General features: G+C 69.1%; 105 protein-coding genes and 4 tRNA genes (1 of these 109 running past the window's edge). 51 read left to right on the forward strand and 58 right to left on the reverse strand.

Going from position 1 to position 111,767, the window contains the following annotated elements; translation table 11 throughout:
* Positions 1-273: 273 nt before the first annotated feature.
* Positions 274-2,385 (reverse strand): M13 family metallopeptidase, encoded by a 2,112-nt coding sequence (locus tag ABDK56_RS11120; RefSeq protein ID WP_349808350.1) that lies wholly within the window; start codon positions 2,383-2,385, stop codon positions 274-276.
* A gap of 177 nt (positions 2,386-2,562) precedes the next feature.
* Here ABDK56_RS11120 and ABDK56_RS11125 point away from each other — a divergent pair, with 177 nt between their 5' ends.
* From ABDK56_RS11125 to ABDK56_RS11140, 4 genes are read left to right on the forward strand one after another with little or no spacing between them, the layout of a single operon-like run.
* Positions 2,563-3,435, forward strand: a complete 873-nt coding sequence (locus tag ABDK56_RS11125) for a c-type cytochrome (RefSeq protein ID WP_349808351.1) — start codon at positions 2,563-2,565, stop codon at positions 3,433-3,435.
* Positions 3,436-3,472: 37 nt separating this feature from the next.
* The gene (locus ABDK56_RS11130; RefSeq protein WP_349808352.1) at positions 3,473-5,074 is read left to right on the forward strand and encodes a carboxyl transferase domain-containing protein; all 1,602 of its coding nucleotides are present in this window, start codon (positions 3,473-3,475) and stop codon (positions 5,072-5,074) included.
* Between the two features lie 11 nt (positions 5,075-5,085).
* On the forward strand, positions 5,086-5,568 hold the full coding sequence (locus tag ABDK56_RS11135; RefSeq protein ID WP_349808353.1) for a hypothetical protein: 483 nt from the start codon (positions 5,086-5,088) through the stop codon (positions 5,566-5,568).
* The gene (locus ABDK56_RS11140; RefSeq protein WP_349808354.1) at positions 5,565-7,508 is read left to right on the forward strand and encodes an acetyl/propionyl/methylcrotonyl-CoA carboxylase subunit alpha; all 1,944 of its coding nucleotides are present in this window, start codon (positions 5,565-5,567) and stop codon (positions 7,506-7,508) included. The genes ABDK56_RS11135 and ABDK56_RS11140 overlap by 4 nt, the downstream gene beginning before the upstream one ends.
* Here ABDK56_RS11140 and ABDK56_RS11145 read toward each other — a convergent pair.
* Positions 7,505-8,236, reverse strand: a complete 732-nt coding sequence (locus ABDK56_RS11145; RefSeq protein WP_349808355.1) for a hypothetical protein — start codon at positions 8,234-8,236, stop codon at positions 7,505-7,507. The genes ABDK56_RS11140 and ABDK56_RS11145 overlap by 4 nt on opposite strands.
* 120 nt (positions 8,237-8,356) lie before the next feature.
* On the opposite strand from ABDK56_RS11145, the gene ABDK56_RS11150 reads away from it, so the two are divergent.
* Entirely contained in the window at positions 8,357-9,136 is a 780-nt protein-coding gene (locus ABDK56_RS11150) for an SDR family NAD(P)-dependent oxidoreductase (RefSeq protein ID WP_349808356.1), read from the forward strand.
* 311 nt (positions 9,137-9,447) lie between these two features.
* Entirely contained in the window at positions 9,448-10,275 is an 828-nt protein-coding gene (gene cysQ, locus ABDK56_RS11155; RefSeq protein ID WP_349808357.1) for a 3'(2'),5'-bisphosphate nucleotidase CysQ, read from the forward strand.
* On the opposite strand, the gene ABDK56_RS11160 is transcribed toward cysQ, so the two are convergent.
* Positions 10,233-10,529: a hypothetical protein gene (locus ABDK56_RS11160; protein WP_349808358.1), complete on the reverse strand. Its 297-nt coding sequence runs from the start codon at positions 10,527-10,529 to the stop codon at positions 10,233-10,235. The genes cysQ and ABDK56_RS11160 overlap by 43 nt on opposite strands.
* Positions 10,530-10,667: 138 nt before the next feature.
* Between ABDK56_RS11160 and ABDK56_RS11165 the strand changes: the two genes are divergently transcribed.
* Complete coding sequence (locus ABDK56_RS11165; protein WP_349808359.1) at positions 10,668-11,606, forward strand: MarR family winged helix-turn-helix transcriptional regulator; 939 nt, start codon at positions 10,668-10,670, stop codon at positions 11,604-11,606.
* Positions 11,607-11,763: 157 nt separating this feature from the next.
* Here ABDK56_RS11165 and ABDK56_RS11170 read toward each other — a convergent pair.
* From ABDK56_RS11170 to ABDK56_RS11180, 3 genes are all read right to left on the reverse strand, one after another.
* Positions 11,764-11,839 (reverse strand) — tRNA-Val (locus ABDK56_RS11170).
* A 93-nt stretch (positions 11,840-11,932) separates the two neighbouring features.
* Positions 11,933-12,883, reverse strand: a complete 951-nt coding sequence (locus ABDK56_RS11175) for an alpha/beta hydrolase (protein ID WP_349808487.1) — start codon at positions 12,881-12,883, stop codon at positions 11,933-11,935.
* A gap of 23 nt (positions 12,884-12,906) precedes the next feature.
* Positions 12,907-13,473 (reverse strand): helix-turn-helix domain-containing protein, encoded by a 567-nt coding sequence (locus ABDK56_RS11180; protein ID WP_349808360.1) that lies wholly within the window; start codon positions 13,471-13,473, stop codon positions 12,907-12,909.
* Positions 13,474-13,559: 86 nt separating this feature from the next.
* On the opposite strand from ABDK56_RS11180, the gene ABDK56_RS11185 reads away from it, so the two are divergent.
* Together ABDK56_RS11185 and ABDK56_RS11190 are read left to right on the forward strand one after the other, a co-directional pair.
* The gene (locus tag ABDK56_RS11185) at positions 13,560-14,051 is read left to right on the forward strand and encodes a DUF6456 domain-containing protein (protein WP_349808361.1); all 492 of its coding nucleotides are present in this window, start codon (positions 13,560-13,562) and stop codon (positions 14,049-14,051) included.
* 24 nt (positions 14,052-14,075) lie between these two features.
* On the forward strand, positions 14,076-14,714 hold the full coding sequence (locus ABDK56_RS11190) for a glutathione S-transferase family protein (RefSeq protein ID WP_349808362.1): 639 nt from the start codon (positions 14,076-14,078) through the stop codon (positions 14,712-14,714).
* A 65-nt stretch (positions 14,715-14,779) separates the two neighbouring features.
* Here the strand turns inward: ABDK56_RS11190 and ABDK56_RS11195 are convergent, their stop codons facing one another.
* From ABDK56_RS11195 to rpsF, 4 genes are all read right to left on the reverse strand, one after another.
* A complete protein-coding gene (locus tag ABDK56_RS11195) occupies positions 14,780-15,169 on the reverse strand; it encodes a hypothetical protein (RefSeq protein WP_349808363.1) in 390 nt (129 codons plus the stop codon).
* A gap of 152 nt (positions 15,170-15,321) precedes the next feature.
* Entirely contained in the window at positions 15,322-15,966 is a 645-nt protein-coding gene (gene rplI, locus ABDK56_RS11200) for a 50S ribosomal protein L9 (RefSeq protein ID WP_349808364.1), read from the reverse strand.
* 12 nt (positions 15,967-15,978) lie between these two features.
* Positions 15,979-16,203: a 30S ribosomal protein S18 gene (gene rpsR, locus ABDK56_RS11205; protein WP_119533295.1), complete on the reverse strand. Its 225-nt coding sequence runs from the start codon at positions 16,201-16,203 to the stop codon at positions 15,979-15,981.
* Positions 16,204-16,206: 3 nt separating this feature from the next.
* On the reverse strand, positions 16,207-16,575 hold the full coding sequence (gene rpsF, locus ABDK56_RS11210; RefSeq protein WP_349808365.1) for a 30S ribosomal protein S6: 369 nt from the start codon (positions 16,573-16,575) through the stop codon (positions 16,207-16,209).
* A 239-nt stretch (positions 16,576-16,814) separates the two neighbouring features.
* Between rpsF and ABDK56_RS11215 the strand changes: the two genes are divergently transcribed.
* Entirely contained in the window at positions 16,815-17,357 is a 543-nt protein-coding gene (locus ABDK56_RS11215; protein WP_349808366.1) for a hypothetical protein, read from the forward strand.
* 141 nt (positions 17,358-17,498) lie between these two features.
* Entirely contained in the window at positions 17,499-19,097 is a 1,599-nt protein-coding gene (locus ABDK56_RS11220) for a family 43 glycosylhydrolase (RefSeq protein WP_349808367.1), read from the forward strand.
* 30 nt (positions 19,098-19,127) lie between these two features.
* Here ABDK56_RS11220 and ABDK56_RS11225 read toward each other — a convergent pair whose 3' ends face one another.
* On the reverse strand, positions 19,128-19,955 hold the full coding sequence (locus ABDK56_RS11225) for a nickel-binding protein (RefSeq protein WP_349808368.1): 828 nt from the start codon (positions 19,953-19,955) through the stop codon (positions 19,128-19,130).
* Between the two features lie 83 nt (positions 19,956-20,038).
* Here ABDK56_RS11225 and ABDK56_RS11230 point away from each other — a divergent pair, with 83 nt between their 5' ends.
* The gene (locus tag ABDK56_RS11230; protein WP_349808369.1) at positions 20,039-21,208 is read left to right on the forward strand and encodes an aromatic ring-hydroxylating oxygenase subunit alpha; all 1,170 of its coding nucleotides are present in this window, start codon (positions 20,039-20,041) and stop codon (positions 21,206-21,208) included.
* Here the strand turns inward: ABDK56_RS11230 and ABDK56_RS11235 are convergent.
* A complete protein-coding gene (locus tag ABDK56_RS11235) occupies positions 21,147-22,463 on the reverse strand; it encodes an APC family permease (RefSeq protein ID WP_349808370.1) in 1,317 nt (438 codons plus the stop codon). The genes ABDK56_RS11230 and ABDK56_RS11235 overlap by 62 nt on opposite strands.
* 81 nt (positions 22,464-22,544) lie before the next feature.
* Here ABDK56_RS11235 and fabD point away from each other — a divergent pair, with 81 nt between their 5' ends.
* Together fabD and fabG are read left to right on the forward strand one after the other, a co-directional pair.
* Entirely contained in the window at positions 22,545-23,471 is a 927-nt protein-coding gene (gene fabD, locus ABDK56_RS11240) for an ACP S-malonyltransferase (protein ID WP_349808371.1), read from the forward strand.
* The gene (gene fabG / locus ABDK56_RS11245; protein ID WP_349808488.1) at positions 23,471-24,214 is read left to right on the forward strand and encodes a 3-oxoacyl-ACP reductase FabG; all 744 of its coding nucleotides are present in this window, start codon (positions 23,471-23,473) and stop codon (positions 24,212-24,214) included. The genes fabD and fabG overlap by 1 nt, the downstream gene beginning before the upstream one ends.
* A gap of 33 nt (positions 24,215-24,247) precedes the next feature.
* Here the strand turns inward: fabG and ABDK56_RS11250 are convergent, their stop codons facing one another.
* Entirely contained in the window at positions 24,248-25,489 is a 1,242-nt protein-coding gene (locus ABDK56_RS11250; protein ID WP_349808372.1) for a glycosyltransferase family 87 protein, read from the reverse strand.
* Between the two features lie 145 nt (positions 25,490-25,634).
* Here ABDK56_RS11250 and dnaK point away from each other — a divergent pair, with 145 nt between their 5' ends.
* Positions 25,635-27,572: a molecular chaperone DnaK gene (dnaK, locus tag ABDK56_RS11255; RefSeq protein ID WP_349808373.1), complete on the forward strand. Its 1,938-nt coding sequence runs from the start codon at positions 25,635-25,637 to the stop codon at positions 27,570-27,572.
* A 72-nt stretch (positions 27,573-27,644) separates the two neighbouring features.
* Complete coding sequence (gene dnaJ, locus ABDK56_RS11260) at positions 27,645-28,763, forward strand: molecular chaperone DnaJ (protein ID WP_349808374.1); 1,119 nt, start codon at positions 27,645-27,647, stop codon at positions 28,761-28,763.
* On the opposite strand, the gene ABDK56_RS11265 is transcribed toward dnaJ, so the two are convergent.
* The 3 genes from ABDK56_RS11265 to purB are packed head-to-tail and all read right to left on the reverse strand — an operon-like array spanning position 28,760 to position 33,198.
* Positions 28,760-31,348, reverse strand: coding sequence for an HWE histidine kinase domain-containing protein (locus ABDK56_RS11265; RefSeq protein WP_349808375.1), 2,589 nt, complete (start codon positions 31,346-31,348; stop codon positions 28,760-28,762). The two genes, dnaJ and ABDK56_RS11265, sit on opposite strands and share 4 nt — an antisense overlap.
* Before the next feature lie 9 nt (positions 31,349-31,357).
* Positions 31,358-31,876: a biliverdin-producing heme oxygenase gene (locus tag ABDK56_RS11270; protein ID WP_349808376.1), complete on the reverse strand. Its 519-nt coding sequence runs from the start codon at positions 31,874-31,876 to the stop codon at positions 31,358-31,360.
* Positions 31,873-33,198: an adenylosuccinate lyase gene (gene purB / locus ABDK56_RS11275; RefSeq protein WP_349808377.1), complete on the reverse strand. Its 1,326-nt coding sequence runs from the start codon at positions 33,196-33,198 to the stop codon at positions 31,873-31,875. Before purB ends, ABDK56_RS11270 begins: the two co-directional genes overlap by 4 nt.
* A gap of 65 nt (positions 33,199-33,263) precedes the next feature.
* Between purB and ABDK56_RS11280 the strand changes: the two genes are divergently transcribed.
* Both ABDK56_RS11280 and ABDK56_RS11285 read left to right on the forward strand, forming a co-directional pair.
* Positions 33,264-33,608 (forward strand): ArsR/SmtB family transcription factor, encoded by a 345-nt coding sequence (locus tag ABDK56_RS11280; RefSeq protein ID WP_349808378.1) that lies wholly within the window; start codon positions 33,264-33,266, stop codon positions 33,606-33,608.
* On the forward strand, positions 33,601-34,095 hold the full coding sequence (locus tag ABDK56_RS11285; RefSeq protein WP_349808379.1) for an SRPBCC family protein: 495 nt from the start codon (positions 33,601-33,603) through the stop codon (positions 34,093-34,095). The genes ABDK56_RS11280 and ABDK56_RS11285 overlap by 8 nt, the downstream gene beginning before the upstream one ends.
* Here ABDK56_RS11285 and ABDK56_RS11290 read toward each other — a convergent pair.
* The 3 genes from ABDK56_RS11290 to radC form a co-directional block, all read right to left on the reverse strand.
* Entirely contained in the window at positions 34,092-36,488 is a 2,397-nt protein-coding gene (locus ABDK56_RS11290) for a DUF5703 domain-containing protein (protein ID WP_349808380.1), read from the reverse strand. The genes ABDK56_RS11285 and ABDK56_RS11290 overlap by 4 nt on opposite strands.
* Positions 36,489-36,627: 139 nt before the next feature.
* Positions 36,628-37,158 carry a hypothetical protein gene (locus ABDK56_RS11295; protein ID WP_349808381.1) on the reverse strand — a complete coding sequence of 177 codons (531 nt, stop codon included), beginning with the start codon at positions 37,156-37,158 and terminating at the stop codon, positions 36,628-36,630.
* Between the two features lie 81 nt (positions 37,159-37,239).
* Positions 37,240-37,929 carry a RadC family protein gene (gene radC, locus ABDK56_RS11300; RefSeq protein WP_349808382.1) on the reverse strand — a complete coding sequence of 230 codons (690 nt, stop codon included), beginning with the start codon at positions 37,927-37,929 and terminating at the stop codon, positions 37,240-37,242.
* 89 nt (positions 37,930-38,018) lie between these two features.
* On the opposite strand from radC, the gene ABDK56_RS11305 reads away from it, so the two are divergent.
* The 3 genes from ABDK56_RS11305 to ABDK56_RS11315 are packed head-to-tail and all read left to right on the forward strand — an operon-like array spanning position 38,019 to position 41,906.
* Positions 38,019-41,297 (forward strand): intermembrane phospholipid transport protein YdbH family protein, encoded by a 3,279-nt coding sequence (locus ABDK56_RS11305; RefSeq protein ID WP_349808383.1) that lies wholly within the window; start codon positions 38,019-38,021, stop codon positions 41,295-41,297.
* A 13-nt stretch (positions 41,298-41,310) separates the two neighbouring features.
* Positions 41,311-41,538 (forward strand): YnbE family lipoprotein, encoded by a 228-nt coding sequence (locus ABDK56_RS11310; RefSeq protein ID WP_349808384.1) that lies wholly within the window; start codon positions 41,311-41,313, stop codon positions 41,536-41,538.
* 14 nt (positions 41,539-41,552) lie between these two features.
* Positions 41,553-41,906, forward strand: a complete 354-nt coding sequence (locus tag ABDK56_RS11315) for a YdbL family probable chaperone protein (RefSeq protein WP_349808385.1) — start codon at positions 41,553-41,555, stop codon at positions 41,904-41,906.
* Here ABDK56_RS11315 and ABDK56_RS11320 read toward each other — a convergent pair.
* On the reverse strand, positions 41,903-42,715 hold the full coding sequence (locus tag ABDK56_RS11320) for a DUF4163 domain-containing protein (RefSeq protein ID WP_349808386.1): 813 nt from the start codon (positions 42,713-42,715) through the stop codon (positions 41,903-41,905). The two genes, ABDK56_RS11315 and ABDK56_RS11320, sit on opposite strands and share 4 nt — an antisense overlap.
* Before the next feature lie 185 nt (positions 42,716-42,900).
* On the opposite strand from ABDK56_RS11320, the gene ABDK56_RS11325 reads away from it, so the two are divergent.
* The 5 genes from ABDK56_RS11325 to ABDK56_RS11345 are packed head-to-tail and all read left to right on the forward strand — an operon-like array spanning position 42,901 to position 45,319.
* On the forward strand, positions 42,901-43,209 hold the full coding sequence (locus ABDK56_RS11325) for an AtpZ/AtpI family protein (RefSeq protein ID WP_349808387.1): 309 nt from the start codon (positions 42,901-42,903) through the stop codon (positions 43,207-43,209).
* Between the two features lie 7 nt (positions 43,210-43,216).
* The gene (locus ABDK56_RS11330) at positions 43,217-43,987 is read left to right on the forward strand and encodes a F0F1 ATP synthase subunit A (protein ID WP_349808388.1); all 771 of its coding nucleotides are present in this window, start codon (positions 43,217-43,219) and stop codon (positions 43,985-43,987) included.
* Positions 43,988-44,024: 37 nt separating this feature from the next.
* Positions 44,025-44,252 (forward strand): F0F1 ATP synthase subunit C, encoded by a 228-nt coding sequence (locus ABDK56_RS11335; protein WP_349808389.1) that lies wholly within the window; start codon positions 44,025-44,027, stop codon positions 44,250-44,252.
* A 49-nt stretch (positions 44,253-44,301) separates the two neighbouring features.
* Positions 44,302-44,793, forward strand: a complete 492-nt coding sequence (locus ABDK56_RS11340; RefSeq protein WP_349808390.1) for a F0F1 ATP synthase subunit B family protein — start codon at positions 44,302-44,304, stop codon at positions 44,791-44,793.
* Positions 44,786-45,319, forward strand: a complete 534-nt coding sequence (locus ABDK56_RS11345; RefSeq protein WP_349808391.1) for a F0F1 ATP synthase subunit B family protein — start codon at positions 44,786-44,788, stop codon at positions 45,317-45,319. The genes ABDK56_RS11340 and ABDK56_RS11345 overlap by 8 nt, the downstream gene beginning before the upstream one ends.
* Positions 45,320-45,376: 57 nt before the next feature.
* Here ABDK56_RS11345 and ABDK56_RS11350 read toward each other — a convergent pair whose 3' ends face one another.
* Positions 45,377-45,811 (reverse strand): CBS domain-containing protein, encoded by a 435-nt coding sequence (locus tag ABDK56_RS11350; RefSeq protein ID WP_349808392.1) that lies wholly within the window; start codon positions 45,809-45,811, stop codon positions 45,377-45,379.
* Positions 45,812-45,864: 53 nt separating this feature from the next.
* Entirely contained in the window at positions 45,865-47,865 is a 2,001-nt protein-coding gene (gene paaZ, locus ABDK56_RS11355; protein ID WP_349808393.1) for a phenylacetic acid degradation bifunctional protein PaaZ, read from the reverse strand.
* A 106-nt stretch (positions 47,866-47,971) separates the two neighbouring features.
* Between paaZ and ABDK56_RS11360 the strand changes: the two genes are divergently transcribed.
* Positions 47,972-48,445: a hypothetical protein gene (locus ABDK56_RS11360; RefSeq protein WP_349808394.1), complete on the forward strand. Its 474-nt coding sequence runs from the start codon at positions 47,972-47,974 to the stop codon at positions 48,443-48,445.
* On the opposite strand, the gene paaG is transcribed toward ABDK56_RS11360, so the two are convergent.
* On the reverse strand, positions 48,442-49,224 hold the full coding sequence (gene paaG, locus ABDK56_RS11365) for a 2-(1,2-epoxy-1,2-dihydrophenyl)acetyl-CoA isomerase PaaG (protein WP_349808395.1): 783 nt from the start codon (positions 49,222-49,224) through the stop codon (positions 48,442-48,444). The two genes, ABDK56_RS11360 and paaG, sit on opposite strands and share 4 nt — an antisense overlap.
* 74 nt (positions 49,225-49,298) lie before the next feature.
* Here paaG and ABDK56_RS11370 point away from each other — a divergent pair, with 74 nt between their 5' ends.
* From ABDK56_RS11370 to ABDK56_RS11405, 8 genes are read left to right on the forward strand one after another with little or no spacing between them, the layout of a single operon-like run.
* Positions 49,299-49,742, forward strand: coding sequence for a hypothetical protein (locus tag ABDK56_RS11370; protein ID WP_349808396.1), 444 nt, complete (start codon positions 49,299-49,301; stop codon positions 49,740-49,742).
* A gap of 9 nt (positions 49,743-49,751) precedes the next feature.
* Complete coding sequence (paaA, locus tag ABDK56_RS11375) at positions 49,752-50,735, forward strand: 1,2-phenylacetyl-CoA epoxidase subunit PaaA (RefSeq protein WP_349808397.1); 984 nt, start codon at positions 49,752-49,754, stop codon at positions 50,733-50,735.
* Between the two features lie 20 nt (positions 50,736-50,755).
* Positions 50,756-51,037, forward strand: coding sequence for a 1,2-phenylacetyl-CoA epoxidase subunit PaaB (paaB, locus tag ABDK56_RS11380; RefSeq protein WP_349808398.1), 282 nt, complete (start codon positions 50,756-50,758; stop codon positions 51,035-51,037).
* Positions 51,037-51,876, forward strand: coding sequence for a 1,2-phenylacetyl-CoA epoxidase subunit PaaC (paaC, locus tag ABDK56_RS11385; RefSeq protein ID WP_349808399.1), 840 nt, complete (start codon positions 51,037-51,039; stop codon positions 51,874-51,876). Before paaB ends, paaC begins: the two co-directional genes overlap by 1 nt.
* Positions 51,876-52,946, forward strand: coding sequence for a 2Fe-2S iron-sulfur cluster-binding protein (locus ABDK56_RS11390; protein WP_349808400.1), 1,071 nt, complete (start codon positions 51,876-51,878; stop codon positions 52,944-52,946). Before paaC ends, ABDK56_RS11390 begins: the two co-directional genes overlap by 1 nt.
* A gap of 45 nt (positions 52,947-52,991) precedes the next feature.
* On the forward strand, positions 52,992-54,185 hold the full coding sequence (locus ABDK56_RS11395) for an amino acid aminotransferase (RefSeq protein ID WP_349808401.1): 1,194 nt from the start codon (positions 52,992-52,994) through the stop codon (positions 54,183-54,185).
* Complete coding sequence (locus ABDK56_RS11400; protein ID WP_349808402.1) at positions 54,178-56,229, forward strand: alpha-ketoacid dehydrogenase subunit alpha/beta; 2,052 nt, start codon at positions 54,178-54,180, stop codon at positions 56,227-56,229. The genes ABDK56_RS11395 and ABDK56_RS11400 overlap by 8 nt, the downstream gene beginning before the upstream one ends.
* Positions 56,230-56,231: 2 nt before the next feature.
* Complete coding sequence (locus ABDK56_RS11405) at positions 56,232-57,407, forward strand: dihydrolipoamide acetyltransferase family protein (protein WP_349808403.1); 1,176 nt, start codon at positions 56,232-56,234, stop codon at positions 57,405-57,407.
* Between the two features lie 31 nt (positions 57,408-57,438).
* Here ABDK56_RS11405 and ABDK56_RS11410 read toward each other — a convergent pair whose 3' ends face one another.
* From ABDK56_RS11410 to ABDK56_RS11425, 4 genes are all read right to left on the reverse strand, one after another.
* Positions 57,439-58,482: a sensor histidine kinase gene (locus ABDK56_RS11410; protein WP_349808404.1), complete on the reverse strand. Its 1,044-nt coding sequence runs from the start codon at positions 58,480-58,482 to the stop codon at positions 57,439-57,441.
* Positions 58,482-58,892, reverse strand: coding sequence for a response regulator (locus ABDK56_RS11415; RefSeq protein ID WP_349808489.1), 411 nt, complete (start codon positions 58,890-58,892; stop codon positions 58,482-58,484). The genes ABDK56_RS11410 and ABDK56_RS11415 overlap by 1 nt, the downstream gene beginning before the upstream one ends.
* Before the next feature lie 26 nt (positions 58,893-58,918).
* A complete protein-coding gene (locus ABDK56_RS11420) occupies positions 58,919-60,406 on the reverse strand; it encodes a sensor histidine kinase (RefSeq protein WP_349808405.1) in 1,488 nt (495 codons plus the stop codon).
* A 24-nt stretch (positions 60,407-60,430) separates the two neighbouring features.
* Positions 60,431-60,507: transfer RNA gene (locus ABDK56_RS11425), tRNA-Arg, on the reverse strand.
* Between the two features lie 155 nt (positions 60,508-60,662).
* Between ABDK56_RS11425 and phaR the strand changes: the two genes are divergently transcribed.
* The 8 genes from phaR to alr all read left to right on the forward strand — a co-directional run bounded on the left by phaR (position 60,663) and on the right by alr (position 67,703).
* Complete coding sequence (gene phaR / locus ABDK56_RS11430; protein ID WP_349808406.1) at positions 60,663-61,193, forward strand: polyhydroxyalkanoate synthesis repressor PhaR; 531 nt, start codon at positions 60,663-60,665, stop codon at positions 61,191-61,193.
* Positions 61,190-61,570, forward strand: coding sequence for a hypothetical protein (locus ABDK56_RS11435; RefSeq protein ID WP_349808407.1), 381 nt, complete (start codon positions 61,190-61,192; stop codon positions 61,568-61,570). Before phaR ends, ABDK56_RS11435 begins: the two co-directional genes overlap by 4 nt.
* Before the next feature lie 325 nt (positions 61,571-61,895).
* Positions 61,896-62,468, forward strand: coding sequence for a hypothetical protein (locus ABDK56_RS11440; protein ID WP_349808408.1), 573 nt, complete (start codon positions 61,896-61,898; stop codon positions 62,466-62,468).
* A 45-nt stretch (positions 62,469-62,513) separates the two neighbouring features.
* Positions 62,514-63,872, forward strand: coding sequence for a bifunctional UDP-N-acetylglucosamine diphosphorylase/glucosamine-1-phosphate N-acetyltransferase GlmU (glmU, locus tag ABDK56_RS11445; RefSeq protein WP_349808490.1), 1,359 nt, complete (start codon positions 62,514-62,516; stop codon positions 63,870-63,872).
* A gap of 1 nt (position 63,873) precedes the next feature.
* Positions 63,874-65,697, forward strand: coding sequence for a glutamine--fructose-6-phosphate transaminase (isomerizing) (gene glmS, locus ABDK56_RS11450; protein ID WP_349808409.1), 1,824 nt, complete (start codon positions 63,874-63,876; stop codon positions 65,695-65,697).
* Positions 65,694-66,251, forward strand: coding sequence for a YcxB family protein (locus ABDK56_RS11455; protein ID WP_349808410.1), 558 nt, complete (start codon positions 65,694-65,696; stop codon positions 66,249-66,251). Before glmS ends, ABDK56_RS11455 begins: the two co-directional genes overlap by 4 nt.
* Positions 66,248-66,622: a tRNA-binding protein gene (locus ABDK56_RS11460; protein WP_349808411.1), complete on the forward strand. Its 375-nt coding sequence runs from the start codon at positions 66,248-66,250 to the stop codon at positions 66,620-66,622. The genes ABDK56_RS11455 and ABDK56_RS11460 overlap by 4 nt, the downstream gene beginning before the upstream one ends.
* Before the next feature lie 37 nt (positions 66,623-66,659).
* Entirely contained in the window at positions 66,660-67,703 is a 1,044-nt protein-coding gene (alr, locus tag ABDK56_RS11465; protein WP_349808412.1) for an alanine racemase, read from the forward strand.
* A 3-nt stretch (positions 67,704-67,706) separates the two neighbouring features.
* On the opposite strand, the gene ABDK56_RS11470 is transcribed toward alr, so the two are convergent.
* From ABDK56_RS11470 to wecB, 11 genes are all read right to left on the reverse strand, one after another.
* Entirely contained in the window at positions 67,707-68,060 is a 354-nt protein-coding gene (locus ABDK56_RS11470) for a hypothetical protein (protein ID WP_349808413.1), read from the reverse strand.
* 127 nt (positions 68,061-68,187) lie between these two features.
* Entirely contained in the window at positions 68,188-68,835 is a 648-nt protein-coding gene (nth, locus tag ABDK56_RS11475) for an endonuclease III (protein WP_349808414.1), read from the reverse strand.
* A gap of 10 nt (positions 68,836-68,845) precedes the next feature.
* Positions 68,846-69,559: a 4-hydroxy-tetrahydrodipicolinate reductase gene (gene dapB / locus ABDK56_RS11480; RefSeq protein WP_349808415.1), complete on the reverse strand. Its 714-nt coding sequence runs from the start codon at positions 69,557-69,559 to the stop codon at positions 68,846-68,848.
* A gap of 10 nt (positions 69,560-69,569) precedes the next feature.
* Entirely contained in the window at positions 69,570-70,304 is a 735-nt protein-coding gene (locus ABDK56_RS11485; protein ID WP_349808416.1) for a DUF72 domain-containing protein, read from the reverse strand.
* A complete protein-coding gene (locus tag ABDK56_RS11490) occupies positions 70,304-70,507 on the reverse strand; it encodes a hypothetical protein (RefSeq protein WP_349808417.1) in 204 nt (67 codons plus the stop codon). The genes ABDK56_RS11485 and ABDK56_RS11490 overlap by 1 nt, the downstream gene beginning before the upstream one ends.
* Before the next feature lie 18 nt (positions 70,508-70,525).
* Positions 70,526-70,924 carry an acyl-CoA thioesterase gene (locus tag ABDK56_RS11495; RefSeq protein ID WP_349808418.1) on the reverse strand — a complete coding sequence of 133 codons (399 nt, stop codon included), beginning with the start codon at positions 70,922-70,924 and terminating at the stop codon, positions 70,526-70,528.
* A gap of 59 nt (positions 70,925-70,983) precedes the next feature.
* Entirely contained in the window at positions 70,984-71,226 is a 243-nt protein-coding gene (locus ABDK56_RS11500) for a hypothetical protein (RefSeq protein ID WP_349808419.1), read from the reverse strand.
* Between the two features lie 172 nt (positions 71,227-71,398).
* Positions 71,399-73,579 (reverse strand): TonB-dependent receptor, encoded by a 2,181-nt coding sequence (locus ABDK56_RS11505; protein ID WP_349808420.1) that lies wholly within the window; start codon positions 73,577-73,579, stop codon positions 71,399-71,401.
* 292 nt (positions 73,580-73,871) lie between these two features.
* Positions 73,872-76,961 (reverse strand): TonB-dependent receptor domain-containing protein, encoded by a 3,090-nt coding sequence (locus ABDK56_RS11510; RefSeq protein WP_349808421.1) that lies wholly within the window; start codon positions 76,959-76,961, stop codon positions 73,872-73,874.
* A 301-nt stretch (positions 76,962-77,262) separates the two neighbouring features.
* Positions 77,263-77,337, reverse strand: a tRNA-Glu gene (locus ABDK56_RS11515).
* A 54-nt stretch (positions 77,338-77,391) separates the two neighbouring features.
* Positions 77,392-78,519, reverse strand: a complete 1,128-nt coding sequence (wecB, locus tag ABDK56_RS11520) for a non-hydrolyzing UDP-N-acetylglucosamine 2-epimerase (protein WP_349808422.1) — start codon at positions 78,517-78,519, stop codon at positions 77,392-77,394.
* A 120-nt stretch (positions 78,520-78,639) separates the two neighbouring features.
* Here wecB and ABDK56_RS11525 point away from each other — a divergent pair, with 120 nt between their 5' ends.
* Positions 78,640-79,524, forward strand: a complete 885-nt coding sequence (locus ABDK56_RS11525; RefSeq protein WP_349808423.1) for a phosphodiesterase — start codon at positions 78,640-78,642, stop codon at positions 79,522-79,524.
* Between the two features lie 19 nt (positions 79,525-79,543).
* On the opposite strand, the gene ABDK56_RS11530 is transcribed toward ABDK56_RS11525, so the two are convergent.
* Positions 79,544-79,825, reverse strand: coding sequence for an NADH dehydrogenase ubiquinone Fe-S protein 4 (locus ABDK56_RS11530; protein ID WP_349808424.1), 282 nt, complete (start codon positions 79,823-79,825; stop codon positions 79,544-79,546).
* Positions 79,826-79,857: 32 nt separating this feature from the next.
* Positions 79,858-82,311: an ATP-dependent helicase HrpB gene (hrpB, locus tag ABDK56_RS11535; RefSeq protein ID WP_349808425.1), complete on the reverse strand. Its 2,454-nt coding sequence runs from the start codon at positions 82,309-82,311 to the stop codon at positions 79,858-79,860.
* Positions 82,312-82,382: 71 nt separating this feature from the next.
* On the opposite strand from hrpB, the gene ABDK56_RS11540 reads away from it, so the two are divergent.
* Positions 82,383-82,934, forward strand: a complete 552-nt coding sequence (locus ABDK56_RS11540; RefSeq protein WP_349808426.1) for a hypothetical protein — start codon at positions 82,383-82,385, stop codon at positions 82,932-82,934.
* Between the two features lie 174 nt (positions 82,935-83,108).
* On the opposite strand, the gene gnd is transcribed toward ABDK56_RS11540, so the two are convergent.
* The 7 genes from gnd to ABDK56_RS11575 form a co-directional block, all read right to left on the reverse strand.
* The gene (gene gnd / locus ABDK56_RS11545; protein WP_349808427.1) at positions 83,109-84,092 is read right to left on the reverse strand and encodes a phosphogluconate dehydrogenase (NAD(+)-dependent, decarboxylating); all 984 of its coding nucleotides are present in this window, start codon (positions 84,090-84,092) and stop codon (positions 83,109-83,111) included.
* Positions 84,092-85,069 (reverse strand): phosphatase PAP2 family protein, encoded by a 978-nt coding sequence (locus ABDK56_RS11550; protein WP_349808428.1) that lies wholly within the window; start codon positions 85,067-85,069, stop codon positions 84,092-84,094. The genes gnd and ABDK56_RS11550 overlap by 1 nt, the downstream gene beginning before the upstream one ends.
* A gap of 1 nt (position 85,070) precedes the next feature.
* On the reverse strand, positions 85,071-86,084 hold the full coding sequence (locus tag ABDK56_RS11555; RefSeq protein WP_349808429.1) for a polyprenyl synthetase family protein: 1,014 nt from the start codon (positions 86,082-86,084) through the stop codon (positions 85,071-85,073).
* A 39-nt stretch (positions 86,085-86,123) separates the two neighbouring features.
* Positions 86,124-88,184 carry a M13 family metallopeptidase gene (locus tag ABDK56_RS11560; RefSeq protein WP_349808430.1) on the reverse strand — a complete coding sequence of 687 codons (2,061 nt, stop codon included), beginning with the start codon at positions 88,182-88,184 and terminating at the stop codon, positions 86,124-86,126.
* A gap of 78 nt (positions 88,185-88,262) precedes the next feature.
* Complete coding sequence (locus ABDK56_RS11565; protein ID WP_502959301.1) at positions 88,263-89,696, reverse strand: sensor histidine kinase; 1,434 nt, start codon at positions 89,694-89,696, stop codon at positions 88,263-88,265.
* Positions 89,697-89,719: 23 nt separating this feature from the next.
* Positions 89,720-90,385, reverse strand: a complete 666-nt coding sequence (locus ABDK56_RS11570; RefSeq protein ID WP_349808431.1) for a response regulator transcription factor — start codon at positions 90,383-90,385, stop codon at positions 89,720-89,722.
* Positions 90,386-90,500: 115 nt separating this feature from the next.
* Positions 90,501-90,848 carry a hypothetical protein gene (locus tag ABDK56_RS11575; protein WP_349808432.1) on the reverse strand — a complete coding sequence of 116 codons (348 nt, stop codon included), beginning with the start codon at positions 90,846-90,848 and terminating at the stop codon, positions 90,501-90,503.
* A 120-nt stretch (positions 90,849-90,968) separates the two neighbouring features.
* Between ABDK56_RS11575 and ABDK56_RS11580 the strand changes: the two genes are divergently transcribed.
* Entirely contained in the window at positions 90,969-92,771 is a 1,803-nt protein-coding gene (locus tag ABDK56_RS11580; RefSeq protein WP_349808433.1) for an ABC-F family ATP-binding cassette domain-containing protein, read from the forward strand.
* Positions 92,772-92,827: 56 nt separating this feature from the next.
* Positions 92,828-93,514: a hypothetical protein gene (locus ABDK56_RS11585; RefSeq protein ID WP_349808434.1), complete on the forward strand. Its 687-nt coding sequence runs from the start codon at positions 92,828-92,830 to the stop codon at positions 93,512-93,514.
* Here the strand turns inward: ABDK56_RS11585 and ABDK56_RS11590 are convergent.
* The 3 genes from ABDK56_RS11590 to prsK all read right to left on the reverse strand — a co-directional run bounded on the left by ABDK56_RS11590 (position 93,511) and on the right by prsK (position 98,456).
* Positions 93,511-94,812: an MFS transporter gene (locus ABDK56_RS11590; RefSeq protein WP_349808435.1), complete on the reverse strand. Its 1,302-nt coding sequence runs from the start codon at positions 94,810-94,812 to the stop codon at positions 93,511-93,513. The two genes, ABDK56_RS11585 and ABDK56_RS11590, sit on opposite strands and share 4 nt — an antisense overlap.
* 183 nt (positions 94,813-94,995) lie before the next feature.
* Positions 94,996-96,369 (reverse strand): PEP-CTERM-box response regulator transcription factor, encoded by a 1,374-nt coding sequence (gene prsR / locus ABDK56_RS11595; protein WP_349808436.1) that lies wholly within the window; start codon positions 96,367-96,369, stop codon positions 94,996-94,998.
* Positions 96,366-98,456, reverse strand: a complete 2,091-nt coding sequence (gene prsK / locus ABDK56_RS11600) for an XrtA/PEP-CTERM system histidine kinase PrsK (protein ID WP_349808437.1) — start codon at positions 98,454-98,456, stop codon at positions 96,366-96,368. Before prsK ends, prsR begins: the two co-directional genes overlap by 4 nt.
* A gap of 114 nt (positions 98,457-98,570) precedes the next feature.
* Here prsK and ABDK56_RS11605 point away from each other — a divergent pair, with 114 nt between their 5' ends.
* A complete protein-coding gene (locus tag ABDK56_RS11605; protein WP_349808438.1) occupies positions 98,571-99,632 on the forward strand; it encodes a mannose-1-phosphate guanylyltransferase in 1,062 nt (353 codons plus the stop codon).
* The gene (locus tag ABDK56_RS11610) at positions 99,629-100,624 is read left to right on the forward strand and encodes an aldo/keto reductase (protein WP_349808439.1); all 996 of its coding nucleotides are present in this window, start codon (positions 99,629-99,631) and stop codon (positions 100,622-100,624) included. The genes ABDK56_RS11605 and ABDK56_RS11610 overlap by 4 nt, the downstream gene beginning before the upstream one ends.
* On the opposite strand, the gene ABDK56_RS11615 is transcribed toward ABDK56_RS11610, so the two are convergent.
* A complete protein-coding gene (locus tag ABDK56_RS11615; protein ID WP_349808440.1) occupies positions 100,621-101,250 on the reverse strand; it encodes a DUF4893 domain-containing protein in 630 nt (209 codons plus the stop codon). The genes ABDK56_RS11610 and ABDK56_RS11615 overlap by 4 nt on opposite strands.
* Positions 101,251-101,260: 10 nt before the next feature.
* Entirely contained in the window at positions 101,261-102,028 is a 768-nt protein-coding gene (locus ABDK56_RS11620) for a 3-hydroxybutyrate dehydrogenase (protein WP_349808441.1), read from the reverse strand.
* 99 nt (positions 102,029-102,127) lie between these two features.
* Here ABDK56_RS11620 and ypfJ point away from each other — a divergent pair, with 99 nt between their 5' ends.
* A complete protein-coding gene (gene ypfJ, locus ABDK56_RS11625; RefSeq protein ID WP_349808442.1) occupies positions 102,128-102,991 on the forward strand; it encodes a KPN_02809 family neutral zinc metallopeptidase in 864 nt (287 codons plus the stop codon).
* 131 nt (positions 102,992-103,122) lie between these two features.
* Here the strand turns inward: ypfJ and ABDK56_RS11630 are convergent, their stop codons facing one another.
* Positions 103,123-104,124: an NADP-dependent oxidoreductase gene (locus ABDK56_RS11630; RefSeq protein WP_349808443.1), complete on the reverse strand. Its 1,002-nt coding sequence runs from the start codon at positions 104,122-104,124 to the stop codon at positions 103,123-103,125.
* A 122-nt stretch (positions 104,125-104,246) separates the two neighbouring features.
* Complete coding sequence (locus tag ABDK56_RS11635; RefSeq protein WP_349808444.1) at positions 104,247-105,200, reverse strand: DUF2171 domain-containing protein; 954 nt, start codon at positions 105,198-105,200, stop codon at positions 104,247-104,249.
* Positions 105,201-105,387: 187 nt separating this feature from the next.
* On the opposite strand from ABDK56_RS11635, the gene ABDK56_RS11640 reads away from it, so the two are divergent.
* Positions 105,388-105,463: transfer RNA gene (locus tag ABDK56_RS11640), tRNA-Ala, on the forward strand.
* A gap of 25 nt (positions 105,464-105,488) precedes the next feature.
* Here the strand turns inward: ABDK56_RS11640 and ABDK56_RS11645 are convergent.
* The 4 genes from ABDK56_RS11645 to ABDK56_RS11660 form a co-directional block, all read right to left on the reverse strand.
* Positions 105,489-105,977 carry a GNAT family N-acetyltransferase gene (locus ABDK56_RS11645; RefSeq protein ID WP_502959302.1) on the reverse strand — a complete coding sequence of 163 codons (489 nt, stop codon included), beginning with the start codon at positions 105,975-105,977 and terminating at the stop codon, positions 105,489-105,491.
* Positions 105,978-106,045: 68 nt separating this feature from the next.
* Positions 106,046-107,761: a gamma-glutamyltransferase gene (ggt, locus tag ABDK56_RS11650; protein ID WP_349808446.1), complete on the reverse strand. Its 1,716-nt coding sequence runs from the start codon at positions 107,759-107,761 to the stop codon at positions 106,046-106,048.
* 112 nt (positions 107,762-107,873) lie between these two features.
* The gene (locus tag ABDK56_RS11655; protein ID WP_349808447.1) at positions 107,874-110,759 is read right to left on the reverse strand and encodes a TonB-dependent receptor plug domain-containing protein; all 2,886 of its coding nucleotides are present in this window, start codon (positions 110,757-110,759) and stop codon (positions 107,874-107,876) included.
* Positions 110,760-110,906: 147 nt separating this feature from the next.
* Positions 110,907-111,767, reverse strand: partial view of a glycoside hydrolase family 47 protein gene (locus ABDK56_RS11660; RefSeq protein WP_349808448.1) — the 3' portion only. 522 nt of this gene lie beyond the right edge of the window; the window shows 861 of its 1,383 coding nt (coding positions 523-1,383); the start codon falls outside the window, past its right edge; it ends in the stop codon at positions 110,907-110,909.

Below are 111,767 nucleotides of genomic sequence, written 5' to 3' on the forward strand. Positions count from 1 at the left end.
CGAGCAGAAGTCAGAAATGGACAGCGACTGCACTCTCGGATGGAAACCGAATTTCGCTACGCGGGTGCATGCCGAGGCGACGAAATAAGCCCATCTCGAAGATGATCTAGACGTCTGGAATGGGTCGGAAGCGGACATTCGCTCGAGGGCCGTCACGAAGTAAATCCGTGACGTCGATCCGGTCGCTGCGCGCCGGTCGGCCGGCCTGCGGCGTCTCTTCGCGCTGCTCCGGCGGCGCTGCGCGCCGGCGTCGCTACACTCGGCGCCTTTGGCTCACCAAACCTTCACCCGCTTATCCGGCGCCAGATACAGCTTCTCGCCCGGTTTCACGTTGAAGGCGTTGTACCAGCCGTCGACGTTGCGCACCGTCAGCGCGCGGTAGATGTCGGGGGAGTGGCCGTTGGTGGCGATGATGCGGCGCATCACTTCGTCGCGCATCTTGCCGACCCAGGTCTGGTCGAAGGCGAGGAAGAAGATCTGGTCGCCGGTGTAGCCGTCGACCGTCGCGGCGGGCTTGCCGCCGAGGCTGTCGTGATAGGCCTGGTAGGCAGCCGACAGCCCGGCGACGTCGGCGATGTTCTCGGCCAGCGTCTGCTTGCCGTTCACATGGATCCCCGGGAAGGGCGAATAGGCGTCGTACTGCGCGGCGAGCGCCGCCGACGACTGTTCGAAATGGGCGAAGTCGGCCGGGGTCCACCAGTTGCGCATGTTGCCGGTGGCGTCGAACGCGGCGCCGCCATTGTCGAAGCTGTGGCTGATCTCGTGCCCGATCACCGCGCCGATCGCGCCATAGTTGTACGCCGGGTCGGCACCCGCGACGTAGAAGGGCGGCTGGAGGATCGCGGCGGGGAAGTTGAGCGCGTTCTGCACCGGCAGGTTGACCGCATTGACCAGCTGCGCGGGCATCCACCATTCGCCGCGATCCATCGGCTTGCCGATCTTGGCGAGCTGGTCCTTGTAATTATAGGCCGAGACCGCCTTGGCGTTGGCGTAGGGGTCGGTCGGGCTGATCGAGAGCGACGAATAGTCGCGCCACTTGTCGGGATAGCCGACGCCGACGATGATGCCTTCGACCTTCTTGATCGCCTCGGCCTTGGTCGAGGGGGCCATCCAGTCGAGCGCCTGGACGCGCTTGGCGAAGGCGGCCTTGATCTCGGTCACCATCTTCTGGATGTCGGCCTTCGAGCTGGCCGGGAAATAGGCGTCGGTATAGGCCTTGCCGACCGCGTCCTCGAGCGCGGAGGAGGTGGCGTTGAGCGCGAGCGCGTCGCGCGGGCGCTGCTGCGGGATGCCGTTGAGCGCCTGGCCGTGGAAGGCGAAGCTGGCGTCGCGGATCGGCTTGGGCAGGACCGAGGCGAACTCGTTCAGCTGATGGAAGGTCATCCAGTCCTTCCACGAATCGAGCGGCTCGGACCCGACCAGCGCGGCGATCTTGGGGATCGAGGGCGCGCTGTAGGCCTGGAACTTGTTGACGCTGCCCATCTGCGCGGCGGCGAGCAGCGCGTCCCAGTCGAGGCCGGGGGCGTTCTGCTTGAGCTGGTCGCGGGTCCAGATGGTCGCCGAATGGGCGTAGTCGTTCATCTGCTCCGGGGTTTCGCTGCCCGCAGCGATCTTGGTCTCGAGCGCGAGGATGCGGTCGGCGGCGCCCTTCGGGTCGGGGTTGCCCGCGGCCTGCATCAGCGTCTGCACATAGTCGTGATATTTGGCGCGGATGCCCGCCATCTTGGGATCGGCCGAGCTGTAATATTCGGGGCTGGGCATGCCGAGCCCGCCCTGGAGGATGTAGGGCAGCTGTTCGCCCGGGGTGTTGAGGCCCTGGCTGATGAAGAAGCCGAACAAGTGGTCGGTGTCGAAATTGACGTTGTTGAGCGGGTCGAGCTCGGCGCGAAGCGAGGCGCCGATCGCGCGGGCGAGCGCGGTCTTGTCGCTAATCGCGGCGATCGCGTCGAGATCGGCCTTGGCCGGGGCGAGCCCCGCCTTGTCGATCGCGTCGGTGTTCAGATAGGCGTTGTAATAATCCTTGATCTTGGCGTCGTTCGACCCCGCGGCGGGCGAGCCCGACAGTATCTTGTCGAACAGCGCCTTGGTATCGGCCTCGCGCTTCTGGTCGGCGATGTAGAAGGCCCCGACCGACGAGCGGTCGGCGGGGATCTGGGTCGACTTGAGGAAGCCGCCGTTGCCGTACTGGTACCAGTCGTCGCCCGGCTTCACGCTCTTGTCGATCCAGCCGAGCTGAAGCCCCGAGGCGCTGTGCGGCGCGGCGGCGGCGGCGGCCGCGTTGTTGGTGGCGGCCTGCTGGCACGCGCCGACGCCGAGCGCGAGGGTGGCGGCCGACAGCATCAGCGCGAGGGTGCGGGTGGGGGACAGCAGCGACTGGGGCGACATGGGGCAGGGCTCTCCTGTAATCGGCGTTGGCCTATTTCTCGTTGCGGCTGTCGCTGCGCCGGTTCGCCGCGCTTTGCAAGCGGGGGCGGGCGGGAAGGGCGGACACCTTCGACGAACGGGGGAGTCGCGGTGCTTCGGCGTTCATGGTAGAGGACGAGTCGAACACGGGGGGTGACGATGAATCGATCGGTCATCGCCTTGGCGGCGATCGCATTGGCGCTCGCCCCTGGCCTGTCGGCGTGCAACAAGAAATCGGCGGAGGCGGCGCCGGCGCGGCCGCTGATCGGCGCGACTCCGGCGGGGCTCAGCTTCGACGGCGCGGGCGGGGACGCGGCCGCGATGCGGGCGCATGGCGAGCGGCTGAGCCACGTGCTCGGCTGTCGCGGCTGTCACCAGGAAAATCTGGAGGGCGCGTGGTTCAACGAGGACACGCCCGACATGGGCAAGCTTTATGCGTCGAACCTGACCCGCGTCCTGCCGACGATGAGCGACGCGCAGCTGCGGCGCCTGCTGCGTGACGGGGTGCATCCGACGCGCGGCGACTTGTGGGTCATGCCGTCGAAGGTTTTCCAGCGGTTGAGCGAGGCCGACGTGAACGCGCTGATCGCGCACCTGCGGACGGTCAAGGCCGCCGGCGCCCAGACCCCGCCGCCAGCCATGAGCGCCAAGGCCAAGGCGATGGTCGCCAGGGGCGAGGAGCATCCCGAAAGCTATTATGTCGCGCAGTACAAGCAGCTCGTCCCGGTCGACCTGGGGCCGCGCTATGCGCTCGGCCGCTATCTGGCATCCAACACGTGCGCCGAATGCCATGGCCCGGACCTCAGCGGCGTGCCCGATTTCGGGAAGGGCGTGTCGACCCCGAACCTGACCATCGCCGCGAGCTATTCCGACGCCGAGCTGACCCGGCTGCTGACCAGCGGACAGGGGCGGACGCCGCGCGACCTGGGGCTGATGAGCCTGGTGGGCAAGGGACACTTCGCCTATTTCACGCCGCACGAGCGCGCGGCAGTGGTCGCTTATGTGAAGGCCCGCGCGGCGCGGCTGCAATAGCTTTGCATCGCCCGAATGTGCGGCTAGTCCGGGGCGCATGAGCGGACCCCGACTGAACAGCAATGTCGACCTCAACGGTGCGGAGGCGCGGGCGCGGGGGGCGCATAACCGGGCGCTGGTCGAGCGGCTGCGCGCGGATGTCGCGAAGGCGGCGCTGGGGGGATCGGACAAGGCGCGCGAGCGGCATGTGGCGCGCGGGAAATTGCTGCCGCGGGAGCGGGTCGAGCGGCTGCTCGATCCGGGTTCGCCGCTGCTCGAGATCGGGCAGCTGGCGGCGAACGACCTCTATGACGGCGAAGTGCCCGGCGCGGGGATGATCGCGGGGATCGGGCGCGTGTCGGGCAGGCAGGTGATGATCGTCGCCAACGACGCGACGGTGAAGGGCGGGACTTACTTCCCGATGACGGTCAAGAAGCATCTTCGCGCGCAGGAGATCGCCGAGGCCAACCGGCTGCCGTGCGTCTACCTGGTGGACTCGGGCGGCGCGAACCTGCCGCACCAGGCCGAGGTGTTTCCCGACCGCGATCACTTCGGGCGGATTTTCTACAACCAGGCGCAGATGAGCGCGAAGGGGATCGCGCAGATCGCGTGCGTGATGGGAAGCTGCACCGCGGGCGGGGCCTACGTCCCGGCGATGAGCGACGAGAGCGTGATCGTTCGCGAGCAGGGGACGATCTTCCTCGCCGGGCCGCCGCTGGTGAAGGCGGCGACGGGGGAGGAGATTTCGGCCGAGGCGCTGGGCGGGGGCGACCTCCACGCGCGCAAAAGCGGCGTGGTCGATCATCTCGCCGAGAACGACGAGCACGCGCTGACGATCGTGCGCGATATCGTGTCGCATCTCGGCGCCGAGACGGGGGCGGGGATCGAGACGCGCGAGCCGCGGCCGCCGCTGTATGACGCGGAGGAATTATACGCGCTGATCCCCGAGGACGTGCGCGCGCCCTATGACGTGCACGAGGTGATCGCGCGGCTGGTCGACGGGAGCGAGTTCCACGAGTTCAAGGCGCTGTACGGGACGACGCTGACCTGCGGCTTCGCGCATATCTGGGGGATGCCGGTCGCGATCCTGGCGAACAACGGGGTGCTGTTCAGCGAGTCCGCGCAGAAGGGGGCGCATTTCATCGAGCTGGCGTGCCAGCGGCGAATCCCGCTGCTGTTCCTGCAGAATATCTCCGGGTTCATGGTCGGCGGGAAGTACGAGGCCGAGGGAATCGCCAAGCATGGCGCGAAGCTGGTGACGGCGGTGGCGACGGCGAGCGTGCCCAAGGTGACGATCCTGATCGGCGGGAGCTTCGGCGCGGGCAATTACGGGATGTGCGGGCGCGCTTACTCGCCGCGGTTCCTGTTCAGCTGGCCGAACTCGCGCATCTCGGTGATGGGCGGGGAGCAGGCGGCGTCGGTGCTGGCGACGGTGCATCGCGATGCGGCGACCTGGACGCCCGAGGAGGCCGAGGCGTTCAAGGAGCCGATCCGCGACGATTACGAGGCGCAAGGGTCGCCGTGGCACGCCACCGCGCGCCTGTGGGACGATGGCATCATCGACCCGGCGCAGACTCGCGACGTGCTGGGGCTGGCGTTCGCGGCGTGCCTCAACGCGTCGATCCCCGAACGCGCGTCGTTCGGCGTGTTCAGGATGTAAGGAAAGCCGTGATGATCCTGCTTGCCGCCGCTGCCGCCATGCTCGTTCCGCCGCCGCTTCCGGGCGACGACCGGACACAAATCATCTACGCCGTGCGCCACACGCTCGACGCGCTACTCGCGGGCGACGAAAAGACGGCGCGGGAAGGATTCGATCCCGACGCACGCTTCGACATCGTCGACATGCGCAGCGGCATGACCCAGCGGCGCACGCTCGACCAGATGGTCGCGCACCTGAAGACCAAGTCGAAGTACCAAGAACCGTTCGCCATCCCGAACGTCCTCCAGAACGGGCGCTACGCGCAGGTCTGGGTGCCCTACAGCTTCTGGATCGACGGTCGCAAATCGCATTGCGGCATCGACAACGCCACCCTCGTCGAAGGCAAGGACGGTTGGCGCATCACCTCATTCGGTTTCACCATGGTCGCGCTCGACCAGTGCGATGCGCTCGGCGCACCGACGGTGGCGGACCCAAGTAACGAGCATCTTCCTTGATCCAGTCTCTCCTCATCGCCAACCGCGGCGAGATCGCCTGCCGCATCATCCGCACCGCCCGCGCGATGGGGGTGCGCACGGTCGCGGTTTATTCGGATGCGGACGCCAAGGCGCTGCACGTGCGGATGGCCGATGAGGCGGTGCACATTGGGGCGTCGCCGGCGCGGGAGTCGTATCTCGTCGGGGACAAGATCATCGCCGCGGCGAAGGCGACCGGGGCGGAGGCGATCCATCCGGGGTACGGGTTCCTCAGCGAGAATGCCGACTTCGCGCAGGCGGTGATCGACGCGGGGCTCATCTGGGTCGGGCCAAAGCCTGACAGCATCCGCGCGATGGGGCTGAAGGACGCGGCCAAGGCGCTGATGGCCGAGGCCGGGGTGCCGGTGACGCCGGGCTATCTGGGCGAGGACCAGTCGCCCGCGCGGCTGAAGGCGGAGGCCGAGGCGATCGGGTTTCCGGTTCTCATCAAGGCGGTCGCGGGGGGCGGCGGCAAGGGAATGCGCAAGGTCGATGCGCATCAGGATTTCGACGACGCGCTGGAGAGCTGCAGGCGCGAGGCGGCGTCGTCGTTCGGCAACGACGTGGTGCTGCTCGAAAAATGGATCGAGAGCCCGCGCCATATCGAGGTGCAGGTGTTCGGCGACAGCCATGGCAACGTCGTCCATCTCTTCGAGCGCGACTGCTCGCTGCAGCGGCGGCACCAGAAGGTGATCGAGGAGGCGCCTGCGCCCGGCATGGACGCGGCGACGCGCGCGGCGGTGTGCGGCGCGGCGGTGCGCGCGGCGCAGGCGGTGAACTACGAGGGGGCGGGGACGATCGAGTTCATCGCCGACGCGTCGGACGGGCTGAAGGCGGACCGCATCTGGTTCATGGAAATGAACACGCGGCTGCAGGTCGAGCATCCGGTGACCGAGGAGATCACCGGCCAGGACCTGGTCGAATGGCAGCTCCGCGTGGCGAGCGGGGAGCCGCTGCCCAAGCGGCAGGACGAGCTCGAGATAAACGGCTGGGCGATCGAGGCGCGGCTCTACGCGGAGGACCCGGCGAAGGGGTTTTTGCCAAGCGTGGGGCGGTTGGATTATCTCTCGCTACCAGAGCATGTCGATGGTCACCCGGTGCGTGTCGAAACGGGCGTCGAAGAAAAGGATGAAATTTCATCGTTCTACGATCCGATGATCGCCAAGCTGGTCGTACACGCGAACGAGCGTGAGATTGCGTTGGATGTCCTTGCGGGTGCTTGCGAAGAAGTCTCGTGCAGCCCGGTAAAAACGAATGCGTGGTTTCTAGTCCGCCTTTGTGACGAAGATGATTTCCACGAAGGCAGGATTACGACGAGTTTCATCGGCGACAATCTCAATCAGCTGATCGAAAATCCGGTGGCGAGCGAGCTCCTCCGTCAGGAAGCGGCCGAAAAGTTCATCCAGTCATACTGGTCGGACCCTGAACAATATTATCATCGCAGCCTTCGCGCTGATCGCGGCCTTTCGGGATTTCGGTTGAACGCCAAACCGCGCTTCACCGTCAATCTTCTGGAGAATGGAACCTCGGTCCCGATCGATTTCGATGTGGCGCTCTATGACGCCGGGACTAATTGGGAGCCGAGTGTCGGGTCGTATTCCGATACGGTCGATGCCCGAGAGGTTCTTCTCGTCGAGAGTGGTGCGGCATTCGATTATCGACTGGAGTATCGCGGGACCGTCGGAGGCTCCGCTGGCGACGGCGCCATCATCGCGCCGATGCCGGGGAAGGTGACCAGCGTCGAGGTTTCGGCGGGCGACAAGGTTGCGAAGGGGCAACGGTTGCTGACGCTTGAGGCGATGAAGATGGAGCATGGGCTGACCGCGCCGTTCGACGGGACGGTGGCCGAACTCAACGCCAGCGAGGGCGCGCAGGTCGCGGTCGACGCGGTTCTGGCGCGGATCGAGAAAGCGGGCGACTAGAGGAAGCGGGGCTGGTGCACGCAGTCGCCGTAGTGGCGTCGGGCCTCGTCGATGAAATGGCCGGTCCTTACGGGGTCGATCCGGCCGAGCTTGACGATTTGCGGAATGGTCCAGCGCGTTCCCTCGGCGATGAGTTGCTCGTCCTGCCGCAGATATTCGAGCGCCATAAGCAGGTTGCTGCTTTCCGCCTCGCTCAGCGCGGCGCCGGTGCGGCGCAGGGCGTGGAGCCTGGCCAGATTCGCCACCTCGTCATCGGCTGCGCGCGAGTAAGCCGGCATCGTCCCATAGGCGAGCGTGTAGGGCCGCATCTCGTCGAGGGTGAGGTGAGATGCAATGTCCGAAGCGGTGGCCGCGTCGTGCGCGACGGTATCGTAGGTCACCGGCTGGAGCCAGTAGCCGTCGATCCGGCGCCAGACCTCGGCGCGCGGCTGGTCGGTTTCGACCGCGTCGCGGATCGCGGCGGCCTGGCGGACCAGACAGTCGTGCATCGCCGCGCGCTGGACGATTTGGGGACCGTCGTCCCAAAGCAGCTCTTCGTTCATCGCCTGCTTCGCCGAAGCGACTTTCTGCCGCCACTGCCATTCGTCGACCAGCTGCTGAGCGATCAGCGCGATGAACACGCCGATGACGACGATCGCGATTTCGCGCCAGACATTGTCGTGCCGGCGCGGCACGGGCGGCGGTTCGGCGGGTCGCGCGGGCTCGGCGGCTGGCTGGTCTTCGCTCATCCTGTTCCCCCTGTCGCGCGAGAGACTATCGCGCGGCGCGGCGGGCGCAACCGGGCGCGGGCATTGCGCCGATGCCGGCTTTGGTGGAAGGCGGGAAGAACATCGCCACAGGAGAATGGAATGAAGATCGAAGCGAGTGCCGCCGTCGTCACCGGGGGGGCATCGGGGCTTGGCGAGGCGACCGCGCGGGCGCTGGCGGCGAAGGGGGCGAAGGTCGCCATCTTCGACCGCGACGTCGAGCGCGGCGAGAAGGTCGCGGGCGAGATCGGCGGCGTCTTCTGCGAGGTCGACGTGACCAGCGACGAAAAGGTCGCGGCGGCGTTCGACAAGGCGCGCGCGGCGCATGGGCAGGAGCGGATCCTGGTCAACTGCGCGGGGGTCGCCAACGCGGTCAAGACGGTCGGGCGCGACAAGGAGACCAAGGAGCCCAAGCGCTACCCGATGCACCAGTTCGAGCTGGCGATCGGGATCAACCTGGTCGGCACCTTCCGCTGCATCGCCAACTCGGCCTACGGCATGGTGCAGGCCGAGCCGCTGGACGACGGAGAGCGCGGGGTGATCATCAACACCGCCAGCGTCGCCGCGCAGGACGGGCAGATCGGGCAGGCGGCCTACAGCGCGTCGAAGGGCGGGGTGCTGGGCATGGCGCTGCCGATCGCGCGCGACCTGATGAACGACGGGGTGCGGGTCAACACCATCCTGCCGGGCGTGTTCAAGACGCCGATGGTGGCGATGATGCCGCAGCAGGTGCAGGATGCGCTGGGCGCGCAGGTGCCGTTCCCCAAGCGGCTCGGCATGGCCGAGGAATATGCGCGGCTGGCGGTGTTCATCGTCGAGAACGTCTACCTCAACGCCGAGGCGATCCGGCTGGATGGAGGGATCAGGATGCAGCCCCGCTGACCGAGCGCAGCGTCGCCGGTGGCGAAGCCGCCGCCGGCGCTGCGCGGAGAGATCAGCGGGGTCGGACGGCCTGCGCCGTCTCGGCGACAGGACCGACGGCGCGGATTAACGCCGCGTCGTTTTAAGAAGGATTATGTTTCGCCCCTCAGACGCCGGGCGCGGGGCGTCCGCCCCGCTTGGCTTCGGCCCAATAAGGGCCGGCGGCCGTTTGGCCTTGCGGCGCTGCGCGCCGGTTGCTTGGCTTCCACGCATAAGCTCGGGCGCGCGTTCGCGCTTGCGGCGCTTCGCGCCGGGTGCGAGGACGGGATTCGATGACCGACTATCCCGCCCTTCTCGAAGCGCTCGTGACCGCCGCGCGGGGGGCGGGGGCGGAGATCCTCGCGCTGGTCGCGCGGGGGTATGAGGTCGAGCACAAGTCCGACGCCTCGCCGGTGACGGTGTGCGACCGGGCGGCCGAGCGGGTCATCCTCGGCGCGCTCGCCGCCGCCGCGCCGGATGTGCCGGTGATTGCCGAGGAGGAAGTCGCGGTCGGGCGGATCCCCGCGCACGGCGACACGTTTTTCCTGGTCGATCCGCTCGACGGGACCAAGGAGTTCGTCCGCGGGGGCGACGATTATACGGTCAACATCGGGCTGATCGCGGGCGGCGTGCCGGTGCTCGGGGTGGTCTACCAGCCGTCGCGCGACTTGCTGTGGGCGGGGATCGTCGGCGACCATGCGTTCAAGGAGGGAGCGGGGGCGCGGCGGCGGATTTCGACCCGCGCGCTGGCCGGGCGGCCGGTGGCGGTCGCGTCCAAGTCGCACTTTTCGCAGCCGACCGCCGATTACCTCGCCGCGGTCGAGGGCGGGGACGATTATGTCTCGGTCGGGTCGAGCCTCAAATTCTGCATCGTCGCCGAGGGGGGCGCGGACCTCTACCCGCGGCTGTCGCCGACCAGCGAGTGGGACACGGCGGCGGGGCACGCGGTGCTGCTGGCGGCCGGAGGACGGGTCGACGGGCCCGACGGCGCGCCGCTGGCCTATGGCAAGCCGGCGTTCCTCAACCGCGGCTTCTGCGCGACCGGCGGTTGGGCGGCGCCCGCGATCGGGCCCTATCTTCAGCCCTTTTCGGGCGGCGGGGATCTGCCCGAAGGCGTCTGAGGCCCTTTGGCGGGCTTTCTGGTCCGTTTCGGATGGAATGTTTCACCCTTCCAGCGCAGCCCGCGCCGAAGCTGCTCGACCTCGGCGCGAAGCCGGACGATGTTGGCGCTGAGCGTGGCGAGGTCGGCGGCATGCGCCGGGTCGGCGGCGAGAGTCTCGGCGAGGCGCTCGCTTTCGGCGAGGGCTTGGTCGAGCTCGGCCAGCCAGCGGGCGCGCGAGGCGGCGGCCATTCCCTGTCGATCGATCGGTGTCATCGCGGCGTCCTGTGGCGGCGGCGGTTGATGGAGTTCGGCTTCACGCACCGAAACGGACGATTAGGGGCCTGACTTCGCTCCGCTTTCGTGTCTAAACCCATCCCGCTCGGTGCTTTTCCTTTAACGGAAGGGGCGTTTATGGGCATCCAGGGGCAGGTCGAATATGGAGCAAGTGGCATCGGCGATGCGCCGCTGCTGCTGGTCGCGGGGACCGATCGCGAGGCGCGGCGGCGCGCGGCGGCGGTCGCGATCGATTCAGGGCACCGCGCCTTCGAATATGAGGCGCTCGACCCGGCGGCGATCGCCGAGCGGGTCGAGAGCCAACCCGCGGCGGGGCTGATCTGGGTCGAGCTTGGCGACGAGCCGCGGGCCGGGGCGTTCGACCGGCTGCTCGACGCGCTCGACCGGCGCGCCGAGGAGGAGCGTTTCCCGGTGCGGATCGCCGCGCCGGCGACGCTGATCGACCTCGTCACCGCGCGGGTCGGGTCGCCTAACGCCGACGTGCTGATCGCGCCGAGCGATATCGAGCGCGCCGCGTCGATGGCGGTGGCGATGACCGGGGCCGGGCGCGCGGCGCGGGTCAGCGACGTCACCAGCGAACCGTCGAGCGCGCGGCTTCGCCAGCTGAGCGACGAGGTCAGCCGGATCGCGGCGACGCTCGCCCGGCTGTCGAGCGGGCCGGGGGCGAGCGCGGCGCTGGTCGAGAAACCGGTCGCGCCGGTCGGCGACGTCGCGCCTTTGTCGGGCGACACGGTCCGCGCGGTGATCCGTGCGCGGCGGCTGCGCAGCCGCTTCTTCGACGAGGAATTGTTCGCCGACCCGGCGTGGGACATGCTGCTCGACCTGCTGCAGGCCGAGATCGCGCAGCACCGCGTGCCGGTGAGCAGCCTGTGCATCGCCGCGGCGGTACCGCCGACGACCGCGCTGCGCTGGCTCAAGACGATGACCGACGCCGGGCTGTTCGTGCGGCGGCCCGACCCGCACGACGGGCGGCGGGTGTTCATCGAGCTCGCGCCGCCGGCGAGCGAGGCGATGCGGCGCTACTTCGGCGAGGTGGGGGCGGCGGCGGCGATCTGAGCGGCGGGAGGCGGGCGCGCGGGTGACGAGGCGCGGCCTTCGCTTCGCTGCGGATCGATCCAAAACCAATGTCCCCCGGACGGTTCGGGACGTTGCCTTCGCTTCGCTCCGGATCGATCCAAACCCAATGTCCCCCCGGACATTGGGTTTGGATCGATGGTGGGCGCTGACGGGCTCGAACCGCCGACATCTTCCGTGTAAAGGAAGCGCTCTACCAACTGAGCTAAGCGCCCGCGCGATGCGATGCCCGCGCCGATGGCACGGGGCGGACTTCCGGGCAAGCCGGTCGGCCGGATTCGTCTGGCGATCCTCCTGTGGTCGGGCGCTTATTTTTCCGCGGGCAGGAGGCGATCGAGCCACGCTTCCAGAAGATCCGGCCAGTGATCGACGGGCGAGCCGGTGGGCCTCAGTCCGAAGGCATGTCCGCCCCGCGCAAACAGATGGACTTCGGCCGGGACTCCGGCCTCGGCGAGCGCGCGTGCATATTGGGTACTGTTGCAGGTCGGGTCGGTCGGGTCGTTCCAGGCAGCCACCAGGAAGGTCGGCGGGGCGTCCTTGCGCACCGCTAAGCCAGGATCGAACGATCGGCCGTCGCGACACAGGTGGCCGGGATAGAGCGCAATCGCGAAATCGGGACGGCTGCTGGCGCGGTCGATCGCGTCGGTCCGGGCATAGGCGGGTTCCACCATGTTGCTGACGCGGGCGACGAGAAAGCCGCCGGCGGAAAAGCCGGCAACCCCGACGCGGCGCGGATCGACCGCGAGGGTCGCGGCGCGCGCGCGGACGATGCGGATGGCGCGCTGGGCATCCTGCCACGCGGTCAGACGGGCGGGGGTCACGCCGCAGTCGCAGGCGGGGTCGTAATGGTGGTCGCTATCAGGCACGCGATACTTGACCAACGCGCATGTGAAGCCGCGCGCCGCGAACCAGTCGCAGGCTTCGCTACCTTCGAGGTCGATCGCCAGCTGCTTGAAGCCGCCGCCCGGGAAGACGAGCACGGCGGCATGGCGCGAGCGCGCGGTCGGCGGGAAGATGGTGAGCGCAGGGATGGCGACATCATAGACCCCCGTCACCGGGCGCCCGGCGAACCGCTTGGGGTTGGTCCCGGTCTCGCTATGCTCTGGCGGTCCAGCGGGGCGGCGCGCGTCAGACGGGGCTGACGGCCAGAGCGGCTCTTGCCGAAGACCGTGCGGCGGGGCCCAGTGGCCGATCGTCTGCGCGATATGCGCGGGGCTCGCGCCTGGAGCGGTGGCGGCAAGCGCGACGGCGGCGAGCACCTTCAACGCGACGATCATCGCTCTTACAGCGCGCGGACGAGCCGAACGGCGACGGCGAGCCAGGCGGGGTCGGTGACGACCTGTTGGCGCGCGCCGGCGCCGAACGGGAGGATGAGCGCCTTGCCGCCGTCACGGTCGATCATCCGGCCGAACAGGAAGCGGCCGGCGGGGCGGGGGACGAGCACGTCGCGGTTGAGGGCGCGGCCGTAGTGCGCGGGATCGAGCGGTTCGAGCCAGATCTCGTCGCCCGCGCGATAGTCGCCGATCGAGGCGGCGACGCTGAGCGCCATCATCCCGGCGGCGGGCTTGGGCGGGACGAGCAGCTGGGCGCGGCGCGGAGCGACCGCCTGCCCCGACGCGCCGAGCACCGCGGCGACGGCGAGATCGGTCGAGCGGGCGGTCGCGACCAGCTCGCTGGCGTCGACCCCGAGCGCGTCGGCGATCCGGTTGAGCCAGCCGACCGACACGGTGCGGGTGCCCGTTTCGAGCCGGCCGATGGTCTGCGGCGTGGTCGGCGGAACGCAGCGCGCGGCGACGTCGTCGAGGGTGAGTTTCTTGGCCTTCCGTACTTCGCGAATTCGCGTGATCACCGAGTATCCCCTAACCAAAGCGGTTTTTTACTGTCCTACAGATTAGCCCGCATGGCAAGACCCCGGCGAATCGGGAGGAGCATGGCATGGCACAGGCGAAGCGGTTGCTGGTCGAACGGGCGATCGAACAGGGGATCCGGGCCGAACGCGGCGGGGCGCGGCGGGGCGCGCGGTCGGTGACGGTCAACCTGGCCGAAAGCCCGCTCGGCTGGCTGTTCGCGCGCGGGCACCTCAGCCGCCGCCAGTTCGACGCGGGCGAGCGGATCCGCGCCGATTACGAGCGCGGGCAGCTGGGCCAGCGAACGACGATGCGCTGGGACGCCGCGCCGGTCGCGCGCGGACGCGGGGGAAGCGGCGGGGGGATCGACCTCAGTGGGAGCCAGATCGACGCGCGCGCGCGGTTCGACGCGGCGATCGGCGCGGCAGGACCGGGGCTGTCCGACATTTTGTGGCGGATCGTGTGCGCGGGCGAGGGGATGCGCGAGGCCGAGAGCGCGCTCGGCTGGCCGGCGCGCGCGGGCAAGCTGGTGCTGACGCTGGCGCTCGACCGGGTCGCCGACTATTACCGCATCGCCTGACGTCCGGGTCTAAGGAGCCTTGCCATGATCCTCTACGGTTCGACCTTTTCGCCGTTCGTTCGCAAGGCGGTCGCGGTGGCGGGCGAGAAGGGCATCGGACTCGAGGTCAAGGCGGTCGGGATCGGCGATCCCGACCCGGCGTTCCGCGAGGCGAGCCCGTTCGGCAAGATGCCCGCGCTGGCCGACGGCGACTATCGGCTCGCCGATTCGAGCGCGATCGTCCATTACTGGGAAGCGAAATTTCCCGAGCCCGCGCTGATCCCGGCCGATCCCGAGGCACGCGGGCGGGTGGTGTGGTTCGACGAGTTCGCCGACACGCTGCTCGTGGGCTGCGCGGGCAAAATGTTCTTCAACCGGGTGGTGGCGCCGCGCTTCCTCAAGCGCGACGGCGACCTCGCGCTCGCCGACGCGGCCGAGCGTGATGAGCTGCCGCCGCTGCTCGACTATCTCGAGCGGGTGATTCCCGAGGGCGGCTGGCTGGTCGGGGACGGGCTGACGCTGGCCGACGTCGCAGTGGCGAGTCCGCTGGTCAACCTTGGCCATGCGGGGGTCGAAATCGACCCGGCGCGCTACCCGCGGGTCACCGATTTCGCCGAGCGGATGCACGCGCGGCCGAGCTTCGCGCCGACGATCGCGCGCGAGCGGGGCTTTTTGGCGCGCTGACAATGAAACGGCCGCGCCTCTCGAGGGGAGAGAGGCGCGGCCGTCGTGCGCGGGTTCAGGCGCGCTTATTCGCCGTCGAGCGGCGGGTTACGGTTGATCAGCTGGTCGCTCTCGTCCTCGGACGACTGCGAGCCGATGAAGCCCTGGTCCGACGACTGGCGGTCGTCGCCGAGCCCGCCGCCGAGCTCGCTGGTGGTTTGCCTATCGTCCTGCTGCAGGCCGTCCTGCTGGCGGTCGAGGGTCTGGGTGCCGAGCTGGTCGCCCTGCGCGGTCTCGCCCGAATTGCCGTAGCTCGCCTGGCCGGTTTCCTGGTTGGCGCTGTCCGACTTCCAGCTGTCGCCGCCGGCTTCGCTGCCCTGCATGGCGGTGTCCTGCTGGCCCTGCTGACCGGTCTGGTCCTGCGAGGCGGTCTGGTCCTGCTGGTATCCCGGGTTCTGCGTGTCGCGGTCGTCCATCGTCTCTCTCCTTGCTTGTACGGGACCAAGCGGGCGAGGCGGGGGTTGCGTTCCGCGCCGATGCGACGGGGCGATGGCGTATGCGACCAAATGAAAAGGGGCCGCCGGATCGCGCCGGCGGCCCCTCGTCATGCGTCTCGGCAGGGCCGAGTTCAGGCAGCGGTGTCGTCGCCCTCGGTCTTCGCGGCCTTCGCCTCGTCGCCAGATTGCTCGCTCTCGCCAGATTGCTGGCTCTCGCCAGCAATCGTGCCCGGCTCGGCGTTGGGGTCGAAGTCCTCGGTGAAGCCGGCCTCGTCCTTTTCGAACATCTCGGCCATCACGTCGACGCCCTGCGCCTGCAGGTCGGCCTCTTCGGGCGAGCGGGCGACGTTGACCTTGATCGTGGTCGCCACCTCGGGGTGAAGCGCGACCTTGACCTCGTGCATGCCGATCGCCTTGATCGGACGGGTCAGGACGATCTGGCTCTTCGAGACCTTCGCCCCGTCCTCGCCGAGCGCCTCGACGATGTCGCGGGTCGAGACCGAGCCGTAGAGCTGGCCGGTGTTCGACGCCTGGCGGACGAGGACGACGGTCTTGCCGTCGATGTCCTTGGCCGCCGTCTCGGCGTCGCTGCGACGCGAGGCGTTGTCGGCCTCGATCTTGGCGCGATTGGCCTCGAACAGCTTGCGGTTCGACTCGTTGGCGCGAAGCGCCTTCTTGTTCGGCAAAAGGTAGTTGCGGGCGAACCCGTTCTTGACGGTGACGACGTCACCGATGTGGCCGAGCTTCTCGACCCGCTCGAGCAGGATGACTTCCATGTCTTCCTCTCCTTACTTCACGACGTAGGGGAGCAGGCCGATGTGGCGGGCGCGCTTGATCGCCTTGGCCAGCTCGCGCTGCTTCTTGGTCGACACCGCGGTGATGCGGCTCGGGACGATCTTGCCGCGCTCGGACACGAAGCCCTGCAGCAGGCGGACGTCCTTGTAATCGATCCGGGGGGCGTCCTTGCCCGAGAAGGGGCACGACTTGCGGCGGCGGAAAAACGGACGGGCCATGGATTAAGCCTCCTGCTCGTCGCGGCGCGAACCGCGGCGCTGGTCGCGCTCGGCCTTGCGCATCATCGCCGACGGGCCGTTTTCATGCGCGTCGACGCGGATGGTCATGTAGCGAACGACGTCTTCGTTGATGCCGGTCTGGCGCTCGAGCTCGGCGACGGCCGCGGCGGGCGCGTCCAGCTCGAGCATGACGTAGTGCGCCTTGCGGTTCTTGGCGATCCGGTAAGCGAGGCCGCGCAGGCCCCAGTTCTCGGTCTTGACGACCTTGCCGCCGTTGTCGGCGACGATCTTCGTGGCGTTTTCCGACAGCGCGTCGACCTGGGCCTGGGCCAGGTCCTGACGCGCGAGGAAAACATGCTCGTAAAGCGGCATGTTCCAATGCACCTATGTTGGCCGATCGCTGACGCCGCCCAATGCGGTCGCCCCTCCGGCTGTCTTCCAAAAAAGCGGAGCCGCCGCGGCCAAGACCGTCGGCGGACGGCGCGCCTATCGCGCAATGGCGCCGAAAAGGCAAGTCGGGTCCTTGCGCGATGGTCAGCGCGAGTTCAGGGAGCAAGGGGCAAGGTCGGTCGTTATACCGGTGGAAGGATCAGGCGGAAAGGATCAGGTTCATGCGTAAATTCACAATCGGGGCGGCCGCCGTGTCGCTCGCTGCGATCGCGGTCGCGGGTTGCACCACTACGGGGATGGGGACCGGCTATTCGAACAATGGCGTCGGGGCCACCTTCACCTGGACCGAAAATGCGGGCACCCGCGGCTCGATGGTCGCGCAGCTGACCAACGGTCAGGTGTTCCAGGGTCCCTATTTCCAGATCACCTCGGAAAGCACGGTAATGTCGGACTACGACCCGCTGTGGTACGGCTGGGGCGGACGCTTCGGCTATGGCCGCTACGGCAGCTGGGGCGGCGGCTGGGGCGGTCGTCCGTTCGGCTGGGGCTGGGGCGGATGGGGCCCGTGGGGTCCCGAGCGCGAGACGATCACCCAGTACAGCGGGCAGGTGCTCGCCAACCTGGCGGGACCGGGCGGCTATATGCGCTGCCACTTCACGCTGATGCGGCCGAGCGCGGGCATGGTCGCGGGCGGAGTCGGCGAATGCCAGCTGCCGACCGGCAACGTGATCCACGCCCAGTTCGGGCCGGGGCGCTACCGCTAAAGGGCGGCGTCTTCGACGACAGGATCGGCGCGGCGGGCATCGCGAGGTGCCCGCCGCGCTTTTTTTCATGGGCTCGAAAAAGAGTGGACGCGGGGCGGCTTCGGCGCTTTTGTGTTAGCGCGAACATCGGAGGGGAGCGTGATGAGGATGGACCGGCGCGACATGCTGGCGTCGATCGCCGGCGGCGCGGCGCTGAGCGCGAGCCCGGCGGGGGCGCGGGCGGTGGCGCCGGCGCGCGACCCGTGGCGACGCGGGATCGAGGGACAGCGGATCGCCGATCTCGGCGACGGGCGCTATCGCAACCCGATCGTCGGCGGCGACCATCCCGACCCGACGATCGTCCGCGACGGCGCCGACTATTACATGACCTTTTCCTCGTTCGAGGCGCTTCCCGGGGTGATGGTCTGGCACAGCCGCGACCTCGTCAACTGGCGGCCGCTGGGACCGGCGCTGACCGCCAACATCGGCTCGGTCTGGGCGTGCGATATCGGCAAGCACGACGGGCGCTTCTTCATCTACATGCCGGTGCTGACCGAAAAGCGCGGCTTCCGGATCTTCGTCACCACCGCCGCGCGGCCCGAGGGGCCGTGGAGCGAGCCGGTCGACATCGGCATCGACGGGTGCATCGACCCCGGGCATGTCGTCGGCGAGGACGGGCACCGCTACCTGTTCGTCAACGGCATCCGCAAGGTGCGCCTGAGCGACGACGGGAGCCAAGCGGTCGGGCCGGTCGAGCCCGCCTACCAGCCGTGGCACTATCCGGCCGACTGGATCGTCGAGGATTTCGCGCCCGAGGGGCCCAAGCTGCTGAAGCGCGGGGGCTATTTCTACCTCGTCACCGCGGTCGGCGGGACCGCCGGGCCGCCAACCGGGCACATGATCATCGTCGCGCGCTCGCGCTCGGTCCACGGGCCGTGGGAGAATTGCCCGTACAACCCGGTCGTCCGCACGGTGAGCGAGGACGAGCCATGGTGGTCGCGCGGGCACGGCACCCCGGTCGAGGGTCCGGCGGGGGACTGGTGGATCGTCTACCACGGGTACGAGAACGGCTATCGCCCGCTCGGGCGGCAAGCGCTGCTCGAGCCGGTCGAGTGGACCGCCGACGGCTGGCTGCGCGCGCGCGGCGGCGACCTGTCGCGGCCGATCCCCAAGCCGCGCGGCGGGGTGGCGGGTGCGGCGGGGATGGCGCTGTCGGACGATTTTCGCGGGTCTCGACTGGGGCCGCAGTGGAGCTTTCACCACCCCGGCGCGGCGGGCTTGTCACGCACGCGGTTCGACGGGGCGGGGATGCTGCTGGCGGCGGCGGGGAGCGGGCCGGGGGACAGTGCGCCGCTGACGATCACCGCGCCCGACCGCGATTACGCGGTCGAGGTCTCGTTCGACCTGTCGCCGGGGGTCGAGGCGGGGCTGACGCTGTTCTACAATTTCCGGGCGTTCGTCGGAGTCGGGTTCGACGGCAAGTCGATCCGCACCTACACCTCCGGCGAGCGGCAGCCGTGGATGGACCGGATCATGCCCACGCGAAACGTGCGGGTGCGGATGACCAACGTGCGGCAGGTCGCGACCTTTTACACCTCGCTCGACGAGGGGCGGAGCTGGCAGCTCAACGACCTTCGCACCGACGTCACCGGCTACAACCACAACACGTTCGGCGGCTTCCTCGCGCTTCGCCCCGCGATCTATGCGAGCGGGGCCGGGTCGGTGCGGCTGCGCGACTTTCGCTACCGCGCGCTCGGCTAGGCGCGGGGGAGGGCTGCTGACCGCCGAGGATCAGCAGGTCAGCAGCACCTCGCGCGTGCGGATCGGCTCGTCGAAGCCCTTGAGCTCGGCGCGCTGGATGTCGGCGAATTTCATCCCCTTGCCGAGGCACAGCTCGGCGATGCCGTTGGTGACCAGCACCTTGCCGGGTTCGGCATGGGCGCACAGCCGCGCGGCAAGGTTGACCGTCGAGCCGAACAAATCGTCGCCGCGCTCGATCGGCTCGCCCGCGGCGGCGCCGATGCGCACCTTGAAGTCGGGGCGGCCCTCGGCCGGCACCAGCGCTTCGACCGCGGCCTGGATGCGGCACGCGGCCTTGACCGCCTGAACCGGCGAGACGAACACCGCCATGATCCCGTCACCGGTGTGCTTGACCACCCGCCCGCCATGTTCGCCGACCGCCGCGCGGACGATCGCGTCATGGGTGTCGACCAGTTCGAGCGCGACCTCGTCGCCGAGCCGCTGCGCAAGGTGGGTCGAGCCGACGATGTCGGTGAACATGATGCTTCGCACCGCCGTGTCGGGCTGTTTCGAGTCGGGGAACAGCGCGCAGCCGGCACTGTCGATCCCGGTGTTGCCGAGGAAGCTGTCGGCCATGTCGGGGTCGATCTCGATGATCTTTTCGGCGACGAGGCCGTGCGCTTCCTGGTGAACCCTGATCGCGGCTTCGACATTGGGCGCCTCGACCAGGCAGAACACCTTGCCGCACTTCTCGTTGAGCCAATATTTGCGGTAGTCGACGCCGTAGCGGCCCTGCACCGCGCGGTCGGCCTCGTGCGCTTTCTTCAGGTCCTCCGCCGTGGCCCCAGGGACGGTATGGACGTCGAGATAAAGCGGCATCGCGAGGCCCCCTTTCCTGCCGCCCCCGCGACTAGCATCTTTTGGTGGGTGCGTAAAATCGGGCACGGGCCTATGAACGGCCGATGGCGACCTCGCTCACCCTCGCGTCGGACCTCGATCCGCTCGCCGATGTCGGGCTTCCCGGCTGGCTCTATCACGACGCCGATTGCCACGCCGCCGAGCTGCGCGCCTTCCTCCGCGCGAGCCCGCAGGTGGTGTGCCACGACAGCGACATTCCCGCGCCGGGCGACTGGCGGACGATCGACCTGTTCGGCGAAAGCATCGTCGTGGTGCGCGGCGACGACGGCGAGGCGCGCGCGTTCCACAACGTCTGCCGCCACCGCGGGTCGCGGCTGGTCGACGGCGAGGCGGGGTGCGCGAAGCTTCTCACCTGTCCCTATCACGCGTGGAGCTACGATCGTCAGGGGGCGCTGGTCGGGGTGCCGAGCCGGGGCGATTATCCGGGGCTCGACCCGGCGGCGCTGGGGCTGAAGCCGGTGGCGATCGAGCGGTGGAATGGCTTCCTGTTCGTCCGGCTCGAGGACGGGTTGCCGAGCGTGGCGGCGATGATGGCGCCCTATGCCGACGAGGTCGCGCCCTACCGGTTCGAGGAGTTGCGCGCGATCGGGCGAGTGACGCTTCGACCGCGCGACCTCAACTGGAAGACGATCGCCGACAATTACAGCGACCATCTCCACATCCCGGTCGGGCATCCGGGGCTGACCCGCCTGTTCGGGAAAAGCTATGCGATCGAGGCGAGCGAGTGGGTCGACCGGATGGAGGGCGAGCTTCGCGATACGCCGTCGGCCAACCCGAGCGAGCGCGCCTACCAGGCGCTGCTGCCGCGGGTCGATCACCTGCCCGAGAGCCACCAGCGCAAATGGCTCTACTACAAGATCTTCCCCTGCGTCGCGTTCGACATCTACCCCGACCAGGTCGATTTCATGCAGTGGATCCCGACCGGCCCGCGCACCAGCGTGATCCGCGAGATCAGCTATGCGATTCCCGACGAAAGGCGGCAGATGAAGGCGGCGCGGGCGCTCAACTGGCGGATCAACCGGCGGGTCAACGCCGAGGATACCGAGTTGATCGCGCGGGTGCAGGCCGGGATGGAAAGCCCGAGCTACGAGGCGGGACCGCTCGGGCGAAGCGAGGTTTGCCTGAGGAGCTTCGCCAAGCGGCTGCGCGACTTCATTCCCGAGGCGCGGTTGCCGCATCCGCCGCCGCCGGGCTGGGCCAGCGCCGCCGGCTGATCCAGCGGATCGGCAGGCCGATCAGCGCGAGGACGATTCCCCACAGCGTCGGCTGGAGCCCCGCGCCGACGAACATCGCGACCGCGTAAAGAATGCCGACGACCGCGATCCACGCGGTGCCGCCCATCACCTTTAGCCGGAGCGCGGCAGCGGCGGCGACCGCGTAGAGCAGCAGCGTCGCGACGGTCGAGATCAGCGTGATGAAGATGTAGACGCTGACGAACGAGGGCGAGGCGCTGAAGATCACCAGCAGCGCCGCGATCCCCGCGCCGAGCCACAGCGCGGGGGCGGGCGCGCCGCGCGCGTTGGTCCGCGCGAAGGCTGGGGGAAGGTCGCCAGCCTCGGCCAGCGACTGGCTGATTTCGGCCGAGATGAGCAGCAGCGCGTTGCCGGTGCCGAACGCGCTCACCGCCGCGACCAGCGCGACGACCAGCCCCGCGGTCGGGCCGAGCGCGGGGGCGATGGCATCTGCGAAGGGGGCGCTGCTATTGACGGCGAGCGCGCTCGGCAGGATCGCGAGCGTGGCGAGGGTGGCGATGAAGTAGAGCGCGCCGGTCAGCCCGGTGCCGATCATTGTCGCGCGCGGGACGACCGCCTGCGAATCGGCGGTGACCTTGGCGGTGGTCGCCGCGGCCTCGAACCCGGTCAGCGAGAAGAGCATCAGCGCGGCGGCGCCGATGATGCTGGCCGGGCCGAGCGCGACCGGGGCGAGTGGCTCGGCGTGGCCGCCGCCGCCGATCCGCGCGGCGAGGATCAGCGCGACGAGCAGCAGCGGGACGATCTTGACCAGCGTGGCGGCGACCTGGAGCCCGCCGGCCGAGCGCGCGCCCTGGAGGTTGACGACCAGCAGCGCGGCGATCGCGGCGAGCGAGACGATGACCAGTCCCGCGCCGCCAGCCGCCGCCGGAAAGACGTGGCCGAGCGCGCCCGCGACCGCGACGACCACCGCGGCGACCCCGGTCCATTGCGAGACGATGTAGCTCCACAGGGTGACGAAGGCGGCGCGGTCGCCGAACGCGGCGCGGATGTGGACATAAGGGCCGCCGGGCATCGCCGCCGCGAGCCGCGCGAGGCACCAGGCCAGCGTCATCGTCCCGGCGATGGTCAGCGCCCAGGCGAAGGGGATCGCGCGGCCAGACGGGGCGAGCGTGGCGGGGAGCAGGTAGATCCCCGAGCCGACCATCGTGCCGACGACCATCGCGAGGCTCATGAAGCGGCCGAGACGGGCGGGGGCTGGCGGCGGGGCGGGGGTCATCGGGCGGCGGCTCCGGGGTTGGCAAGACGGACGGGCGGGCCTAGGCCGCGCGGCCAACGACATAAGCAAATAAGGACGAGGATGCGCGCTTTTCTTTTTCCCGGGCAGGGCAGCCAGTCGGTCGGCATGGGCAAGGCGCTCAGCCAAGCGAGCGCGGCGGCGCGCGACGTGTTCGCCGAGGTCGACGAGGCGCTGTCGCAGAAGCTGTCGGCGCTGATGGCCGAGGGGCCCGAAGACACGCTCAAGCTGACCGAGAATGCGCAGCCGGCGATCATGGCCAACGCGGTCGCGGTGCTTCGCGCGTGGGGAATCGACCTGGCGGACAAGGCGGACTTCGTCGCGGGCCATAGCCTTGGCGAATATTCGGCGTTTTGCGCGGCCGGCACGTTCGACATCGCGACGGCGGCCAAGCTGCTGAAGCGGCGCGGGCAGGCGATGCAGGCGGCGGTGCCGGTCGGGGTCGGGGCGATGGCCGCGCTGCTCGGCGCCGACGTCGAGATGGCGCGGCGGATCGCGGCGGCGGCGGCCGAGGGCGAGGTGTGCGAGGTCGCCAACGACAACGACCCGTCGCAGGTCGTCATCTCGGGCCACAAGGACGCGATCGACCGCGCGATCGCGCTGGCCAAGGACATGGGCGCCAAGCGCGCGGTGGCGCTGCCGGTGTCGGCCCCGTTCCACTGCTCGCTGATGAAGCCCGCCGCCGACGCGATGGCCGAGGCGCTCGCCGGGGTGACGCTATCCGCGCCGTCGGTGCCGCTCTACGCCAACGTCACCGCGCAGGCGACCAGCGATCCCGATGCGATCGCCAGGCAGCTGGTCGAGCAGGTGACCGGCATGGTCCGTTGGCGCGAGAGCATCGCCAACATGGCCGCAGCGGGGGTTGGCGAGTTCGTCGAGCTTGGCGGCAAGGTGCTCGCCCCGATGGTCAAGCGGATCGCGCCCGACGCGACGGTGGTGAGCGTGGTGACGATCGAGGATATCGAGACCGCGTCGAAGGAGATCGCATGATGTTCGATTTGAGCGGCAAGACCGCGCTGGTGACCGGGGCGAGCGGGGGGCTCGGCTCGGCGATCGTCGAGGCGCTGGTGAAGCAGGGCGCGACGGTCGCGGCGTCGGGGTCGAACGCTACCAAGCTCGAGGCGTTCGCCAAGGGCTATGAGGCGGGCAAGGTGGTGCCGCTGGTCGCCAACCTGGGCGATGCAAGCGAGGTCGACGCGCTGGTCCCGGCGGCACTCGAGGCACTCGGCGGGAAGCTCGACATCGTCGTCAACAATGCCGGGATCACCCGCGACAATCTCGCGATGCGGATGAAGGACGAGGAGTTTGCCGAGGTGATCCGCGTCAACCTCGAGGCGGCGTTCCGCATCATGCGCGCGGCGATGAAGCCGATGATGCGCGCGAAGGCCGGACGGATCATCAACGTGACCTCGGTGGTCGGGGTCACCGGCAATCCGGGGCAGGCCAATTACGTCGCGTCGAAGGCGGGGCTGATCGGGATGAGCAAGGCGTTCGCGCAGGAAGTCGCGAGCCGCGGGATCACCGTCAACTGCGTCGCGCCGGGCTTCATGACCAGCGCGATGACCGACGCGCTGAACGATGCGCAAAAGGCGGGCATATTGGGGCGCATCCCGATGGGCGCGATGGGCGCGGGCGCGGATATCGGCGCCGCGGTGGTCTATCTGGCGTCCGACGAAGCCGGTTACGTCACCGGGCAGACGCTTCACGTGAACGGCGGGATGGCGATGCCGTAAGCGCCGAGAGCAAGCCGGATTTTGCCCGCAAAATCAGGCTTGGTCGAGAGACGCTGGAGGCCCGCCAGCCTCGCGCGAGCGAGGACTGACGTCACGCGATTTACTCGCGTGACGGCCCCGCATCGCCGCGATCGCCAGCACGCTGCACGCCGTCATCAGGCCGAGAGGGACCAGCGTCACCTGCGCGAATTGCCGCGCGAACAGCGGGGCGATCCAGGCGAGCGCGAGCAGCGACTTCTCCCACGCGCCCCAGCCATGGTCTTCCCCGTCCTTCCACAGGAAGCCGATGGCGAGCAGCAGAACGACATAGTCGTAATCGAGCACGTAGGGCGTCGCGATCAGCACCGCCGCGGCGGTCGCGGCGTTGCGCAGCAGTGGGCGCCCGCGCCACGCGAGCCAGGTCGCGGCGGCGGCGGCAGACAGGGTGAAGGCCGATTGCACCGCATAGGCCGGGGCGACGGCGAGCCCCCACGCGCGCACCGCCGAGAAGGGCGAAAAAATCTTGTACCAGCCGGTGTTGCCCTGTTCGATGACGACGTGGCGGGTGAGCGGCAGGCTGTCCGCGAACGCCTGCCACACCGGCCAGCCCCAGAGCGCGAGGGTCAGCCCGAGGAGCGCGCCTGCCGACAGGAGCGCGCCAGGGATCGCCGCCCAGCGGCGCGAGGCGATCACGACCAGCGGGAGGACCAGCGCGAACTGCGGCTTGTAGACGAGGCAGCCGAGCAGCAGCCCGGCGAGGAACGGCTTGCGGTCAAGCAGCAGCAGCCCGCCGCCCAGGAGCAGCGCGGTGAGGAAGCCGTTGTGGCCATGCGTCAGGCAGATCAGCGTGACCGGTGCGCCGACGATGAACAGCCAGCCGTCGCGGCGCCCGGTGAAGCGCTGCGCCGCGACCGCCAGCGGGCCGAGCGTCGCCGCCTGCCAGACGAGCAGCGCGGGGATATAGGGGAGCAGCGCGAGCAGACTGGCGACCAGCAGGAAAGGCGGCGGGTAGTGCCAGCCATAGACGTCGACCCCGGGCGAATGGTGGAAGGCGCGCTGCGCGGCGAAGTGGGTCGGCCAGTCCCACACCCGCGCCGCCTCGCCCGCCCAGGTCATCTTGCCCGCGACGTAGACCTCGGAAAAATCGGTGCCGAGCGGGCGGCCCTTCCAGTCGAGAGTGCCATGCGCAGTGACTGCGAAGAAGGCGAGTGTCGCGACACTCACGACAAGCATGACGATCGCGACTCGCCGAACGCGCGCCTCGTCGAGCCAGCTACCGTCGCGAATTGCCCCCATCAGGGTCACACTAGACCGAAATGATGACCGATTGCCTAGCGTCGGCGCGCCCTTGTCGCGCTTTTCGCGCCACCTATATCGCCGTCACGACATTCAACCTGCCGCTCGGGGGAGCGGTCGAGCAATTTTGTGAGAGGGCAAGTATATGGCCAAAGTGATCGGGATCGACCTCGGCACCACCAACAGCTGCGTGGCGGTGATGGAGGGCGGCAAGCCCAAGGTGATCGAGAATTCGGAAGGCGCGCGCACCACCCCGTCGGTGGTCGCTTTCACCAAGGACGGCGAGCGGCTGATCGGCCAGCCGGCCAAGCGCCAGGCGGTGACCAACCCCGACAACACGATTTTCGCGGTGAAGCGGCTGATCGGCCGCCGGTTCGACGACCCGGTGACCAAGAAGGACACCGAACTGGTCCCCTACCGGATCGTCAAGGGCGCCAACGGCGATGCGTGGGTGCAGGCCGGGGCGAAGGATTATTCGCCCTCGCAGATCTCGGCGTTCATCCTGCAGAAGATGAAGGAAACCGCCGAGGCGTTCCTCGGCGAGACGGTGACCCAGGCGGTGATCACCGTCCCCGCCTATTTCAACGACGCGCAGCGGCAGGCGACCAAGGACGCCGGGCAGATCGCCGGCCTCGAGGTGCTTCGCATCATCAACGAGCCGACCGCGGCGGCGCTCGCCTACGGGCTTGAGAAGAACGACGGCAAGACGATCGCGGTCTATGACCTTGGCGGCGGCACGTTCGACATCTCGATCCTCGAGATCGGCGACGGCGTGTTCGAGGTGAAGTCGACCAACGGCGACACCTTCCTCGGCGGCGAGGACTTCGACGCCAAGATCGTCGAATATCTGGCCGACAAGTTCAAGGCGAAGGAAGGGATCGATCTCAAGACCGACCGGCTCGCGCTGCAGCGGCTCAAGGAAGCCGCCGAAAAGGCGAAGATCGAGCTCAGCTCGGCGCAGTCGACCGAGATCAACCAGCCGTTCATCACCGCGCGGATGGAAGGCGGCGCGACGACTCCGCTCCACCTCGTCGAGACGATCACCCGCGCCGACCTCGAGAAGCTGGTCGCCGACCTGATCAACCGCACGCTCGAGCCGTGCAAGAAGGCGCTCAAGGACGCCGGGCTCGAGGCGAGCGCAATCGACGACGTCGTGCTGGTCGGCGGGATGACCCGCATGCCCAAGGTCCGCGAAGTCGTGAAGGACTTCTTCGGCAAGGACCCGCACACCGGCGTCAACCCCGACGAAGTGGTGGCGATGGGCGCGGCGATCCAGGCCGGCGTGCTGCAGGGCGACGTCAAGGACGTGCTGTTGCTCGACGTTACGCCGCTTTCGCTCGGCATCGAGACGCTCGGCGGGGTGTTCACCCGGATGATCGACCGCAACACGACCATCCCGACCAAGAAGAGCCAGGTCTATTCGACCGCCGACGACAACCAGAACGCCGTCACCATCAAGGTGCTTCAGGGTGAGCGCGAGATGGCGGCCGACAACAAGCTGCTCGGCAATTTCGACCTGGTCGGGATTCCGCCGGCGCCGCGCGGCGTGCCGCAGATCGAGGTTACTTTCGACATCGACGCCAACGGCATCGTCAACGTGTCGGCGCGCGACAAGGGCACCGGCAAGGAGCAGCAGATCCGCATCCAGGCGTCGGGCGGGCTGTCGGACGCCGACATCGACAACATGGTCAAGGAAGCCGAGCGCTTCGCCGACGAGGACAAGAAGCGGCGCGAGGGCGCGGAGGCCAAGAACCAGGCCGAGAGCCTTATCCATTCGACCGAGAGCCAGCTCAAGGAGCATGGCGACAAGATCGATGGCGGGCTCAAGTCTGAGATCGAGGCGGCGGTTGCCGAGGCGCGCACCGCGGTCGAGGGCGGCGAGCCCGAGGCGATGAAGGCCAAGACCGAGGCGCTGGCCGCGGCGGCGATGAAGATGGGACAGGCGATCTACGAAAAGACGCAGGCCCAGGGCGCCGACGCGACGACCGCTCAGCCGGGCGCCGAGAGCGCCTCGGCCGAGGCGCCGAAGGAAGAAGTCGTCGACGCCGAATTCTCGGAAGTCGACGAGGATCACAAGGGCTAATCGGGACATGCTGCGGGCGCCGTTTCGCGATTATGCGGAGCGGCGCCCGACGCGCGTAGTGGGGGCCCAGTCGTGACCACCGAAGATTATTACGAATTGCTGCAGGTCGATCGCGGGGCGGACGCCGCGACGATCAAGTCGTCGTACCGGCGGCTTGCGATGGAATGCCATCCCGACCGCACCGGGGGGTGCAAGCAGAACGAGGCGCGGTTCAAGGCGATCAGCGAAGCCTACGACGTGCTCAAGGATCCGCAGAAGCGTGCCGCCTACGACCGCTTCGGCCATGCCGCGTTTCAGAACGGCGGAAGCGGGGGCGGCAACCCCTTCGGCGGCGGCGGGTTCGAAGGCTTTTCCGACATTTTCTCGTCGATCTTTGGCGAGTTCATGGACCCGCAGGGCCAGCGCCAGAATGCCGCGCGCGGGGCCGACCTGCGTTACGACCTCGAACTGACGCTCGAGGAAGCCTTCACCGGAGTCGACAAGACCGTCGAGGTCGAGGCGCTCGCGCCGTGCGAGCCGTGCGGCGCGAAGGGCACGAAGGCCGAGGGCGGAGCGCAGCGCTGCGGCACCTGCGGCGGCGCGGGCAAGGTCCGCGCGCAGCAGGGCTTCTTCGTCGTCGAACGCGGCTGTCCGGCGTGCCTCGGCAGCGGGGCGACGATCGCCGACCCGTGCCCGTCGTGCCGCGGCGAGGGGCGGACGCTCAGCCGGCGCAAGCTCAACGTGTCGATCCCGGCCGGGGTCGATGAAGGCACCCGGATCCGGGTCACCGGCGAGGGCGAGGCCGGACTTCGCGGCGCGAGCGGGGGCGACCTCTACCTGTTCGTCCACATGAAGCGCCACCCGCTGTTCACCCGCGAGGGGACGACGCTGGTCGCCGACATGCCGATCAGCTTCTCGACCGCCGCGCTTGGCGGAACGGTGACCCTGCCCAACATCGACGGGTCGACGATCGAGCTGAAGATCCCAACCGGGATCCAGTCGGGCGAGATGCTCCGCCAGCGCGGGGCAGGGATGAGCGTGCTCAATCATCGCGGGCGCGGCGACTTGATGGCAAGGATCCTGGTCGAGACCCCGACCAAACTGAGCAAGGAGCAGCGCGCGCTGCTCGAGCAGTATCGCGCGACCGAGACCGGGGACGAGTGCCCGGCGAGCAAGGGCTTCTTCGCGCGGGTGCGCGAAGCGCTGAGCTAGGCGGTCTCGGCCTCGCGGCCCGACAATAGTTCGGTCAGCCGCTTGGTCATGGTGGCGCGGGTATAGGGCTTCTGAGCGACCATTCGCGCGCGGTGATTGTCGGGCAGCCGCGCCTGTTCGCCATAACCGGTGGCGAACATGAACGGGATGCCGAGCTGGGCGAGCCGGTCGGCGATCGGGAAGCTGTTCGAATTGCCGAGGTTGATGTCGAGGATCGCGACGTCTGGCGGGGTCGCCTCGATCGTGGCGATGGCGCCGGCGACGGTGCCCTCGGTCATCGCCTCGCGTGCGCCGAGCCGATAGAGGATGTCCTCGGCATCGAGCGCGATGATCAGGCTGTCCTCGACCAGCAGCACCCGCTTGCCCTTCAAGATGTCGTCCTGTTCGACCACCGGCGCGGGGCCGGTGCCTTCGAACTCGATTTCCTTTGGCGAGAAGCGGTTCGGCTCGACGATATGGGTCGCGGGGATGGTGAACTCGGCATTGAACCCCTCGGGGTCGTAATGGAGCTCCGCCTCGCCGCCCAGGTCGTAGGGCACGCTATGTTCGATGATCGTCGTGCCGAAGCCCTTGCGGGTCGGCGGCTTGACCGGGGGGCCGTCCTTTTCGCGCCAGTAGATCTTGAGCGCGTGGCTGTTGTCGCGCAGCCACTCGATTTCGACGCGGCCGCTGTCGCTGAGGCTGCCGTACTTGGCCGAGTTGGTGACGAGCTCGTGCACGACCAGCGCGATCGTCGAATAAGCCTGCGGGTTGAGCAGGACGGGATCGCCCTTGATCTCGACACGGTCCTTTTGCGCGGCGAGGAAGGCGGCGAGCTCGGCGTCGATCAGCTGCTTCAGGGGCGCCGGGCCCCAGTGATCGTCGGTGATCTGGTTGTGCGCGCGGGCGAGCGCGTGGATTCGCCCGTCGACCAGCGCGACAAATTCCTCGAGCGTGGTGCCTTCGGGCGGCTTCGACTGGCGGATGAGACCGCGGATCAGCGACAATATGTTGCGGACGCGGTGGTTGAGCTCGGCGATCAGCAGTTCCTGCCGCTCGCTGGCGGCGGCGCGCTCGCTCGACGCCTCGTCGGTCATCCGCAGCACGACCTCGATCAGCGTGGCGCGAAGCGTCTCGGCGACCCGCCGCTCGGACGCGGTGAACGGCATCGAGCGGCCGGTGACCGTCTCCTTCCACTCTTCGAAGCTCTCGCGCGGCGACAGGCGCGGACCGTTGGGGCCATAGTCGACCGGCTTGTGCGGGTCGCCCGCCCAGCGAACCGATTCGAGCCGCTCCTCGCGGAACAGCACGACATAGTCGCGCGGGGACCGGCTGATCGGGATCGACAGCAGCCCCGCCGCGCGGCCCTGGTAGCGTTCGGCCCCTTCGACCAGCCCGGCGATATGGTCGGTCGCGAACGTCTTGCCAGTCGCGACGGTGTTGAGGCGGCGGACGATGTCGGCGAAGCCCGATGTATCGGGGGTCTTGCCGCAAAAGGCGTAGTTGCCGTTGAGCCAGACCCCGACCCCGTCGGCGGGGATGGCGTGGGTCAAGATGTCGCTAAGCCAGTTCGGGTCCTTGAGCAGCGTCTCGTCCGAGGCGACCGCGCCGAGCAGCTGGTCGGAGATGTTGCGCGCGCGGCGCTCATATTCGACCGTCTCCTGCCGCACCCGGCTTTCGAGCCGCATCGCGAACATCTGGGCGAACAGCTCGGCGACCGAGCGTCGCTCGAAGCTGGGGCAACGCGGGCTGTAATGGTGGCAGGCGATCAGCCCCCACAGCTCGCCGTCGACCACGATCGAGATCGACATCGACGCGCGCACCCCCATGTTGCGCAGATATTCGATGTGGATCGGCGAAACCGAGCGAAGCACCGACAGCGACAGGTCGAGCGGCTGCTTGCGCTCGTTGAGCTGGGGCACGACCGGCACCGGCACCGCCTCGATGTCGGTGATGACGCGGAGCAGCGAGCGCTTGTAGAGCTCGCGCGCCTGCTTGGGGATGTCGGTCGCGGGATAGTGGAGCCCGAGGAAGCTGCCGATCCCCGACTTCACGCTTTCGGCGACGACATGGCCCGACAGATCCTCGTCGAAGCGATAGACCATCACCCGGTCGAACCCGGTCAGGGCGCGGACCTGCCGCGCGCCCTCGTTGTAAAAGGCCTTGAGGTCGGGGGCCTGGTCGAGCCGCGAGATCATGCTGCGCACGGTGCCGGTCGCGTCGCCGTAATTGCGCTCGGTCGAGGGCTCGCCCTCGATGATGATGACGCCATCGGACATGTGCAGTGCGACGTCGAACGCGCGGCCGTCGTCGACCAGCGCGCAGCGGAACATCCGCTCGATCGCGTCGGCGCCGCGAAGCAGCGCGAGCCGGTTGCGGAGCGAGTGGATCGCCTCGCCCGAGAAGAGGCTGGCGATCGGCTGGCCGATGATCGCGTCGGGCGTCGTCTCGAAGAACTCGCCGATGTTCGCCGAGGCGCGCGAGACGTACCAGTCGGTCGAAAGCGCGATGAGGAAACCGATCGGCTGGATCGCGCCGAGGAGGTGGATCGGTTCCCGGTCGCAATTGGTGAGGTCGACCGGCTCTTGAACGAATGACTGGCTCAAACTGCCCCGCTATTCCTGAACGCCAAACAACGCGAACGTCGAGAGCGCAGCGTCCCGGGCCCGACGTTGTTCCGCCTCCGTGTATAATTTCTGTTCGAGCAGCGCAATGAAACCGCGCCAGCGCCCCGGGGGCTGGACCGCGTCGAGGAAGCGGCGCGGCAAGCCCTCGCCGACCTGCCGCCGGAGCATCGCCCCGCCGAGCCTGGAACCTTCGAGCACGTAGGCGCCGCCGAGGATCGCCGCCTCGTCGTCGTAGCGCGGCGCGCTTGCCGGGGGCGGCAGGGCAACGCCCATGTCGGCGAGGTCGGCCGCGAGCAGCGCGCCGCGGCGATGCACGGACCAGTCGGGCATCAGCAGGTCGGCGCCCGCGGCGGTCAGCGCTTCCTCGGCCGGAAGGAAGGCGGCGGCGTGGGCGACGAGGAAGGCGGCGTAATCGTCGCGTTTGGCGAGGTCGAGCCCGGCGAACGAGGCATCGACCGCTTCGTGCGCGGCGCGGGTCTCGTCGCGCAGGAAACGATGCGCGCTCAAACGCGCGCGCCGAACACCCGCGCGAAGATCGTGTCGATCCGCTTGAGGTGATAGTCGAGGTCGAACAGCGCCTCGAGCTCCTGGTTCGACAGCCGCGCCGTCACCTCGGGATCGGCCTTGAGCAGGTCGAGCAGCTGGAGCTGCCCGTCGCTTTCCCATACCCGCATCGCGTTGCGCTGGACGAGGGCATAGCTTTCCTCGCGGCTGAGGCCCACCTGGGTCAGCGCGAGGAGCACGCGCTGCGAATGGATGAGGCCGCCCATGCGGTCCATGTTGCGCCGCATCCGGTCGGGATAGACCAGCAGCTTGTCGATCACCTGCGTCAGCCGCGCCAGCGCGAAGTCGAGCGTGATGCAGGCGTCGGGGCCGATGAACCGCTCGACCGACGAATGCGAAATATCGCGCTCGTGCCACAGCGCGACATTCTCCATCGCCGGGACGACCGCGCTGCGGACCACCCGGGCGAGGCCGGTCAAATTCTCGGTCAGCACCGGGTTGCGCTTGTGCGGCATCGCGCTGCTACCCTTCTGCCCGGGGGAGAAATATTCCTCCGCCTCGAGCACCTCGGTGCGCTGGAGGTGGCGGATTTCGACCGCGAGCCGCTCGATCGAGCTGGCGACGACGCCGAGCGTGGCGAAAAAGGCGGCGTGGCGGTCGCGCGGGATGACCTGCGTGCTGGTGGGCTCCGGGACCAACCCCAGCTCCGCGGCGACATGCTCCTCGATCGCGGGATCGATGTTGGCGAAGGTGCCGACCGCGCCCGAGATGGCGCAGGTGGCGATGTCGTCGCGCGCGGCCTTCAGGCGGGCGCGGTTGCGGTCGAACTCGGCATAGGCCTGCGCGAGCTTGAGCCCGAAGGTCACCGGCTCGGCGTGGATGCCGTGGCTGCGCCCAATCGTCGGGGTCAGCTTGTGCTCCTTGGCGCGGCGTTCGAGCACGGCGAGCAGCGCGTCGAGGTCTTCGAGCAGCAGGTCGGCCGATTGCTTGAGCTGGACCGCGAGGCTGGTGTCGAGCACGTCGCTCGAGGTCATGCCTTGGTGCAGCCAGCGCCGTTCGGGGCCGAGTTTCTCGCCCGCCCAGGTGAGGAAGGCGATGACGTCATGCTTGGTCACCGCCTCGATCGCGTCGATCGCGGGGACGTCGATTTCGCCGAGCACGTCGGCGTCATAGGCCTTGCGGATCGTCGCAGCGTCCTCGGCCGGGATCATTCCGATCCGGCCCATCGCCTCGGCGGCGAATACCTCGATCGCCCACCAGATGCGGTAGCGGTTTTCGGCCGACCAGATGGCCGACATGGCGGGGCGGGAATAGCGGGGAACCATGGCCGCGCGGCTAGCAAAGGCGACCGGGGGTTGCAACGCGGCGCGCACGGCCTAAAGTGAACCACATGGTTCAGTATGAAACCGAGTCGCTCGATCGTTCTTTCGCCGCACTGGCCGATCCGACGCGGCGTGGGGTGCTCGAGCGGCTGGCGCGCTCGGACGCGTCGATCAGCGCGCTCGCGGCGCAGTTCGGGATGACGCTGACGGGAATGAAGAAGCATGTCGGGGTGCTCGAACAGGCGGGGCTGGTCGCGACCACCAAGATCGGGCGCACCCGCACCTGCCGGCTGGGGCACCAGGCGATGAAGGACGAGGCGGCGTGGATCGAACGCTATCGGAAAAGCTGGGAGGAACGGTTCGACGCGCTCGACCGGCTGCTGGCACGCGAAAAGGAGAAGAAGCATGACTGAGACGAGCACGATGCAGCCGACCCACGCGAACCGCGTGTCGGATACCGAGACCCGGGTCGAGCGGCGGTTCGACGCGCCGGTCGAGCGGGTGTTTGAGGCGTGGAGCCGGCCCGAGCTGTTCCGCCAGTGGTGGCTCCCGGCGACTTTCGGGCTGACGATGGTGTCGTGCGAGATGGATGTCCGCACCGGCGGCAGCTACCGGCTCGAGATCGGTCACCCGCAGTCGGACCAGCCGATGGCGTTCCATGGCCGCTATCTCGAGGTCGTGCCGAACGAGAAGATCGTGTGGACCAACGAGGAAGGCGGCGAGGGCGGCCAGGTGACGACGGTGACCTTCGCCCCCGACGGCGCAGGCACGCGGCTGACCGTCACCGACAGCTTCCCGAGCAAGGAAGCGCTCGATGCCGAGATCGGCTCTGGGGCGATGGAAGGGATGCCCGAACAGCTGGCGCAGCTCGACCGGCTGCTCGGCGGCGCGGCGGCCTAGGCGGGAGACGCCTGCCCGGCGAGCCAGTCGGGCAGGACGATCCGCGACGCCTGCGCGGGCGGCTCGACGGATAGCCGCGTCAGCCGCCCGTCCGCCAGCCTCGCCTCGACCACGGTGCGGCCGGGCGCATGGAGGCGGAAGTCGACGTCCCAGTCGCGCGGCCAGGCGGGGAACAGGTGGATCGCCTCGCCCGGGGTCTGCATCAGCATTTCCTGGAGCGCGATCATCCCCGACCCGCCCCAATTATGGTCGGGCGCCCAGTCGTGCCCCGGCCCCCAGAAGGTCGGATAGCGGCGCGGGGCGTCGTCGAGCTTCCTGCCGACCAGCGTCGCCGCCTCGTCGGTGAGGCCAAGCCGCGCGCAGAAGATCGGGTCCTGGTGCCAGCTGACGATGCCGCGCTGCGCCTCGGTATCGACGCCGTGGTGCCAGGTGTCGCGCGCGAGCTGGAGGTCGGGGCGTCCGACGCCGTACTGGCCGTAGGGGAAGACCGGGTAGAGCTGCGGGATCTCGACGTTCTGGATGCGGTCCCACAGGTTCGCCGGGGCGATCACCCGGTGGCCGTTCAATTCGCGCAGCGCGATCGGGGGGAGGCTCGCGCGCATCGCCGCGAAGCGCTGGCGGAGCGCGGGACCGACCATCCGATCGGGCAGCGCGAGCAGCGCGCACAGCACCGCGTCGAGCCCGGCGATGGTGACGGTCGAATTGACCGCGTTCTTGTAGGTCTCGCACGCGGTGCCGGGGTAGAAGACGAGGTGGCCGTCGGGGTCGAGCTCGCGCCCGGCGATGCGGCGCTGCTCGCGGCGGTAATGCTCGTCGAAAAAGGTCAGGCAGCTGTCGATGAAGCCGAGGTCGCCGGGGCGCTCGGCGCCGGTGAAGCGGACCGTTTCGAGCATCATCAGGCAGAATTCGAGGACCGTGTCCCACAGATAGTCGACGAACGGGTTGTCCTGGATTCCCGGCAGGTTGGCGACCGCATGGTCCCACGCGCGGTGCCAGCCCCATTCGCGCCCGCAGGCGAGCCCGAAATTCTCGATCTGCTCGACGAAGCAGGCGCCGCGGTGCCCCCAGTAGGTGCGGGTGCGAAGCTCGGCGGTCGCCTGGATTCGGCGGTAGAAATCGAGCTGCGGGGTCATCAGGTCGGAATCGCCGCTCTTGAGCATCGGCCAGTGAACCAGCCGCTGGTTCTGCGCGGTGAATTCGCCCCCGCCCCACGCGCGAAAATCGGGGGTCATGCGCTTGGCCGGGTCGATATATTCGGGGTCGGTGGTGAAGTTGCCGCCGTTGAACTTGGTCGGCCAGCGCCCGCGCGCGTTGGTGCCAAGCTGGTGGCGGAACAGCTGGTAGTTGCGCCCGATCCGCCACGGCAGGCTGTCGGGGCGCGGCGGGCCGGGCTGGACGACGATATGGCTGCGGTTCCAGAAGGCGCGCCACCACGCCCGGCTGCGCGTGCGCGACCGGTCGGGCGGGGCGGCGGTGCGGTGAAGCCGCGCGATTCCGGCGCGCCAGTCGTCCAGCGAGGCGTCCTGTTCGGTGCGGCAGGCGATCGACAGCGCGTGGCGGCGCGCGCGGGCGCGGCTGGCGAGCGACCAGCCGGTGAAGTCGGTCGAGGCGTAGCGGCCGCTCGTCTGCCCCTCGGGAACGAGCCGCGGCCCGCCCATCAGCAGGCCGAAGGTGAGATTGGCGAGCGGATTGAAGCAGCCGGCCTTGTGCGCCGCCAGCCCCTGCTGTTCGAACATCAGGTCGAACACCGTGTCGGCGTCGCGGTTGCGGTGGTGCGCGAGCACCCCGCCCGCGGCGAAGCCGACCGTGTCGGCGAACTGGCGCGGGACGACCGGCGCGCCGTCGTCATAGGCGCGGTGCATCGACATTTCGTCGGGGGTGTAGTCGCGGTCGCGCTGCCGCCAGTTCTCGTAGGTCGCGACGATCCGCACGGGCTCGGGCGAATCGACGCGAAGGTGGATCACCGGCTGCTCGACATCGACCCACAGCGCGATCTCGACCGCGCCGAAGCGGACCAGCGTTTCGCCGTCGGCGAGGCGCAATGTCTGGAGGAAGGGCGCGCCGGCGGGCGGCGGCGGATCGAGCGTCAGGCGGACCCGGCCGAGCTTCAGATAGCTGTTGGTCTCGTCGAACGCGCCGCTCTGCTGGACGTAGAACAGGAGCGCGCCGCCTTCGGCCCAGACGTTGAGCCCGATGTCGTGCGCCCCGCACGGCATCGACGCGCCGGCGTTGGCGCTTTGGCTGGTCCAGCTCGGGGCATAGGCGTCGAGCCAGTCGGCCGGGGCTTCGTCGGGCGCGGCGGCGGTCGCGCGCGCGGCGGCGGGGAGCGGGACGCCGCCGAGCGCGCCGAGCGCGGTCATCCCCTTCACCGTCCGCCGCTTCGATCGATCCATGAGGTCTGACTCCGACTGGCCCGGGCCAGGTCGGCCCGAGGGATTTCAGGCATTTCCGCCGCTGGCCGTCCGCCGCTCCGGATCGCGGGTCACCGGGTGCGTTTGCGCAGGCTTGGGTCGTCGAGTGTGCGGCGGCGGACTATTTGGCCTCCGACGGTTCGGCGACGTAAATCTCGCGCCAGTTCGCCGGATAGGCATCCGAATATTCGACCGGACCGCCATCGTTGGGAAAGCGCAGATAGGTATCGCCGTCACGGAGCAGCGTCTTGCCGTCCGAATTGCGTGACACTTCGCGGAAGGTCTTCACGCTCTGGTCGTTTTCCTCGATCCATTTCGACCCGTCGAACGACAGGCTTCCGCCGGGAATCCGGTAGACGGTGGGAAGCGCCTTGGCGGTCGCCGGCGACGGCGTTGACGGCGGTGCCTGCGGAGCTTGCGCGACCGTGGCGGGCGTCGGCGTCGGATCGTCGACTGCCGACTTGTCCGCGCTTTGCGCCTGTTCGGCGGGCTTCGGATCGTGACCGGAAAACAGCGGCAGGGCCGTCGACTTGAGCGCCAATATGGCCGCCACGATACCGCCGAGGCCGATCAGCCAACCCTGTATCGTTCGCATGAACTTCGGCGGCGACCCCGCGTCGGCGCCAGTCGGATCATCGCTATTGTCGGCCATTGTTCGTCTCCCCCCGTTACGCGGACCAGTCCGACCTTTATGTCACTTCCCGCGACGCTAGGCCATGAGGAAGGAAGTTCCCTAGATCAGCCCCATCGCCTTCATGCTGGTGCGGCCCTGGCTGCCGACGATGACATGGTCGTGGACGGTCACCTTGATGTGGCGGCCCGCCTCGATCAGGTCGCGGGTCAGGCGGATGTCCTGCTGGCTCGGGCTGGGGTCGCCGCTGGGGTGGTTGTGGACGATGATCAGCGCCGTCGCGCCGAGCTGGATCGCGCGGGCGATCACCTCGCGGACATGGACCGCGGCCTCGTCGACGCTGCCGCGCCACAGCGCCTCGTTGGCGATCAGCAGGTTCTTCGCGTTGAGGAACAGGATGCGCACTTCCTCGACCGCCGAATGGCCCATCGTCGCCTGCAGATAGTCGCCGAGCGCGTCCCAGCTCGACAGCAGCGGGCGGCCCTCGATCCGCGTTTCGAGCAGGCGGCGCGCGCTCGCCTCGGCGATCTTGAGCGCGCCGATCACCCCGTCGCTGAGCCCCTCGCGTCGAAGCGCATCGGCGTCGGCGCCGAGCAGCGGCCCGATCCCGCCGAACCGCGCGATCAGCGCCTTGGCCTGTGCCTTGGTGTCGCGGCGGGGAATGGCGAGCGCGAGCAGATACTCGACCAGCTCATGGTCGAGCAGCGCGCTGTCGCCACCCTCGAACAGCCGCTGGCGAAGCCGGGCGCGGTGGCCGCTGTTGGGATTGGCGGGGGACGGGTCGGCGGTCATCGCCGGGCGATGCTAGCCGGTCACGCGCGCAAGGCAATCCGGTACAGTGGCGGAACGGTCGGCGGCGCGGACGGTTAACCCTCGCGCGTATGAGCGTCGAGAAGGGCGAGGGCCTCCCGGCAGAAGTCGCCGAGGAGCTTGGGGAGGCTGGCCTTGCCGAACCCGTCGTCGTGCGCTCGCGAAGCGGCTGGCATACGGCTTGGAAGGTGACGAGGCTCGGGCTGCTGGTCATCCTCGGGCTCGCCATCGCCGCGGCGGTCGCGCTGTGGATCGAGCGCAAGCCGATCGCCAACAACGTCCTCGAGAGCGAGCTCGAAAAGCGCGGGGTGACCGCGACCTATCACCTCGACAAGATCGGGCTTCGCACACAGCAGGTGTCGAACCTGGTGATCGGCGACCCGGCCAATCCCGACCTCACTGCGCGGGTCGCGCGGATCGAGATGCGGATCCTGCTGACCGGGCGGATCGAGGTCTACCGGATCTACGCGCGCGGGGTTCACCTCAATGCCAGGGTGGTCGGCAACCGTGTGAGCTTCGGGCAGGTCGACAGGCTGCTCCCGGCGCCGTCGGCGAACAAGGAGCCTTTCAAGCTTCCCGACATCACCGTCGACCTCGCCGATTCGACGATCCGGCTCGACACGCCGTACGGGCGGCTGGGTTTCGCGCTGATGGGGCGCGGCAATCTGAGCGGCGGATTCGAGGGGCGGGCGGCGGCGGCAAGCGCGCGGCTGACCCCGGGGCGCTGCGTGCTCGACGACCTTCACGCCGACCTGATCGTCAAGGTCACCGCGCGTCGCCCGCACGTTACCGGACCGGTCCGCGCGAGCGCCTTCGGCTGCCCGGTCAGCAACCTCGCGATCGCCGCGCCGCGGCTCCAGATCGACAGCGATTTTTCGGAAGGGTTCGACACTTTCGACGGCTCGGGCCGGATGTCGCTCGCGTCGATGACCGCCGGGGTCAACGGCATCGCCAATGCCACTGGGGACATCAGCTTCAAGGGCAGCCCGACGCGCGCCGGCGGGCGGGTTCGGCTCGCCGCGCAGGCGGCGCGGCTGGCGCGGATCTACGCCGACCGCACCCGGCTCGACGGGGTCTACGCGCTCGGCGCGACCAACGGGACGCTCGACCTGGCAGCCGACTTCGGAGCGAGCAGGGTTAAGCTCGACCCCAGCCTGACGGCGGGGCTGACCGGCGCGCTCGACGCCGCGTCGAAGACCCCGATCGGACCGCTCGCCAAGCGGATGGGCGGGGCGATCGCGACCTTCGCCTCGAACCTCGACGTCACCGGCAAGCTGGCGCTGGTCAACCGGCCGGGGACCGGCGGGGTGCGCGTGCGAAGCGCCGACGCGCGCGGGCCGACCGGGGCCGAGGCGCACGTGTCGGGCGGCGACGGGATCACCTACTATTGGCCGTCGGGCAAGATCCGGGTCGACAGCAATATCGCCACCCGCGGCGGTGGCCTGCCCGATGCGCGCGTGTCGCTCCACCAGCCGCGCGGCGGCGGGCCGCTGACGGGAAGCGCCGACGTCGCCCCCTACGCGGTTGGCAACTCGCGGCTCGCGCTCGCCCCGGTCCGGTTCAGCGGCTTGCCCGACGGCGGCACGCGGGTGTCGACCGTCGCGCTGCTCGACGGCGACTTCCCCGGCGGGGCGGTGCGCGGCCTCCGAATGCCGCTCGACGGGCGGTTCGGCGGGACGGTCGGGCTGCGGATCGGCGAGGGCTGCATCGACGCGCGCTTCGCTGCGCTCCAATATGGCGCGCTCCGGCTCGGCAACACCGCGCTGCCGCTGTGCCCGACCGACGGCGCGATCATCGTCCAGCGGCCCGGCGGCCCAGTGCGGATCGGGGCCGAGACGCGCAACCTGAGGCTCGACGGGACGCTCGGCAAGTCGCCGCTCGCGCTTTCGGCGGCGCGGGCGCGGCTGGGCGACAGGATGTTCGCGCTGGCGGCGACCGAGATGCGACTCGGCAAGCCCGACAAGCCGGTCGTCATCGACGCCGCGGCGCTGAACGGGACGATCACCGCGACCGGGGTCGCGGGGCGCTTTAGCGGTGCCAAGGGCGTGGTCGGGGCGGTGCCGATCATGGTCAGCGAGGCGGCGGGGCGGTTCGGCTATGCGCGCGGCACGCTGACCGTCGACACGGCGGGGACGGTCAGCGACCGGGTCGACCCGTCGCGCTTCTATCCGCTCAAGTCGAACGACCTGCACCTGACGCTCGCCGGCGACTGGGTGCGCGCGACCGGCACGCTGCTCCAGCCGTCGAGCGGGATAAAAGTGACCGACGTCGCGATCGCCCACCGCCTGTCGAGCGGGGCGGGGACCGCGGACCTCGACGTACCGGGCATCCGCTTCGCCAGCCGCGGACTCCAGCCGACCGACCTCACCCGGCTTGCCGAGGGGATCGTCGCGCTGGTCAACGGCGAGGTCAGCGGCAAGGGGCATATCGCGTGGGGGCCCGACGGCAAGGTCGCCTCGACCGGCGATTTCCACATCGCCGACACCGACCTCGCGGCGCCGTTCGGGCCGGTGACCGGGCTCGACACCACCATCCATTTCAGCGACCTGCTCGGGCTCGAGACGCCGCCGGGCCAGTCGCTGACGGTGGCGAGCATCAACCCCGGCATCCTCGTCGAGAACGGGGTCGTTCGCTACCAGCTGCTCCCCGACAAGCTGGTCAAGATCGAGCGCGGCGAATGGCCGTTCATGGGCGGGACGCTGGTGCTCCAGGAAACGGTGCTCAACTTCGCCAAGTCCGCGCCCAAGCGGCTGACCTTCGAAGTCCACGGGCTCGACGCGCATACCTTCGTCACCTCGCTCGGCTTCGGCGTGCTCGACGCGAGCGGCAAGTTCGACGGCGTGCTGCCGATGATCTTCGACGAGACCGGCGGGCGGATCGTCGGCGGGCGGCTCGACAGCCTGCCGCCGGGGGGCGAGCTTCGCTATCTCGGCCCGTCGCCCGCCTCGGGGCTGGCGGCGAAGTTCGCGTTCGACGCGCTCAAGGACCTCAAGTTCCGGTCGATGATCATCCGGCTCGACGGCGCGCTCGACGGCGAGTTCGCGACGCGGATCGCGATCGACGGGGTCGGGCTGGGCCAGAGCGGCAGCGCCAAGCTGCTGCGCACGGTGACCAGGAAGCTGCCGCTAAGATTCAATGTCACGATCAAGGGACCGTTCCGCGCGCTGATCGCCACCGCCAAGAGCTTCCGCGACCCCCGCACCGTGATCGGCGACGTGCTGCCACGCCCGCTCGAGGACATTCCCGGCATCGTCACCGAGGTGCGTAACCGCAAGGAAGACGATCCGGCGCCCGCCGCGACGACCACCATCAAGCTCGACCCGCCGTCATCCGCCAATCCCGCGAAATAGGAGAAGAGACGCCATGAAGTCAGGACAGGGAAGGGGCGTCGTGACCGTGGCCGTCGGCGCGCTCGCGCTCGGCGGCTGCGTGACGGTCAAGACCCCCGACAAGCCGATCGAGATCAACCTCAACGTCACCATCCGGCAGGAAGTGGTGGTGAGGCTGCAGAAGGACGTCGACCAGCTGATCAACCAGAACCCCGACGCGTTCGGCCAGAAGGCGACGCCGCCGGCGGCGACGAGCAAGTGAGGAGGGCGTGGCTATTGGCCGCGCTCGCCGCGGCGGCGGCGGTGCCCGCGGCGGCGCAGTGGACCCCGCAGGTGATGGCGGCGCGCGCCTCGGGCGCGGTCGGCGAGCGCTTCGACGGCTATCTTGGCGTCGCGGGGCCGGTCGACGAGGGCACCCGCCGCGCGGTCGCGGTGATCAATATCAAGCGGCGCGCGCTCTATTCTGACCTCGCCGCGAAAAAGGGGGTCAGCCCGCAGGAAGTCGGCATCACCGCCGCGTGCAAGCTGTTGTCGGACGTCGCGGTGGGTCAGTCCTATCTGCTCGGCGACGGCGGCTGGCGTCGCCGGGCGGCGGGCGAGGCGGCACCGCGCCCGGATTATTGCGGCTAGCGCCCCGCCGCGAAGCTGGCGCGCCACTCGGGCTTGAGCGCGGCGATGAGCGCGGCCGTCACCGGCAATTCGATGTCGTAATCGCCCTCGGCGTAAGGGCCGGCGACATAGGGGTCGGCGTGAAGCAGGATCGTGTCGAAGCGCCCGCCGCCAGACTTGTCGGTCGGGACGAGCGCGAGATCGTCGAGCTTCGGGCAGTCGCTGAAGAAGGTGTCGGGCTCGTTCCCGCGGCGTTTTTTCCGCTCGGCTTCGAGCGCCGCGCAATAGGGCGCCCTGAGCCGTGCGTCGCGGTTGGCGGGGCGGGCGAACAGGGCAATCGGCTTGACCTGTCGTTTCGCGGCGCGGTCCCACAATAGCCCCGACGTCCCGTGGTTGGGGTGCGCGCCGCCGGTATATTCGTACCAGTCCTCGGCCAGGCTCAGGAGCGCGGACGATCGCCCCGCGGTGCGGTAGTCGCGCGACTGTTCATAAGGGTGGAAGTCGCGCCCGTCGCTTTTGGCGCTTTTGCGATCCTTGGTGGCGGACTTGCGCAAATCGGCCTGCTGCCTTGCGAAATCGGCCTTGATCGACGCGAGCAGCAGGGGAACGGCGGCGACCTCGGCCGACCATTTGAGCGAGGACGTCAGCAGCGCGTCGTTCGATTCGAGCGATCCCGCCTTCGCCGCGGGCGTCGCCGGGCGCGGGGCGGCGTCGACCACCGCACCGCTGTCGTTGAGCGTAAGCTCCTCGCCGTTGGCGAGCCGGTCGTGGGTCGCCTTCGAATGGCAGCCGCCGGCGAGCGCGGCGAGGCAGAGGAGGATCAGGCGCATTGCCCCTTATTGCCACCATCGGCGCGGGCGGCAAAGCGCCACGGCGGTTGACGCGGGCGGGCGCTATTCCTAAAGGGACCGCGCCTTGGCGGGGTTGAACGTCGCCATGTTCCTTGCCTTTCGCGAAAGCGGGCCCTTCGACGTAAGGGGTTCGCGACGCACATGGGGAAAGTCGACGCAGGACCATGGCTGACCACGACTACGACGAGCAGGGAGCAAGCCCGCCCGATTCGCGCCTGACCTCGCTCGACGAGCGGCTGCGCAGGGCGGAGGCGGTCGAAAAGGATCGCCGCCCCTCGCCCGAGGGCGTGACGGCGGTCCGGTCGGCCGGCTGGCAGATCGCGCAGAACCTCGTCGGGATGCCGCTGGGCGGCTTCCTGATCGGGTTCGGGCTCGACAAGCTGCTTGGCACCGTGCCGTGGATCGCGCTGGGGCTGATGTTCGTCGGTTTCGCCGGCGCGGTGATGAACGTGATGAGAAAGCAGAAGGCGTAAGCGAGCGATGGTGGCCGAAAGCAAGATCGACCCGATGCACCAGTTCCAGATCAGCCCGATCGCGGGCCATCTGGACGGAAGCGCGCTGGTGTTCACCAACAGTGCGCTGTGGATGCTGATCGTCCTCGCCTGCATCTACGGCTTCATGCTGATGGGGATGAAGCGCGAGCTGGTCCCGGGCCGCTGGCAGATGGCGGTCGAGGGGCTGGTCGGCTTCGTCGACAACATGGTCGTCGGATCGATCGGCAAGGAAGGGCGCAAATATCTTCCGTGGGTGTTCACCGCCTTCATGTTCATCCTGTTCGCCAATTTCATTGGCGCGATGCCGTTCGCGCTGACCGGGGTCCACGCCTTCACCGTCACCAGCCAGTTCACCGTCACCGGGCTGATGAGCGTGCTGAGCTTCGCGATCGTGCTGGGCGTCGGGTTCAAGAAGCACGGGCTCCATTTCTTCACCCTCTTCTGGCCGAAGAACACCCCGGTCGGGCTCGCCGCGCCGATCTCGCTGATCGAGTTCCTGAGCTTCTGCATCCGCCCGTTCAGCCTCGGGCTTCGGCCGTTCATCGCGATGTTCGCGGGGCACATCCTGCTCGAGGTGTTCGGCAACTTCATCGTCCAGGGATTGAATGCCGGGGGTGGCGGCTATGCCATCTCGGTGCTGTGCTTCCTGTTCGTGGCCTTCATCAACGCGCTCGAGCTGCTGGTCGGCGCGATCCAGGCCTACGTCTTCGCGCTTCTGACGTCGCTGTACATCAACGACGCCGAGCATCTCCACTAAGTGTTTCACGCAAAACGGTTTTCTAGGGAGTATTAAAATGGATCTCGCTTCTGCCAAGGTTATCGGTGCCGGTCTCGCGGCGATTGGCGTGGGCGCGGCTGCGGCCGGCGTCGGCAACGTCTTCGGCTCGTTCCTCCAAGGCGCGCTGCGCAACCCGGGTGCGGCCGACGGTCAGCAGGGCCGCCTGTTCATCGGCTTCGCCGCCGCCGAGCTTCTCGGCCTGATGGCGTTCGCCGTCGCGATGATCATCCTCTACGCGATCTAAGCAGATTGTGCGGGCGGGCCGGCGACGGTCCGCCCCATCAGGTGAAACCATGCCTCAGCTAACCCAACTCGGCGACGTCGCGCTTTCCCAGCTGATCTGGATGGTGCTCGTCCTCGGATTTCTCTACTTCGTGATCGGCAAGGGCATGGTGCCCAAGGTCCAGTCGACGATGGACGACCGTGACGCCAAGATCGCGGCCGACCTGGCGGCGGCCGAACAGGCCAAGGCCAAGGCCGACGAGGTCGAGGAAGCCTATCGCGCGGCGATGGACGCCAGCCGGGGCGAGGCGAACAAGCTGACCGGCGCGGCCAAGGCCGATGGCGCCAAGGCGAGCGAGGAGAGACTGGCGAAGGCCGATGCCGAGCTCGACGCCAGGGCGGCCGAGGCGGCGGCGCGGATCAAGGCGAGCCGCCAGTCGGCGCTGGCCGAGATCGAGGCGGCGGCTGCCGAGCTGGCGAGCGACATCGCCGTCAAGGTCGCCGGGGTCACGGCCTCGCCGGCGGCGGCGTCGGCGGCGGTCAAGGAGGCGCTCCATGGCTAACTACATCGCGCTGGTCGAAGAGGCCGGTCACGCCGAGGCGCCCGAGCCCAAGGCGCTCGGGCTCGATCCGCCGGCGTGGATCGCGCTGGCGATGGTCGTCGTGTTCGCAATCATGCTGTGGAAGAAAGTGCCCGCCGCGATCGGCAAGGCGCTCGATTCGAAAATCGCGACGATCCGCGAGCAGCTCGCCGAGGCCGAGACGCTGCGCAAGGAAGCCGAGGCGCTCCGGTCCGAGTATGAGGCCAAGGCGGCGGCGGCGGACCAGGAAGCGGCGGCGATGGTCGAGCGGGCGAAGGCCGAATCGGCGGCGCTGCTCGAAAAGGCCAAGACCGACGCCGAGGCGCTGGTCGAGCGGCGCACCCGCATGGCCGAGGACAAGATCGCCGCCGAGGAACGCGCGGCGGTGGCCGACATTCGCGCCGCGACCGCGCGCGCGGCGACGACGGCGGCGGCCAAGCTGATCGCCGACGCGCACGACGAACAGGCCGACAAGGCGCTGGTCGACCGGGCGATCGCCGGGCTCTGACCCGCTTCGATTGTCGAAAATTTGAAAGGCCCGGGATCGTCTCCCGGGCCTTTTCCATTAGCCTTCGTGGGCGCCGCCGTCGCTCGACACGCCTTCGAGCGCGGTGGTCGCGGTCTCGGGTTCGGCCTCGCGGCTGAGGTCGCCAAGGCTGATCATCCCGACCAGCCGGTCGGCGTCGTCAAGGACGGGCAGGCGGCGGACCTGCGCCTCGCTCATCTTGCGGGCGACCGCCTCGGTATCGTCGCCGGCGCGCGCGCAAACCACATCGCGGCTCATCAGCTCCTCGACCGTGCAGTCGGGGCCGCGCCCGAGCGCGACGCCGCGCACCGCGATGTCGCGGTCGGTAATCATGCCGACGACGGTGCCGCCGTGGCACACCGGGATCGAGCCGGTGTCGGCGCGGAGCATGAATCCCGCCGCTTCCTGCACGGTCGCATCGGGGGTGACCGTCTCGACCTCGCGGGTCATCAGTTGTTCGATCTTGTGGGACATTTTACGCTCCTCCTGCCCGGTCGAACGAAGCGGGGGAGTCGCGCGTTCCGGCCCTAGGGCAGGTTCTCGGTCAGCAGGTCGTAGGTGGCGACCAGTTCGTCGCGCTGGTTGAAGACCTCGACCGCCCAGCGGACGACCCCGGTTTCCTCGCTCTTCAGCGATTTCGAGCGGACGGTGAGTTCGACCCGCATCGAATCGCCCGGATAGAGCGGGGTCAGGAAGCGCAGATTTTCGAGCCCGGTATTGGCGAGCACCGGGCCCGGATCGGGATCGACGAACAGGCCCGCGGCGAAGCTGAGGATCAGGTAGCCGTGCGCGACCCGCCCCTCGAAGATCGGCGAGGCCTTGGCCGCTTCCTCGTCCATGTGGGCGTAAAAGGTGTCGCCGGTGAATCCGGCGAAATGCTCGATGTCCGCGACGGTGACGGTCCGGGAAGGGGTGACCAGCGTGTCGCCGATGGAAAGGTCGCGCATCCGCTTGCGGAACGGGTGAGCGTCGGTGATGACGTTCTTGGGGGCGCCGGGGATATATTGTTCGGCGATCGCGGCGATCATCGCCGGGGTCGACTGGATCGCGGTGCGCTGCATGTAATGGTGAAGCCCGCGCGTGCCCCCCATTTCCTCGCTGCCACCGGCGCGGCCCGGACCGCCATGGACCAGCACCGGGAGCGGCGAGCCGTGGCCGGTCGATTCCCGCGCATTGTCGCGGTTGATCACCAGCATCCGCCCGTGGAACGGCGCGGCACCTTGGATGAAGCTGCGCGCCGCGGCGGGGTCGTGGGTGAACAGCGACAGCGCGAGGCTTCCCATGCCGCGATTGGCGAGCGCGACCGCGTCGGCGAGGTCGCGGTAGGGCATGATCGTCGCGACCGGGCCGAACGCCTCGACGTCGTGGACCGCGCTTGCCGTCCACGGGTCGTCGGCGCGCAGCAGCACGGGGGGCATCCCCGCGCCGCCGTCGGCACCGAGGGTAGCGGCGGGGTCGCCGTGGACCACCCGCGCGCCCGAGGCGACGAGCTTCGCCACCTGCGTGCGAACATCGTCGCGCTGGCTGCACGAGACGAGCGTGCCCATCGCCGGGGTCGCCTCGGCCAGCTTGGCGGCGAGCGCTCTCTCGAGCGCGTCGAGGTGCGCGGCGGGGGCGAGCGCGCGGCGGATCGCGGTGCATTTCTGCCCCGCCTTGGTGGTCATCTCGCTCACCACCTCGGCGACGAACAGGTCGAACTCGGGGGTTCCGGGCGCCGCGTCGGGGCCGAGCACCGAGGCGTTGAGGCTGTCCTGCTCGGCGACGAAGCGCACCGATTCGCGGAGCACCGCCGGGTGGTTCTTGAGCCGGGCGGCGGTCGCGGCCGAGCCGGTGAAGCTGACCACGTCCTGCCCGGTCAAATGTTCGAACAGGTCGCCGACCCCGCCGACGATCAGCTGGACCGCGCCCACGGGGAGGAGGCCGGTGTCGACCATCACACGGAACGCGGCCTCGGTCAGGTAGCTGGTCGAGCTCGCCGGCTTGACGATCGCCGGGACGCCCGCGAGCAGCGTCGGCGCGAGCTTTTCGAGCATTCCCCACACCGGGAAGTTGAACGCGTTGATGTGCACCGCCGCGCCGGTGAGCGAGGTCCAGATGTGCTGGCCGACGAAGCTGCCGCGCTTGCTCAGCGGCTCGAGCGCGCCGTCGAGCAGGACGTGCGCGTCGGGCAGTTCGCGGCGGCCCTTCGACGAGAAGCTCAAGAGGGTCATCGCCCCGCCTTCGATGTCGATCCAGCCGTCCTTGCGGGTCGCACCTGTCGCGCCATTGAGCGCGTAGAGCTGTTCCTTCGCGTCCATGATGGCGAGGCCGAGCCCTTTGAGCATCCGCGCCCGCTCGTGGAACGTCATCGCCCGCAGCGCCGGGCCGCCGACGTTTCGCGCATGGGCGAGCATCGCGGCGAAATCGAGCCCGCCCGAGCCCGCTGTCGCCACCGGCGCGCCGTCGATCGCACTGACCAGGGTAGCGAGGTCGCCCTCGCCGGCGATCCACCGGTCCTGGGCATAGTTGAGCAGTTGCGGGGTCTTCATCGCGCCTCTTTGCCGGGCGTGGCGGCCGAGGGCAACGGCGCCAACCGCCTCCGCTTTGGAGGGAATGGCAAGGCGGCGGCGAGGCGCGGCTGGCATCGCTGCGGCCATGAAGGCGCGCGAGGAACGGCAAAAGGTGTTGATCCGGGCGCGGCTGTGCTGCGACGGGCGCTGGTCCGACGCGTGCATCGTCAACCTGTCGAGCCGCGGCCTCGGGCTGCAGGCCGCCGACCCGCCGGGGCGTGGCACCTATGTCGAGATCCGCCGCGGGCTCCACGTCATCGTCGCGCGGGTGACCTGGTCGAACGGCCGCCGCTTCGGCGCCGCGGCGCGGGACCGGATCGCGGTCGCCTCGCTGATCCGCGACTCGGCGCCCCCGGCCGAGGTCGCGGCGCCGGTCGGCGAGCGGCGCGCGGCGGCGGGGGTCGCGGTCCGGGCGGAACAGTCGCGGCTGGCCGGCCGCTCGCTCGAATATGCCGCGACCGCGGCGGTCGGGGCGGTCCTCGCCACCGCGATCGGCGGGCTGGCTTACGACCTGCTCGGCGAGACGAGCGCGGCGGTGGCCCTCGCGCTCGGCGGCTAGCGGCCGGTAAAGGTCGCGGGGCGCTTGGCGAGGAAGGCGGCGACGCCCTCGCGATAGTCGTCGGTGAAGCCGAGGCGGCGCATCTCGTCACGCTGCAGGTCGAGCTCCGCGTCGAGGGTGCGGCTCCAGCTAGTGCGGATCATCGCCTTGGTCGCGGCGAGGCCGAGCGGGGGGAGGGCGGCGAGCTTCGCCGCGAGCGCGTCGACCTCGGCATCGAGCGCCTCGTCGTCGACGCATTTCCAGATGAGGCCCCACTCGGCGGCGCGCGCGGCGTTGAGCGGCTCGCCGGTCAGTGCGAGCCCCATCGCGCGCGCCTGCCCGAGGTGGCGGGCGAGGTGCCAGCTGCCGCCGGTATCGGGCACCAGCCCGAGCGCGGCGAAGCTCTGGATGAACCTGGCCGAGGTACCGGCGACGACGAGGTCGCAGGCGAGCGCGAGGCTGGCGCCCGCCCCGGCGGCGACGCCGTTGACCCGCGCGATCACCGGCTGCGGCAGCTCGGCGAGCGCGCGGACCAGCGGGTTCCAGCATTGCTCGACCGTCTCGCCGAGGTCGGTCGGGCCCGAATCGGCGGTGACCGCGCGATCGTTGAGGTCCTGTCCCGCGCAAAAGCCGCGCCCCGCGCCGGTCAGGACGACCACCCGCGCGTCGCCGAGGTCGGCGAGCGCGTCGCGCAACTCGGCATGCATCGCGCGGGTGAAGCTGTTCAGCCGCTCGGGCCGATTGAGGGTGATCCGCGCGACATGGTCGGCGTGTTCGAAAAGGACGGTCCGGTCAGCCATCGCCGGGCTGTAACGCTTGTCAGCGGTCGAAAGAAGGCGTCTTTGGCGATGGTGATGGCAGCCGCGAGGATTAGGTGAGCGAAGGCGACGACCAGATCGCCGGTCGTTCGATGATCGGGCTCTATGCGCAGTTCCTGTTCGAAACGGGACGGCTGCTGCCGCTCGTCCTCGGGCTGGTGATGATCCTGTTCGTCGCTCTGTTCATCATCATCGCCCGCCACGCGGACCAGGAGGCGAACCGGCATCGCGTCGAGATCGTCCGGATAAGGACGCAGGCGCGCAAGGGCGACATCGCCGACTGCCTGCACCGCCGCCTCGCCTTCTCGGTCAGCAAGGATAATTACCAGCCTCCTTTCAGCGTCGCCCGCAGCCTCAGGACCGTCATGACGGAGGACGGTGCGGGGATGCGGACGGTCACCCTGATCGGCCGCGACGACCGGATGCCGAGCGACGACTTGCTGCGGACCTTCGGGCAATGCGTGGCCGACCCGTTTGAACCGACGCCGCCGAGCCGCTAGATAGGCCCCATGTACACGACCGAACTCGACAAGAAGGTGGCGCCGATCGAGGTCGCCGAGGACCCGGCGCTGGTCGCGGCGTTCGAGGCGCGGGTGGCGGCGGACGAGTTCATCGAGCCCAAGGACTGGATGCCCGACGCCTATCGCAAGACGCTGGTGCGGCAGATTTCGCAGCACGCGCACAGCGAGATCGTCGGCATGCTGCCCGAAGGCAACTGGATCACCCGCGCGCCCTCGCTTCGGCGCAAGGCGATCCTGCTGGCCAAGGTGCAGGACGAGGCCGGGCACGGTCTCTACCTCTACTGCGCGGCGGAGACGCTGGGGACCAGCCGCGAGCAGATGATCGAGGCGCTCCATTCGGGCAAGGCCAAGTACAGCACGATCTTCAACTATCCGACGCTGACCTGGGCCGACATCGGCACGATCGGCTGGCTGGTCGACGGCGCGGCGATCATGAACCAGGTGCCGCTGCAGCGCACCAGCTACGGCCCCTATGCCCGCGCGATGGTGCGGGTGTGCAAGGAGGAGAGCTTCCACCAGCGGCAGGGCTACGAGATCATGATCGCGCTCGCCAACGGGACGGCGGCGCAGCAGCGGATGGCGCAGGACGCGCTCAACCGCTGGTGGTGGCCGAGCCTGATGATGTTCGGCCCGCCCGACGACAATTCGCCCAATACCGAGCGGTCGATGCGCTGGCGGATCAAGCGCGAGACCAACGACGAGCTTCGTCAGAAATTCGTCGACATCACCAAGCCGCAGGCCGACTTCCTCGGGCTGACCATCCCCGATCCCGACCTCAAGTGGAACGAGGACAAGGGCGGGCATGATTTCGGCGCGATCGACTGGGAGGAATTCTACGCCGTGGTGCGCGGCGAGGGTCCGGTCGCCAGGGAACGCATGGCCGCGCGCCGCGAGGCGTGGGAGCAGGGCGCCTGGGTCCGCGAGGCGGCGGCGGCGCACGAGGCGAAGCGCGCGGCGCGCGCGGCGGCCTGATTAATTACCGGAGAGGTTGAATGTCCGACTGGCCGCTGTGGGAGGTGTTCGTCCGTGCGAAGGGTGGTCTCAATCATCGCCATGTCGGCAGCGTTCATGCTCCTGACGCGCAGCTCGCGCTCGCCCACGCGCGCGACACCTACACCCGGCGGCAGGAAGGGGTGAGCCTGTGGGTGGTCAAGTCGGTCGACATCGTCGCGTCCGACCCCGACCAGGCCGGTGAGCTGTTCGAACCCGCCGCCGACAAGGTCTATCGCCACCCGACATTCTACGACATTCCCGACGTGGTGAAGCACATCTGATGGCGCCGTCGCTTCCCACGATCGAAAAGGACGTCGAAGCAAAGGCCGAGCGCGCGAGCGACAGCGGGGCGTTCGACGCGCCCGCGCTTAGCGCCGACGACGCGCCGCTGTTCGATTACCTGTTGCGGCTGGGCGACGACGCGCTGGTGCTCGGCCAGCGGCTTAGCGAATGGTGCGGGCACGCCCCTGCGCTCGAGGTCGACCTCAGCCTCGCCAACCTGTCGCTCGACCTGATCGGGCAGGCGACCAACTTCCTCGTTCTGGCGGGCGGGAGCGACGAGGGGGCCGACCGGCTGGCATTCCGCCGCGACGTGCTCGATTTTCGCAACTGCTGGCTTGTCGAACAGCCCAACGGCGATTTCGCGCGGACGATCGCGCGGCACCTCTTGTGGTCGACCTACGCGCAGCTCCTTTATCGCGACCTTGCCGGGTCGGCCCACGAGGGGATCGCGGCGGTCGCGGCGAAGGCGGTCAAGGAAATCGCCTACCACCGCGAGCTGGCCGCCGAATGGACGATCCGGCTCGGCGACGGGACCGAGGAGAGCGCGCGGCGGATGGCCGAGGGGCTCGACTGGTGCTGGCGGTTCGTGCCCGAGCTGTTCGAGGTCGACGAGACGCTCGGGGCGCTGATCGGGCGCGGGATCGCGGCGGATCCGCGGGCGCTTCGCGACGACTATGACGCAAGTATCGCGGCGGTGCTGGCCGAGGCGAGGCTCGCCGCGCCCGCCGACCAGCGGCCGATCCTCGGCGGGCGGCGCGGGCATCACAGCGAGCATCTCGGTCACCTGCTCGCGGTGATGCAGTACCTGCCGCGCAGCTACCCGGACGCGCGCTGGTAATGGAGAAATTTCACGCGCTCCGCGTGGCCCAGATCGTCGCCGAGACCGACGAGGCCAACTCGATCCGCTTCGAGGTGCCGACCGAGCTCGCCCCGGCGTTCGCCTTTCGCGCGGGGCAGCATCTGACGCTTCGCGCGACGATCGGCGGCGAGGAAGTGCGGCGCAACTATTCGCTGTGCGTCGCGCCGTCGGCGGGCGAGCTTCGCGTGACCGTCAAGCGGATCGCCGGCGGCGCCTTTTCGAACTGGGTCGGCGATTCGCTCAAGGTCGGCGACACGCTCGACGTGATGACTCCGCACGGCAGCTTCACCCACCCGTTCGAGGCGGGAGCGGCGCGGCGCTACGTCGCCTTCGCGGGCGGGAGCGGGATAACCCCGGTGATGAGCCTTATACGCACCGCGCTCGAGACCGAGGCCGACAGCCGCTTCACCCTGTTTTACGGCAACCGCGATTCGGCATCGGTGATCTTCCTCGAAGCGTTGGCCGACCTAAAGGACCGCTACATCGGGCGGTTCGAGCTCTACCATTTCCTCGCCGACGAAGAGGGCGACGTCGCCCTGTTCAACGGGATGCTCGACCGCGCGACCTGCGACGCCGCGATCGCCGCGCTGGTCGAGGCGCCGGGCGAGGTCGACGCCTGGTTCGTGTGCGGACCGGGGCCGATGATGGACTCGGCCGAGGCGGCGATCCTCGCGGCGGGGGCGGCGCCCGAGCGGATCCATATCGAGCGGTTCACCGCCGGGCGCCCCTCGGCGGCGGCGGCGGCGGCGCTGGCGAAGCTGCAGGACGAGGCGGCGGGGCAGATGCTCAGCGTCACGCTCGACGGACGCACCCGCAAGATCGCGTTCGACGGCAGGAACATCCTCGACAGCGCGCGCGAGGCGGGGCTGCCCGCGCCGTTCGCGTGCAAGGCGGGGGTGTGCGCGACCTGCCGCGCCCGGGTGACCATGGGCAAGGTCGAGATGGCGGCGCGCTACGGCCTGACCGACGAGGAAGTCGCGGCGGGCTATGTGCTGACCTGCCAGTCGGTTCCGGTCGGGGACGGGGTGGCGCTCGATTACGACGCCTGATCGGCGGGCGTGACGGGCGCGGTTCACTAGGCTAGAGGCGGCGCCATGCTGACCGACGCCCACGACACGCTGTTCGACTCGCTTCCCGCGATCCAGCCCGACGCGCTGCTCGCGCTCATCGCCATGCACCGCGCCGACCCGCGCGAGGACAAGATCGACGTCGGCGTCGGCGTGTTCCGCGACGGCGCGGGCAACACCCCGATCCCCGGCGCGGTCAAGGAAGGCGAGCGGCGGCTGCTCGAAAGCCAGCAGACCAAGGCCTATCTCGGCATGCGCGGCGACGCGCGCTTCACCGATCTCATCCGACCGATCCTGCTCGGTCCTCACGCCGCCGACGACCGCATCGTCGGGCTGCAGACCCCGGGAGGGTGCGGCGCGCTCGCGCTCGGCTTCCAGCTGTTGCGGGTCGCGCGGCCAGGCGCGACGGTCCATGTCGGTGCGCCGACCTGGCCCAACCATCCGCCGATCATCGCCGCCGCGGGGCTTAAGCAGCAGGATTATGTCCACTACGAAAAGGCGCAGGGCGCGCTTCGCTTCGACGCAATGATGGCGGCGCTCGAAGGCGCGGCGGCGGGCGACGTGGTGCTGCTCCACGGCTGCTGCCACAACCCGACCGGGGCGGACCTGTCGGCGGACGAATGGGCGCGCGTCGCCGAGGCCCTTGGCCGGCGCGGGCTGATCCCGTTCATCGACATCGCCTACCAGGGGCTCGGACGCGGGCTCGAGGAGGATGCGGCGGGGCTGCGCATGGTGCTCGACGCGTGCGACGAGGCGATCGTCGCGCAGAGCTGCGACAAGAATTTCGGAGTCTATCGCGACCGCGTCGGCAATTTGTTCGTCAAGGGGCGCAGCGCGGCGAGCGCGGCCCTGGCGATGGACCATGCGATGCAGATGGCGCGGACGCTGTGGTCGATGCCGCCCGATCATGGCGCGGCGGCGTGCCGCATCGTGCTCGACGATCCGGCGCTCAAGGCGCAGTGGGAGGGCGAACTCGCCGCGATCCGCGACCGGCTTAACCAGGTCCGCGCGACGATCGCCGCCGCCGACCCGCGGCTGGCGTTCATCGGCCGCCAGTACGGCATGTTCTCGATGCTTCCCCTGAGCGCCGCGCAGGTGCGCGGCCTGCGCGAGGAACATGCGATCTACATGGCCGACAGCGGGCGGTTCAACGTCGTCGGCATGTCCGACGCCGCGCTGCCGCGATTTATCGACGCGGTGGTCGGCGCGCTCGATGGCTGACGCCGACTTTCGGCGCGACGCGGCGCAGCTCGATTGGGCCGAGGTCGCGCGACTGGTGCTGACCAGCCGCGCGCTCGACCATCTCGAGGAAAGCGAGCTCGTCCCGGCGAAGAAGGTGCTCTACCAATTCTCGGCGCGCGGCCACGACATGGCGCAGGTGCTCTTGGGGTTCCAGCTTCGCGACGGCGACGCGGCGTGCGGCTATTATCGCTCGCGCCCGCTGCTGCTCGCGCTTGGCGTCGACATCGCCGACGCGCTCGGCAGCGGCATGGGGCGCGAGGGCGGCTACAGCGACGGACGCGATATCGGGGTAGTGTTCAACTACCCCAATCCGGGCGGGGCGCATGCCCTCCCGATGTGCGGCGGGGTTGGGGCGCAATATACGCCCGCGGCGGGCTGGGCGCAGGCGATTACCTACAAGGCGCGCGTGCTCGGCGAGGCCGACACGGGCGCGATCGCCGTCGTTCTCGGCGGCGACGCAAGCTGCGCGACCGGGGGATTTTGGTCGGCATTAACCATTGCCACAACGCAAAAATTGCCGATGCTGTTCTACGTCGAGGACAATGGCTACGGCATCTCGGTCACCTCGGACTACCAGACCCCGGGGCAGGACATCGCCGCCAACCTCGCCAGCTTCACCGGACTGGCGATCTGGAACGGCGACGGCACCGACCCCGCCGAGGCGTCGCGGCTGGTCGAGGAAGCGGTCGGCCATGTGCGCGCGCGCAACGGCCCCGCGCTGCTCCGCCTGACCGTGCCGCGGCTCGAAGGGCATAGCGCGCAGGACACCCAGGCGTACAAGCCGAAGGAAGTGATCGCCGCCGAGTGGGCGCGCGATCCGCTGCCGAAGCTCAAGGCGTTCGTCGAGGGCCGCCAGCTCGGCGCGATGGCGTGGGACGAGCTTGAAACCCGCGTCGCGCACGCCGTCGACGCGGCGCGCGCCGAGGCCGAGGCGCGCGCGGTCTCGCCGCCCGAGCGGGTCGAGCGCAACGTCTTTTTCGAAGGCGAGCCGGCGGCGGTCGGCGGCGGCGCGGGGCTGTCGCTCGACGGAACGACCGAAATCGCGGCGCCCGACGGGCAGCGGATCAACATGGTCACCGCGATCCGCCGCGTGCTCGACCAGGAACTCGCCGCCAATCCGAGGATGTGCGTGTTCGGCGAGGATGTCGGGCCGAAGGGCGGGGTCCACGCGGTGACCCTCGGACTGCAGGACAAATATGGGCGCGAGCGGGTGTTCGACACCTCGCTCAACGAGGAGGGCATCGTCGGCCGAGCGGTCGGAATGGCGCTCGCCGGGCTGCTGCCGGTGCCCGAAATCCAGTTCCGCAAATATGCCGAGCCGGCGACCGAGCAGATCAACGACTGCGGGACGATGCGCTGGCGCACCGCCAACCGCTTCGCCGCGCCGATGGTGCTTCGCGTTCCCGGCGGCTTCTTCAAGTGCGGCGACCCGTGGCACAGCCAGACCAACGAGGTGCAGTTCGTCCACAATCCCGGCTGGCTTGTGGCGGTGCCGTCGAACGCCGAGGACGCGGTCGGGCTGCTGCGCGCCAGCCTGCGCGGACACGACCCGGTGATCTTTTTCGAACATCGCGCGATGCTCGACGATGCCTGGGCGCGGCGGCCGTGGCCGGGAGACGGCTTCGTCGTGCCGTTCGGCAAGGCGAAGAAGACCCGCGAGGGCGAGGCGATCACCATCGTCACGTGGGGCGCGATGGTCCCCCGCTGCGAGGCAGCGGCCGAGGGCGTCAGCGCCGACGTGATCGACCTTCGCACGCTGATGCCGTGGGACCGCGAGACGGTGCTCGAAAGCGTCGCGCGCACCCGGCGTTGCCTGATCGTTCACGAGGATTTGCGCACCGGCGGTTTCGGGGCCGAGATCGCGGCGGTGGTGGCGGACGAGGCGTTCCTCGACCTCGACGCGCCGGTCGCGCGGGTGACGATGCCCGACATCCCGAGCCCGCATCACCCCAGCCTGCTTGAATGGGCGGTGCCGAGCGTTGCGCGGATCCGTGCCGAGATCGACCGGCTGGTGGGGTATTGACGATGATCGACGTAACCGTTCCCGACGAGCAGGAAGGGACGAAGGCGGTCGTCCGCGGCTGGCTCAAGCAGGTCGGCGAGTTGGTCGCGGTCAACGACCCGCTGGTCGAGCTCGAAACCGACAAGGTGACCCAGGAAGTGCCCTCGCCCGCGGCGGGGGTGCTGGCCGAGATCTTGCTGTCGACCGACGACGAGGCGGTGCCCGGCGCGCTGCTCGCGCGGATCGACCCGGCGGGGGAGGGGCGGGCGACGGCGCCGACCGAGCGCGCTACCGCGCCAACGGCTGCTGCATCGCCTGTGGCGGCGAGGCCGCCGGGCGCGGTCGAAACGCGGCTGTCGCCATCGGTCAAGCGCGCGGTGCGGCAGCATGGCATCGATGTGTCGAGCCTGTCGGGCACCGGGCGCGGCGGGCGGATCACCCGTGACGACATCGACCGGCTGGTGGCGGGGGGCGGCCAGATCGCGCCGTCGAACACCGGCGCCGCGCCGCTCACGGCCACCGACGTGCCGCACGACCGGATGCGGGTGAAGATCGCCGAGAACATGGTGCGCGCGGTCGGCGAGGCGCCACACGTCACCGCGCTGTTCGAGGCCGACTTCACCGCGGTCGCCGCGCACAAGGCGGCGATGGCGGCGCGGGGGGTGAAGCTCAGCTACACCGCCTATCTCGTCAAGGCGGCCGCCGCGGCGATGGCGGTCGCCCCGGCGATCAACGGGCGCTGGGAAGCCGACCGGATCGCGGTGTCGCCGACCGTCAACGTCGGGGTCGGCACCGCGCTCGGCGACAAGGGGTTGGTCGTCCCGGTCGTGCGCGACGCGGGCGCACTGGCGCTCGAAGCGATCGGCGCGGCGCTCGACGACCTCACCCGCCGGGCGCGCGAGGGCAAGCTAACCGGCGCCGACGTCAGCGGGGGCAGCTTCACCATTTCGAACCACGGCGTGTCGGGCTCGCTGCTCGCGGCGCCGATCATCCTCCACGCCGGGCAGGCGGCGATCCTCGGGGTCGGCAAGCTCGAGAAGCGGGTGGTGGTGCGGACGGTCGACGGCGCCGACGCGATCCTGATCCGGCCGATGGCCTATGTCACGCTGACCATCGACCATCGCGTGGTCGACGGGCACCAGACCAACGCCTGGCTGACCCGCTTCGTCGAGATCCTGGAAAGCTGGCCCGAAGCCTAGCCCCGATGGGCTTGGGCGTCCGCTAGCCGATTTACAGCGGCGCGATCAGCACCGCGCGACAACCCTTGTGCTGGTTGTCGTAATCGACCGCGCTCGACAGGCTCCGCGCCATCGCCGCGATCAGCTTCGAGCCGAGCCCGGTGCCCTTGGGTTTCTCGTCGCCGACCAGCCCGCAGCCGTCGTCCTCGACCTCGAGCCGGAACTTCTCGGCATCGACCGACGGGTCGCGGTGGAAGCGGATCCGCACCTCGCCCGGCTGGCCGTCGGCATAGGCATATTTGCACGCGTTGGTGACCAGCTCGGTGACGATGATGCCGAGCGACACCGCCTTGTCGGTGTGCAGCTTGAGCGCGTCGGCCTCGAGCCGGATGACCCGCGGGCTGACCGGGCTCGACCAGGTCGCCTGCAGCTCCTCGACGATCGCGGCGAGATATTCGTCCATCTCGACGCTCTCGACGTCGCCCGAGGTGTAGAGCCGGCGATGGACCTGTGCGATCGCCTGGATCCGCCGCTCGGTATCGGCGAGCGCGGCCTTGGCGCCCGGATCGGCGAGCAGGCGCGCCTGCATCGTCACCATCGTCGACACCAGCTGGAGCGAGTTGGCGACGCGGTGGTTGACCTCGCGTAGCAGCGCGGCCAGCCGCTCGTTGGCGGCGATCAGCTGGCGCTCGGCCTCTTCCTTCGCCGCGACGAGCCGCCCGGTCTCGAGCGCATGGGCGAAGGCGCGTTCGAGCAGGTCGACGAAATCGTCGCCGACCGACTTGACCACATAGTCGTAGGCGCCCGCCTTCAGCGCGGCGACCGCGACCGCGCTTTCCTCCGAGCCGGTGACGTAGACCACCGGCGGCATGCCGGGCAGCTGCTTGAGCGCCTCGAGCGTCGCCAGCCCGTCGAGCCCGGGCATGTAATGGTCGACCGCGATCAGGTCGAAATCGCCCTCGCGCGCCTTGGCGATGCCGTCATTGCCGTCCTCGGCGGTGACGACCTGGTGACCACGCCGGCCCAGCAGCTTCTGAACAAGCCGCCGAGTCCCCGCGTCGTCATCGATATACAGGATGCGGCGCGGTTCGTGCATCAACTTTCCACGTCCGGCACCTGGATCACCGACAGGAACAGCCCGAGCTGGCGGATCGCGTCCGAGAAGCTTTCGTAATTGACCGGCTTGGTGATGTAGACGTTGCAGCCGAGGTCGTAGCAGCGCTGGATCTCGACCTTGTCGTCGGTCGTGGTCAGCACCACCACCGGGATGGTGTGGAGCTTGGGATCGCCCTTGATCTTGGCGAGGATGTCGGTGCCGCTCATGTCGGGCAGGTTGAGGTCGAGCAGCACCAGCGCCGGGCCGTTGTGAAACGGGCCCTCGGGGGCGTTGAACAGATAGTCGAGCGCCTCGCCGCCGTTGAGGAAATGCTTGAGCGCGTTCGAGATGCCGGCGCGGCGGATGTTCTTCTCGATCAGGCGGGCATGGCCCTCGTCGTCCTCGATCATGACGATGTTGACCGGATGCGGAGCGTTCACTTGTCTTCCCCCTCGGCGACGTAAGTCGTTGGCAGATCAACGATAAAAGTCGAACCCTCACCCAAAGTCGAGCGGATTGTTACGGTTCCGCCAAGGCGGTAGGCGAGGCTCCGGACATGGGCAAGGCCAATTCCCTCGCCCCGCTGGTCCTGGTTTCCCGCGCGGCGGAACAGCTCGAAGATGCGCTCATGGTCCTTGGGATCGACCCCGCGGCCATTGTCCTCGATCTCGAAGATCGTCCGCTTGCCGCGGCTTTCGCCGCGCACCTTGATCTCGCCCGGCACCCCGGGGCGGAGGTACTTGGTCGCATTTTCGATCAGGTTCGAGAAAATCTGCTCGACCGCCAGCCGGTCGTGGCGGAGGCCGGGCAGGCTGCCCTCGATGCGGATCGTCGCGTCGCGCTCGCTCGCCAGCGTCGCCAGCGAATCGACGATCTCGCCGACGATCTTGTCCATCGGCAGGCTTTCGGGGGTCAGCGTCCGCCGCCCCTGCCGCGACAGGTTGAGGATGGCGTTGATCAGCCGGTCCATCTTCTGCGTCGACGAACGGATGAAGCCGATCGCTTCGGGCAAATCCTCGCGCGCGGCGAAACGGACCTTGTCGTCGACCAGTTCCGGCGCCGTCTCGGCGACCCGGTCGACGAACTGCTCGATCGTCCTGTCGGCGGATTCGAGCTCGGCGGTGAAGCCCATCACGTTGACCAGCGGCGAGCGCAGGTCGTGGCTGACGATATAGGCGAAGCGCTGGATCTCGTCGTTGGCGCGCTTGAGGTCGGCGGTCCGTTCGGCCACCGCGCCCTCGAGGTTCGTGTTGAGCACGTGCAGCCGGTCGCGCGCCGTCGTGATTTCGCGGGTATAGCTGCGCACCAGAAGGAAGGCGGCGAGCCCCGAGGCAAATAGCAATAGCCCGATCAAGGCGAGCAGGCCGCGGGTTCGCGACGCGGTTTGCGACTGGTCGGCGATGCGCGTCGCCAGGCGTCGCTCCTCCTCCGCCCCGATCTGGGTGGCGATCGCCCGGATCGCGGTGATCGTGCCCGACTGCAGCTCGGCGGCGAACTCGGTCCGCGCCTGGGCGGCCTGGTTGTTGGCGATGAGGTCCATCGACCGGTCGAGCGCGGTCATCTCGGCCAGCAGCTGCGGGCGAAGCTGCTCGATCCGCCGGATCTGCGCCGGATTGTCGGCGACGAGGTCGGTCAGCTTGTCGAGCTGGGGAAGGATCGTCGACGAGGCCTGCTGGTAGGTGGCGACGCGCTGCGAATTGGGATCGAGGATGTTGCCGCGCCGCGCGGTCTCGCTGCGCTCGAGCGCGACCATCAGGTCGGCGGTGGTCGACTTGACCTGGAAGGTGTGGTTGACCCAGCCGCTCGCGACCTGGTTGGCGTTGAGGCTCGAGATGACGAGGAAATAGGCCGCCACCAGCAGCGCGAACCCGACCGCGAGCGCGCCCAGCACGAGTCGGTTGAACAGCCGTTGCTCAAGCTTCACGCGATATCCGCCCTCGACGGGAAATGGCGCACCCAAGAGGATTCGAACCTCTGGCCTTTGCCTTCGGAGGGCAACGCTCTATCCAGCTGAGCTATGGGTGCGTGACCGCCCGCTTAGCTGCCCCGTCCCGCGCTCGCAAGCGCGACGATGCCGATGTCGGGCCGATGCCGCGCCGATGTTGCGCAAAAATAACGCATTTGTTGCGGTGCGGCAGCGGCGGGTCTACAGCCTTGTCCAACACGGGGAGAGTAAGCGCATGGCCAAGTCTGGCAACGGCAAGGTGACGATCAAGAAATACGCCAACCGGCGACTCTACGACACCGAGAGCAGCAGCTACATCACGCTCGACCGGCTTGGGCAGATGATCCGCGAGGGCCGTGACTTCGAGGTCGTCGACGCCAAGAGCGGCGAGGACATCACCCACCAGGTGCTGACCCAGATTATCGTCGAGGAGGAAGCACGCGGCGGTGAGACGATGCTCCCGGCCAATTTCCTGCGCCAGCTGATCGGGCTTTACGGCGGCAACATGCAGGCCGCGGTGCCGCAATATCTTGAAGCGGCGATGGACGCGTTCAAGAAGAACCAGGAAGCGATGGCGGGTGCCTTTTCGGGCTCGATGTTCGCCGACCTCGCCAAGCGCAACATGGCGATGTTCGAGGAAGCCGCCGGGGCGTTCGCGCCGAAGAAGCCGGTGGGCGGCGAGGCGGCGGGCGAAAGCGCCGAACTCGCCAAGCTGAAGGCCGAGCTCGCCGCGCTCCAGGCCAAGGTCGACAAGCTCGGCCAATGATCGCCGCACTCGCGCTGCTGCTGGTCGCGGCGGCCGGTCCCCAGGAGACGTTCGATTCGCGGCGCGACGTGCCGACCGCGGACGGCGGATGGCAATATGCCGCCGGGGTGGCGCGCTTCGCTCCCTACCTGTCGGTGCGCTGCGACGCCGCGAGCGGGCGGGTGCAGATCGTCGCGCCCGGGTTCGACTCGATCGATGCCGATACCGCGATCGTCCCGCTGCCGGCCGGCGGCTGGTTCGCCGCGCGCGACCCGCGGCTCGACGCGATCGCCTTTTCGCGGGCGCGGTTCTTTCTGTCGGGAGCGGCGGGACGGCCCGCGGTGGCGATCCCGGCCCAGCCGGAATTCGCGCGAAGCATCGAGGATTGCCGAAACTAAAATACAATACAAGCCTTGTTTCGCGCGCCCGACCACAACATGTTGAGGGGGCAATCAAGCAGCGAAAGGAGGTGATCCGATGTCTCATGGTTCAGCTAAGAGGTCGGCACTGTTCGCACGGAGGACGATGGCCTAACCAGCCGTCCACGGTCTTCCGGGCAGGAACGCCCGATCGCTGACCATGTCCAAGGGGGGCGTCGCGTGGTGCGACGCTCCCCTTTTTCATTGCCTGGCCCTGCGCGACGCCGCCCGGAGAGGCGCCGCGCGGAACCGTTCCGCCCCTGAACCGTCTTTGTCGCCACAGATACAATACACGGAGGAAGACGTGGCCAAATCCACCACCACCCGCAGCAAGAGCAGCTCGACCAAGCCCAAGACGACCGGCGAGAAGATCGCCAAGGTCGCGCTGAGCCGCGAGATGCTCGCCGCCGGGCTGACCGCGACCGCGGCGGCGATCGCCGCAAGCCCCAAGGCGCGCCGCGCGATTCGCGACGCCGGGCTCGACGCCGCCGACAAGGCGAACGAGGCCGCCAACTCGATGATGTCGAGCGCGGGCAAGCTCGGCTCGCTGATCGCCGAGGCCGTCGCCGACGCCGCGCAGCGCGTGCTGTCGGGCAAGTGGGTAGACGAGGGCGAGGCGCTCGCCGCCTCGGCGACGACGACCATCAAGAAGGCGGCGCGCGATGCGACCAAGGCGGCGACCAAGGCCGCGTCGAGCGTGACCAAGTCGACCGCCAAGGCCGCGCCGAAGAAGCGTTCGGCGACCGCCGCGCGCAAGCCCGCCGCCGCGAAGAGCGCGACCTCGGCGACCGCCAAGAAGACCCCGGCCAAGCGCCGCAGCAGCAGCGCGGCGCGCAAGCGCCCGGCGGCCAAGGCGACGCCGAAGCCCGCCAGCTAAGACCCGCTGGAATCCGGTGCGGTCCCGTGCCAAGGGGCGGCGATGATCACGCCGCCCCGCTTCGCCGTCGTCATCCTCGCCGCAGGGCAGGGGACCCGGATGCGTTCCGACCGGCACAAGGTGCTTCACCCGATCGCGGGCAAACCGATGCTCGTCCACCTGCTCGACACGGTCGAGTCGATTGGCGCGGCGCGCTCGGTGGTCGTGGTCGGCAAGGGCCGCGAGCAGATCGAAGCGGCGGTTTCGGGCCGCGCGGTCGACACCGCGGTGCAGGACGAGCAGCTCGGCACCGCGCACGCCGTGTCGATGGCGAAGGCGGCGCTGGCCGGGTTCGACGGGCCGGTGGTGATCCTCTACGGCGATACCCCGTTCGTTCGCGGCGAGACGATCGCGACGATGCTCGAGCGGCTCGCGGCGGGCGACTCGCCCGGCGTCGTCGTGCTTGCGTTCACCCCCGCCGATGCCAAGAGCTATGGCCGGGTGATTCTCGAGCCCGGCAGCGACCGGATCGCGGCGATGGTCGAGTATAAGGACGCGACGCCCGACCAGCGCGCGGTCGGCCTGTGCAATTCAGGGATGATGGCGGCCCACGCGCGCGACCTGTGGCGCTGGCTCGACGCGGTCGGCAACGACAACGCCGCGGGCGAATATTATCTTCCCGATGTCGTGGCCGTGGCGCGCGGCGAAGGCCGCCACCCGGTGGCGATCGAAGCCGCCGAGGCCGAGACCGCCGGCGTCAACAGCCGCGCCGAACTCGCCGAGCTCGAACGCGACTGGCAGGCGCGGCGGCGGCGCGAGGTGATGGATTCGGGTGTCACGCTGGTCGATCCCGACAGCGTCTGGTTTTCCGCCGATACGGTCGTCGGGCGCGACTGCATGATCGAGCCCCACGTCTTCTTCGGCCCCGGGGTGAGCGTCGGTGAGCGCACCGTCATTCGCGGCTTCTCTCACCTCGAAGGCACGACGGTCGGCGACGGCTGCGAAGTCGGGCCGTTCGCGCGGCTCCGCCCCGGCGCGGTGATGGAACGCGGATCGAAGGTCGGCAATTTCGTCGAGATGAAAAAGGCGGTGCTCGGCGAGGGCGCCAAGGCCAACCACCTCACCTACCTCGGCGACGCCACCATCGGCGCGAAGGCGAACATCGGCGCCGGTACGATCACTTGCAACTACGACGGCTTCTTCAAATATCGCACGGTGATCGGCGCGGGGGCGTTCATCGGCTCGAACAGCGCGCTGGTCGCGCCGGTGACGATCGGCGAGGGTGCGATCGTCGGCGCGGGCAGCGTGGTCACCGGCGACGTGCCCGGCGACGCGCTCGGCATCGCGCGCAGCGACCAGCGCAACATCGGCGGCTGGGCGGCCGACTTCCGCGCCGAACAGAAAGCGAAAAAGGACCAGGCGTAACATGTGCGGAATTGTCGGGATCGTCGGGGACAGCGAAGTCACCAGCCGCCTGTTCGACGGGCTTAAGCGGCTCGAATATCGCGGCTATGATTCGGCCGGGATCGCCACCGTCCACGACGGCGAGATCGACCGACGCCGCGCGTCGGGCAAGCTGATCCACCTCGCCGAGGTGCTCGCCGCCGACCCGCTGCCCGGCGACGTCGGCATCGCCCACACCCGCTGGGCGACCCATGGCGGGCCGACCACCAACAACGCCCACCCGCACGCGACCGAGCATGTCGCGTTGGTCCACAACGGGATCATCGAGAATTTCAAGCCGCTGCGCGACGAGCTGATCGCGCGCGGTCGCAAGTTCGACAGCGAGACCGATACCGAGGTCGTCGCGCATCTCGTCAGCGAAAAGGTCGAGCAGGGCCTCTCGCCGCACGATGCGGTCAAGGAGGTGCTGCCCCGCCTTCACGGTGCGTTCGCGCTCGCGATCCTGTTTCGCGACCATCCCGAACTGTTGATCGGCGCCCGTCTCGGCTCGCCCCTTGTGGTCGGCTATGGCGACGGCGAAACCTATCTCGGCTCGGACGCGCTGGCGCTCGGCCCGCTGACCCAGCGGATCGCCTATCTCGAGGAAGGCGACTGGGTCGTCGCGACCCGCGACGGCGCGTCGATCTTCGACAAGGACAACAACCCGGTCGAACGGCCGATCGTCAATTCGGGCGTGACCGGCGAGCTGGTTTCGAAGGGCAACCACCGCCACTTCATGCTCAAGGAAATCTACGAGCAGCCGATCGTCGTCGCGCAGACGCTGCGCAGCTACCTGCAGCGGATGGAAGAGCGGGTGACGCTGCCGATCCCCGAGTTCGACCTCGGCGCGATCAGGCGGGTGACGATCGTTGCCTGCGGTACCAGCTATTACGCCGGGATGGTCGCCAAATATTGGTTCGAGCAGTTCGCCCGCGTGCCGGTCGACATCGATGTCGCGTCCGAATTCCGCTACCGCGCGCCGGTGATGGAAGAAGGCGGGCTGATGATCGTCATCAGCCAGTCGGGCGAGACCGCCGACACGCTCGCCGCGCTCCGCCACGCTCGCGGCGAGGGGCAGAAGATCGCCGCCGTCGTTAACGTGCCGACCAGCACCATGGCGCGCGAGGCGGACCTGCTGCTCCCGACCCACGCCGGGCCCGAAATCGGGGTCGCCTCGACCAAGGCGTTCACCTGCCAGCTCGCGGTGCTCGCCGCGCTTGCCGCCAACCTCGCGCGCGCCAAGGGCAAGCTCGCGGAAGGCGAGGAAAAGGCGATCGTCCGCCACCTCGCCGAGGCGCCCGCCGCGATCAACGGCGCGCTCGCCTACGACGAATCGATCGAGGCGATGGCCGGGCTGGTCGCCGGGGCGCGCGACGTGCTCTACCTCGGGCGCGGAACCGACTATCCGCTCGCGCTCGAAGGCGCGCTCAAGCTCAAGGAAATCAGCTACATCCACGCCGAAGGCTATGCCGCGGGCGAGATGAAGCACGGCCCGATCGCGTTGATCGACGACGCGGTGCCGGTGATCGTCATCGCCCCCTCGGGCCCGCTGTTCGACAAGACCGTGAGCAACATGCAGGAAGTGCAGGCGCGCGGCGGCCAGGTGATCCTGATCAGCGATTATGACGGGGTGCAGGCGGCGGGCGAGAAGTGCATCGCCACCATCACCATGCCCAAGGTCCACCCGCTGATCGCGCCTCTGGTCTACGCGGTGCCGGTCCAGCTGCTCGCCTACCATGTCGCGGTCGCCAAGGGCACCGACGTCGACCAGCCGCGCAACCTGGCCAAGTCGGTCACGGTCGAGTGACCCACGCCGACGGTGAGATTTGCGTTGTCTACGACAGCGCCGATTTTCGTTCTCTGTATTCAGTTTCCCCTCAAGCGCGAAGAAACTTGCTCAAGGTTCCTTTGTGGATTTTTCTCGTCGGGATTTTTTTTTCGTTCGGCGACGGCAACCTTGGCTTGAACCTGCTTCTCGGCGCGTGGCCATTCGCGATCGGTGGTCTGCTCGCGGTTGTGTCGATCTATTGGCTAATCCCTTTTCGTCAGGTTCAACTCCGGCGAAAAAGCGGTTGGGACAGCCCGTTATGCGTGAGCCTCTTCCCAGATGGTGTGCACACACGCCATCGCAATCAGGACACGCAATTCCACTGGTCGGCGATCGAGCGTGTCGTGTCGCGAGCGGGTCGAATATATATTTTCACCACACCAGTTTGCGCGCTGATCTTGCCGCGTCGCTTTTTCGACAATGATGCGGCATTCTCCGAATTCGCGGCGCTCGCCAGCCTGTATTGGACAAACGGGAGAGAACGCGAACTAAATGACGTTCAGTCGCGCGAGCCGAAAGTCATTTTGCCTTGACCCATGCATCTCACGATCTCGCCGCCCCCGCGGCGGACCCGATCGGCTTCAACGATTTCCTGAAAGTCGACATCCGCGTCGGAACGGTGGTCGAGGCGGCGGAATTTCCCGAGGCGCGCAAGCCCGCCTACAAGCTCGCCATCGACTTCGGCCCGACCCTCGGCACGCGCCGGTCGAGCGCGCAGCTGACCGAGCATTATTCGCCCGAGGCGCTGGTCGGCCGGCAGGTCGCGGCGGTGGTCAATTTCCCGCCGCGCCAGATCGGCAAATATATGTCGGAAGTGCTGACGCTCGGCTTCGCCGACGAGGGCGGGGCGGTGGTGCTGTTCTCGCCAGACCGGCGCGTTCCCGACGGATCGCGGCTGTTCTGACTTGGCCCGCGGGGGCGGGGCCGGTATCGCCGCGCCCGTGAACTCCAACGTGACCCATCGCGCGCTTCGCCTCCGGCTCGATTCCGAGGCCCTCGTCGCCAACTGGCGATGGCTGCAGCGCATGGGCGGGGCACCGGCCGGGGCGGCGGTCAAGGCGGACGGCTACGGGCTGGGCGCGCGAGGCGTTGTCGAGCGGCTGGCGGCGGCGGGGTGCCGCGACTTTTTCGTGTCGAGCTGGGCCGAGGCCAAGACGCTTGGGCCGTTGCCGGCGGGCACGCGACTGGCGGTGCTCCACGGCGTCGGCCCGGCCGACGAGGCGGCGGCGGCGCGCGGGATCGCGGTGCCGGTGCTCAACTCGGCCGAGCAGGTCGCGCGGTGGAAGCGGATCGCGCCCGGCGAGCCGTGCGACGTGATGGTCGACACCGGCATGAACCGGCTGGGCCTCCGCCCCGACGAGATCGGCCTGCTCGACGGGCTGACGATCGACACGCTGATGAGCCACCTCGCCAGCGCCGACGAGGACAGCGCGCTCAACCGCGTCCAGCTCGACCGCTTCCGCGCGGTCGCGGCGGCGGTCCCGGCGGCGCGCCGCTCGCTCGCCAACAGCGCGGGGATCTGCCTCGGCCCCGACTATGGCTTCGACCTCACCCGGCCCGGGCTCGCGCTCTACGGCGGGACCCCGCGCGCCGAGGCGGAGAGTCGTATCGCGCAGGTCGCCTTTCCCGAGGCCGAGGTGGTCCAGCGGCGCATCGTGAAGGCCGGCGAGGCGATCGGCTATGGCGCGACCTGGACCGCGAGCGCGGACACCGAGGCGGCGATCCTCAACATCGGCTATGCCGACGGCTATTTGCGCTGCTTTACCGGCAAGGGCGCGGCACGGGTCGGGGAGGCGCGGCTGCCGCTGATCGGGCGAGTGAGCATGGACCTCGTCGCGATCGACTGTTCGGCGATGCCCGGTCTGCGCGAGGGCGACTGGGTCGGCCTCGAATATGACTTGCCCGCCGCCTCGTCGGCGACGGGCCTGTCGCAATATGAGCTGCTGACCGGCCTCGGCGACCGGTTCGAGCGGCGCTGGACCTGAGCCTTAGCGGGCGAGCGTCCCGTTGCTGAGCGCGGCGAGCGCGTCGCGCGCGACCGTGTAGCTCGAGGCGGTGTGCCCGCTGGCAACGGTCACCGTCTGTTCGTCGGCGGCGAGCACCGCGTTGAACTGGCTGGCGGCGAGGTCGGCGCGCCCGGTCTTGGCCATGACGATGCCGAGGTTGATCGCGCGGCCCGCGTCGAACCCGTCGCTCGGCTGCGCCAGCGCCTTGGCCGCGCCCGAATAGTTGGCCGACAGGATCGCGCCCGACCCCGGCGTCGCCTCGGTCGTCGAATAGCTCTGCGCCGAGGCGGCGGCGGGAACGAGCGCGGCGATCAGGATGAGCGGAACACGGGTCATCGGGCGTCTCCTTCGACAGATTTCGTGAAGAAATATCTACGCTGAAACGCGATTGAACGGAATATGTATTAGTTTTGTCATATTCGGCCGTCATGCTCCGCCCTGACGGCGAGTTGCGCGGCGCGCTCTACGAGTCGCCCGGCGCCGGTGTCTTCGGCCGGAACGCGCACAAATCCGCCACCGCGCAGCGCCAACACTCGGGCTTTCGTGCCTTGCACACATAGCGCCCGTGGAGGATCAGCCAGTGGTGCGCGCCATGCAGGAACGGCGCGGGCGTCACCTTTTCCAGCTTGAGCTCGACCGCCAGCGGATCCTTCCCCTTGGCGAGGCCGGTGCGATTCGCGACCCGGAAGATGTGCGTGTCGACCGCGATGGTCGGCTCGCCGAACGCGACGTTGAGGACGACGTTGGCGGTCTTGCGCCCGACGCCTGGCAGCGCCTCGAGCGCGGCGCGCTCGCGCGGCACCTCGCCGCCATGCTCGTCGACCAGGATGCGGGCGGCGGCGATGACGTTCTTGGCCTTGGTGTTGAACAGCCCGATCGTCTTGATCGCCTCGCGCAGCCCCTCCTCGCCGAGATCGAGCATCGCCTGCGGCGTCGACACCCTGGCGAACAGTGGGCGGGTCGCCTTGTTGACCCCGACGTCGGTCGCCTGCGCCGACAGCGCCACCGCGACCAGCAGCGTGTAGGGATTGACCCACTCGAGCTCGGTCTCGGGCGACGGGTTGGCCTCGGCCAGCCGCCGATAGAATTCGAACACGTCGGCTTTCTTCATGCCCGCCCCGTCACGCCGCGTCGATCACGTCCCGCATGGTGTAGAGCCCCGCCGGCTTGCCGACGAGGAAGCGCGCGCCGGTCAGCGCCCCGCGCGCGAAGATGGCGCGGCTCTCGGCCCGGTGCGACAGGATCAGCCGCTCGTCGGGGCCGAGGAACATCACGTCATGGTCGCCCGCGACTGTCCCGCCGCGGATCGCGGCATAGCCGATGCTGCCCGTTTCGCGGGTGAGGCCGAGGCCCGAGCGGCCGAGCTCCTCCTTGCAATCCTCGCCGCGTCCGCGCTCGATCGCGGTGCCGAGATGCAGCGCGGTGCCCGACGGCGCATCGGCCTTGAGGCGATGATGCGCCTCGACGATCTCGACGTCCCATTGCTCGCGGCCGAGCACCCGCGCCGCGCGCTCCGCGAGGTCGGCGAGCAGCGCGACGCCGAGCGAGGTGTTGGGCGCCTTGAGCACCGCAATCTGCTGCGCGGCATCGGCGATCAGCGAGTCATGCCCCTCGCCGAGCCCGGTCGTCCCGACCAGCAGCGGGATGCCCGCGCCGACCGCGCGGTCGAGGCTGCCGCGAAGCCCGTCGGGCGAGGAAAAGTCGACCAGCAGCTCGGGTCGCTCCTGGTCGAGGACGAACGACGGGTCCTCGGCGACGGCGGCGGCGATCGCCCGGCCCATCCGGCCGTCGGGTGCATGAAGGGCGAGGCGGAGCGGGGCTTGCGTATCGCGCATGGCGACCGGTCTAGGCCCCGGCGGGCACGATTCCAAGCTTGCGCTGGAGCGCGAGTGCCGCCGCCGGTGCGCGCGGCTTGCAGCCGTTGATCATGAACAGATAGCTGTCCTTGCCCCAGCCGCGCGCCATCGCCGCCCAGCGGTCGAGCGCCGGCTCGTCGTAGCCGGTCGCGATCTCGGCGCGCATCCGCTGCAGCCGCGCGTAGCGGAAGTCGGCGGTGTCCATGTCGAGGCAGGGGAACTCGTCGTCGTCGCCGAACGCGACCGCGACGTTGTGATCGCGGCACAGCGCCTCGAACGCCGGGTCGCGGAAGCTGTCGTGACGCGGCTCGATCACGTGGCGGTAGCCCGTCGGCAGGCGCTTGAAAAAGGCGGCGATGTCCTCGCGGTCGAACGCACGGCGCGCGGCGAGCATCCACAGGATCGGCCCAAGCTTCTCGCCCAGCCGATCGATCCCCTGCGCGAAGAAATTGCCGATGCCCTCGCCCGCGTCGGCCAGCTTCGGCCGGGTCACGCAATAGCGCGAGGCGCGGACGCTGAAGCGGAAATCGTCGGGCACCGCGTCGGCCCATTTCTGCCAGCTCGCCGGCGCCTGCCGCGAATAAAAGGTCGAGTTGATCTCGATCGCGGTCAGCGCGCGCGAGGCATATTCGAGCTCGCGCGCCTGCGCCCATTTCGGCGGATAGAAATCGCCCCGCCACGGCGCGTAGTTCCACCCGCCGATGCCGACGCGGAGCTCGGGCATCAATCGTCGAACGAGAGCGCTTCCGCCGCGCCGCCGCTAAGCCCATTGGGCCGGTTGGGCGAGACCGGAACGCCGCCATCGTCGAGATCGCGTTTGCGCCGGGTCACCGACGAATAGGGCCGTTTGGGCTCCTCATAGGGCCATTGCCGCGCGGCGTTTCGGCGGCGGCGCGGGGCAGGCGGGATCGGGTCGGCAAAGGGCATCGACGCGCCCTTACCAGCTTAACGCTCGGGCAGGAACCGGCTGGCGACGTCGCGGGCGAGGCGGGCGGGGCGGCGCGACATCGCGTCGAGGCAGCACCAGGTCGACTGAACCTCGGCCAGCACCTCCTCGCCGCGGCGGATGACGGTGGTGAACATCGCCCGAGCGCCCGCGACCCGATCGGCGATCACGTCAGCGACCACCAGGTCGTCAAGGAAGGCGGGGCGCCGGTAATCGATCTGGTGGCGGAGCGCGACCCACAGGTGGCGGTGCACCGCCTCGGCCGGGGCGACCGTCTCCCAGAAGCGGACCACCGCGTCCTGCACCCATTTGAGGTACACGCTGTTGTTGACATGGCCCATGTGGTCGATGTCGCCGGGGGCGATCCCGATCGGGTAGCGGAAGGCGGCGGACGGCATGGAACGACTCTCGCATAACTGACAACAGTGTCAATGCCGTCCCGTCGCGCCGCCGGCTCCTATCGGCGGGCCATTCGGAACTCGACCGTATCGGACCCCACGGTGCCGCGGACCAGCCCGTCCGCCCGGACCCGATAGACGAAGGCGCGGCCATCGTCGTAGCGCCCGGCGATCAGCCGCTCACCGTCGCGCGACGGGCTGGCGATGAAGCTGGCATGGACCTCGCCCTGGTCGACCCGCGCGATCGGGGTCTCGGGCGTTCCGGCGGCTGCGGCGACGGCGGCGGCGAAGATGAGCAACATGATGGTCTCCCTTTTTGCGTCGGACCGGCGATCGGACCGACGCTGCGAGGGAGTTCACGATCCATGCCAGTCGGCGCTTTACGAGCCGACTCAGTGACTTACACCAGTAATACAGTTGACGAACGATGCCGATCGCGGCGCGGTCCGCCGAAAAATGGGAAAACGTCCCGCCTCAGAAAGCCTTGGTGATCCCCGCGAACACCCCGCGCCGCTGGCCCCATTGCGGCGCGCCGACCCCGACCCCGGTGCCGCTGCGGATCTGGTACTGCTTGTCGAACAGGTTGAGCGCGTCGACCCGCAGCGTCACCCCCTTCATCAGGCCCGGCCCGTCGAATTTCTGCGACAGCCCGGCGTTGAACACCACGTAGCCCGGCAGTTCGCCCCCGTTGGGCACGATCCCGTTCGGGTCGTCGGTCCGCAGCCCCGAACCGTAGACGAAGTCGAGGCTGGGGGTCAGCGTGCCGAGCCCGTCGCGGATCGAGTAGGTCGCCCCGCCCGACGCGGTCACCTTCTGTGAATGGTCGGTGTAGATGTAATGGTCGGCGATGTAGGCGATCTCGTCGGGCGCGAAGAAATATTGCGCCGAGACGATTCCCTTGCCCTTCTCCTCGCCGCGCGCGACGTTGGCGTAGAGGTCGAGCGGGCCGTGGGTATAGTTGGCGCTCGCCTCGATCCCCCACGCATAGCCCTTGGCATAGTTGAACGGCGACAGCACCAGCGACGAGCCGAACTGGCCCTCGTCGAGCAGGTTGCGCTTGACCTTGTAATAGGCGTCGAGCCCGAGCTTGAGGCCGCCGGCGAACTTCTGCTCGACCCCGGCGTCGAAATAATGCTCGCGCTCCGCCTTGACCGGGTCGCCGGTGCGGATTTCCGACTGCTTGGTGGTGTTATTGTAGAGCGCGACCGTCGCCGGGGCGATCAGCTCCTGCGGCGGCGGGGTGAAGTTGCGCGCATAGCCGATGTGGAGCGTCGTCTGCTTGGTCGGCTCCCACACCAGGTTGGCGCGCGGGCTGAGCTGGCTTTCCCGGGTGTAGGCGTGGACCACGTCGTAGCGCGCGCCGACGTTGAGCGTCAGCTGCGGCGAAATCTTCCACTCGTCCTGGACGTAGCCGCCGTAGAGCTGCCCGGTCTTGCTGCCGCGGTCGACGATCTGGAACGGGACGTCGCTGGTGACGACGCAGTCGGCGAAGATCGCGCAATCCTGCTCGGGAAGCACGGTCGAGTCGACCAGCGACTTGGTATGCTCGTTCTGGAACAGCACCCCGAAGCGAAGCGTGTGCGCCCCCCCGCCGAGCGTATAGCTGCCGTCGGCCTGCACCCCCGCGACGAGGCTGCTCAGCCGCGCCGCGTCGGCATAGCCGTTGATGATCACGTCGCCCTGGTTGGGATCGGTGGTGAAGCGCGTCTGCGAATAGCGGACGAACGGCGCGACCTGGAAATTGAGGTCGTCGCCGGCATATTGGTAGGTGGCGACGCCGTAGTGGGTGATCTCGCGCTGGTTCTGGTCGAGCTTCGCCGCGTCGTAGCTGCTCACCCCGTTGACCGTGAACCCGCTCTGCACCCCGGTGACGTTCGGGATCTGGAAATGGCCGATGAAGCTGCCGCCGAACAGCGCGATCCGGCTCTTGTCCGACAGCACGTCCGACACGTAGGCGAAGGGGCGGAACTGGGTGGTGCGGTCGTGGATCGCGTTGCGGGTCGGCAGCGGGTTCTCGATGCCGATGTCGTTCCTGAGGTAGCTCGCCGACAGGAAATAGCTGACGTTGCCGTCGGACCCGCGCAGCATCGCGCTCGGCTCGAGCCAGCCGAACGCGCCGCCGTAGACGCCGATCTCGCCGCCCTTGTCGAGCAGCCCCGACTGGGTCTTGAAATTGATCACCCCGGCGGTGCGATAGCCATACTGGGCGGGCAGCGTTCCGGTGATCAGCTGGATCTCGCTGGCGATGCGCGGGTCGAAGGTGGTGCCGAACCCGCTGATGCTCTCGGGCACGATCACCCCGTTCAGCCGGTACTGAAGGTTGGCGTGCTCGTTGCGGACGTGGATCGTGCCGTAGCTGTCCTGGGTCACCCCCGGCGCCTGGAGCAGCGACTTGCTGAGCGACAGGTTGGTCCCGCCCGGCTGCTTGCTCAGCGCCTGGGTGGTAAAGGTATATTGCGAGGCGCCGAGCGACGGGGTGATCGCGTCGCGCGCCTGGTCGAGCCGCCGGCCGGTGACGGTGACGACATTGTCGCTGGCGGGCTTCTTCGCCGGGGCGGGGGCCTGCGGCGCAGGGGCGGTCTGCGCGTGGGCCGGAGCGGCGAGCGCGACGACGGAAACGGTAGCGGTCAACGTCAGGGCGAAGGCGCGCGACATTCGATGATTCCTTCAGGACTGGCTTTGGAAACGAGGCCGGCGCGGTGCGGTGCCGGGACCAATGATACAATATATCTTCGACAAACCGGGCGATTAGCGGAACGAACCGACATGGACAGAGGTGAGCGCACGCCCAACGCCCCCGAAGATGAACGCCAGATGGACCGCAACCCGCGTTTCCGCCCCGCCGCGCCGAAGCGGGCAGGGCGCATGGCCGCACTCGTCCGCCGCTCGATACGACAAGGGGGCCGCCGGGCATGCCGGCGACCCCCTCGACGCGGTCCTCGATCGCCTAGAAGCGGCTGGTCAGGCTGATGCCGACGTTGCGGCCCAGCGAGTCGTAGCGCTGCGGGATCGTGTTGTTGCGAGACAGGCTGATGTTGTACGAATTGGGCAGGATCGGCGGCGTGCGGTCGAACAAATTGTTCGCGTACAGCCGGACGGTCGCATGCTTCATCAGCACGTAGCTCAGCGACAGGTCGAAATAGTCCTGCGGCGCGATCCGGTAGAAGGTCTTCTGCGCCCGGTCGGGAGTGCCGCCGATCGCCGGGTCGCCCGAATTGTTGGCGTTCACCAGCGAGCCGATGTGCCGCCAGTTGAGCCCGACCGTCAGTCGCTTGTTCGGCGTGGTGAAGTTGGTCTGCAGATTGTGCATCCACTTCGGGATCAGCTGGCCGCAGCCGTTGCCGAAATAGCCCGCGCAGTTGCGGGTCGGCAGCAGCGGCGAGTCCTGCCCGCCGGCAAGCGTGGTGTACGACCCGTTGAACGACCAGTCGAACCGCCCGAACGCGACCGGCAGCGCGTACTGCGCCTGGAAGTCGTAGCCGTGCGCCTTCGAGGTATAGGCGTTGGTCGTGCCCTGCTCGATGAAGCCGGTGGTCGGGTTCGACGAGGGCGCGCTGTAGAGCGTGCCGGTGCCCGGGTTGCGGATGATCTTCGAGCAGAAATAGGGATCGCCCCCGCTCTGCAGGCAGCCGTCCTGGTAATAGCTGTAGTCGTTGTACCCGATCGAATCGCGCAGATCGATCAGGTAGCGGTCGACCGAGAAGACCAGCCGCGGGATCGCCTTGAGCTGGAGCAGCACGCCGAACGTCTTGGTGTAGGCGGTCTCGGGATTGACGATGAACCCGCCGGTCCTGACCGTGCACTGGTCGTTCGGGCAGAGCAGCGTCGGGCTGCCGTAGAGATTGTCGGGCAGGCCGGTCGCGCGGCACACCTCGATCGAGCCGAGCGGGACGGTGGTGGTGATCGTCTGGCCCGGGTGGTTGGGGTCGGGGACCTGCCGCGGCACGGGGGCGCAGAAGTCGTTCTGCGACCCGCCCTGGACGGTGAAGCTGCTGCCCGTCGCCTGGTTGATCTCGATCACCGTCGGCGCGCGCTGCGCCTTGTTGAACGAGCCGCGGAAGGTCACGTCCGACACCGGCGCCCACAGCGCCTCGACCTTCCACGTGCTGAAGCTCTTGGGGTTGGTATTGTATTTCGAGATCCGGTAGCCGCCATTGACCTGCAGCAAATGGGTCCACGACTGTCGCTCGACCAGCGGCGCCTGGATCTCGGCATTGGCTTCCTTGACGTGCTGCTCGAGCGAGATCGGGCTTCCGCCGTTCTGGTCGTAATAGAGCTGGTCAGCGCTGCTCGAGAATTTGTCCTGCCGATATTCGAGCCCCGCCGCGACCGCGACGCCATGTTCGGCGAGCGGGCTGGTGATGCCATATTTGCCGAGGTCGCCGGTGAGGTTGGCGGTGACGTCCTTGAGCGTTCCCTTGTTGCGGTTGGTGCCGAGCGGCCCGGTGAACAGGTAGTTGTAGAGCGCCTTGTCGCTGTTGTTGGGGATGAAGGCGTTGAACGGGACGCAGGCCTTGTCGGTGCCGTCGATCACCGACTGGCAGGTCGGGGTGCCGTTGACGCTCACCACGTCGAGCGAATTGTTGATCTTGTTCACGTCGGGGAAGAAGCCCGGCGTATAGTCCTGCCGGTTGCGCGCATAGACCCCGCCGACGTCATAGTGCCACGCGCCGCCGAAGTCGCCGCGGATCCCGCCGGTCAGCCGCAGCCCCTTGTTGATGTAGGTGTCCGACGTCGGCGGAAAGGCGTTGAAGCGGTAGCGGAGGTCGACGCTGGCGAAATTGCTGGTCCCGGCATTCGCCCCGCACAGCGCGGTCGCCTGCGACGGCGACAGGAACGGGTTGTCGCAGTTCACCTGGTACGGATTGTCCTGGAACACCCCGAAATAATAGACCCGGGTCGGGTAGGGGTTGGTCGACTTGTCGCGGAACCAGATGCCGGTCGCGTAAAGCTCGGCCGCATCCGACATCCTGAAGCTCGCGAAGCCGCCCGCGTTCAGCCGGTGCGACGCGCGCTGGTAGGGGTAGTCGGAAAAGGGGTTGGCGGCATTGGTCGACGCCGAATAGGGCACGAAGGTGCCGTCGCCGTTGGGATTGTTGATGTAGCGCGCGCCCGCGTTCGGCCCGTCCTGCGGCGAGATGTAGCCATAGGGCGAATAGGTCGACGCCTGGCACGACAGCGGCCCGTCGGTATAGCCCTGGTTGAGCTGGCACGCCGAGCTCGACCGGTCAGTATAGCGGACGAGGTCGTTGTGGCGGTAATCGACGAAGCCGGTCAGGTGGAGCCGCCCGTCGAGGAACGCCTTGCCCGCGGTCAGCGTGATGTCGGCGCGGCCGCCGTCGTTGATCCACCCGCGCGGCGGGTTGAACCCGGCGGCCGCGGCCAGCGCGCTGGTGATCGTGTCGTCGTTGAAATGGTTGTAGAAATTATAGTTGGCGTTGAGCTCGATGCCGTTGAAATCCTTGCGCAGGATGAAGTTCACGACCCCGGCGATCGCGTCCGACCCGTAGACCGACGAAGCGCCCCCCGACAGCACGTCGACCCGCTCGATCAGCGAGGTCGGGATGATCCCGACGTCCTCGCCGTTCTGGGTGCCCAGCCGCTGCCCGTCGACCAGCACCAGCGTCCGCTCGAATCCCAGGTTGCGCAGCTTGAGCCGCTGCCGCCCGTCCGAGTCCTGGTAGTTCTGCTGCGCGTCGGGGGCCACCTGCGGCAGGTGGTTCATCACGTCCTCGACGTTGATCGCGCCCTGCTGGCGAATGTCCGACATCGTCACCGAGGTGATCGGCGCGGCGGACACGATGTTGGGGCGGCGGATGCGGGTGCCGGTGACGACGATCGACCCGTCGTCGGTCTTGGTCGGCTTGCCGCTCTGGACCGCCGCCTTGACGTCGGTCGACTGCTCGACCGCGGTGCCGTTGGCCTGCTGCGCGGCGGTCGGATCGGCGGTGACCACTGGCGCGGCCTGCGCGAGCGCGGGGCTCGCCAGCCCGAGCAGGCAGGTGCCCAGAAGCAGTGAAGCCGCCGTGGTACGCATCGTTGAGTCCCCTCCAGTGCCGGGGAGTAGACGCTCCCCGCTTGCCCGTGACGGGGCGCCTAAAGGGACACCACGCCTTCCGGGGCCGCACAGACGACACGGCGATTTGGTTTTCAATAGAGAAAAACATTACCGCAAATGAAATTAGCGCAGTTGTGGCTTTTGGATGACGCAACGTCATGTTGCGGGGTTGGGAAAGGCGCGGACCGGCGATCGCGGACACGTGGCGACGGACCCCGCGGGAGGCGTTGAAAGGACGAGATGGAGGATATGTCGCAACGCGCTGCAACCCGGCCGAAGCTGGTGACCCCTACGGGAATCGAACCCGTGTTTCAGCCGTGAGAGGGCCGCGTCCTAACCGCTAGACGAAGGGGCCGGCACGCTGGCGCGACGGCGGGCCTATGCCGACGCCCGGCCGCCGAGTCAATTATCAGGCGCGCTGGCGATGCGCCTCGTGGCGTTCGGCGGCGATCCACGCGGCGGCGATCTCGGCAATCCGCGGGGCCGCTTCGCCGTCGCCGAACGCGAGGCTCGGGCGCGCCATCGTTGCCAGCGCGGCGCGGTCGCGGAACAGCCGCCGCACCTCGGTGACGATCCGCTCGGGGTCGGTCCCGACCATGATCGCGTTGCCGCACGCCACCGCCTCGGGGCGCTCGGTCTTCTCGCGAAGGACGAGCAGCGGGGTGCCGAGCGTCGGCGCTTCCTCCTGGATCCCGCCCGAATCGCTGACCACCAGGTCGGCGGCGGCGATTGCGCGGATCATCGCGGCGTGGCTCAGCGGCGGCAGCAGCCGCACCCCGCGCGCTTCGCCCAGATGCTCGAACAGCATCGCGGTGACTCGCGGGTTGGGGTGAAGCACCACCTCGACGCGCGCCGATCCTTCCTCGGCCAGCCGGGCGAGCGCGGCCGCCGCCATCGCCAGCCCCATGCCCCAGCTCTCGCGCCGGTGGCAGGTGACCAGCAGCCGCAGCGGGGTTCCCGCCCGCGACGCCTCGCGCGGCCGAAGCCGTAGCCGCCGCCTGGTCTCGAGCAGCGCGTCGATCCCGCTGTTGCCGGTGACGTGGACTTCGCCCGGAAGCTTTTCGGCGAACAGGTTTGCGGCATTTCCGATCGTCGGGGCGAACAGCAGCTGGGCGAGTCCATCGATCTCGACCCGGAAGCTCTCTTCGGGCCACGGCAGCGACGGGTCGTGAGTGCGGAGCCCCGCCTCGACATGCGCCAGCGGCACCCCGGCGGCGACCGCCGCGCGCGCCCCGCCGAGCGCGCTCGAGGTGTCGCCCTGCACCATCACCATGTCGAGCGGCGCCGCGCTCCACGCCGGGACCAGCGACTCGGCCACCCGCTCGGCATGGTCGGGCGGGTGGGGCAGGCCGGGCTGGCCGAGCCGCAGGACGGCGTAGCGCTCGAGCCCGTGCTCGCTGGGGTCGAGCCCGGGATGTTGGCCGGTAAGCACGATCTGCGGCGCGACGCCGCGCGCGGCGAGGGCATGGGCGACCGGGGCCATCTTGATGGCCTCGGGCCGGGTCCCGATGACGAGACCCACACGAAATGCGAACAACTAGCCCCCTAGCTCGGCATCTCCTTATCTGTCGAAAATCTTAATATTGCGCAAGTCGCCGGCGAAACATTTTGACTAGCCGGCCGTGCGCGCGCATCGATGGCGGCCCGGGGGAGAGACGTGACAGTAGGCGAGCACCGGCCAGGCGCGCTGATCGCGCAGATAACCGACCTTCACATCGGGTTCGACCGCGGCAACCCGCACGAGCTCAACGTCCGCCGCCTGTCGATGGTGATCGACCGGCTCAACGCGATGACCCCGCGGCCGACGCTGCTGATCGTCAGCGGCGACATCGTCGAATGGCCCGACGACATCGACGCTTATCGCCACGCCAAGGCGCTGGTCGCCCGGTTCGAAGGCCCGGTCGCCTGGGCGATGGGCAATCACGACGGGCGCGAGGCATTCGCGGCGGTCTTTCCCGAGGTCCCGAGCGATCCCCACGGCTTCGTCCAGTACGAGCTCGACCATGGCGGGCTGCGCTGGCTGATGCTCGATACGCTCGACGACGCGCGTCACGGCGGAATGCTGTGCACGAAGCGGATCGGCTGGCTCAAGGCGCGGCTCGCCGAGCGGCGGCGCGACCCGACCGTCATCGTCCTCCACCACCCGCCGGTCGACACGGGAATCGACTGGATGAGCGCGCTGTCGGGGGAGAAATGGGTTCGGCGCCTCCACCGCGCGATCAGCCCGGCGCGGCAGGTCGTCGGCCTGCTCGCGGGCCACGTCCATCGCCCGATCGCGACCAGCTTCGCCGGGCGGACGCTGGCGGTGGTTCCCTCGACCGCCCCGGGGCTCGCGCTCGACCTCGACGACATCGACCCGGCGCACCCCGACAATCGTCCGCTGATCCTGCTCGACAGCCCGCACTATGCGCTTCACTATTGGAACGGCGAGCGGCTGCTGACCCATTTCGACCGCGCCGAGCCCGACAATGCGCTCGCGCGCTACACCAGCAACCTTCAGCCGATGATCCGGGAGTTCCTCACCGAACGCGGCACCGGCTGAGCCCTAGCGCTTCCGCTTCTCAGCGGAAGTTGTCGGCGTAGGACTGGAGCTTGAGCTTCACCGGCGGCGCGGGGACGAGGTGGACCTCGAACCCGCCCCGGGTCGCATAGTCGATCGCCTCTTGCTTGCTGTCGAAGCTCAGCCGCACCTGCGTGCGCGTGTCGCCGCTCCCGGCCCAGCCGGTCAGCGGGTCGGGGCGCATCGGCTCGACCCGCTCGAATTCGAGCGTCCAGCGGCCGGCCTTGGCCTTGCCCGACTGGGTGGTCTTGCGCTGTTCCTCGATGATCCGGGCGGTCGTCATGACGCCGCGATTGGCGCAACCGCGGGATCGAATCAAGAGGGGCGGTTTGCACTCGCGCGCTTGGTGCGAAGCGTCGGCGCCGCGCCGGCCGGGTCGTCGGGCCATGGATGGCGCGGATAGCGCCCGCGCATTTCCTTCGCCACCTCGCGCCAGCTTCCCGCCCAGAAGGCGGGCAGGTCTCTGGTCGTCTGGATCGGCCGGTGCGCGGGGCTGGTGATCGCCAGCGTCAGCGGCACCCGCCCGCCCGCCACCATCGGATGGCTTGCCAGCCCGTAGAGCGCCTGCGCGCGCACCTCGACCGCCGGGCCGCCGGGCGCGGCATAGTCGATCGAGTGCGTCGAGCCCGCGGGCGAGGTGAAATGGCTCGGCGCGAGCCCGTCGATCGTCCGCGCCGCCTCGTAGCCGAGCAGCCCGTCGAGCGCGTGGCGAAGTGCCGACGGGTCGATCGCGTCGAACCGCCGCTTGCCCGCCAGCAGCGGGGGCAACCATTCGTCGAGCCGCGCGAGCAGCGCCGCGTCCGACAGGTCGGGCACGCTTTCGTCATGTATCGCCGCGAACGCCGCGCGCCGCCGCAAAGCGATGGCCGCCTCGCTCCACGGTAGCATCCCCAACCCGTGCCGCCGAACCGCCTCGACCAGCCCCGCCTCGACCGCCGCCGCATCGGGCGCGGGATCGGGGGCCGAGGAAAGGGTGATCGTCCCCAGCCGCCGCCCCTTGCGCGCGCTCATCGCCCCGCTCGCGGGATCGAATCGCACCTCGCTGAACCGCGCGACCGCCTCGCCGAACAGGTCGAGCACGGTCGCTTCGTCGATCGCCGCCGCACTGAGGATCCGCGCGCCCTGCGCCGCGCCCGCGACTTCGGCCACCGCCAGCCACTCGCTCCGCGCCAGCGGGCTCGTCGGATCGAGCCGGAAGCCGCGCCCGCCGACCGACTGCCACGTCTCGCCCGACCCGTCGCGCCGCCGCGACAGCCGGTCGGGAAAGGCGAGCGCGACCGCCTCGGCGAGCGAGCCGCCGCCGCCGCGCCCGCCCGTGCGCTTCGCCCAGCCCGCCGCCATCCGCCGCGCGCCCTCGGCCCTCGGCCCGCGTTCGCCCCGCCAGCGCCGCGCCCGCCGCTCGAGGTCGGGATCGTTGCCGCCGATCCCGCGCTCGGTCAGCAGCGCCGCCGCCTCGGCCGCTTCGCCCGCGAACCCGCGCGCGCCCGCCGCGATCATCATGTGCGCCAGCCGGGGCTCGAGCGGCCAGCCCGCGATCGCCCGCCCATGGAGCGTCAGCCGCCCGTCGCCGCCAATCGCGCCAAGCGTCGCCAGCCGCGCCCGCGCCTCGGCCAGCGCGGCGGCGGGGGGCGGGTCGAGGAACGGCAGCCGCGCCGGGTCGGCCTCGCCCCACAGCAGGCTCGACAGCAGCAGCCCCGACAGGTCGGCCTCCAATATCTCGGGCGGGTCGTGCGCGGGGAGGGCGGCGGTCGCCGCTTCCTCCCACAGCCGGATCGCGACCCCCGGCGCCTGCCGCGCCGCGCGCCCCGCGCGCTGGGTCACCGCCGCGCGGCTCGCGCGCTCGGTCACCAGCCGGGTCAGCCCCGCGCCGCGGTCGTAGCGCGGCCGCCGCGCCAGCCCGCTGTCGACCACGATCCGCACGTCCTCTAGCGTCACGCTGGTCTCGGCGATGCTCGTCGCCAGCACCAGCTTGCGCGTCCCCGGCGCCGGACCGGCGAGCGCGGCGCGCTGCGCGGCGGGATCGACCTGCCCGTGGAGCCGGTGGAGCACGACGTCGGCGGGCAGCGGGCCGAGCGCCTCGGCGGTCCGCTCGATCTCGGCCACCCCGGGCAGGAAGGCGAGCAGCGAGCCCGGGTGGCCGGCGAGCGCGGCGCGGCACGCGGCCGCGACCTGCGGCTCGATCCGCGCCGCCGCGTCGCGCCCGATATGCTCGAGCGTCAGCGGGTGCGAGCGCCCCGCGCTCTCGATTCGTGGGGGCTCGCCCAGCAGCCTTCCGAACCGCTTGCCGTCGAGCGTCGCCGACATCGCCACCAGCCGCAGGTCGGGGCGAAGCGCCGCCGCCGAATCGAGCGCGAAGGCGAGCGAGAGGTCGCTGTCGAGCCCGCGCTCGTGGACCTCGTCGAACAGCACCGCCGACACGCCCGACAGCTCGGGATCGGCCTCGATCCGGGCGAGGAACACGCCGTGGGTCATGGCGATGACGCGGCTGTCCTTGCCGACCCTGCTGTCGAGCCGCGTCGCGTAGCCGATCGTCGCGCCGACGGTCTCGCCGCGCTCCCTCGCCATAAACTCGGCCGCCGCCCGCGCCGCGAGCCGCCTTGGCACGAGCAGCAGCACCTGTCCTACGCACCACGGCTCGGCGAGCAGCGCCGGCGCGACCCGCGTCGTCTTGCCCGCCCCCGGCGGCGCGATCAGCAGCGCGCGTCCGGCCTCGCGAAGCGCGGCAAGCAGGTCGGGCAGCACCGCGTCGATGGGGAGGGGGCCGGGCATCGCCGCGGCTCTGCCAGAAGCGCCCGATTCATGCTATCTCGACAGTCCTTCCGCAACGAGGGAGGACAAGCATGACGAGTCGTTTCCTGTCCGGGCTGGCGATCGCCGCCCTTGTGACCGTATGCTTACCGCAGGCCGCCGCGCACGACGCCATGACCGCCGACCCGGTCGCCAGCGCCGAAAGCGCCGCGCCTGCCAGTATCGCCCGGGCCGCCGGGATCATGGCGATGGGCGCCGACGGCAAGCCGACGATGCTCCGCGCGTCGAACAACGGCTGGACCTGCATGCCCGACAATCCGGCGACGCCCGGCCCCGACCCGATGTGCATGGATGCCAATGCGATGAAATGGGCCGAGGCATGGATGGGGCACAAGCCGCCCCCGGCCGACAATGTCGGGCTGATATACATGCTCGCCGGCGGCACCGACGCGAGCAATACCGACCCCTACGCGGCCAAGCCGACCGCGGGCGCCGACTGGGTCCGCACGGGTCCGCACCTGATGGTCGTCGGCGCGCCCTCGCTCAACGCCGCCTACAGGGGCGATCCGTCGCCCGATACGAAGGTGCCCTATGTGATGTGGGCGGGGACGCCCTACGCGCATCTGATGGTGCCGGCGGGGTAGGGGGACGGTGGCGGCGCGGAAGGCCGCGCCGTCTCTTCGATCGGGGAAGGGCCGTCACGGGAGTAAATCCCGTGACGTCGATCAGGTGCGCTGCGCGACCTGTCGGCCGGCCTGCGCCGTCTCTCGGCTAACGACGCTCGCTTCGCTCCGCTTTCGTTAGCCTCGGAGACTTGGCTACTGAGGCATCTCGACATGCCCGCCGAAGCCGAAGCGCATCGCGCTGAGCAGTTGGTCGGCGTAGCTTTCCTCGACCCGGCTCCTGAAGCGGGCGAAGACCGAGGCGGCGAGGACATCGACCGGAACCGCTTCCTCCATCGCCGCGTCGATCGTCCAGCGCCCCTCGCCGCTGTCGGCGACGCGCCCGCTGAACTGCTTGAGGTCGGGGTCCTTGGCCAGCGCGATCGCGACCAGGTCGAGCAGCCACGACGAGATCACGCTGCCCCGCCGCCACACCTCGGCGATGTCGCTCATGTTGAGGTCGAACCGCTCGCCGTCCTTGAGCGTCGGCAGGTTGCGCTGGCGCAGCACATCGAAGCCCTCGGCATAGCTTTGCATCATGCCGTACTCGATGCCGTTGTGGACCATCTTGACGAAGTGGCCCGCGCCCGCCGGCCCGGCATGGACATAGCCCTGCTCGGCGCGCCAGGTCCCGCCGCCTTCTTCGACGTGCGGAGTGCGGGGAATCGTCCCGATCCCGGGGGCGAGCGTCGCGAACACCGGGTCGAGCGTGGTGATCGCCTCCTCGGGCCCGCCGATCATCATGCAATAGCCGCGCTCGAGCCCCCACACCCCGCCCGAGGTGCCGACGTCGACATAATGCAGCCCCTTGTCGGCAAGCGCCTTCGCGCGGCGGACGTCGTCCTTCCAGAAGCTGTTGCCGCCGTCGATGACGATGTCGCCGGGGTTGGCGGCGTCGGCGATCTTCCCGATCACCCCCTCGGTAATCTCGCCCGCCGGGAGCATCACCCAGTAGATCGCGGGGCTGTCGAGCTTGGCCTTGACCTCGTCGAGCGAGGCGGCTCCCTCGGCCCCGTCCTTGACCAGCCCGGCGACCGCGTCGGCATTCTGGTCGAACGCGACGATTTGGTGTCCGCCCTTCATCAGGCGGCGCGCCATGTTGCCGCCCATCCGCCCGAGCCCGATCATCGCCAGTTTCATTACGCCGTCTCCTTGGTGCCGAGGCGCGCCGCGGCGCGCCGGATCGGGGCTGACAACGCATAACAAAGCAAAGTGCCCGCGATCGCGACGATTCCGTCGGCGGAAAAATGCCAGCCGAGGGCAACCGAGGCGACCAGGATGAACAGCGCGAAGGCGTAGCTCAGGATCCTGAGGGGCCAGCCCTCGCGGTGGAAGGCGATCACCGCCCACGTCACCGACGCGTCGTGGAGCGAGGGCATCGCCGAGATTCCCGCGCCATAGACCAACAGCTTGCGCTGGTAGGCTTCCCACAGATAGCCCGACGCCAGCCGCGCCACCGCGGGCAATTGCGCGGTCAGCTCGTCGTAGCGCCCGAGCCCGTAGATCCGGCGATAAAAGATCGGCCCCCCGGCGGAAAAGAAATATTGGCCGACCGGGCCGAACACCGACCACAGCAGGAAATAGGTGATCAGCACCCGCGAGCGACGCTCGGACGGCGGCTGGAGCAGCACGTAGTAGAGCGTCGCGATCAGCGCCACGAACCACACCGGGGTGTAGGCGACCGCGACCCACTCCTGCAGCATGAAGGTGACCAGCCGCCACGAATCGACCCCGAACAGCAGCTTGCCGAGTCCGGCCAGATAGGGGTCGGCCCAGAACGGCCGGAGCGCGTTGAGCTGGGGCTTGATCCACATGAAGAAGTAGAGGTCGAGGCCGGCGAGCATGATCCCGAGCAGGATCGCCGGCCAGCGCGGGCCGAGCGCGGCGGCGCGCACGAAAAACGCATGGATCGGCTCGCGCTCGCCGCGCGCTCCGAGCGTCACCAGGTAGACCGCCGACCACAGGATCAGGAACACGACGCCGAACGCCAGCCAGCTCCAGATCGGCAGCCAGATGTCGGGATCCCCCTTGATCGGCGAAATGCCGCTCATCGCCACGGCGCCGAGGCCGAACGTCAGGATGGCGCTGGGCAGCAGCCAATCCGTCTCGCGCCGCAATTCAGTAAGCCCTCGAGACCGCGAACTCGACTGCCTCGCTCATCGCTGCCTTCGCGCGGCCCGAGGGAAAAGCCGCCAGCGCGTCAATCGCGCGCCGGCCGTACAGCCGCGCCCGCTCCATCGTGTCGTCGAGCGCCCCGGTATCGCGGATCAGCCGGGTCGCGTGGGCAAGGTCGTCGTCGCCCGACCGCGCGCCGCTTATCGCCGCCTGCCAGAAGGCGCGGTCGGCCTCGCTGCCGCGCGCGTGCGCGAGGATGACGGGCAGCGTCACCTTGCCGTCGCGGAAATCGTCGCCGCGATCCTTGCCCATCACCGCCTCGTCGCTGGCATAGTCGATCGCGTCGTCGATCAGCTGGAAGGCGACGCCGAGGTTGCGGCCATAGGCGTCGAGCGCTTCCTCGGCATCGTCGCCCGCCTCGGCCACCACCGGCGCGATCCGGCACGCGGCGGCGAACAGCGCGGCGGTCTTGGCGCCGATGATCGCGAGATAATGCTCCTCGCTCGTCTCGACCCGGCGCTGCGCGGTCAGCTGGTCGACCTCGCCCTCGGCGATCACCGCCGAGGCGTGGCTGAGGATCTTGAGCACCTTGAGGCTGCCGTCCTCGACCATCAGCTCGAAGCTGCGCGAGAACAGGAAATCGCCGACCAGCACCGTCGCCGGGTTGCCCCAGATGAGGTTGGCCGCGCGCTTGCCGCGGCGCATCTCGCTGCCGTCGACGACGTCGTCGTGGAGCAGGGTGGCGGTGTGGATGAACTCGACCGCCGCCGCCAGCTTGTGATGCCGCGTGCCCGAATAGCCGAGCAGCGCCGCGCTCGCGAGCGTCAGCATCGGGCGCATCCGCTTGCCCCCGCCCGCGATCAGGTGGCCGGCAAGCTCGGGGATCAGCCCGACCTTCGACTGCATCCGCTCGAGGATGACCGCGTTGACGCCGTTCATGTCCGCCGCGGTCAGCGCCAGCAACGGCTCGAGGCTGGGCGCCTTCTTCTCGCCGATCGGGATCACGGTCGCGTTCACGGCGCGCTTCTTAGGACCGGCACGCGGCTTGCGCCAGCCCTACCAGATGCGCACCCGGTCGGCGGGCGCGAGGTACATCTTGTCGCCCGGCTTGACCCCGAACGCGGCATACCAGGCGTCCATGTTGCGCACGACCCCGTTGACCCGGTATTTGGCGGGCGAGTGCGGGTTGCTCAGCAGCTGCGCGCGAAGCGCCCCGTCGCGGGTCTTGGTCTCCCAGCTGTAGGCATAGGCGAGGAAGAAGCGCTGGTCGCCGGTCAGCCCGCCGATCACCGGCGGCTCGCCGTGCGCGGCGACGTAGCGGTGGTAGGCGTCGTAGGCGACCTCGAGGCCCGCCAGGTCGCCGATATTCTCGCCGAGCGTCAGCTGGCCCTTGATGTGGGTCCCCGGGATCGGTTCGTAGCCGTCATACTGGGCGACCAGCTTCTTCGTCTTGGCGCCATAGGCATCGGCGCTCGCCTTGGTCCACCAGTCGTTGAGCTTGCCGCTCGCGTCGTACAATCGCCCCTGGTCGTCGAAGCCGTGGCCGATCTCGTGCCCGATGGTCGCGCCGATCGAGCCGTAATTGGCCGCCGGGTCGGCATTGGGGTCGAAATAGGGCGGCTGGAGGATCGCCGCGGGGAAGGTGATCTGGTTGGTCAGCGGGTTGTAATAGGCGTTGTTGGTCTGCGGCAGCATGTCCCATAGCCCGCGGTCGACCGGGTTGGGGAGGTAGCCGACCAGCCGCTGCCACTCGACCACGCCCGATCGCATGACGTTGCCGAACAGGTCGCCGCGCTTCACCTCGAGCGCCGAATAGTCGAGATATTTCTTCGGGTGACCGGTGCGCGGGTCGAAGCTCGCCAGCTTGGCCAGCGCCTCCTTCTTGGTCGCCGCGTCCATCCAGTCGTTGCCGGCGATCTTGTCGTGCAGCGAGGCGCGGATGTTGGCGATCAGCTCGCCCATCTGCCGGTCGCTCTCGGCCGGGTAATGCGCCGCGACGTAATATTGCCCGACGCCCTCGCCGAGCGCGCCGTCGACGAGGTCGACCCCGCGCTTCCACCGGTCGCGCTGGGCCGGCACGTCGCGCAGCGTCTTCGAATAGAAATCGAACCGTGCCTGGTCGAACGCCGCGGGCAGGTAGGCGGCATGGTCGGACACGAACTGGTAGGCGAGCCATTCCTTCCAGGTCGACAGCGGCACCGACCGGACCAGCGCCGCCTCGGCCCTGATCGCCGACTTCTCGCTGACCACGATCGTCTTGGGCGCGGCGATCCCGAGCGCGGCATAATAGGGCTTCCACGCCATGCCCGGCGCGTAGGCCGACAGCGCGGCGAGCGTCATCGGGTTGTTGGTCGCCTTGGCATCGCGGCTCTGCTCGGGGGTCCAGTGAAGCTTGGCGATCCGCGTCTCGAGCGCGACGATCCGCTTGGCCTTCGCCGCCGCGTCGGGAATCCCGGCAAGCTGCTGCACCCGCGTCACATAGGCGAGGTAGGCGGCGCGATAGGCGTCGTACTTGGCGCCGGGCAGCAGGTAATAGTCGCGCCCCGGCATCCCCAGCCCGCCCTGGCTGAGGTAGAGCACGTAGCGGGTCGGGTCGTCGTTGCCGGGCGAGATGTAGCTGCCGAACGGGGAGGGCATGCCGATCTGCCCGAACACGCTTGCCAGTTGCGTCTTGCTGGTCAGCCCGGCGAAGCGCGCGAGATAGGGCTTGAGCGGCGCGGTGCCGAGCCGCTCGATCGTCCCGGTGTCCATCCAGCTGGCGTAAAGGTCGCCGATCTGCTGGCCGAGCCGGCCCGATCCTTGCGGGTTCGCCGCCTTGTCCTCGATGATCGCGCGCACGTCGCGGTCGATCTGGTCGTTGAGCACGCTGTCGATGCCGACGAAGGTGCGGTCGGGCGCGATCGGGGTGCGCTTGGCCCATGCCCCGTTGGCAAAGTCCCAGAAATCGTCCCCCGGCTTCACCGACGGATCGACCGCCGTCAGGTCGACGCCCCAGCTCTGGAACTTGGCCTTGGGAAAGCTCGACGGATAGGGCTCGGCGGCATTCGACGCGCCCGGGAGGGCGAGCGCCGACAGCGACACGGAGGCAAGCGCGAAGACGATACGAAGCGAACGCATGGCGGTGATTTCCCCTGACGATGTGGCGCCCACGCTAGCGCCGTGGCGGCACAGGTCCAGCCGGTTTCGACGAACGCGTCAGCCGCCCGCGCGCGGCGCTTCGGGCAGCGTCAGCCGGACCAGCAGGCCGCCGAGGTCCTCGCTCTCACCGAGGTCGACCGACCCGCCGTAGATCCGCGCGACGTCGCCGACGATCGCGAGCCCCAGCCCGGTGCCGGGCTTGCCGGTGGTGTCGAGCCGCGTGCCGCGGGTGAACAGCTCCTTGCGCTGGAGGATCGGGATCCCCGGCCCGTCGTCCTCGACCTCGATCGACACCTGCCCGTCGTCGGGCTTGCCGATCGTCACGAATACGCGCCCGCCGCCATATTTGGCGGCATTCTCGACGAGGTTGCCGACCATCTCGTCGAGGTCCTGCCGCTCGACCTTGACCTGCGCCTTGCGGTCGCCGGCGATGTCGACCGTGGTGCCGTCGTAGAGCACGCTGACCGCGCGTTCGACCGCGCACACGCTGTCCCACACCGTCGCGCGCGCCTGCGCCGAGGCGCGCCGCCCGATCGCGCGGGCGCGGGCGAGGTGATGGTCGACCTGCCGCCGCATCGTCCCCGCCTCGCGGATCACCGTCGTCGACAGGTCGGGCGCCTGCGCGGTGGCGGCATTGTTGATCACCGTCAGCGGGGTCTTGAGCGCATGGGCAAGGTTGCCCGCGTGGCGCCGCGCCTCCTCGGCCTGCGCCTCGCTGTGCGCCAGCAGCTCGTTGATCTCCTCGACCAGCGGCTCGATCTCGCGCGGGAAGCCCGCCGCGATCCGCGTCTGCCGCCCCGATCGCACCCCGGCGACCTCGCGCCGGATCCGCCGCAGCGGCCACAAGCCGTAGAGCGTCTGCAGCGCCGCCATGATCAAAAGGCCCGCGCCGAGCGCGACGAAGCTCCACACCAGCGTCTCGCGAAGCTTCTTGATCTGCGCGTTGATCTGGTCGCGCGACTGGGCGACCTGGTAGCGCCAGATGGTCTTGCTGCCGGGTACGCTGACGTCGCGTTCGAGCACGCGCAGCGGCTCGCCGCTGAACTCGTTGCTGTCGTAGCGATGAAGTTGCTTGTCCGAATGGGCGAGGTCGACCTTCAGCCGTCGGTCCCACAAGGATCGCGACGGGTTGCACAGGATGAGGTCGTTGGGATCCTTGCAACTGTTCCCCGGCAGGTCGGTGACCTGGTAATACATGCCCGAATAGGGCTGCAGGAACCGCTGGTCGGCGAGCGGGCGGTTGAAGCGCACCTCGCCGTCGGGCCCGATCTCGGACGCGGCGATCATCGCGTTGAGCACATAGTTGAGCTGCGAATCGAAATTTGCCGTCACCGAGGCGGTCAGCACCCGGTCGAGCGCGAAGCCGCCGCCGACCAGCAGCAGCGTGATCCACAGCGCGGCGATGCTGATCATCCGCCGGGTCAGCGCCGCCCCGGCGGGCGTCGCGCGGTCAAGCCTGGCCGTGCCCCGCTCGGCCGCCTCGGGGTTCATCCCCTTCAAGGCGGCGGCGTCGTTCAACTGCCCGGGTCCTCGAGGCTGTAGCCGAGCCCACGGATGGTGGTGATGATGTCGGCGCCCAGCTTCTTCCTGATCCGGGTCACGAACACTTCGATGGTGTTCGAATCGCGGTCGAAGTCCTGGTCGTAGATATGCTCGATCAGCTCGGTCCGGCTGACCACCTTGCCCTTGTGGTGCATCAGGTAGCTCAGCAGCTTATATTCCTGCGCGGTCAGCTTGATCGGCTCGCCCCCGCGGCTGACCTTGCCCGAGCGGGTATCGAGCCGGATGTCGCCCGCGATCAGCTCGCTCGACGCATTGCCCGACGCGCGGCGGATCAGCGCGCGCAGCCGGGCGATCAGCTCCTCGGTCTGGAACGGCTTGGCGAGGTAGTCGTCGGCCCCCGCGTCGAGCCCGGCGACCTTGTCCGACCAGCTGTCGCGCGCGGTCAGCACCAGCACGGGCATCTTGCGCCCTTCCTTGCGCCAGCGGTCGAGCACGGTCAGCCCGTCGACCTCGGGCAGCCCGAGGTCGAGCACCACCGCGTCATATTGCTCGGTCGAGCCCAAATAATGGCCGTCCTCGCCGTCGGTGGCGAGATCGACGGCATAGCCCGCGCCCTCGAGCGTCGAGCGCAGCTGGCGCCCCAGATTGGGTTCATCTTCAACGATCAGCACGCGCATGGCGGCGTTGTCCCCTCTTGAAACGGTGATATCGGCCTACTCAACCCGCGCGACGCTATACGGTTGCCTTACCGGAACGAACAGGCCCGGAACCCCTGGGGACTCGATGCCGGCGCTAGTCGCCCGACTTGCCGATGATGCGCCCGGTCGCGGCATCGACGTCGACCCAGATCACCCGCCCGTCGCGCATGAACTTGAGCCGGTAGCTGTTGCCGTTGAACTCGGGGCCCAGATAGTCGGCCCCCGGCATCGCCGGAAGCACCCGCCGCTCGATCATCGGCAGCGGCATCGACCGCCCGCGCTGGGTCAGCGCATAGGCGCGGTCCTGGTCGCCGTGGGGGCGCGGCATCATCCCCGACGGCCCGTCGCCCCCGCCGACCCGCTGCGCGCTGGCGGGGACGAGCGGGCTCGCCAGCGCCGCCACGCCGGTCAGGGCCAGGATAAGGGTACGAAACAGGCTCATCGCATTAACTCTCTACTGCCTGCCTGATACGAAGGGCGCATTGAATGCCCTATGAATAGCCCGTTCAGCGACTCGCCCCGGGAGGTGACGACCGGCCGAGGGTAGGCTAGGCGGCGCGCCATGGCACCCCCCGTCCTCAGCTATGAAGACCTCGGCCTCGTGCAGGGCGAAGGCTGGCTGTTCCGCCACCTCGACCTCCATGTCGGCCCGCGTGACCGGCTCGCGCTGATCGGCCGCAACGGCGCGGGCAAGACCACGCTGCTCAAATGCCTTGCCGGCACGATCGACACCGACGAGGGCACCCGCAAGACCGTCCCGGGCACCCGCGTCGTGCTGCTCGAACAGGACCCGGCGATGACCGGCCACGCCACGCTTGGCGACTGGGTGACCGCGGGGGAGGGCGCGCCCCAGCCGCACGAGGCCGCCGCGATCGCCGACCAGCTCGGCATCGACCTCGACCGCCCGACCGCGACCGCCTCGGGGGGCGAGCGCCGCCGCGCCGCGATCGTCCGCGCGCTCAGCGTCGAGCCCGACGTGCTGCTGCTCGACGAGCCGACCAACCACCTCGACCTCGGCGCGATCGACTGGCTCGAAGGCTGGCTGAACCGGTTCAAGGGCGCGTTCATCGTCATCAGCCACGACCGCACCTTTCTCACCCGCCTGACGAAAAGCTGCATCTGGCTCGACCGCGGCGACCTGCGCCGCGCCGAAATCGGCTTCGGCGGGTTCGATGCCTGGACCGAGCGGGTCTACGAAGAGGAGCAGCGCGCCGCCGAGAAGCTCGACGCCAAGCTCGCGATCGAGCTCCACTGGCTCCAGCGCGGGGTGACCGCGCGCCGCCGCCGCAACCAGGGGCGGCTGGCGAAACTCAACGAGATGCGCGCCCAGCGCGCGGCGATGATCGGCGGCCCCGGCGCGGCCCGCCTCGGCCTCGCCCGCGACGACAGCAAGACCAAGGTGGTGATCGACGCGGAGGGGGTGTCGAAGAGCTTCGGTGCCAAGGACGGATCGGTGCGCACCGTGATCCGCGACTTCTCGCTTCGCGTCCAGCGCGGCGACCGCATCGGCCTCGTCGGCGCCAACGGCGCGGGCAAGACGACGCTGCTCAGGCTGCTCACCGGCGAGCTTGCCCCCGACAGCGGCAAGGTCACGCTGGCCAAGACCCTGTCGGGCATCGTCATCGACCAGCAGCGCAGGCTGATGGCCCCCGACAAGCGCGTCCGCGACGTCCTCGCCGAGGGCGGCGACTGGATCGACGTCCGCGGGACCAAGAAGCACATCAAGGGCTATCTCAAGGAATATCTGTTCTCGCCCGAGCTCACCGAGGCGCCGGTCGGCTCGCTCTCGGGCGGCGAGCGCTCGCGACTCCTTCTCGCGCGCGAATTCGCCCGCGCCTCGAACCTGCTCGTGCTCGACGAGCCGACCAACGACCTCGACCTCGAAACGCTCGACCTCCTGCAAGAGGTCATCGCCGACTATGACGGCACGGTGCTGATCGTCAGCCACGACCGCGACTTCCTCGACAAGACGGTGACGGTGACGCTCGGCCTCGACGGCAGCGGCAAGGTCGACGTCGTCGCCGGCGGCTACGAGGATTGGGCCAAGCGCAAGGCCACGCCGACGACCACGCCCTCGAAAAAGGCCGCGCCCGCTCCCACGCCCAACCTTGCTGCGAGTACCACTCGCAGCAAACTCTCCTACAAGGATCAGCGCGACCTCGACCGGCTACCCGGCGAGGTCGCCCGCATCGACGGCGAGATCGCGGCGATCGAGGCCGCGCTCGGCGACCCCGACCTCTATGCCCGCGACCCGAAGAAATTCGCCGACCTCACCGCCCGCGCCGACGCGCTCCGCGCCGACAAAGATGCCGCCGAACTGCGCTGGCTCGAAGTCGCCGAACTGGCGGAGGGCCTCGCCTCCTGACCCGCGCTTGCGCGCGGCGGGCAATTGGCTAGCCTTTACGACTGGGGGGTCGGGGCATGGCGCTGTGGAACTGGAAACCGTTGCGCGGCTGGCGGGTGTTCGCCGGCGAGGTCGGGACGATCGTGCTCGGCATCCTCATCTCGCTGCTGCTCAGCCAGCTGATCTCGCGCGCCAACAACCGCGACGAGGCAAACCAGCTGGTCGGCTCGATGCGCTCCGAACTGGCCGAGGATCTCAAGCGCTACCGGATCAATTCCTCCGCGCTCGAATGCCTCGACCGCTCGCTCGACCGGCTGCTCGTCGCGACCGCCAGCGCGCCGCTTCCGGCGGACTTTCCGCCGCTGGCACACAAGACCTCGTTCTGGACGATGCATACCAGCGCGTGGGAAATGGCGCGGACCAACCCGGCGCTGACCGAGCTTCCGCTCGAGACGAGGGACGCCTACGCCAGCCTCTACGCGATCCTCGCGTTCAAGCAGCAGGATTTCGCCCGCACCGATGCCGAGGTGCGCGAGGTCCGGCTGCTGATGGAGGCGGGCGATGCGCCCGCGCGGCGCGCCGACCTGCGGCTCGCGGCGCTCCGCGCGCAAGGCGGCGTGCGCGACCTGCTCAGCGACCGGCAGGACATCTTCGACAATGGCCGGGCGCTCGGCATCGACCCGGGGACCGACCGCAAGTCGCTCAGCCACGCCTCCTACGACATCGACGGGCCGTGCCCGTTTCCGGCCGGCGCGGTCCGCTAGTCGCGCGCGGGCGCGGTCTCGCGCAGCCGCCAGAACAGCGGTAGCACCGCCAGCGCGACCGCGGCGATCATCACGCCGGGGATCGCCGGGTTCCCGGTCCGCTCCGTCAGCCAGTGCGCAAGCCACGGGGTCAGCCCGCCGAAGATCGCGGTGGCCCCGGTCGCGCCGAACGCCAGCCCGGTGACTCGTCCCTCGCCGGGAAACTGCTCGGCGGTGGCGACCGCGCCGACCGCGCTCATCGCCCCCGCGACCGCCGCCAGCGCGACCGCCCCGGCCAGCGCGCCGCCCCATGTCCCGTTCGCCATCGCCAGGAACAGGCTGATCGGCAGCACCATGCTGAGCACCGCGACCCCGACCAGCACCGGCCGCCGCCCGACCCGGTCGCTCAGCATCCCGGTCAGCGGGGTCACCGCGATCACCACCACCGCAGCGATCGTCGACAGGATCAGCGAGCGCGCCTCGCTCATCTTGCCGACGCTGGTCAGGTAAGCGGGGACGTAGGTGATGCCGACATAATAGGTGATCGACCCCAGCGCCGAGATGGCGAAGGCGCGCGCGATCCCGCCGCGATGGTGGGTCCAGCTGTGCCGCCACGGCTGCTCCGGGACGCGCCCCTCGGCCCGCTGCGCCTCGAAGTCGGGCGATTCCTCCATCGCCGATCGAGCGACGAACACGCTTCCTGCCAGCGCCGCGCCGACGAAGAACGGGATCCGCCAGCCCCAGCCGGCCAGTTGCGCTTCGCTCAGCAGCGCGACCGTCGCCGCGCTGACCCCGACCGCGAGCAGCCCGCCGACCTCGCTTGCCGCCGACGCGCTCGACGCCACCAGCCCGCGGCGGCGCGGGGCCGCGCCTTCGAGCAAATAGGCGACCACCCCCGAATATTCGCCGCCGACCGCGAACCCCATCACGCAGCGCAGCAGCAGCAGCAGGACTCCCGCCGCCGGGCCGATGCTCGCCATCGTCGGCAGCAGCGCGGTCGCCAGCATCGCCGCGCTCATCAGCGCCATCGACCACAGCAGCATGACCTTGCGCCCGTGCCGGTCGCCGACATGGCCGAACACCGCCGCGCCGAGCGGGCGCATCAGGTAGGCGAGCGCGAACCCCGCCAGCGTCGTGCCGAGGCTCGCCGCGCTGTCGCCGCCGTAGAACAGCCGCGCCACCACCGTCGCGAAATAGAGGTAGAGGGTGAAGTCGTACCATTCGACCACGGTCGAGGCCGCGGCGATCGCGATCGAGGCGTTCGAGACGCGCCGGTGCGGCGGGGTCGGAAGGGCAGGCGGGGCGGGGGCGTCGCGCATCGAAGGCCAGCCTAGCCGACGATTTCGCTGTCCTACAGCCCCCGCCTTGTGAGACACTCGGCGCGTCGTTGGATTGGCTTGGCCGCCGTCCCGCTATCGATCCGACGGCCCCGCATATTCGAAAGCGCCTTCCGCTCGCTAAAGGTCACGAAAAAGTCCGGGGTGACGCTGGCTTTTGTGACCTTAAGCCCCCAGCGAATATTGCTTCATCAGGTCGTAGAGCGTCGGCCGACTGATCCCGAGCAGCTTGGCGGCGCCCGAGATATTGTTCTCGGTCCGGCTCAGCGCCTGGCGGATCACCTTGCGGTCGGCGACCTCGCGCGCGGCGCGCAGGTTGATCGGCATCGGCTCGTCGGCCCCCGCCTTCGCCCCGGGCAGGTCGAGGTCGTCGGCGCCGATCCACTTGCCGTCGGCCATGATCACCGCGCGCTTGATCCGGTTTTCCAGCTCGCGGACGTTGCCCGGCCAGCGATAGGCGTCGACCGCCTCGAGCGCGTCGGGCGCCAGCCCCGCGACCGGCCGCGCCAGTTCCTTGGCGAAGCGGTTGACGAAATGGCGCGCGAGCAGCGCCGAGTCCCCCGCGCGCTCGGCGAGGCTCGGGATCTTCACGACGATCTCGGCCAGCCGGTAGTAGAGGTCCTCGCGGAACCGCCCGTCGGCCTGCATCGTGTCGAGGTCCTGGTGGGTCGCCGACACGATCCGCGTGTCGACCGCGATCGGCGCGCGCCCGCCGATTCGCTCGATCACCCGTTCCTGGAGGAAACGGAGCAGCTTGACCTGGAGCGGCAGCGGGATGTCGCCGACCTCGTCGAGAAACAGCGTCCCGCCGCTCGCCTGCTCGATCTTGCCCGGGGTCGACTTGACCGCCCCGGTGAATGCCCCCCGCTCGTAACCGAACAGCTCGGCCTCGAGCAGGTTCTCGGGGATCGCGGCGCAGTTGATCGCGACGAACGCGCCCGCCTTGCGGGGGGAAAGGTCGTGCACCGCGCGCGCCAGCAGTTCCTTGCCGGTCCCCGACGCGCCGAGCAGCATCACCGACACGTCGGCGGGGGCGACCCGTTCGATCGTGCTCGCGACCTTGAGCATTTCGGGCGCCGCCGTGACGATCGCGCCGAGCACCGCGCCGCCGCCGCCCTGCGCCTGAAGCCTGCGGTTCTCGGCCTCGATCTGCGCGACGTGGAACGCGCGCGCGACGATCAGCCCGAGCTCGTCGATGTCGACCGGCTTGCGATAGAAATCATAGGCTCCGAGCGCGATCGCCCTCAGCGCGCTTTCGCGCGCGCCGTGGCCCGAGGCGACGATCACCTTGGCGTCGGGCTTCAACGACAGGATCGCCTCGAGCACCGCGAACCCTTCGCTCGTCCCGTCGGGATCGGGCGGCAGGCCGAGGTCGAGCGTGACCACTGCCGGCTCGTGCGCGCGGACCGCGTCGAGCGCCTCAGCGCGATTGCCCGCGATCACCACGCGATAGCCTTCGTAGGCCCATTTCAGCTGTCGCTGCAGCCCCTCGTCATCCTCGACCACCAGCAGGATCGGGAGGTCCTTTTCGTCGCTCATGCGCTTTTCCGTAGGGTTGCCGCGGCCGGGTCGGCGGCGGGGAGGTGGATGGTGAAGCGGGTGCCTTCGCCCGGACGGCTCTCGACCGTCAGCCGGCCGTTCATCGCCGCGACCAGCTCGCGCGCCTCGAACGCGCCGACGCCGAAGCCGCCGTCCTTGGTCGAGGCGAACGGCTGGAACAGGCGGGTGCGGACGAAGTCGGCGTCCATCCCCGCGCCGTGGTCGGCGATCGAGATGGCGATGCCGTGGCGTTCGCGCGAAACGCGGACCTCGACCGGCTCGGCGGGCGGGCTGGCGTCGATCGCGTTCTGGACGAGGTGGCCGACCGCCTGTTCGAGCGCGTGGCGGTCGGCCATCGCGAGCACCGCCGCGTCGCCCTTGAGCGTCACCGGGTGCGCCAGCCGCTTGCCCGCGACGAGCGAGGAGAGCAGCGGCAGCAGCTCGACCGGGCCGGGGTCTATCGCGCGCGCGCCCTTCTGAGGGGCGATGCGTTGGAGGAGGTCGTTCATCTTGCCGACCGAGGATTTGAGCGTCGCGATCATGTCGGCGCGAAACTCGGGATTGTCGGCGTGGCGCTCGGCGTTGCGCGCGACGAGGCTGAGCTGGCTGACGAGGTTCTTGATGTCGTGGAGGATGAAGGCGAAGCGGCGGTTGAAGTCCTCGAACCGCTGCGCGTTCATCAGCGCGTGCTGGCTGGTCGCCTCGGACAGGCTCGAGGCGGCCTGCCGCCCGGCGGTGCGGAGCAGGTCGAAATCTTCCCAGTCGAGCGGGCGGCGATAGTCGGGACCGTCGAGGATGACGAGGCCGACCAGCTTTTCCTGGTGGATCAGCGGCACCCCGATCCACGCGTGGAGCTCGCCGAGCAGGTCGGCGGGAATCGCCAGTTCGGCGAGTTCGGCCCCGCCCCAGCCGTTGCGCCGCGCCTCGAAGTCGACGATCCGCCCTTCGCGCTCGATCGTCCGCCAGAAATGGCCGAGCGCCTCGCGCGCCGACGAGCGGGTCGGGTGCGGATTTCCTCGCCAGTGCCAGCTCGCCGCGGGTTCGAACTGGTTCAGTTCGTCGGCTACCAGCAGCAGCCCGCCGGGGCTGTCGAGGATGTCGGCGAACGCCTTGACCACGCGCTCGCCGAACGGCGCCGAGTCGGGTCCGCTGGCCCCCAGCGTGTCGGCGAAGCGCAGCCATTCGCTGCGATAGTCGTAGCGATGCTCGAACAGATGCTTGGCGACCTTGACCTTCGCCCAAGCCCGCATCCGGCGGCTGGGGATCAGCAGCGCCGCGCCGACCGTCATCAGCACCAGCATCGACACGAACAGCGCCTTGGCCATCCCTTCGCCGGCGCTGCGGGTGGCGGTGGCGACGATCGCCATCGCCGCGAAATAGCCGCCGATCGCGAGCATCGACAGGCTCTGGAAGGTCGCCGCGCGCGACAGCTTGACCCGCCACGCTTCACGCTTGCCGCCCGCCATCGCGAGCAGCGGCGCGGTCAGCGCGATCGCCAGCCCGCGCCACGCGAACAGCGCGCGCCCGGCGCCGAGATCGAAATAGGCGACGGTGAACAGGTTGAGGTCGTAGGCCCACATCAGCGCCAGCGCGAGCATCGCGAGCCGGATGCCGCTGCGGCTCGACGGCGCGGCCTGGCCATAAGCGTTGTGGACCAGCACCAGCGCCCCCGCGGCGGCGGTGATCCGAAGCACCAGCGCGGTCTGGACCAGCGCGTCGCCTTCGGACGGATTCGCCATGTCGAGCAGCAGCGGCATGGCGTCGACCAAGAGCTGCATCCCGAGCACCCCGGCGACCGCGGCATAGACCGGGTTGACCCCGCGCTGCGCCTCGCTTGGCTCGCCTGAACGGGTCAGCCGGTAGAGCACGCCGACCCAGGCGAGGTTGCGCGCGGTTTCGCAATAGGCGGCGAGCATCGAGCTTGGCGCGACCGCGGTGATCCACGCCCATACGCAGGTCAGCGCGAGCGCCGCGAGCAGCCGCGCCTGTTCGGCCACCAGCCCGCGCCGAAGTTCCCACAGCGTCAGCGACGCGAACAGCGCCGCGGCGAGGCCGTGGCTCCAGAAGGTGATCAGCTGGCCGTTCACCGCGGGGCCGATGTCAAGTGCGCCGACATGGGCAGGGGTGTCGCAAAACTTTACAAATAGAGTGTGAACGGAACTTGCGACGCGCGCCGGGTTTGATGCGGCGAAGGGGACGCCATGGATGATATCGATAGTGCCCGGACCGTTCGTCCGGTGATTTTGGCGGGCGGCGCGGGGACTCGGCTGTGGCCGCTTTCGACCCCGGCGGCGCCCAAGCATCTGATCCCGCTGCTCGGCGAACAGAGCCTGTTCGAGGAAGTGATCGAGCGCCTCGACGGCGCGCCGTTCCTGCCGCCGATCGTGGTCGCCAATATTCGCCAGCGCGAGGCGCTCGAACGGCTCGCGCCCGCCGCGACGTTGCTGCTCGAGCCGATCAAGCGAGACAGCGGGCCGGCGATCGCGCTGGCGGCGGCCGAGGCGGGCGAGGACGAGCTGCTGCTGGTCTGCCCCTCGGACCAGCATATCGCCGACGTCGACGCGTTCCGCGACGCGGTGGCGCGCGCGGTGCCGGCGGCACGCGAGGGGGCGATCGTCACCTTCGGGATCGAGCCCGACCATCCCGCGACCGGCTTCGGCTATATCGCCGCGTCGGGCGAAGGGACGGGCGAGGCGGCGCGAACCGTCGACCGCTTCGTCGAGAAGCCGGCGAAGGACAAGGCCGAGGCAATGCTGGCGGCGGGCGGCCATTACTGGAACGCGGGCATCTTCCTGGCCAGCGCGGCGACTTGGCGGCAGGCGTTTCGCGACCATGCCCCGGCGATGCTCGACGCCGCCGAGGCGGCGCTCGGCGCGGCGCGGCGCGAGGGGCAGTCGGTGCTGGTCGACGCGGCCGCGTTCGCGCGTTCGCCCGCCCAGTCGGTCGACTATGCGATCATGGAAAAGGCCGCCGACGTGCGCGTCGTCCCGGTCAGCATGGGCTGGTCCGACGTCGGTAGCTGGCAGTCGGTCCACGATGCGGCGGACAAGGACGAAGCGGGCAACAGCGCGCATGGCGGGACCGCGATCGACAGCCGCGGCCTCTTGATCCGCTCGTCGGGGCCGGCGGTCGCGGCGATCGACGTCGACGACCTCGTCATCATCGCGACGCCCGAGGCGGTGCTCGTCACCCATCGCGGCGCAGCGCAGCGGGTACGCGAGGCGGCGGCCTGGTTCGAGGCGCGGCGGGAGAACGGCGAATGAGCCGGACGCTGGGAAGCAGCGGGCTTTCGATCGCCCCGGTCGCGCTCGGCGGCAACGTGTTCGACTGGACCGCCGACGAGGCGACCAGCTTCGCGGTGCTCGACGCCTTCGTCGATGCCGGCGGGACGATGATCGACACCGCCGACGTCTATTCGGCGTGGGCGCCGGGCCATGTCGGGGGCGAGAGCGAGCGGCTGATCGGTCGCTGGCTGAAGCGCGACCCGGCCAAGCGCGACAAGGTGGTGATCGCGACCAAGGTCGGGTTCCTCGACGGGCGGATCGAGGATGCCAAAAGCTATGACGGCAAGGTGACCAGCGGCGAATATGTTGCCTCGCTCCACCCCGACGTGATCGCGCGCGGTGCCGACGCCTCGCTAAAGCGGATGGGGATCGAGACGATCGACCTCTACTACCAGCATCGCGACAATGCCGAGGTGCCGCTCGCCGACAGCCTCGGCGCGTTCGAACGGCTGCGCGAGGCGGGCAAGATCCGCGAAACCGGGCTGAGCAATTTCGAGCCGCCGCGGGTGGTCGAGGCGCTCGACACCGCAGCGCGCGAGGGGTTCGCCCCGGCGGTCGCGGTGCAGGGCTGGTACAACCTCGTCGAGCGCGCGAAATACGAAGGGCCGCTGCAGGACCTGGTGGTCGAGCGCGGGCTCGCCTTCTTTCCCTACTACAGCCTCGCCAACGGGTTCCTCAGCGGCAAATATCGTTCGAAGGACGACCTGTCGAAGTCGGTCCGCGGCGGGCGCAACATCGACTATGTCGACAGCCCGCGCGGCAAGGCGGTGCTCGCCGCGCTCGAGGACGTATCGCGCGAAACCGGCGAGGCGATGGCGACCGTCGCGCTGGCCTGGACCAAGGTTCGGTCGGGAGTCGCTGCGCCGATCGCCAGCGCGACCAGCATGGCGCAGGCCGTACAGCTGATCGCCGCGCTTCGCCTCGATCTAACGGCGGCGCAGGTCGAGGCGCTCGACCGCGCCAGCGCCTAGGGCGCCGGAACGAGCTCGATCACGTCGGCCTGCGATTCGAAATGCGGGCTGGGGAAGAGCATTCGCCAGCGCCGCTCGTCGACCCGCTGGATCCAGGCGGCGAGGTCGCGGTCCTGGTCGCGGCCATATTGCATCGCCCGGCTCTCGTCGCCGAGTTCGAGCGTGCCGAGGAACACCTGCCGCCCGGCGTCGGCGGGGAAGATCAGCCCGATCGGGCGCTGCGACCCGGTCAGCTTGGCGAAGCCCTGGAGCCCGCGTTCGGGCTGAACCCGGCAGGTGAAGGCGGGGTAGGTGACATAATCGAGCATCCCCTCGCTCTTCGCGCCGATCTTGATCACCCGGCAGCGATAGTCGCCGTTGGGCAACGCGGCCCCGCCGAGCGTGAGGTCGGGCTGGAGCAGCACGCCTTCGCGGTCGATTTCGGCCCCGTGCCCCGCCTTGCGCGCCGAATCGAGCGCGGCGATCAGCGTCTTTCGCCATTCGCGCAGCCGCGCGCGGTCGTCGTCGGTCGCTACGGTGCGCCAGTCGTGCGACTTGTCGGCGTTGATTACCGGGCCGGCAGGACCAGGAGAGACGTGGCAGGCCGCCAGTGACAGCAGACAGGCGAGGGGCAGGAGGCGTTTCATCGCCGCGAGCCTATTGCGCGGTCCAGCCGCCGTCCATGCTGAGATTGGCGCCGGTGATCGACGCCGCCCCGTCCGAACAGAGATAGAGCGACAGGCTGGCGACCTCCTCGGGGCTGACGAACCGCTTGGTCGGCTGGGCGGCGAGCAGCACGTCCTCCATCACCTGCTCGCGCGTAAGCCCCCTGGCCTTCATCGTGTCGGGAATCTGGTTTTCGACCAGCGGGGTCCAGACATAGCCGGGCGAAATGCAGTTGACGGTGATGCCGTCCTTCGCGGTTTCGAGCGCGACGGTCTTGGTGAAGCCCGCGACGCCATGCTTGGCGGCGACATAGGCGCTCTTGTTCGGGCTGGCGACGAGGCTGTGCGCGCTGGCGGTGTTGACGATCCGGCCCCAGCCCTTGGCGCGCATCGCCGGCAGCGCGAGCCGGGTGGTGTGGAATACCGCGGTGAGGTTGAGCGCGATGATCGCGTCCCATTTCTCGACCGGGAAGTCGGTCACCGGCGAGACGAACTGGATGCCGGCGTTGTTGACCAGGATGTCGGGGCTGCCGATCTCGGCGGTGCAGCGCGCGATCATCGCGTCGATCGCGTCGGCATCGCCGAGGTCGGCGCCGTCGTGGATCGCGCCGATCTCGTCGCAGATCGCGGCGATCTCGTCGGGCTTGCCGAAGCCGTTGATCATCACCTTCGCCCCCGCCCCGGCGAGGGCACGGGCGATGGCGAGGCCGATCCCCGAGGTCGATCCGGTCACCAGTGCGCGCTTGCCGTCGAGGTCCATTGCCGACTCCTTCGCCCCGCGACTGGCGCGGCGGCCGCGCGATTGCAACCGTTACGGCGGTGAAGCATTAGTCCCGGCAGACGCGACGAGGAGGCATGAATGCGGCTGGACGGTCCCGAAAGCAGCAATATCGAGGACGATACCGGCCGAAGCGGCGGAATGAGCCTCGGCGGCGGGGGCGGCGGGCTGATCATGATGCTGCTCCAACTGGTCGCCTCGCGCTTCGGGATCGTCGGGATCATCGTGCTCGCGCTCGGCTATTGCGCGCTCCAGTCGCTCGGCGGCGGGGCGGGGCCGACGATCGGCGGCAATGGCGGCAAGTCGACGCTCGACCCGGCGACCAAGACCACGCTCGCCAAGATCCTCGGGTCGACCGAGCAGGTGTGGGGGCAGGTCTTCCAGCAGGCAGGGTCGACCTACACCCCGACGACGCTTGCCATCTACGACCGGTCGTACCAGTCGGGCTGCGGCGCGGCGCAGTCGGCGATGGGACCCTTCTATTGCCCGACCGACAAGAAGATCTACCTCGACCCCGAATTCTTCAACGAGCTGTCGACCAAGTTCAACGCGCCTGGCGACTTCCCCGACGGATACGTCATCGCGCACGAGGTCGGCCACCATATCCAGGACCTCGAAGGCACGCTCGACAAGGCGCAGCAGGCGCAGGGCTCGCTCGGCCAGGCGGCGGGCAACAAGGTCCAGGTGGGAATCGAGTTGCAGGCCGACTGCTATGCGGGGGTCTGGGCCAAGCGCTCGGGCGTGATGGAGGCGGGCGATCTAGAGGAAGGGCTGCGCGCGGCGCAGGCGATCGGCGACGACACGCTGCAAAAGGAGACGCAGGGACAGGTCGTTCCCGACAGCTTCACCCACGGCACCTCGGCGCAGCGGATGGAAGCGCTCAAGACCGGGGCGACCACCGGCGATCCGGCGAGCTGCGCTAAATATACGCAGGGCGGGTATTGAGGGGGCGGGTCGCGGAGTGAATCCGCGACTGGTGGATCAGCACTCGCTGATGCTCGGCCGTCGGCCGCTCTGAGGCGTCTCTTCGCGCTGCTTCGGCGACGCTTCGCATCGGCGGCGCTGCGCTCGGCGCCTTAGATCCGCACCAGCATCTTGCCCGTGTTGGCGCCGGTGAACAGGCCGAGGAAAGCGTCGAGCGTGTGGTCGAGGCCGTCGACCACCGTGTCGCGGTTCTTGACCGCGCCCGAGGCGAGCCAGCCGCCCATGTCCCGGTAGAAGCGCGGCATCTGCGAGAGATAGTCGGTATAGATGAAGCCCTGCACCCTGATCCGCATCGCGATCACCCGCATGATGTAGCGGAAGGCCTGCGGCTCGGTGCTGTTGTAGCCCGCGATCATCCCGCAGATGGCAAAGCGCGCATTCTGGTTGGCGGTGGCGAAGGCGGCATCGAGCTGGTCGCCGCCGACATTGTCGAAATAGACGTCGATCCCGCCGAGCTGCTTGGCCTGGAGCGCCGCTGCAAGCTGCTTGAGCACCGGGCCGGCCTTGTAATCGACGACCGCGTCGGCACCGAGCGAGTAGACAAAGTCGCATTTGTCGCGGCCGCCCGCCGAGCCGATCACGGTCATGCCCTTCGCCTTGGCGATCTGCATCACCGCCGAGCCGACCGCGCCGCCCGCGCCGGAGACGAACACCACGTCGCCTTCCTTCGCGCTGGCCGCCTCGAACAACCCGAAATAGGCGGTCGCGCCGGTCAGCCCCATGTTGCCGAGAAAGGTTTCTGGCGCCACGCCGGGGATAGCGGGGAGCTTGTTCAACGACTTGGCCGGGACCACCGCCTCGTCGCGCCAGCCGGCCATGTGGAAGACGAGATCGCCGGGCGCGAAGCCGGGGTCGTTGCTCTCGATCACCTCGCCGACCGCGCCGCCCTCCATCGGCGCGTCGAGCGCGAACGGCGGGACATAGCTTTTCACGTCGTTCATTCGGCCGCGCATGTAGGGGTCGACCGACAGGAAGCGGTTGGCGACGCGGACCATGCCCTCGCCGAGCGCGGGGAGGTCGATGTCGCGAAAGGCGAAATCGTCGGGGACCGGCATGCCGTTGGGCCGCCGAATGAGGTGCCAAGCCTTCGCCATCGTCGCGTCTCCTGCTGGTCAGTCGAGCTCGCCCTAGGCCGGGCGGCGGGCAAACGAAAGGCCCGGCCGCTCGGGTTGAGCGGCCGGGCCTCATCATGCCGCGGCGAGCGCGGCGGAGCGCCCTAGTAGGTGCCCGTGAAGCTGCGGTTGAGCAGGTGCGGCCCATCATCGCGTTGCTCGTCGCGCTGGTCGGCACCGAGCGCGCGATCGCGGTCGTAGGCGGCGCCGCGCTTCGCTTCGATGTCGAGCCGCTGGAGCGCGGTTTCGGCGGGTTGGTCGAGCCACACCTGGTCGTTCTCCACCCGGTCGATCATCGAGCAGGGGACGCGATGATGATGACCGTCGCTGCTGTCCGACTTGGTCAGGATCAGCTGGTCGCCACGCACCTTGTCGATCGTGCCGACGTGCGCGCCGTCATTGCCGACGACGGTCATGTGCTCCTTGATCGACTTGACCAGCTCGCGCTTTCCCTGCCGGGTCTGGCGCCACGAGGTGAACTCATTCTCGAACCGGCCTTCGTTTTCGCGGCGATAATCGTGATAGTCGCGGTCGAGCGCGTCGATCTGCTGGCGACGCCAGTCGCTGTACTGCCGGTCGTAGAGGCCGCCGGCACCGCCGGCCGCCATCGTCCCGAAGCTCGATTGGCCATAGTCGCGACGACCCTGCTCGCGCTGCCCATAGTCGCGCTGGCCGTAGCCGCGGTCGTTGCGGTCGTTCTCGTAGGCCCGGTCGTAGCCGAAGCGATCGCCATAGCCCAAGCCGTCGTTGCGGCCCGGGAAGCGGCCGGTATAGGGTCGGCGATAGCCTTCGTCGCGGTAGCGCGCGTCGCTGTCGTAGCTCGAGCGCTCGCCGGTCGCTCGGCTGCCGCGATAATCGTCGCGCTCGCGCGCCTGGTCCTGGCGGCGGCGGCGTTCGGCATCGTCGTCACCGAACCAGCTCGCCACCTCGTCGCCGGCGCGCTCGAAAAAGCCGCGTCCGCCGCGTCCTTCGTCGGTACGCTCGTTGTAGCGATCCTCGTCGAATCGCGAGCGGTTCTCACTCCAGCCGCTGCGGCTGTCGTTGCGACCATAAGCCATTGAAAAATCCTCCTCGGGTACTGGTCTCCCCGGGGGTAGGGAGACTTGCCGGGAAAACCGATGGCGGCGGGCGCGCGTTCCGGGCCAAGCGCCGGATCGACGGGCGGTTGCGACGAGGTGCGATTGCGCGCGATCAGGCGTTGCAAGGGGCGGGAAGCGCCGCTATTGGGCGCCTTCCGACAGGCGCGGGGCTGTAGCTCAGATGGGAGAGCGCTGCAATCGCACTGCAGAGGTCAGGGGTTCGATTCCCCTCAGCTCCACCACCCCGCCGTCGGTCTCCCCCAAAGCTTAAATCACTGGAACGAGGCGCTTTTCCATCCGGACGAGCGGAACGCGCACGCCCTCGATCGGGTCGCTGAGCACCTCTTCCACCGGCTGGTATCCGCATGCGGCGTATAGCGGGATGCCGGCGAGCGTCGCCATCATCGTCGCGGCGGCGAAGCCGGCGTCGCGCGCCGCCTGTTCGCACAAATGCATCACCCGCCTGCCGACCCCCTGCCGGGCGAACGAAGGCTCGGTATACATCGCGCGGATCCGCGCCGGTTCGGTCGCCGGGTCGAGCGCGCGCGGCTCGCGGGCGACGATGCTGGTGTCGCCGCCGTAAAGCGTCGAGCGCCAGCTCCACCCGCCGCAGCCGGCGATTACGCCGTCCCGCTCGACGATGAAATAGGTGCGGTCGGCGACCAGCTGCCGGTCGAGCCCCATCACCTTGTGGCTGGCGCGGACCTGCTCGGGGGTGAGGAAGTCGTTCTGTAGCGCGGCGATCGCGCGTTCCATCACCGCGTCGAGCGCGGGGAGGTCCGCCTCGGTCGCGAGGCGATCGGTGAAGGGAAGGGCAGCGGCGCTCAATAGCCCTCGACGTCGCCGACGTTGAGCCGGGGGTCGATCGCGCCGTAATAGCGGTCGCCGTCGATCGGCCTGGCGCCGATCGCGGGGCCGCCGACGAGGATCGCGGCGACTTGGTTGCCGTAGGGGATGTCGACCACCTTGTGGCCCATCCGCTCGAGCACGCGGCGCGTGTCGGCCGAGACGGCGAAGCGTTCAACCCCGACTTCGTCCGGATACCATTGGTTGTGCACGCGCGGGGCGTCGACCGCCTCGGTGATCGTCATGCCATGGTCGATCATGTTGCTGATCGTCTCGAGAACGGCGGTCGGGATCCGGCTCCCGCCCGGGGTGCCGACGACCATCGACAGCTGCCCGTCCTTGGCGACGATGGTCGGGGTCATCGATGACAGCGGGCGCTTGCCCGGGGCGACCGCGTTGCTCGGCCCCTCGACCAGCCCGAACATGTTGGGCGCGCCGGGCTTGGCCGAGAAATCGTCCATCTCGTCGTTCATCAGGATGCCGGTGCCGGGCGCGGTAAGCCGTGCGCCGAACCAGTCGTTGAGCGTGTAGGTCAGCGACACCGCGTTGCCTGCCGCGTCGACGATCGAGAAATGGGTGGTGTTCCGCCCTTCCTTGCCGATGCCCGGCGCGGGCAGGCTGGCCGAGGGCGTCGCGCGGTTCGGGTCGATCCCGGCGCGGAGCCGCGCGGCATAGTCCTTCGACACGAAATGGGCGGTGTCGACCTTCACGAAATCGGGATCGCCGAGCTGAGTATTGCGGTCGTGGTAGGCGCGGCGCATCGCCTCGGTCAGCGCGTGGACTTCGGCTGCCGAGCGGAAGCCCATTCCCTTGAGGTCATAGCCCTCGAGGATGTTGAGCGTCTCGCACAGCACCACCCCGCCCGAGCTCGGCGGCGGGGCCGAGACGATGTGGTAGCCGCGATAGTCGCACTCGATCGGCTTGCGCTCGACCGCGCGATAGGCGGCGAAATCGGCGGTGGTGAACAGCCCGCCGCCGGCGCGGCTGGCGGCGGCGATCTTCGCCCCGATCGGGCCGTTGTAGAAGGCGGCGCTGCCCCCCGTCGCGATTGCCTGGAGCGAGCGGGCGAGGTCGGCCTGGACGAGCCGCTGGCCGGCGCGCCACGGGGTGCCCTTGTTGAGGAAGATCGCCGCGCTGGCCGGGTCCTTGCGGAAGTCGTCCTGCGCGTCGGCGAGCATGTCGGCATCGCCCTTGTCGAGGACGAAGCCGTCACGCGCGAGGCGGATCGCGCTCGCCATCAGCGCCGTGCGCGGGCGGGTGCCAAATCGCGTGCGCGCGAGTTCCAGCCCGGCGACGGTGCCGGGGACCCCGACCGCGAGCCAGCCGCGCCGGCTGCGTTCGGGCACGGCATTGCCGTTCGCGTCCTGGAACATGGTGGCGGTCGCCCTGCCCGGGGCCTTTTCGCGGAAGTCGATGAAGGCGGTGCGCCCGTCGGCGAGGCGGATGGTCATGAACCCGCCGCCGCCGAGGTTGCCCGCCTCGGGAAAGGTGACCGCCAGCGCGTAAGCCACCGCGACGGCGGCGTCGATCGCGTTGCCGCCGCCTTTGAGCACGTCGATCCCCGCCTTCGAAGCGAGGCGGTGGGCGCTGACGACCATCGCGTGCGACGAGCTGACCGGGGTTGGCGAGGCGGCCTCGACCGGCGCGGCGAACAGGAGTGCGAGGAACGAGGCGGCGCCGAGCAAATGTCGCATCAAATGGTCTCCCTGGGAGCGTCCTTGCTCCGCGCAAATCCGGGCGTTCGTCAAGAATGAAAAAGGCCGCCCCGAAAGGCGGCCTTTCCCAGTTGGTCGTGTCGCTGCCCGATCAGCCGCGCTCGCCGGCCGGCGGCGGCGGGGGCGGGGGCGGCGGCGGCGGGGGCGGCGGCGGGCAGGTCGCCGTCGCGTCGATCACCGTGCCGTCGGGGCAGGTCTGGGTCGCCGGCGGCGGGGGGGGCGGCGGGGGCGGCGGGGGCGGCGGCATCACCGGCGCGGTCGCCTGGTACTTCACCCGCAGCCGGACGTACCAGAAGCCGCCGTTGATCCCGAACGGACCGCCCGAACGCGGGTAGATCTGCCCGTCGGCAAGGCTGTTGGTCAGGACGTAGACGTTGTTGACGCCTTCGACATGGGCGATCCGGTCGGGCTTGGTGTTGAACAGGTTGTTCGCGCCGACCGTGAAGGTGACCGTCCGGTTGAAGGTGTAGCTGATGTCCGCGTCGGTGGTGAACTTCGCGCCGAAATGCTGCGACGTCGCCGCCGCGCCGCCCGGCCCCGGATAGTCGGCGGCGTCGAGCCACCAGCCATAATAGTTCTCGCGAGCGTTGATCGCCCACGGACCACTCGTCCACCCCGCCGACAGAGTCGCGCGGTGGTTGGGCGCGAGGTGCGCGACGTCGATTTCCTGTGCGTCGCTGATGTACGGCGTCACCACCCCGGTGTTCGGGTTGGTGAAGCTGCGGATCGAGGTCACCTTCGACTTGTTATAGTTATAGGCGAGGGTGAGGTTGAGGTTCCCGTCGAGGAAGTCGGTCCGGTAGGTGCCGACGACGTCGAGGCCCTTGGTCGAGGTGTTATAGCCGTTGACGAAATAGTTGATGTTGCCGCCGTCACCGACCGCCGCGAGCAGCGGCTGGGCAGCGATGTCGACCGGGGTGACGTCGAAGTTTTGCGAAATGGTAATGCGATTCTTGACGTCGATCTTGTACCCGTCGACCGTCAGGGTGAAGGCGCGGCTGGGATGGAAGACGATGCCCGCGCCGTAGTTCTTCGACTTCTCCGGAGTCAGCGGCGACGCGCCGAAATATTGCGCGATCGGGCTGTCGACCGGGTAGGTGCCAGTCTGGACCTGGTTGCCGGCCACGAAGTTGGTGGTCAGGATCTGGTCGTGCGACTGGCCCGGTGAGGGGGCGTGGAAGCCGGTGCCGATCGTGCCGCGGATCGAAAGCTGCGGGGTGATCTTGTAGATGCCGTTCAGCTTGTAGACCGTGCTGCTGCCGACATGCTTGTACTTCTCGTGGCGAATCGCCGCGCCGAGGCTCAGCTGGTCGGTCACGTCGGCTTCGGCATCGGCATAGACGCCCCAGCTCGACTGGCTCCAGCTGCCGGCTGCGGCGGGGTTGGTGCCGCCGTAGCCGCTGGCCCCGGGGCTCTTCGCCGCGGTGGTGCCGACCTGCGTGTACACGCCGGGCGCGGTCTCGGCGTAGAGCGGGTGCGACACCGCATAGGGTCCCGCGCCGTAGGACTGCTCGTCACCCGCGCTCTGGCCGTAGGTTTCCTTGCGTGCTTCGGCGCCCCACGACAGGGTCAGCGGGCTCGCGAGCCCGACCGGGATCGGGTAGCTCATGTCGAGCGTGAAGTTGCGTTCTTTCTGGCTGAGCGTGCCGAACTGGAAGCTGGTCTGCGAGAGCGGGCCGTAGCTGGCGTTGAGCGAATTATACATCGATAGCGCGAGCGTGTTCTTCGCCAGCGTCGCGGCGAGGTCCCAGCTCAGGCCGCCGTCGAGCGTGCCCTTCCAGCCGATCGTGCCCCACTTCTCGTCGGTCTTGCCGACGAAGCGCGGGGTGAAGCCCGCCGGGTAGATCGAAGTGAAGGAAAAGGTGTTGCTGTCCTTCACGAAACCGCCCGCCGCGCAGGTCGCGCTGCCGGTCGGACAGGGCGTCAGATAATAGGGGGTGGTGAACGCCCCATTGGCGCCGAGGCCGTGCGACACGCCGTCGACGTCGACCGCGGTGCCGCTGATCGGCGAGCGATAGTTGAAGCTCTCGTTGGCGAAGTTCTTCGACCAGATGCCGGTCGCATAGAGCTTGCTGTTCGCGCCGACGTTGATCCCCGTGTTGATCATCGACTTGAAGCCGTGCTGCGGCGAGGAGCCCCAGATCTGGACCGGGCCAGGGTAGTTCGGCAGCTGCGGCGCGAGATTGGGATATTGCTGGGCGAAGAGGACGGCGATCGGGCGCGTCGCGCCGCGGCTGGTCTGGCCGTCGTCGTAATATTCGCCGGCGATATCGAGATAACCGTTCGCCGGGAGGCCGAGGCCGATGTTGCCCGCGATCTGCTTCGACTTGCCGTCGCCATGATCGTAATATTGGCCGTATTGCGCCATCACCTCGACCGCGTTGCGGTCGTCGCGCATGCCGAAGTTCATGACGCCCGCGATCGCGTCCGAGCCATATTGGGCGGTCGCGCCGTCGCGCAGCACCTGGAGGTTCTTGATCCCGATCGAGGGGATCGCGTTGATGTCCGCACCCTGCGAGCCGAAGCCGAGGCCGGTATCACCGCCGGTGTAGACCTGGACCAGCGCCGAGCGGTTGAGCCGCTTGCCGTTGACCTGGACCAGCACCTGGTCGGCGGGAAGTCCGCGAAGCGAGGGCGAGCGGACGAAGCTCGACGCGTCCGAGATCGTGTTCTGGCCGACGAAGAAGGACGGGACGAGGCTCTTGACCGTGTCGATCAGGTTGGTCGACGGCTGGGTCTTGATCTCGGTCGCGCTGATGACATCGATCGGCGAGGCCGAGTTGGCGACGGTGCGATCGGTCCGGCGCGTGCCGGTCACGACAATCGCGTCGTTTGGATTGGTTTCGGCCGGCTGGGTGGCCTGCACATTCGCCTGGGCGGCGGTCTGCGCGAGCGCGGGCTGGGCGAGAACGGTCAGCGCTGCGCTGGCGGCGCTCGTGAAAAGGACGGCTCGGATGTGACGATGGTTCGCGTGCATGGTTCCCCCCTGGGAGAAATGCCCAGCTGCTGCTGCGGCGCACAAAATCTCTTCCCGTCGATGCGGTCTGTCAATTCGTCGAAATTCATTTTCGCCATATTGTGACCATTCCGTCACACTGCGCGAAAATCCCCAATTTCCGCAGCGTCAGGCGGGTCGCCGCACCCCGCGCAGGATGTTGCCTTCGGTCGACAGGTAGAGCCTGCGATAGTCGACGCGCGGGCTCGCCGAGAAGGCCAGCCAGTAATATTTCATCTGCTCCGACCACCAGTAGCCGGGGCAGTGATCGGCCTGTCGCTTGGGGGCGGCGGTGACGTCGGCCATGTCGGTGAAGCCGTGCGGCGCGCGGTTCCAGCGGAGCATGTTGGCGAAATGGGCCGCGACGATGTCGCGCCATTCCTCGCGCCCGTCGAGCAGCCACAAGTTGAACGCGGCGTCGGCGAGCTCGGGGCGAAGCGCGTTGGTCTTGTAGGTGACGGTGCCGCTTGCCGGCTTAAAGCCTTCGGGGAGGATGCCATATTCGCCTTGCAGCCATGACCAGGCGCGGACGTTGGTGCCGCCGATCGCCCCGTCGCCGCTCTGGCCGAGCAGTCCGCCGTAAAAGCTCGACAGCTCGTCCTGCTCGTCGGTCAGCATCGCCCCGGTCTCGTAATCGACGTCGACGAACCAGCGATGGCCGCCGATGCTTCGGCGCTGGTGACGGAGGATCGCGTCGGTCATCGTGCGGTACATGGCGCGGCAGTCGCGGTCGCCGAGCAGGTCCCAGCCGTCCCACAGATATTCATAATAGCTGTCCGAGGGCGGGCCGACGGTGGCGCGGCGGCTCTTCCATTCGCCGGTCGTCGCGTCGATCGCGTCGGGGATGAGGCCGATCGCCGACCGCCGCTCGAACAGCGCCACCTGTGCGCGCTTGGCGGCGGCGCGGTAGCGGTCGTCCCCGACCGCGCGGCTGAGGAATCCGAATTCGGGCAGGATCGTGCCCGCCTCGGCGGGGTTGGTCACGGGGCC

It is taken from the genome of Sphingomonas sp. ASV193 (assembly GCF_040203355.1).
GTDB lineage: Bacteria > Pseudomonadota > Alphaproteobacteria > Sphingomonadales > Sphingomonadaceae > Sphingomicrobium.

Bases quoted from the DNA above. Each gene is read 5' to 3' on its own strand.
- ABDK56_RS11500 (WP_349808419.1), bottom strand. From the start codon at position 71,226: ATGTTGCTCATCTTCGCCGCCGCCGTCGCCGCAGCCGCCGGAACGCCC.
- paaZ (WP_349808393.1), bottom strand. From the start codon at position 47,865: ATGAAGACCCCGCAACTGCTCAACTATGCCCAGGACCGGTGGATCGCC.
- ABDK56_RS11530 (WP_349808424.1), bottom strand. From the start codon at position 79,825: ATGACGACCGCCCGGATCATCGAGGAACAGCGCAAGACCACCCAGTCG.
- ABDK56_RS11395 (WP_349808401.1), top strand. From the start codon at position 52,992: ATGCTGACCGACGCCCACGACACGCTGTTCGACTCGCTTCCCGCGATC.
- ABDK56_RS11605 (WP_349808438.1), top strand. From the start codon at position 98,571: ATGGATGATATCGATAGTGCCCGGACCGTTCGTCCGGTGATTTTGGCG.
- ggt (WP_349808446.1), bottom strand. From the start codon at position 107,761: ATGCGACATTTGCTCGGCGCCGCCTCGTTCCTCGCACTCCTGTTCGCC.
- ypfJ (WP_349808442.1), top strand. From the start codon at position 102,128: ATGCGGCTGGACGGTCCCGAAAGCAGCAATATCGAGGACGATACCGGC.
- glmS (WP_349808409.1), top strand. From the start codon at position 63,874: ATGTGCGGAATTGTCGGGATCGTCGGGGACAGCGAAGTCACCAGCCGC.
- ABDK56_RS11570 (WP_349808431.1), bottom strand. From the start codon at position 90,385: ATGCGCGTGCTGATCGTTGAAGATGAACCCAATCTGGGGCGCCAGCTG.
- ABDK56_RS11335 (WP_349808389.1), top strand. From the start codon at position 44,025: ATGGATCTCGCTTCTGCCAAGGTTATCGGTGCCGGTCTCGCGGCGATT.
- purB (WP_349808377.1), bottom strand. From the start codon at position 33,198: ATGGTTCCCCGCTATTCCCGCCCCGCCATGTCGGCCATCTGGTCGGCC.
- dapB (WP_349808415.1), bottom strand. From the start codon at position 69,559: ATGCGCGATACGCAAGCCCCGCTCCGCCTCGCCCTTCATGCACCCGAC.
- ABDK56_RS11630 (WP_349808443.1), bottom strand. From the start codon at position 104,124: ATGGCGAAGGCTTGGCACCTCATTCGGCGGCCCAACGGCATGCCGGTC.
- paaC (WP_349808399.1), top strand. From the start codon at position 51,037: ATGGCGCCGTCGCTTCCCACGATCGAAAAGGACGTCGAAGCAAAGGCC.
- ABDK56_RS11345 (WP_349808391.1), top strand. From the start codon at position 44,786: ATGGCTAACTACATCGCGCTGGTCGAAGAGGCCGGTCACGCCGAGGCG.
- ABDK56_RS11565 (WP_502959301.1), bottom strand. From the start codon at position 89,696: ATGAACCCCGAGGCGGCCGAGCGGGGCACGGCCAGGCTTGACCGCGCG.
- ABDK56_RS11280 (WP_349808378.1), top strand. From the start codon at position 33,264: ATGGTTCAGTATGAAACCGAGTCGCTCGATCGTTCTTTCGCCGCACTG.
- ABDK56_RS11435 (WP_349808407.1), top strand. From the start codon at position 61,190: ATGATCGCCGCACTCGCGCTGCTGCTGGTCGCGGCGGCCGGTCCCCAG.
- ABDK56_RS11120 (WP_349808350.1), bottom strand. From the start codon at position 2,385: ATGTCGCCCCAGTCGCTGCTGTCCCCCACCCGCACCCTCGCGCTGATG.
- dnaK (WP_349808373.1), top strand. From the start codon at position 25,635: ATGGCCAAAGTGATCGGGATCGACCTCGGCACCACCAACAGCTGCGTG.
- prsR (WP_349808436.1), bottom strand. From the start codon at position 96,369: ATGAGCGACGAAAAGGACCTCCCGATCCTGCTGGTGGTCGAGGATGAC.
- rpsF (WP_349808365.1), bottom strand. From the start codon at position 16,575: ATGCCGCTTTACGAGCATGTTTTCCTCGCGCGTCAGGACCTGGCCCAG.
- ABDK56_RS11350 (WP_349808392.1), bottom strand. From the start codon at position 45,811: ATGTCCCACAAGATCGAACAACTGATGACCCGCGAGGTCGAGACGGTC.
- gnd (WP_349808427.1), bottom strand. From the start codon at position 84,092: ATGAAACTGGCGATGATCGGGCTCGGGCGGATGGGCGGCAACATGGCG.
- ABDK56_RS11415 (WP_349808489.1), bottom strand. From the start codon at position 58,892: ATGATCGAGGACGACGAGGGCCATGCCCGCCTGATCGAGAAGAACATC.
- ABDK56_RS11490 (WP_349808417.1), bottom strand. From the start codon at position 70,507: ATGCCCTTTGCCGACCCGATCCCGCCTGCCCCGCGCCGCCGCCGAAAC.
- ABDK56_RS11400 (WP_349808402.1), top strand. From the start codon at position 54,178: ATGGCTGACGCCGACTTTCGGCGCGACGCGGCGCAGCTCGATTGGGCC.
- ABDK56_RS11405 (WP_349808403.1), top strand. From the start codon at position 56,232: ATGATCGACGTAACCGTTCCCGACGAGCAGGAAGGGACGAAGGCGGTC.
- ABDK56_RS11645 (WP_502959302.1), bottom strand. From the start codon at position 105,977: ATGGAACGCGCGATCGCCGCGCTACAGAACGACTTCCTCACCCCCGAG.
- rpsR (WP_119533295.1), bottom strand. From the start codon at position 16,203: ATGGCCCGTCCGTTTTTCCGCCGCCGCAAGTCGTGCCCCTTCTCGGGC.
- ABDK56_RS11150 (WP_349808356.1), top strand. From the start codon at position 8,357: ATGAAGATCGAAGCGAGTGCCGCCGTCGTCACCGGGGGGGCATCGGGG.
- ABDK56_RS11575 (WP_349808432.1), bottom strand. From the start codon at position 90,848: ATGAGCCTGTTTCGTACCCTTATCCTGGCCCTGACCGGCGTGGCGGCG.
- ABDK56_RS11325 (WP_349808387.1), top strand. From the start codon at position 42,901: ATGGCTGACCACGACTACGACGAGCAGGGAGCAAGCCCGCCCGATTCG.
- ABDK56_RS11145 (WP_349808355.1), bottom strand. From the start codon at position 8,236: ATGAGCGAAGACCAGCCAGCCGCCGAGCCCGCGCGACCCGCCGAACCG.
- ABDK56_RS11220 (WP_349808367.1), top strand. From the start codon at position 17,499: ATGAGGATGGACCGGCGCGACATGCTGGCGTCGATCGCCGGCGGCGCG.
- ABDK56_RS11560 (WP_349808430.1), bottom strand. From the start codon at position 88,184: ATGCGTTCGCTTCGTATCGTCTTCGCGCTTGCCTCCGTGTCGCTGTCG.
- ABDK56_RS11590 (WP_349808435.1), bottom strand. From the start codon at position 94,812: ATGCGCGACGCCCCCGCCCCGCCTGCCCTTCCGACCCCGCCGCACCGG.
- ABDK56_RS11495 (WP_349808418.1), bottom strand. From the start codon at position 70,924: ATGCCGTCCGCCGCCTTCCGCTACCCGATCGGGATCGCCCCCGGCGAC.
- ABDK56_RS11225 (WP_349808368.1), bottom strand. From the start codon at position 19,955: ATGCCGCTTTATCTCGACGTCCATACCGTCCCTGGGGCCACGGCGGAG.
- ABDK56_RS11360 (WP_349808394.1), top strand. From the start codon at position 47,972: ATGAAGGCGCGCGAGGAACGGCAAAAGGTGTTGATCCGGGCGCGGCTG.
- ABDK56_RS11485 (WP_349808416.1), bottom strand. From the start codon at position 70,304: ATGCCCGAGCTCCGCGTCGGCATCGGCGGGTGGAACTACGCGCCGTGG.
- ABDK56_RS11510 (WP_349808421.1), bottom strand. From the start codon at position 76,961: ATGCGTACCACGGCGGCTTCACTGCTTCTGGGCACCTGCCTGCTCGGG.
- rplI (WP_349808364.1), bottom strand. From the start codon at position 15,966: ATGGAAGTCATCCTGCTCGAGCGGGTCGAGAAGCTCGGCCACATCGGT.
- ABDK56_RS11390 (WP_349808400.1), top strand. From the start codon at position 51,876: ATGGAGAAATTTCACGCGCTCCGCGTGGCCCAGATCGTCGCCGAGACC.
- ABDK56_RS11125 (WP_349808351.1), top strand. From the start codon at position 2,563: ATGAATCGATCGGTCATCGCCTTGGCGGCGATCGCATTGGCGCTCGCC.
- radC (WP_349808382.1), bottom strand. From the start codon at position 37,929: ATGACCGCCGACCCGTCCCCCGCCAATCCCAACAGCGGCCACCGCGCC.
- cysQ (WP_349808357.1), top strand. From the start codon at position 9,448: ATGACCGACTATCCCGCCCTTCTCGAAGCGCTCGTGACCGCCGCGCGG.
- hrpB (WP_349808425.1), bottom strand. From the start codon at position 82,311: ATGCCCGGCCCCCTCCCCATCGACGCGGTGCTGCCCGACCTGCTTGCC.
- ABDK56_RS11470 (WP_349808413.1), bottom strand. From the start codon at position 68,060: ATGACCCGTGTTCCGCTCATCCTGATCGCCGCGCTCGTTCCCGCCGCC.
- ABDK56_RS11235 (WP_349808370.1), bottom strand. From the start codon at position 22,463: ATGACCCCCGCCCCGCCGCCAGCCCCCGCCCGTCTCGGCCGCTTCATG.
- nth (WP_349808414.1), bottom strand. From the start codon at position 68,835: ATGAAGAAAGCCGACGTGTTCGAATTCTATCGGCGGCTGGCCGAGGCC.
- ABDK56_RS11505 (WP_349808420.1), bottom strand. From the start codon at position 73,579: ATGTCGCGCGCCTTCGCCCTGACGTTGACCGCTACCGTTTCCGTCGTC.
- ABDK56_RS11250 (WP_349808372.1), bottom strand. From the start codon at position 25,489: ATGGGGGCAATTCGCGACGGTAGCTGGCTCGACGAGGCGCGCGTTCGG.
- fabG (WP_349808488.1), top strand. From the start codon at position 23,471: ATGTTCGATTTGAGCGGCAAGACCGCGCTGGTGACCGGGGCGAGCGGG.
- ABDK56_RS11310 (WP_349808384.1), top strand. From the start codon at position 41,311: ATGAAGTCAGGACAGGGAAGGGGCGTCGTGACCGTGGCCGTCGGCGCG.
- paaG (WP_349808395.1), bottom strand. From the start codon at position 49,224: ATGGCTGACCGGACCGTCCTTTTCGAACACGCCGACCATGTCGCGCGG.
- ABDK56_RS11295 (WP_349808381.1), bottom strand. From the start codon at position 37,158: ATGGCCGACAATAGCGATGATCCGACTGGCGCCGACGCGGGGTCGCCG.
- fabD (WP_349808371.1), top strand. From the start codon at position 22,545: ATGCGCGCTTTTCTTTTTCCCGGGCAGGGCAGCCAGTCGGTCGGCATG.
- ABDK56_RS11160 (WP_349808358.1), bottom strand. From the start codon at position 10,529: ATGACACCGATCGATCGACAGGGAATGGCCGCCGCCTCGCGCGCCCGC.
- ABDK56_RS11655 (WP_349808447.1), bottom strand. From the start codon at position 110,759: ATGCACGCGAACCATCGTCACATCCGAGCCGTCCTTTTCACGAGCGCC.
- ABDK56_RS11185 (WP_349808361.1), top strand. From the start codon at position 13,560: ATGGCACAGGCGAAGCGGTTGCTGGTCGAACGGGCGATCGAACAGGGG.
- ABDK56_RS11305 (WP_349808383.1), top strand. From the start codon at position 38,019: ATGAGCGTCGAGAAGGGCGAGGGCCTCCCGGCAGAAGTCGCCGAGGAG.
- ABDK56_RS11410 (WP_349808404.1), bottom strand. From the start codon at position 58,482: ATGCACGAACCGCGCCGCATCCTGTATATCGATGACGACGCGGGGACT.
- ABDK56_RS11330 (WP_349808388.1), top strand. From the start codon at position 43,217: ATGGTGGCCGAAAGCAAGATCGACCCGATGCACCAGTTCCAGATCAGC.
- ABDK56_RS11135 (WP_349808353.1), top strand. From the start codon at position 5,086: ATGATCCTGCTTGCCGCCGCTGCCGCCATGCTCGTTCCGCCGCCGCTT.
- ABDK56_RS11540 (WP_349808426.1), top strand. From the start codon at position 82,383: ATGACGAGTCGTTTCCTGTCCGGGCTGGCGATCGCCGCCCTTGTGACC.
- ABDK56_RS11195 (WP_349808363.1), bottom strand. From the start codon at position 15,169: ATGGACGACCGCGACACGCAGAACCCGGGATACCAGCAGGACCAGACC.
- ABDK56_RS11215 (WP_349808366.1), top strand. From the start codon at position 16,815: ATGCGTAAATTCACAATCGGGGCGGCCGCCGTGTCGCTCGCTGCGATC.
- ABDK56_RS11130 (WP_349808352.1), top strand. From the start codon at position 3,473: ATGAGCGGACCCCGACTGAACAGCAATGTCGACCTCAACGGTGCGGAG.
- ABDK56_RS11615 (WP_349808440.1), bottom strand. From the start codon at position 101,250: ATGAAACGCCTCCTGCCCCTCGCCTGTCTGCTGTCACTGGCGGCCTGC.
- paaB (WP_349808398.1), top strand. From the start codon at position 50,756: ATGTCCGACTGGCCGCTGTGGGAGGTGTTCGTCCGTGCGAAGGGTGGT.
- ABDK56_RS11290 (WP_349808380.1), bottom strand. From the start codon at position 36,488: ATGGATCGATCGAAGCGGCGGACGGTGAAGGGGATGACCGCGCTCGGC.
- ABDK56_RS11165 (WP_349808359.1), top strand. From the start codon at position 10,668: ATGGGCATCCAGGGGCAGGTCGAATATGGAGCAAGTGGCATCGGCGAT.
- ABDK56_RS11285 (WP_349808379.1), top strand. From the start codon at position 33,601: ATGACTGAGACGAGCACGATGCAGCCGACCCACGCGAACCGCGTGTCG.
- ABDK56_RS11230 (WP_349808369.1), top strand. From the start codon at position 20,039: ATGGCGACCTCGCTCACCCTCGCGTCGGACCTCGATCCGCTCGCCGAT.
- ABDK56_RS11190 (WP_349808362.1), top strand. From the start codon at position 14,076: ATGATCCTCTACGGTTCGACCTTTTCGCCGTTCGTTCGCAAGGCGGTC.
- paaA (WP_349808397.1), top strand. From the start codon at position 49,752: ATGTACACGACCGAACTCGACAAGAAGGTGGCGCCGATCGAGGTCGCC.
- ABDK56_RS11580 (WP_349808433.1), top strand. From the start codon at position 90,969: ATGGCACCCCCCGTCCTCAGCTATGAAGACCTCGGCCTCGTGCAGGGC.
- ABDK56_RS11620 (WP_349808441.1), bottom strand. From the start codon at position 102,028: ATGGACCTCGACGGCAAGCGCGCACTGGTGACCGGATCGACCTCGGGG.
- ABDK56_RS11585 (WP_349808434.1), top strand. From the start codon at position 92,828: ATGGCGCTGTGGAACTGGAAACCGTTGCGCGGCTGGCGGGTGTTCGCC.
- ABDK56_RS11320 (WP_349808386.1), bottom strand. From the start codon at position 42,715: ATGCGCCTGATCCTCCTCTGCCTCGCCGCGCTCGCCGGCGGCTGCCAT.
- ABDK56_RS11610 (WP_349808439.1), top strand. From the start codon at position 99,629: ATGAGCCGGACGCTGGGAAGCAGCGGGCTTTCGATCGCCCCGGTCGCG.
- ABDK56_RS11635 (WP_349808444.1), bottom strand. From the start codon at position 105,200: ATGGCTTATGGTCGCAACGACAGCCGCAGCGGCTGGAGTGAGAACCGC.
- phaR (WP_349808406.1), top strand. From the start codon at position 60,663: ATGGCCAAGTCTGGCAACGGCAAGGTGACGATCAAGAAATACGCCAAC.
- ABDK56_RS11340 (WP_349808390.1), top strand. From the start codon at position 44,302: ATGCCTCAGCTAACCCAACTCGGCGACGTCGCGCTTTCCCAGCTGATC.